The organism is uncultured Shimia sp. (assembly GCF_947498095.1).
Lineage (GTDB): Bacteria > Pseudomonadota > Alphaproteobacteria > Rhodobacterales > Rhodobacteraceae > Shimia.
Map to the genome: position 1 here is coordinate 57,546 of NZ_CANMJE010000001.1, position 111,221 is coordinate 168,766.

Here is a 111,221-nt window from a genome sequence, read left to right on the forward strand (position 1 = left end):
ACGATCACCGCGCCAGGTCCAGAAAAAGAACATAGACGTCCCGGCAGATGAGAACATGATGCGGTCGGCTCGACCGATCAGATTTTCGTATGGCACGAAACCAACGCCGCGCGCAGCGCGTGGGACCCGGCTATCAACCGAGTTATCGCGGTTGTCACCCATAAAGAAATAGTGTCCTGCGGGTACGGTATAGACACCGGTGTTGTCCGAACGCTGCGGGCCGATGTTCAGGATTGGGTGGCTTACACCGCCCGGCAAGGTTTCAATCTGGCGCGACTTAACGCAGCTTCCGCCAATACCGACAGGGCCATTTTCGCAACGTGGGCTCAGTCTCTGAGGACCTTGCGGGCCTGCAAGTTCTTCAAAGACACCATCATCCTCAAGTCCAACTGGCTCAGCGTTGATGTGCAACACGCCCGCTTTCATTTGCACGGTTTCGCCGGGCAACGCGACAAGACGCTTGATGTAATCCAGACCTGTGACCGGGTGACGGAAAACCACCACATCGCCACGCTCAGGCTCTCCCCCCCAAATGCGCGAGTTATCACCTTTGAGGAACCCACAGATGTCTTCTGCATCTACATTAACCCCGAAACGCGGCATGCGGATCGACGGGCACGAGGCATAGGAATAGCCATAGGTCATCTTGTTGACGAACAGGAAGTCGCCAATCAGCAACGTGTCTTTCATCGACCCTGACGGGATCCAAAAAGGCTGAAAAAACAGAGTGCGGAACACGCCGGCAATTAATAGCGCGTAGACAATGGTTTTGATGGTTTCAACAAAACCGTTTTGTTTCTTGGCTTCGGATGCCATCTGCTCGCCTCTTTGGGTTTCTTAAGATGGGCGTTACATGCGGTGACACCGGTCAGGAGTCAAGCAATGCGTCCGGGTTGCTGACAGGTCGCGCCTCGATCACGACAAAGGCCTGCGCCCAAGGGTGGTCATCTGTCAGTGTGACGTGAACGATCGCCTCGTGACCCGCAGGCGTCATGTCTTTCAAACGCTCTGCCGCCCAACCGGTCACATGCATTACGGGTTGGCCGGTGCGCAGGTTGCTCACCGCCATATCTTTCCAGCTGATACCCATCCGCAAACCAGTGCCCAGCGCCTTGGAACAGGCCTCTTTCGCGGCCCAGCGCTTGGCATATGTGCCAACCGTATCGCGGCGACGCTCGGCCTTGGCCTGTTCGACTTCGGTAAACACACGGTTGCGAAAACGGTCGCCGAAACGGTCCAACGTATTTGCGATGCGATCTATGTTCGCAAGATCTGTACCAATTCCAAGGATCATCTAGGCCGCTTTCCAGTACTGTTGTTCTCACTTGCTATGTGCAGCCACAATAGGCAAGCCTGAATCCGTGGTCGGCAAGGCAGCTTCAGTGCCCAATCCAAGCCCGGGCGTCATCCAGTATGGTCTTGCCTGTCGCGCTCAGGTCGCCATGTTGGTCGATCACACCCAAGCCTTTGGCATAGTTGCTCCGATCCACGGCAGCCATCGCCATAGCGCGCTCATGATCATCATCTGACAGACACCCACTGGATGCGAGCATCTCCATCGCCCATGCCATGCGCGCCGAAACATAGGTTGCGTGATAAATTCCATCCATAGGCCGTGAATCCAAACGCAATGGAGACGTGAACAGCTCTTCATCTGGGTTCAGAACCAGTGGTTCTTCAATGGTCATGCCAAACAACAGCGAATGCGAGGCTTCGTGCGCGAGCACCTCAACAATAGCGAGCGGGGTCTTGTGATGCTTGGGATTTAGCATCAGAAGGCCCCAAAACTGATAGTGAGAGGCCCCGTCAAACTGCATCTTGTCTCCGGATGGCGCCCGTGCCAGCAACACCTCGTGGACGATTGATCGTAATTCCCCGTACAACTCCGACAGGTTTTGTCGGAGTAGATCAAGTCCTTCGTCCAAAAGCATTTGAAAATCGGCGGCTTCAGTGGCGGTAATTGGCGCCAACCGCAACCCATCGTCTATCAAATCAAGACTAAGACTGTCTGCCTCGGAGGCTCCAAAATAGGTGAGCTTCAGCGAGGCAGAGCGATCAGGCGCAGCTTCGATTTTTTGTAAAAGTGTTTCAGCATGGTGTTGGTCCTCGGCCACGAGAGCTTGCACGAGAAGAAAATAGGCACGGAACACCTGCGGCCTTACACGTCGGCCCATGCGAATGGCGTCCGCAACCTCAACTAACCTTCGAGAAATTTCCGGAAAACTATCCTTGGACGCATTGGACAGATGTCCAAGGCTACTTGCAAGCTCAATGTGCATGCGCGCATCGAGCGCACGTCCTCGAGCAGCGCACGGCACGAAATTCGTGAGTGTATTGCGGTCAACAACAGACTTTTCAGGCGCAGACATTTCAGCCCTGTTCTCAACGAGGCGCGTCAACAGATTTAGTTAACGAACAGGCTTCTTTCCATCTTTTACACCGACCTTGTCGCCAGCTTTTTCGCCCAGTTTGGTTGCAAGGGCTGCCTTTGAAATAGCACCGCGTTTGTCACCGACCTTGGCGCTCATGACGGCCTCATTTGCCTGATCTGCAACCAACCGGTATCCTAATAACTTTTTGAAATCGATTTTCATTACAGCCACAGTGTGTATCCTTTGATTGTTCCGATCTTAGTAAATGGACCAACAGGTGCTATGTCAACGAAATCCTATTTGACGGGAATGCATTTACTCCCACTTGGCCGCAATGCGCCGCGACTGATTTCGGTAACATCAATGCGTCAGCGGTACACGTTGCAGGCCGTCACGAAGTTGATGCGCCAACGCGGCATTCGTCATGAGCGCTGGACATATGAACAGCTATTTACGCGCCGCCGATTGCCGAGAGCCGTCTATATTCTGACAGATTTCGACCGCGTCCATCCCTGGTACCTGGAGGTTGCATCGCTGATCCGGCAAAAGTTGCAGAACGAAGGCTTGGTGGTTTTGAACGATCCACGCAAATACATGCCGCGCGATGCATTTCTTAGACGCCTCTACAATGAAGGCATAAACAGCTTTAACTGTTGGCGCCCCGTGGCCGGTGAATGGCCCGATCGTTTCCCTGTCTTTCTAAGAACCATCCATGCGCATCGCGGTGTCATAAGCGATCTGTTGAACGACCGACACGAAACCGAGGCAGCAATGGAGCACGCTTTGCAACATGGAAAAGCTATGAGTGACCTCATGTTCATCGAGTACTGCGCACAAGCCCAGCCTGACGGCGGCCATTTTCGGAAATTCGCCAGTTACGCTGTTAACAACAAGATAATCCGCGCCGCGACCGTGTCGGAATCGCGCTGGATCGCGAAACTGGGTGAGCGTGGTGTGGCGACGAAATCGGAGTATGAACAAGACCACGCGGAACAACAAAGCGATCCACATCACGACGTCATGCAACGTGTCTTTGAACTGGCGGGAATGGAGTTCGGTCGCATTGATTTCGGCCTCGTGGACGGCAAGCCAGAAATCTATGAACTGAACACCAATCCCGTTATTAAGTGGCCCAAGAAACACGAGAGTAAGAGACGATTAGATACGCTGAAAATCATGCGTGAGTCGGTCATTCAGGCGCTTGCGGACATGAATTATCCGGACCCCAAGGGTCATGTTGATCTGTCTGATATCTGGCATCGCTGGAACAAAGGCGCGCGAGGTTTCGAGCAGCCCTGATCAAGCGCGCGCCTCGTCCATCAGACGCCGCATTTCGCGAATGGCAGGGTCAAGCCCGGCAAATATGGCCTCGCCTATCAGAAAGTGACCGATGTTCAGCTCCTTCACTTTTGGGAATGCCGCAACGGATTGTACCGTCTCATACGTCAGGCCATGTCCGGCGTGAACCTCAAGCCCCAGTGAATGAGCGAAGGCCGACATGTCGCGCAGGCGTTCCAGCTCTGCATCACGTTCGTCAAAGCGGCCCTCTGCGTGGAAATCGCAATAGGCACCCGTATGCAATTCAATCACTTGCGCACCGATGCGGTTTGCGGCTTCGATTTGCCTCGCATCCGCTGCAATAAAGATCGACACCCGACAGCCGACCTCACGCAATGGGGCAATGAAATGCGCCAATTTGTTTTCCTCGCGTGACACTTCAAGGCCGCCCTCGGTGGTGCGCTCTTCACGCTTTTCCGGCACGATACAGACTGCATGTGGCTTGTGGCGCAATGCGATGGCCTGCATTTCGTCTGTTGCTGCCATTTCAAAGTTAAGAGGAACGCTCAGCGCATCCATCAGACCGTCGATGTCTTCATCCATAATGTGGCGACGATCTTCTCGCAGATGAGCGGTAATACCATCGGCACCTGCTTGTTCGGCAACTTTGGCCGCGCGCACCGGATCAGGATAGGCACCACCGCGTGCATTCCGCACCGTGGCCACATGGTCAATATTCACACCAAGACGCAACATCCGAGTCTCCTGTTATCTCTTGCTGCGGACACTAGTCGCCCGAACAAGGCAAGAAAACCCGTTTTCACCTTTGGGCGTCGTCTTCTTTTTTTGCGGCAGCCAGATCGCGAGCCTTGGCACGAACTTTGGCGACCTTTTTACGGAATCGTGCTGCACGGCGCTTCTGGTAAGCACGGATGACGGGAGCCGTCAGGTAATAGCAGATCGAGGCACACAGAATCCCAGGAAGTACGCCCCCTACGAGGTAAGGAAAAAAGACCTCGTCAAAGAACACTGACAGACCGTGCCAATCCATCTCTTCGTCGGTAAACACTGCAATAAAGTTGTGCCAGAGATCCGCACCTGCATTGGCGAATTTGCTGGCAAGCGACTGCTGAGCGCCTTCCTCAAATTCCGTCCCCAACAAGAAGTGCCCGGTTTTGAGAGACACCACCCCAATCGGCAGATAGGTCAGGGGATTGCCAAAAAACGTGCTGAGCAATGCGGCAAGCACATTGCCGTTGATCATCCGCGTGATCACCGCTGCAATCAGAAAATGCAGCCCGTAGAAAGGCGTGAACGTGGTAAAGACGCCGGCCCAAACCCCGCGCGCGATAAACTCGGGCGTGCCCGGAAGACGCCGCAGCCGGTGGCGCACGTAGTGAAAGGCCCGTGTCCATCCACCCTTGGGATAGACTCCGTCCGCAATCACTTGGATGGTGGTGCGCTTATCCCGACGTTTGAATACCACGTCTGCGGGTCCTTACTTATCCGGTTTGGCCGACTGTCTGGCTTTTGATGGATCGCGGTGCCTTTCGATCTGCGCCACGTCGTTTTCTGCCCGAAGCGCAAGCATCAGTGAATGCAGATGCTCAGCGTCGCGCAGTTCAACATTTAGGTACAGACGGAAAAAGTCCGGTTTCCTGTCCACGAATTCAAGATCTGAAATATTGGCCTTGTGCTCACCAATCAATGTGCAAATACGTCCCAGTACCCCTGCATCATTCCCGATGGTCAGTTCAAGGGTAACACCAAAGATCGCTTTGTGCTTTCCCGCATGCCAATTGAGATCCAACCAGCGTTGCGGCTGGTCTTCGTAGTTGCCCAATGCATCGCAGTCAATGGCATGCACAACAACACCTTCACCGCGATATGTAATGCCGACAATTCGCTCTCCGGGAAGCGGTTCGCAGCATGGCGCGCGCTGAAAACTCTGTTCTGGCGACAAGCCGATCACCGCGCGCTCTGAAGACACCTCGTCACTCTCGTCCGGCGCCAAATCAGGATAGACTGCCTGAACTACTTCATGAGCTGTCAGTTCAGCGCTGCCCATCCGGGCCAAAACTTCATCGCGATCCTTGAGGCGCAATTGCTTGGACGCAAGATCCAGAACGCGGTCCGTCGACTTCTTCCCAACATGCTCGAAGCCAGCTCTTGCCAGTTCGCGACCCAGTTTCACAAACCGTTCCCGATCCACTTCGCGCAGTGCACGCCGGATAGCCGTCTTCGCCTTACCGGTAGAGGCAATATCCAACCATGTCGCCTGAGGCATTTGCCCCTCGGCCGTGATGATCTCGACCGATTGCCCGTTCTTAATTCGTGTCCACAGAGGAACGCGCATATGGTCGATCTTGGCTCCCACGCAAGCGTTCCCAATCCGGGTATGGATGGCATAGGCGAAATCCAAGGGTGTCGCACCACGCGGCAGCTTGACCACTTCGCCTTTGGGCGTGAAACAGAACACCTGGTCTGAATACATCTCAAGTTTAACCGCCTCGAGAAAGTCTTCGTGGTCATCCTCGGCATCAAATTGCTCGGTCAGGCCGCTGACCCATTTGACCGGATCCACCGCAAAAGGGTTTTCGCCTCGCACACCATCTTTGTACGACCAGTGTGCCGCCACACCGGTTTCGGCCACATCATGCATCTGTTGGGTGCGGATTTGCACCTCGACCCGTTTGCCATCGCGACCTGAAACAGTGGTGTGAATTGACCGGTATCCGTTGGTCTTGGGCTGACTGATGTAATCCTTGAATCGCCCCGGCACCGCACGCCATCGCTGGTGAATAGCGCCGAGAACCCGGTAACAGTCATTCTCGCTCTCGGTGATGATGCGGAAACCGTAGATGTCTGAAAGCCGGCTAAAGCCCTGATCTTTTTCCTGCATCTTGCGCCAGATCGAATAGGGTTTCTTGGCGCGTCCGACAACTTTGGCGTCAATATCTGCCTTGTCCAACTCGTGGCGCATATCATCGGTGATCCGGCCGATCACATCACCGCTTTCTTTCTGCAGCGTGATAAACCTGCGCATAAGCGACGCACGTCCCTCGGGGTTCAAAACCTTAAAGGCGAGATCCTCAAGCTCTTCGCGCATCCATTGCATACCCATGCGGCCCGCAAGCGGTGCATAGATATCCATAGTTTCACGCGCCTTGATCTGCTGCTTTTCCGGCCGCATGGCTTTGATCGTGCGCATATTGTGCAAACGGTCGGCCAGCTTGACCAAAATAACCCGCAGGTCCTTGGACATTGCCATGAACAGTTTGCGAAAGTTCTCGGCTTGCTTGGTCTCGGTCGAGGACAATTGCAAGTTGGTCAGCTTGGTCACGCCGTCGACCAGCATCGCAACCTCATCGCCGAACTTTTCAGAAACGGCGGAATACGAAGCCTTGGTATCTTCGATGGTGTCGTGGAGCAGCGCGGTGATGATCGTCGCATCATCCAGATGCTGTTCTGTCAGGATGCGTGCAACGTCGATCGGATGCGTGAAATAGGGTTCGCCTGAGTGGCGAAACTGGCCCTCGTGCATGTCGCGCCCGAACTCGTAGGCGTCTCGAATCGACTCTGAATTGGATTTGGGATTGTAGGCGCGGATCAGATCGACAAGATCGTCAGCAGGAAACATCTACGCCCACCTGTTTTTCCCGAGGGCCTCAGCCCTGGCCTTGAGCTTCCATAAGAGCCCGCAGCAGTTTTTCCTCAGACATGTCGTCTTCGGCCGGTGCATCTGATTCTGCGCCCATCAACAACGCCATGCGATCTTCTTCTGGCTCATCCACTTCAATCTGAGTCTGGTTCGACTCGATCAAGCGTTCGCGCAGCTCATCGGCGGTCTGGGTTTCATCTGCAATTTCGCGCAGGCTGACGACCGGGTTTTTGTCGTTGTCACGCTCGACCGTGATCGGAGCGCCTGCCGAGATTTCACGCGCGCGGTGAGACGCGAGCATGACCAGCTCAAAGCGGTTTGGAACCTTGTCTACGCAATCTTCAACTGTGACGCGGGCCATCGGGCACTCCATTCAATGCGAAAGGGATCAGAAGGTGCGTATTTAGGGGTGTTTTTCCTTGATGACAAGCCGAAATCACAACGCAACAACCGCATCGCGCTCGCTTTCTGGCAAGGCGGCCAACATTTCTGCCACGCTGACCCCCAGGACAGGGTGAATCCAGTCAGGTGCAACGTCATTGAGAGGCACAAGGACAAAGGCCCGGTCCTGAATGCGTGGGTGTGGAAGAATCAGCTCGGCGGGGGTCATTTGCAATTGCTCTTCCACCACGAGGCCGCGCCATTGTTCATAGGTCTGCCGGTCGGGCAGTATCTTGTCTGCGCTCCCGATCAAGTCGATATCCAGAGTGCGACCAACCCAACGACCTGCACGCTCTCGCCCCAACAACGCTTCGACAGCATGGAGCTGTGCCAAGACCTCGGCCGCCGACATTTCGCTTTCGACCACAGCTGCCGCATTGACATAGTCGGGACCTGCGCCAGCTGGAAAGCAGGGAGTTTTATAAAAGCGACTCACTTTTTTGACCGGCAAATTGACGTCACTTAGCGCCAGCAAGGCGCTTTTTAGCGTCTCTTCCGGCGGTCCATTTTTTGATGGCAAGTTGCCGCCCAAAGCTAACATCCAGAAATTACTTCCCTTTTCACGGCCAAACTCATCTTGAGCCTGACCCGACTCTGGTTGCTCTTGCGACAAAATAGTTTTTCCCTACTTTAGCTTGGCTGACATGCCTGCATTTAAACACTCACGGAATTACTGGGCGTGTCGATACCTGAAAGGACAATTAATGTTTTACAAAGACGAACGGCTCGCGCTGTTCATCGATGGTTCGAATCTTTATGCGGCCGCCAAGTCGCTGGATTTTGACATCGACTATAAGCTTTTACGGCAAGAATTTATGCGCCGTGGTAAGCTTTTGCGGGCTTTCTACTATACGGCGCTTTTGGAGAATGAAGAGTATTCCCCGATCCGCCCGTTAGTTGATTGGTTACATTACAACGGCTTCGCCATGGTGACCAAGCCGGCCAAAGAGTACACAGACTCGCAAGGCCGCCGTAAGGTTAAGGGAAACATGGACATTGAGCTGGCAGTTAATGCGATGGAACTGGCACCGCATGTTGACCATATTGTTTTGTTTTCCGGAGATGGGGATTTCCGCCCATTGGTAGAAAGTTTGCAACGTCAGGGCGTGCGTGTATCGGTGGTATCCACCATCCGCAGCCAACCACCGATGATTTCCGATGAATTGCGCCGTCAGGCCGACAACTTCATTGAACTTGATGGTCTTCGTGATGTGATCGGGCGCCCACCTCGCGATCCGATGCCCGAGCGGGACCGCGAAGCAGAGTTCACTGCCAAGTAATTCAAGCCGGGGCCATGTGCCCCGGTTTTCATTTGCGGTCAGCCATTGCGCTGATTGTGAATCTCGATGATGCGTCTTGGCCATGTACTTTTGATATAGGCCAGCACATCCCAGATGTCCTGATCGCTCAGCACACCCTCGTATCCCGGCATGTTGCTTTCATAGCCCTGACCGACAATGGCCGCCGGCCCAAGCTTGGTCAGTTGAAACAGCTGCTGATCCGGGTGGTGCCACGTATGCCCTGTCTCGTCATGCGGCGGTGCGGGCAAACGACCGTCGTCGTCTGGCACGCGCCAGTTTTCGGCCCCTTCCAGGTTGTCCCCATGGCAGGAGGCACAGGTCTCAGCATAAATGTCCTCGCCCCGCGCCACGCTGGCTGAGTCTTCGTATGGGATACCTTCGGGCACCCCGGGCGCAAGCAAGGCCCATGCCCCTAAACCCGCCAAAAGCGCCGCAGCACCGACCAACACCAGTTTTTTCACGTCGTACTCCTATGTGAACTTCACCCCGGTTACGTGGTTCCAGCAAGAGGAAGGCAATTCACAAAAACATGAGCTGCATAGCCCGCTTGCCCTGCCAGACGCAAAGCCTTACCTCTGTTTCCAAGTATTGAGGACACGCCATGACCAAGCCGCCCCTGACCATTTACCTTGCCGCGCCACGCGGCTTTTGTGCGGGTGTGGACCGCGCGATCAAGATCGTGGAAATGGCACTACAGAAATGGGGCGCTCCGGTCTATGTGCGCCACGAGATCGTTCATAACAAGTTTGTCGTCGATGGGTTGCGCGCCAAGGGGGCCGTGTTTGTCGAAGAACTCACGGATTGCCCAGATGACCGCCCAGTGATCTTTTCAGCTCACGGTGTCGCCAAATCGGTGCCCGCCGAGGCCGAACGGCGCGAAATGATCTATGTCGACGCAACTTGTCCACTGGTCTCCAAAGTGCACATCGAGGCCGAACGCCACTCGGCTGCCGGGCTACAGATTATCATGATCGGCCACGCAGGTCATCCAGAAACCATTGGAACCATGGGGCAATTGCCTGATGGCGAGGTGTTGCTGGTCGAGACCGAGGCTGACGTCTCAACAATCAATGTGCGCGACCCCGAACAATTGGCCTTTGTCACCCAGACCACCCTGTCGGTCGATGACACTATCGGTATCGTCGCTGCCCTTCAGGCACGGTTCCCGGCGATTGTCGGGCCCCACAAGGAAGACATCTGCTATGCCACCACCAACCGTCAGGAAGCGGTGAAAGAGGTGGCACCTCGCGTCGATGCCCTGTTGGTTGTTGGCGCACCAAACTCGTCGAACTCGCGCCGATTGGTCGAAGTTGGCGCCAACAACGGTTGCAACTATGCCCAACTGGTGCAGCGTGCAGGCGAGATTGACTGGCGCGCCCTCGAAGGCATTCGCAACCTTGCCATTACCGCGGGCGCTTCGGCTCCCGAAGTGCTGGTCAACGAAGTGATCGACGCTTTTCGTGGCCGCTTTGATGTGACCGTAGAGACCGTAGAAACCGCCATTGAAACCGTGAACTTCAAAGTACCGCGCGTTCTGCGGGATATCGAACTGGAGGCATAAAGTGATCTCTGCCCAGTTTCTTTTGACCGCTTTGGTCGTGGTCCTGGCTCCCGGCACCGGCGTCATCTTCACCCTCGCCATGGGGTTGGGTCAGGGTCGCAACGCCGCGCTCTGGTCAGCCTTAGGATGCACCGTTGGCATCGTGCCCGCGCTTTTGGCTGCGACGCTCGGCCTCGCCGCCGTGATGCACACATCTGCACTCCTCTTCAACGTCATGAAATTCGCAGGCGTTGCCTATCTCCTCTATCTCGCTTGGCAGGCGCTCAAGTCCGGTGGAGCCTTTTCGGTCAGCGCCGAACGTCAATCGCAACCCGGTCTGGTCATTGCGCGCCGCGCTGCGCTGATCAACATCCTCAATCCCAAGCTTTCAGTCTTCTTCCTCGCCCTGCTGCCACCCTTCCTGTCCGGCAACTCTGCCACGGCCACAATGGAAATGACCCTTTTGGGCGGCGTCTTCATGGCGATGACTTTTGGTGTCTTCGTGCTCTACGGCCTTTTTGCCGCCAAGGCGCGTGACCTGCTGCTTGGCAGTGCCCATGTCATGCGCTGGCTGAACCGCGGCTTTGCCGCTATTTTTGTGGCACTCGCAGGTCGACTGGCACTGGAGCGGGCATGAGCGATCCAGAGACCATGGCCGTCTATGCAGAGGCTGCAGAACGCTATGTCAGCGGCGTGGCACGCGCCAAAAGTGCTGACGAGGAAATTGATCTCACGGGTATGGTCGACGCCCTGCCTGCGGGAAGCCGCGTGCTTGATCTGGGCTGCGGCCCCGGCCATTGGTCGGCCAGGATGATCGAGGCTGGGCTGATCACCGACGCCGTGGATGCCTCACCTGAAATGGCTGCGCTGGCCAAGTCTGAATTCGGCGTTGATGTGCGGATTGAAACCTTCGACACCCTCACACTGAACGGCCCCTATGACGGCGTTTGGGCCAACTTCAGCCTTTTGCACGCCCCCCGCGCCGACATGGCAGGGCATCTGAAACGCCTGCATCAGGAAACGGTCCCCGGTGGACGCCTGCACCTGGGCATGAAACTGGGCAAGGGTGAGAAACGCGACGACCTCGGACGCCTCTTCACCTATTATCAGGAAAACGAACTCTGCACCCTCGTCGAAGCCGCCGGTTTCCACGTTCAAACAACGCGCCGTGGCCACGGTTCAGGCCTCTCAGGCGTCCCAGACACCTACATTATCGTGACTGCTCATGCCTGATCTTTATGCCTATACCGACGGTGCCTGTTCTGGAAATCCCGGGCCTGGAGGCTGGGGCGTACTCTTGCGCGCGATGAACGGCGACGAGATCGCCAAGGAACGCGAATTGTCCGGCGGGGCAGCTGAGACGACCAACAACCAGATGGAGTTGATGGCTGCGATCATGGCGCTGGAAACCCTTGAGCGCGCCAGCACCCTGACTGTGGTCACCGACAGCTCTTATGTCAAAGACGGCATCACCAAGTGGATACATGGCTGGAAACGCAACGGTTGGAAGAAAAAAGGCGGCCTGAAAAACGTCGAGCTGTGGCAGCGCCTGGATGCAGCCCAAGCGCGCCACACCGTTACATGGGAATGGGTTAAGGGACACGCTGGACATCCGGAAAACGAGCGCGCGGATGAGTTGGCTCGCGCAGGCATGGCCCCTTTCAAGGGCTAAAGCCCCGATCTCAAAAAGGGTTTCGAAACGGCTTGACCATAGCGAGCCTCAAAAGCAGAGCCAGTCGTCAGCCTGTCATTTTCGAAAATGGGTCGGCACGATAATGAGCGCCCCGACGGATGACACGATCGCGTTCATTCCGGGGCTGCCGAAACCGATGTTGAACATCCGGCTGATCATAAAGAATACGAAGGCTCCGCCGACGCAAATGATGATCGAAGGGACATAGCCGTTGTGCGTAAAACGGGATCTCTCTGAGGCATATCCTATAATGCCAGCGATGATGACCGTTCCAAAAAAGCTAAAGAACATCTCCGCACTCCCGAGTTACAGCTGCGTACCCTTGGCCACGGGAAACCCGCGCTGAAACACATCTGCATCCTGCGCACCCTTGCCAGCCCGTTGCAAGCGCAAGAGAGATACAGCGCCCTCGCCACAGGCCACAGTGAGCGCATCGTCCAACACCTCACCGGGCGTACCCTGGCCTTCGGCCAGACGGGAGGCCAGCACCTTTACTCGCTGCCCCTCAATCTCGCACCAGCCACCGGGAAAAGGTGACAGTCCGCGGATCTTGCGGTCCACGTCGACCGCTGGTGCGGACCAGTCTACACGCGCCTCGGATTTGTCGATCTTCTCGGCATAGGTCTCGCCCTCTTCCGGCTGCACCTCTGGCACTAACGTATCGAGGGTCGCCAGCGCCTCAACGATGGCGTTGGACCCAATAACCGACAGGCGATCATGCAGCTCAGCGGTCGTCTCTTCAGCCCCAATGGGGGTCTTCGACCGCAGTAAAACAGGCCCCGTGTCGAGCCCCGCTTCCATCTGCATAATGCAGACGCCCGTCTCGGCATCACCCGCCATGATCGCCCGATGGATCGGTGCCGCCCCACGCCAGCGCGGCAATAAGCTGGCATGGATGTTGAGACACCCCTTGGCGGGCGCATCCAAAACGGCCTGCGGCAGGATCAGCCCATAAGCCACAACAACGGCAATATCGGCATTCAGGGCGGCAAACTCTGCCTGTTCCTCGGCGCCTTTCAGAGACACCGGGTGGCGTACAATGAAACCCAATTCTGCGGCGCGCGCATGCACTGGTGTTGGGCGATCCTTTTTGCCCCGCCCCGCCGGTCGCGGCGGCTGGCAGTAAACGGCGGCAATCTGATGACCCGCGTCAACTAACGCGTCCAGCACCGGCACCGAGAACTCCGGCGTGCCCATGAAGATTACTCTCATCGCTGCTTCCTCGCGCGTTTGATCAGCATGTCCCGCTTGGTGCGGCTCAGATGATCGAAGTACATCTTGCCATTGATGTGATCGATCTGGTGCTGAACGCTGGTCGCCCAAAGGCTCACAAAATCCTTGCGGGTGATGAAGCCGTTTTCATCCATGTAACGAACAGTCACCGCGCGCGGGCGTTTGATCACTGCCGAGACGCCGGGCAGGTTTGGGCTGGCCTCGTCATGTTCGCGCAATTGTACACTCGAGTGCAGAATTTCGGGGTTAGCCATTCGCACGACTTTGCCGCGTTCTTCGCTGGCATCGACCACGATCAATCGCCGCAAAACACCGATTTGATTGGCGCCCATACCGACTCCCGGCATCGCCTCCATCGTGTCGATCAGATCGTCCCAGACCTGACGGTCTTCGTCGGTCAACTCGTCAACTTCGGCAGCCGCTGTTCGCAATCGCTTGTCCGGCCAGAGGATGCATTTCTGAACTGTCATGCCACCGCCTCATAATCTTTCTCTAGTTTCAGACGCGCCTCACCTTCGAGCCTGTCAAAAATCACCAGCCCATCCAGATGGTCATACTCATGCTGCGCACAGATAGATTCAAAACCACTCAACTCGGCCTGGTGCCACGTGGCGTCCACATCCTGCCAGCGCAGCGTTATGGTGGAATGCCGCTCAACTTCCGCACTGACATCGGGGATCGACAGGCACGCCTCTTCGCCGCAAGTACGCGTATCAGATGCCGCGACGATTTCGGGATTGATACAGACAATCGGCGTTGCAGGGCCGTCTTTCCATGAGGCGTCCATTACGAACATCCGCGCCAGAACGCCGACCTGTGGGGCAGCGAGACCCCTGCCCGGTGCGGCGTACATGGTCTCAAGCATGTTCTGTGCCAACGCCGTGACTGCTTTGAAATCCGTCACAGGCTCGCATACCGTCGCCAATCGCGCATCAGGCCAGCGCAGGATTGGCAGCACACTCATCCGCGGGCCCGCTCGCGCTTCATCTTGGCGGAGCGCCGGGTCATCATCTGACGCTTCATCGGCCCGAGATAATCGATGAACAACTTGCCGTTCAGATGGTCGATCTCGTGCTGCACGCAGGTCGCCCAGAGCCCGTCAAAATCCTTTTCCTGCGGATTGCCGTTCATATCGACCCAGCCCACACGGACTTCGGCAGGGCGAGTCACATCAGCAAATTGTTCAGGGATGGACAAGCACCCTTCTTCATAGGTGTTTAGATCATCAGACGATGCCAGAACCTCGGGGTTGAACATGACCGTCGGCTCAGGGTCACCATCCTTGATGCAATCCATCACGATCAACCGATTGAGCACCCCCACCTGCGGTGCCGCCAGACCGATACCTGGCGCGTCATACATGGTCTCCAGCATATCCGCCGCCAGATCGCGCAGATCGTCTGACAGATCGGCAACTGGCGCACAGGTTTTCTTAAGGCGTGGATCGGGGTGGATGAGGATCGATTTTAGCATGGCCCCCATCTAGGACAAGCTCGCGCACAGTGCAACGCCCCCCTTGCACGTCGCGAATAATCCGCTAGCGTCAGCGCGTTCTTCAGCCAAGGGAAATCCAACAATGAGCTTCGACGATATCATCAACCGCTACGGCACCCATTCCGTGAAATGGGACATGATGGAAAAGCTCTATGGCGTCCCGAAAGAGGATGGTCTGTCCATGTGGGTGGCCGATATGGACTTCCGCCCACCACAGTGTATCGCCGACGCCATCAAAGGCATGCATGATCATGGCATTTATGGGTACTACGGTGACGAAGGCGACTATCGCGCCGCGATCTGCTGGTGGATGGAGAACCGCCACGTCTGGTCAGTGAATCCGGATCATATTTTCACCACTCACGGGCTGGTTAACGGCACCGGCATGTGTGTCGAGACCTACACCAACCCAGGCGACGGCGTGATCCTGTTTACGCCGGTTTACCACGCCTTTGCCCGCGTGATCGCGGCGGCTGGTCGTGAAGTTGTTGAATGCCAACTGGTCAACAACGACAGCCGCTACGAAATGGACTTTGACGCCTATGATGCCATGATCACCGGCAACGAGAAATTGGTCATCCTGTGCTCACCGCACAACCCTGGTGGACGTGTCTGGAGCCGCGAGGAGCTGCAAGGTGTTGCAGATTTCTGTAAGCGCCACGATTTGATCCTGGTCTCGGACGAGATTCACCATGACCTCGTCTTTCCCGGAAACACGCATATCCCGATGACGAATGTCGATGACAGTATCATGGATCGGCTGGTGATGATGACAGCCACGACAAAAACCTTCAATATCGCAGGCTCGCATTCGGGCAACGTCATTATTCCCGATGATGCGCTGCGTGCGAAATTCGCTGCGCGTATGGCGGCACTTGGGCTGTCACCAAACTCATTTGGCCTATTCATGGCCGAGGCCGCCTATAGCCCTGCCGGGGCTGCGTGGGTGGATGAGTTGGTGCAATACCTCGATGGCAACCGACGCCTGTTTGATGCGGCCGTGAACGCCATACCGGGGCTCAGATCGATGCCACTCGAATCCACCTACCTCAGCTGGGTCGATTTCACCGATACCGGCATGGCCCCACCCGAATTCATTGAACGCGTACAGAAAACCGCGCACATCGCCCCGAACCACGGTGACACGTTTGGAACCGGCGGAGAAAACTTCCTGCGCTTCAACATCGCCACACCACGCGCGCTGGTCGAACAAGCCTGCGAGCGGCTGACAACGGCGTTTTCGGATTTGCAGTAAGGCTGACGCGCCTCTTGGCGACCGTGTTTAGCGGTCGTCAGAAATCAATGCGACGGGCGCGTTTTCACCACGGTAGAAATCGACCGGAGGTTTGTCGGCGACAGGGGTTGCCCATTTGAACTCGTAGTGCATCAAATGGCCTTCTTCCTCCGAAGCAATGACAAGGCATTGCGACAAGTGCTTGCCACCGTCATAGAGATCCACCAGCCCACGCAGATGAGGCGCATCCTCGACATCAAGGCTGAACCCGTCTTCGCGGAATTTCAGAACTTTGAAAGATCGATCCTCAACCACCACCCTCAGGCGATTGCTTTTCCTCAGGCTCTTTTTCTGGGCTGCTTCTAATCCCTGCTGAACCTCTTTGGGCAAAAAAGTTGTCATGTGTCGCGCTCCATCCTTGGTTAAAAGGTGGGGCTGCCCCCTGTTTCGGTCAAGCGACGTTTCTATGACACGGGTCGATTTGTGCACCTGCGCGCAAGTCCTTTGCGGTCTGTTGCGTTTTCACCGCACCCGTGTCGCACTAAGTTAGTCTTTGACACCGCAATCAGGAGCACGAACCATGGGCCATTTGGTCGACGGAAACTGGACAGAACACCCAATTGACACCAAAGCAACCGGGGGAAAGTTCGTTAGGTCCGCGGCCGCATTTCGCAATTGGATCACTGCTGACGGCAGCGCGGGCCCTTCCGGAAAAGCGGGCTTTGCCGCGGACTCCGGACGCTATCATCTCTATGTCTCCTATGCATGCCCATGGGCGCATCGAACTTTGATCTTTCGTGAATTGAAAGACCTGACAGACCATATCTCGGTCTCGGTGGTACACCCTGATATGTTGTCTCAAGGCTGGACATTTGAGGCAGGTGACTATGGTGCAACCGGCGATGACCTCTTTGGGTTCGAATATACCCACCAGATCTATACCCGCGCCGACCCGGCTTATTCTGGCCGCGTAACCGTGCCAATCCTGTGGGACAAGAAACGGGAAACCATCGTCTCGAACGAGAGCGCCGAGATCATCCGTATGCTCAATTCCGCCTTTGATGGCGTAACAGGAAACACGACAGACTACTGGCCCGAAGAGATGCGCGATGCCATTGAAGAGGTCAACGAGCGCATCTATCACACACTGAACAATGGTGTTTACAAGTCTGGCTTTGCCTCAACCCAGGAAGCTTATGATGCTGCCGTACACCCGTTGTTCGACACGTTGGATTGGCTGGAAGAGCGCCTGTCTCAGAACCGCTATCTGATGGGAGACGTGTTGACCGAGGCTGATTGGCGGCTTTTTACCACGCTGATCCGCTTTGATCCGGTCTATCACCTGCATTTCAAATGCAACCGAAAGCGGTTGATCGATTACCCAAACCTCTGGGCCTATGCACGCGAGCTTTACCAGGTTCCGGGTGTCGCGCCGACCGTGCATTTTGAGCATATCGTGCGCCACTATCATTACAGTCACGAAAGTGTAAATCCGAACCGCATCATACCTATCAATCCGGTACTGGACTACGCAGAACCACATGGCCGCGATTAAGGGCCATTGCCAATGCGGGCCAGATCGTCTGGCTCGCCACATTTTAGATAAGCCACCATCATGGCCGCATCCCCACGGATGCGGTCAACCGGGCAACCATAGGTGCGCTCGACCGCAATCTCTGCCCGCCGCCCAAGCTGTTGGCTCAGACGCGGCGCATATTCTGCACTAACCCGGATCACCTGAACCATGTCATGGCGATCCTGCCTGCGCCGAAGATCAAACGTGCTTTGCATCACCGTGACACGAGTTGGTTCGATCCCGGCAAAATGCATGGATGGACTGTTGCAACCAACCAGCAGGCCCAGCGCAAAAAGAACATAGTTTCTCATTCTCAGACAGTGCCGCGTTCTTGGTTAACAAACCCTTTCCATGGCCTGTGCGCGCATGTCGCATTTATATTCCAAGTTTGGAATGTTTATATATATTGAAATTGGAATATTTAGGGAGAGATAACATGCCCCATACCACTAAACGGCCATCAGACAGCTATTCGCCGCTATATTTCCTCGCTTCGCTTGGCGCCGGCGGCCTTGCGGTTACGTTTTTCATGTATCTGATGTTCTGGGTGCCACACCCCGGCAAGCCCGTCCCAACGTTCGAAGACATCTCGGCCGCCTTTCAAACCGGCAGCATGGGTATGCAGACCGCCATCATCATCGCCGTTTTGGGCATCGCGGCCATGGTCATACTGAACGTCAAATCCCTGATCTGGAATCTCTCTGCATTTTCAGCTTTCAAGAAAACTGAAAACTATCAGAAACTGGTCAAGTCGAATGCAGAATCCACCATCATGGCAATGCCACTGGCACTCGCCATGACGGTAAACGCTCTGTTCATTGTCGGCCTTGTTTTCGTACCGGGCCTTTGGAGCATCATCGAAGTCCTGTTCCCACTGGCGCTTATCGCTTTTGGCTTGATTGCCGTGTTGGCATTCCGCATTCTCGCCGCGTTTCTCGGTCGCATCCTGAGCCAAGGCGGCATCTTTGACGTCACCGCCAACAACAGCTTTGCGCAGATGCTACCCGCCTTTGCCCTTTCCATGATTGCTGTCGGCTTTTCGGCACCCGCCGCAATGAGCCTCAACACCACCACTGTTGGTATCTCGTTGATCTTGTCGACATTCATTGGGACAGCCGCCATCGTTTACGCCTTGATCGCGATTTTCACTGCGTTCAATTCCATGCTGCATCATGGCACGGCAAAAGAAGCTGGCCCGACCCTGATGGTTGTCGTGCCGATCATGACCGTTCTGGGCATCATGTTCCTGCGACAGAACCATGGATTGCATGCGACTTTTGATGTGCATGGGTCGAGTGCCGAAACCATGGTCTTCCTCGCACGCCTTCTGTCCATACAAGTGGTCTTTATCCTGCTCGGAATGCTGGTGCTGCGTCGACAGGGATACTTCACCGACTTTGTCTTCGGCTCCAAGACCTCGCCCGGCTCTTATGCCCTAGTGTGTCCCGGTGTCGCCCTATCCGTGATGCTGCACTTTTTTGTCAACAAGGGTCTCGTTGGTGCCGGCATCATCGACAAATTCGGGCCCGCGTTTTGGTCCGTGACCGCCATTGCCTTGATGTCGCAAGCTGCAATGATTGCATTGGTATTGCGCCTCAACCGACAGCACTTTGGAAAACCTGCCGCGGGCAGCGCTGTCCCTGCAGAATAGGTCGTCCCTCTGGTAGGTCGGACATATTTGTCCGACCTACTTTTCGGCCAGCACCGCGAGTTCCACAAAACCAGCGCTAAGTTGCGTAGGTCTTCCGACAGGCTTAGATGGACTCGGTGTCACGTCAATTGAGTACGGATCGCCTGTCCTAACCGCTGCATCCCCTCGTCGATCATCGCCTCATCAGCACATGAAAAACTTAGGCGCAGCGTATTGCCGCCAGATCCATCGGCAAAGAACGCACGACCCGGGACAAAGGCCAACTGATACTTGTCCAGCGCCGTGGTCAACAATCCTGCCCCATCTATTCCACGCGGTAACGTCACCCAAACAAACATACCGCCTTCGGGCCGCGTCCAACTCACTCCTTCGGGCATGTACGCGTCTAACGCCTTCAACATGGCTCCACGTCGCTGCCCGTACACGGTTCGTAATGAGTGAACATGGTCCTCAAAGCACTTTTCGGCAACACGGTGAACAGCCATCTGATTGAAGGTTGAGGAATGAAGGTCAGCTGCCTGTTTCATCAACACGAGCTGCTGGATTACAGATTGAGCGGCAACCACCCACCCTACTCTCAATCCGGGTGACAGGGTTTTGGAAAAACTGCCGCAATAGATCGTTCGGCAACTGTCGATGTGCCCTTTACGCGCCAATTCCAACGCCAGAATTGGCGGAACGTCCTGACCCTCGTAACGCAACGCCTGATAGGCGGCGTCTTCGATCACGGCACAGTCCAATTCGTCCGCCATGGCCAACAACGCTTCGCGACCCCGTTGGTCCACAGTTTCACCTGTGGGATTTGAAAAATCAGCCGACAGATACGCAAATTTCACACGCCCATTGGACGCCTCCGCCTCAGCGGCATAGTCACTCGCAGAGCGATTGCCGTTAACACTCAGCTGTCCGTAGCGTGGCTCATAAGGGTTAAAAGCCCCAAGCGCGCCCATATAGGTCGGCCAGTTGACCAGTGCCGTATCTCCCGGTGACAGGAACAGCTTTCCCAGATAATCCAATGCCTGTTGCGACCCCGAGGTGATCAGAACACTCTGCGCCTCGCAAGGAACACCAATCGTGGCCATGTGATCCGCAATCCACTGGCGCAGAGGCAAATATCCTTCGCTGACCGAATACTGCAAAGCCACATCACTGTCAGTCTCCATGATATCTGCCATTGCCTCAGCAAAAGCGCCGGACGGAAACAACTCGGGATCCGGAATACCCCCCGCAAAGGACAGGATCCCCGGTTGGTCGAGCAGCTTCAGCAGTTCTCGAATCTCCGAAGCCTTCATCCGTTGGGTACGCGCGGCAAAAATGTCTTTAAGGCTCATATCGGCCCTCATAGGTCAGAATCTATGACATTTAAGGTGCAGTAAGAAATTTAAGTCAATAAATATGACCCATTGAAACAATTTTCGTGAACACGCCCTGTCCCCTTGCCCCCGGCCAAGCAGCGTGGTCATATCATCTTACCAATTCAGGCGAGGAACTCATGCCATTCCAAAAGGTTCAGACCGAAAAACTTTCAACATCGGTCATCAAACAGATCGAACTCTTGATCCTGCGTGGAATCTTGCGCCCGGGTGAACGGCTGCCTTCTGAACGAGAACTGTCGGAGAGGCTTGGCGTGTCGCGCCCATCGCTGCGTGAAGCCATTTCTGAACTGCAAGACCGAGGCCTGCTGGCCTCTAAAGCTGGCGCCGGGATTTTTGTGGCTGATGTTCTTGGCAATGCATTTTCTGAAAGCCTGATCCGTCTGTTTTCCAGTCATGACGAAGCCGTTTTTGACTACATCTCTTTTCGGCGTGACATGGAAGGGCTTGCTGCGGAACGCGCGGCGCGCTTTGCCTCGGACACCGATTTGAAGGTCATCCAAGCCGTGTTTGAAAAGATGGAAGCCGCCCACCCCAAACGTAACCCAGCTGACGAGGCGCGCTTGGATGCGGATTTCCACCTCGCCATTATCGAGGCCAGCCACAATGTGATCATGCTGCACATGATGCGGTCCATGTACCAGCTGCTGCGCGAGGGCGTGTTCTACAATCGCTCAATCATGTTCAAACAACGCACCACGCGCAGCGATCTCTTGGATCAACACCGTGCGATCAACGCCGCACTTCAAAACCGAGACGCAGAGGCCGCGCGCGCCGCCGTGATTACCCACCTCGACTATGTCGAAAGCAATTTGTCAGACCACAAAACTGCGGAACGTAACGAGGCCATCGCGCGCCAAAGGTTTGAACACGAACAACGTCGTTAGGGCCTGAGAGGCCCAGATTAGTCCACTTTCAGAACGATCTTGCCGATGTGCCCGCTGGATTCCATCCGCGAATGTGCTGCGGCGGCCATCTCCAAGGGAAACTCGCTGTCCATCACCGGAGCGATGCGACCGGAGTCGAGCATTGGCCAAACCCGTTCATGAAGTTCCGCCGCAATGCGCGCCTTGGCCAGATCACTTTGTGGACGCAAGGTTGAGCCGGTCACTGTCAATCGCCGTGTCATGATCTGGGCAAAGTTCAACTCAACCTTCGGCCCCGACAGAAACGCGATCTGAACCAATCGGCCATCATCTGCCAGCGCTTTGATATTGCGCGGAATATAGGGACCGCCGACCATGTCTAGGATCAGATTGGCGCCACCCTCAGCCCGCAACACGTCGACAAAATCTTCATCACGGTAGTTAATCGCACGCTCCGCGCCCAGCTCCAGACAGGCCGCACATTTCTCATCCGACCCGGCAGTTGCAAAGACGCGCGCGCCAAAGACATTGGCCAGTTGAATAGCGGTTGTGCCAATCCCGCTTGACCCGCCATGAACCAGAAATCGTTCTCCGGCTTGCAAGCGACCGCGGGAAAACACGTTGGACCAGACCGTGAAATAGGTTTCGGGAAGACAGGCGGCCTCTTTCAGCCCCATTCCTTCCGGGATCGGCAGACAATGCGCTGCGGGCGTCAGAACGTATTCTGCATAGCCACCACCTGGCAACAGTGCACAGACCTCATCCCCCTCGGCCCATTCCGTAACGCCCGGCCCTACGGCGGCAATCTGTCCAGACGCCTCAAGCCCCGGCAAATCACTGGCCGTTGGCGGCGGAGCATAAGCGCCGGCACGTTGCAGTGCGTCCGGGCGATTGACCCCGGCATAAGCGACCTTGATCACGACTTCGCCAACACCGGGCTGCGGCATGGGCCGTTCCGCGATTTTCAAAACATCCGGCCCACCATGTTCGGTGATTTCAACTGCGCGCATGGTCTGGCTCATGACCTGTCTCCCTGAACTATCGTCGGCTCACACTTAGCACCCGCTGCAACGGGCGCAAACCACATCGCTTCATCTTGCAGAAATACTTTGGGGTGAATGAGCGCCATCGGCCCTCAGAGGGGCAACGCCCCTGTCAGGCTCAGCTCTGCTGAGCCATGCCCAACGAGGCCGTTTCGCATCTCCGATGCGATCGAGGTGGGAGAGCTACCCCCGCCAGCTACCGGGCATGTCGCCACGTGGCCCCGGTTTCTTGATACGCTCAAGCGCCGACAGCGGCCCTTGCATCAACTTGCCCATGGGGCTTGCCTTGAACTGCGCCTTGGCCTTTTCAAACTGCATGACATTCTCGATGCGCCGATCCAGGAATTCCCAAGTGGCTTGGCTGTCTTCACTGACGTCGCCCAACCAATAGAGCACGGTCGAGCCATACACACCGGACAGCGTTGCGCGTTTGGTATACCAATTGAAGTCCTCAGACGTGTCACCCAAGGCTGTCCAGATCGCGTCACATGTACCCCAGATCAGTTCAGCTCCTGTGCCGGCATATTGAGGCAAAGCAAAAAGCGCCGACCCCCGACGCACAGTTTCCTTGTCCTCAACCGCCTCAAGGCGAAACCTGACCAATGCTGCGACCTTCTCGGAATAGCGCAACTCCGAGACATCTTCGGTTTCAAACCGAGCCAACATCGCCGCATCGCCACGTTTGTGATAGGCCACCGCCAGATCCACAGCCCCTCTGGGGCAGACTGCTTGCGCCAAGACATCAGACACGCCCGATTCGGCAATCGCCGCCTTGAATGTGGTCTCGGACCAGCCATCAAAAACCACATACGAAAGCGCAGCATCCAGCAGTTTTTCCTTTGGGTCAGACGTGGTCATGCGACTCTCCTTGCGTTGCCCTGCATACTAGACAAACAATTCGGGCTTTGCTATACGGCGCCTTCCTGCAAATCCTTGCAACTCAACTTAGAAAGGTGGTGAAAACCACATGCAGGTTAGTGTTCGCGACAACAACGTCGATCAGGCGCTTCGTGCCCTGAAGAAAAAGCTACAGCGTGAAGGTGTCTTCCGTGAAATGAAGCTCAAGCAGCATTTCGAGAAGCCATCCGAGAAAAAAGCACGTGAGAAAGCTGAAGCGATCCGCCGTGCCCGTAAACTGGCACGTAAGAAAGCCCAGCGCGAAGGTATGCTCTAAGCACCTTCAGCTTTGGACACCAAAGTTAGACGACCCCCGTGGCCCAGCCTCGGGGGTTTGTCGTTTTTGGGACCCCGAACTAGAGAGTTAGGATGGGCGTCCACCACCGCGTTTTGCAGCTTTGCGCTCTTTGGCTTTAGCTTCGGCACGGGCGCGGTTCTTTTTGCTGTTGGCTTTGCCCTTGGGTGGAGGTGGGCCTTTTGGCTTGCCACCTGGTTTACCGCTCGGTGATCCCGATTGTGCCGGCTTGCCATCATCGCTACGACGACGTGCAGGACCATGACCACCATCGCCAGCCGGTGCATATGTCGACGTCTTTTTGTACGGCTTTTTATCTTTTGGCTTGTCCGATGGCTTTGGCTTTTTGGTGCGTGGCTCGGGGGCATCGTTCCAATCAATCGGCGCGCTTGATTTCGACTTAGCTGCGCGTTTCTTCGGTGAATCGCCTTCATCTGAACGCTGCCCGCGATGGGATTTTGGTTTACCTTTGCCTTTGAACTCAGGGCGCGCAGGACGGTCCAGAACCGGTGCTTTATCCAGTTGGGTCAAGGCGGCCCCGCCTTCAACCTTCATGCCTTCACCAATCGCATTCAGGAAGCCGGGCACACTGGATTTTTTGATTTCAACGTATGACTGATCATACTGAATGCGGATCGCACCGATGTCATCTTTGTTCAGGTTACCCGCCTTGCAGAGCATTGGTAATAGGCGGCCGGGAACGGCTTCAGCCTTGCGGCCTCCAGCGATTGAGAACCAGACACTGGGACCAAATTCTTTGCGGGGCGCCGGCTTGGCATCTACGTCCTGCAACTCTTCCGGGGCGGTATGCGCATTGCGGTAGAGAGCGAGGTATGCCGTGGCAAGTTGCTCCGCACTGAAACTTTCAACCAGTTTTTGAACAGTCGACCCTTCGGTTTCCGGAGAAATCGCTGTCCAGACGGGGTCAGCCAGCATGCGCTCTTCGTCGCGCGCCTTGACGTCCTCAGCCGAAGGACCGCCTGTCCATTCGGCCTTTAGTTTTGCCCCAGTCAGGATGCGCTCGGCCTTGCGACGCACCTTTTTGGTGACAATCAAGGCGCTAACACCTTTGCGGCCCGCCCGTCCGGTGCGTCCGGAACGGTGCAGCAGTGTTTCGTGGTTCGATGGCAGCTCAGCATGCACCACCAGATCCAGGTTCGGCAGGTCGATCCCGCGCGCGGCCACGTCGGTCGCAACACAAACCTGCGCGCGCCCATCCCGCATCGCCTGAAGTGCGTGGGTGCGTTCTGCCTGAGACAATTCCCCGGACAGCGCAACGACTTGAAAGCCTCGGTTCGACAGCCGTGTCGTCAAGCGATTGACCATCGCGCGCGTGTTGCCAAAGACAATGGCGTTCGGGGCCTCATAAAACCGCAGCGTGTTGATAACCGCATTGTCGACATCCCGGTCGGCAACCATCATCGCCCGATATTCAATGTCGGCGTGCTGACCCTCTTCCGACTTGGTGACAACCCGAATGGCGTCGCGCTGATAGTTCTTGGCAAGATGTGTAATGGATTTCGGAACAGTTGCAGAAAACAGCAAGGTTTGGCGATCTTCCGGTGCCTCGCCGAGGATGAACTCAAGGTCTTCGCGAAACCCAAGGTCAAGCATCTCATCTGCTTCATCCAGAACGACCGCCCGCAACCCACTCAGATCGATTGAGCCACGCATGATGTGGTCGCGCAAACGGCCTGGTGTGGCGACGACAATGTGCGCACCCCGCGCTAGAGCGCGGCGTTCATCACGCATGTCCATACCACCGACGCAGGACGCCAGATGCGCACCAGCCTTGGCGTAAAGCCAGGCAAGCTCACGCTTCACCTGCAATGCCAATTCGCGCGTCGGCGCGATAACCAGAGCCAAAGGTGCACCGGCCGGATCAAACGTGTCCCCATCTTGCAAGAGGGTCGGAGCGATGCTGAGGCCGAAGCCCACAGTTTTGCCTGACCCGGTCTGAGCCGACACCAAAAGGTCCGCCCCCTCGTATTCAGGATTCAGCACCGCCTCTTGGACAGGTGTCAGTTTTTCATATCCACGTGCATCCAGCGCGTCACGGAGAGCTTGTTTCAAAGCGATGTCTTCTTTTCGGATTAAGTACCGACACCTAAGGGGTTCGACGGGAAAGACCCACCATCCTTGTGCCGCATAAGAGAAGTAGGGGCCGCTCCTAGACCAATTGAAATGGAATGTATAGCTCTGCTTTTCTAACCACGAGGCGCTCATCCCTCTTAAAAGGCGGGATCGTGGCATAAGACAAGAAGCAAGCCCTGCGATCTTCGCATGCGCCCTTTGCCGTGTGTAGCCCGCAAGATAGACCATCTTTTGGCGCAAAACTGTTGGACACTCTTGTTCGTGTGACGATCGAAAAATTCGTGAAATTTCGCACAAAAACATTCGAAAAGCGGCAGATATAGACGAAAAAGCCGCAACTTTTTTGAAGATAACGGCCTAAAATTAAGTCCATATGAAAAAGTAAATAGGACCAGTTTATCGTAAAAGTTGCGTTCAGTTCTTCAGTGTACTCTGGGGATATTGCCCAACAAACAGAGCGCGTTATTGGCGAACACCCGACCCTTCCTGCCCCTTTTCAAGGAACCCAATTTCGCAGGAATTGGCCCAATTTGGAATTTCAAACTGCTGCTTTATTAAGCAAATCGTCGCAAATTTGCGCAACCTGCCGTAAGGTCACCCCAGAAAACAAAAACCAACAGTGAGAAAGGAACAGCAATGTCGAACTCCGTATTACTGGCCATTGATGGCAGTCCAGGCGGGGAACGAGCACTCAGCTACGCGATGGAACGCGCTAAGCTGGGAGGGGCTAAACTGATCGTGGCATACGTCATCGAATGGTCCCAGTACTCGTTCAACACGCCAGAAGAAAATGCTGAACGGCATAAACGCCGTGAACAGGAAATCTCGAGGGCGACAGACACAATTGTGCAGCCTGCCGCTGACAAACTGAATGCGGCTGGAATTGACTGCGAAACCATCGTGACCCACGGGCCGCCCGCTGAGACCATCATTCGGCTGGCCGAAAAACATGGCGTCGCGCAGATCGTCATTGGTCGTCGCGGTCAGTCCGGCATCAAAGCACTGTTGTTCGGTAGTGTGGCTGGGAACCTAATTCAGACATCACCGGTACCGGTCGTCGTTGTTCCCTAAGAACGGCATTCACCCACAACCAAAAAAATCGGGGACAGAAATGATTAGATTTATTTGGGCAGTTCTTGCCATGACACTTCTCGCATTACCCGCTCATGCAGGTTTTGACGAGACTATCAACGCCGCCACGGCACCTATTGCCAGCGCAATTGGTGCGTTTGTATTCTTCAAAATTCAGGTCTTTGGAGCGCAGCTTCCACTTGTTGTTCTTTGGCTGGTCATTGGCGCTGTGTTTTTCACCTTTTACATGGGGTTCGTGAACGTTCGCGGTTTCAAACATGCGATCCAACTGGTTCGCGGCGACTATGCAGACCCCGACAGCCCTGGTGAGGTTTCCCACTTTCAAGCTTTGGCCACTGCCGTTTCGGGCACCGTTGGGATTGGTAACATTGGCGGTGTTGCCGTTGCTGTAACTATCGGTGGCGCAGGTGCAACCTTTTGGCTGATCGTTGCAGGGTTCCTCGGCATGTCGACCAAGTTCGTGGAATGTACGCTCGGGGTAAAGTACCGCCAGGAAAACCCGGATGGGTCCGTTTCAGGTGGTCCGATGTACTACATGAAAAAAGGCTTTGAAGAGCGCGGCATGAGCGGCTTCGGCAAGTTCATGGGGACATTCTACGCGATCGGCATCTTTGTTGGCGCCTTGGGTATCGGCAACATGTTCCAATCCAACCAGGCCTATGTTCAGCTAAATACGGTCGCGGGTGGAGCCCTTGACGGAATGGGGTGGCTTGTTGGTCTGATTCTTGCGGCCGTCGTGTTTGCAGTGATCATCGGTGGTATCAAATCCATTGCACGTGTGACTGAAAAGATCGTGCCCTTTATGGCGGTCTTCTACTGCTTCTTCGCGATTGTCGTGATCCTGATGAACTTCACCTCGATCCCCGCAGCCATCGGCAACATATTCGCAGGTGCCTTTACAGGCGCAGGCGTACAAGGCGGTGCAATCGGGGCGCTGATCATTGGTTTCCAACGGGCCGTGTTCTCAAACGAAGCGGGTATTGGCTCTGCCTCAATCGCACACGCAGCGGTGCGCACACCGGAGCCGGTGACTGAAGGATACGTTTCACTGTTGGAACCTTTCATCGACACTATCGTAATCTGTACCATCACCGCTCTGGTCATTGGCACATCTCAGGTCGCCGACCCCAACTTTGCCGGTGATGCAACAGGCGTGGCCATGACTTCGGCTGCCTTTGAACGCCAAATCGGTTGGTTCCCACTGCCATTGGCATTTGGTGCGCTGCTTTTTGCCTTCTCGACCATGATTTCGTGGTCCTACTATGGGCTTAAGGGTTGGACCTATCTGTTTGGCGAAGGCCAAATGGGTCAGACCATCTACAAGCTGATGTTCTGCGCCTTTGTTGCCTTGGGTTGCATGGTTCAGCTTGGACCAATCCTGGATATCTCGGATGCACTGGTCTTCCTGATTTGTGTGCCAAACATCCTGGGCCTCTACTTCCTGGCACCCATCGTCAAACGTGAGATGACCAACTATCTGGCGCGTCTCGACAGTGGGGAGATCAAGAAGTACACGCACTGAACGGTGCTTCTAAACCTCGAATCCGCCCCGCACATTGTGTGGGGCGGATTGCGTTGGGCCACCTCTTTCAGGTTAACGTCCGGCGCTGGTTCATTGGTGTGACGCCAAACGTTGCGCGGTAGACTCGCGAGAAATGCCCCGCGCTTTCGAAGCCACAAGCCAGCGCGACATCAATCACTGATGACTCTGTCTGCACCAAGAGATGACGGGCGCGTTCAAGGCGCAACTCCATGAAGTACTTTTTGGGCGATGTGTTCAGGTAACGACCAAAGAGCCGTTCAAGTTGCCGCGTCGAAATCCCGATTTCATCCGCAATTTCGGCGCCACTCAATGGGCTTTCGATGGTCTCTTGCATGCGAGCAATCGCCTTGACCAGATGCGGGTTACGCATGCCGCTGCGCGATTGCAACGAGACCTTTTGTTCCGCCGTGGATTCCCGAACTGCATTGTAAACCATCTGGTCTGCCACTGCGATAGAGAGGTCCGCGCCGTGGTCACGTTCGATCAGATGCAGCATAAGATCGGCAGTAGCCGTCCCACCCGAGGCAGTCATGTGTTTTTCGTCAGACACAAAGACATTGCGAACGAGGTTCACGTTAGGGAACTCCTCCATAAAGCTGTCGTGGTACTCCCAGTGGATCGCTGCCTTCATGTTGTCGAGCATCCCAGCCGCAGCCAAAACCCACCCCCCTGAACACAGGGCACCGATCTGCATTCCGTGCCGGCTAGCCTTTCGCAGAGCGCCAAGCAGTGCCGGCGTGATGTGCTCACGCATATTGATGCCTGAAAGGACAAACAATTGATCGCTGATTGGCAGGTTCGAAACCCCATGCTCAACCAGAGTAATCGAGCCGTTGGAGCACATGGCACGGTCGCCATCAGCCGACGCCAAAGACCATGTATAAAGCTCTTCACCGCTCACAAGATTGGCAATGCGCAACGGATCAATCGCGCATCCGAACGCGATATGCGTGAAATCTTCCACAAGCAGGAAACAGAAGTGCTGGGTCATGTCGGTTGTTGTATCATTCGGGTCGGGATTTTTATTGTATACATATTGTATTCATGCAAAAACTTCGCACAAGTCAAGAGGGAGAACGCATGACCGATTCCACCAGATCCCGCAAAGAGAGGCTGGCGACACATCTCAGAAAGTCGATTCTGACGCTCGAACTGATGCCGGGATCAGATCTGGATGAAGTGCGGTTGAGCGAACAGTTTGCACTGTCACGCACGCCATTACGCGAGGTATTTCGCGACCTCGCAGGTGAAGGGTACCTTAGCCATCGCGCCAATCGCGGGGTGCGTGTCTCGGAGCTGTCTCACACAACGCTGCGGGCCTTCTTTCAGGCGGCACCAATGATCTACAGCGCGGTTTTGCAATTGGCGGCACTGAATGCCACGGCTGCACAGATCGACGCTTTAAAAGAAGTGCAGGCACGTTTTTTACAAGCGCTGAAAAGCGGCTCGGTCGCTGAACGATCGCTGGCAAACTACCGGTTTCACGAGATCACCGGCGAGATGTCAGGCAATCTCTATCTCTTGCCCTCGATGCAGCGCTTGTTGATTGACCACGCACGGATCGGAATGACGTTTTACCGACCGCAAACGCAAGAGATGAGCAACAACCTTGGCACCGCGAGCAGCCACCACGATGCCATCATCGAAGCGATTGAATCCCGTAACGGCGAAGCCGCCGGTCGGCTCGCCATGGAGCACTGGCAGCTGTCGCGCAGCCAGATTGAAAGTTTCGTAATGCCCGACGGGCTGGACGCCCAATTGGGCCTCTATTCAGAGAAGAAATCCGCATGACACCGATTTTTCGATTTGACGGGATCTACACGCCCGTTGTGACCCCCTACATGCCGGATGGCACCGTTAACTGGGACGCTTTGGCCAATGTAATTGATTACCTGATCGACGCTGGTGTGCACGGGCTGATCTCAGGCGGCTCTACGGGCGAGAACTATGCTCAGACAGTTGTTGAACGGGTGGAGATTGCTGCCTTTACCCACAAACAGATCAAAGGCCGTGTGCCCATGGTTGTCGGCACTGGCGCCATGTTGACCGAGGATTCCACAGCGTTGGCGACCGCCGCACGAGACATCGGAGCCGAGGCAATCCTCTTGGCCTCACCACCCTATTCTGTACCAACCGACCGCGAGAACGCGTTGAATGCATTGGCCATCGACAAAGCCGCTGGCCTGCCGATCATGCTCTACAACTATCCCCACCGCACAGGCACCATGATGGGTGAAGAGTTCCTCGATCGCGTGGGCCGCAGCCGTAACTTTTGTGGCATCAAGGAAAGCTCGGGTGATATCAACCGCGTGCACCTTTTGGCGCGTGACTATCCGCACATCCAACTCGGTTGCGGCATGGACGATCAGGCGCTCGAGTTCTTCGCATGGGGCGCGCCGTTCTGGGTCTGCGGTGGCTCAAACTTCCTGCCCAAGGAACACATCGCGCTTTACAATGCCTGCGTGGTTGAGGGGAACTTTGACAAGGGCCGCCGCATCATGTCGGCGATGATGCCGCTGATGCGGGTCCTCGAGCAAGGCGGGAAATTCATTCAGACCATCAAGTATGGCGTCACGTTGAACGGCATTCCGGCTGAGGACGTGCGTGCGCCGCTAAAAGGTCTGAACAAAGACGACAAACGCGCGCTGGAACAGGTGATGCGGGTTTTGAAAACAACAATTGCCGGTATTGAGGCGGAGGGCTGAGCCATGGAACTGCTGACCAAACAGGAATACGAGGCCATCGCTGCCGATCTGGACTTCCCGACATCGGCCTTTATTGACGGGGCCTATCGCCCTGCCATCTCAGGCGAGACGTTCACCACAACAAACCCGGCTACTGGCGCCGTTTTGGCCGAGGTTGCAGCATGCGGTACTGCCGATGTGGACTTTGCTGTCGAGAAAGCCCGCGAGGCGTTTGACGACGGGCGCTGGTCACGCATGCACCCGTCCGAGCGCAAGGGTGTGCTGATCCGACTCTGCAAACTGATCACTCGCAACGCGCGGGAACTCGCCGTGATGGAGAGCCTTGATAGTGGCAAGACCATCTATGACTGCGAAAGCGTGGACATCCCCGAGACTATTCATTGTCTAAAATGGCACGCCGAGGCGATCGACAAGATTTACGATCAGGTGGCCCCAGCCTCGGACGATCACATCGCAATGGTGGTGCGTGAGCCTGTTGGCGTGGTTGGCCTAGTTCTCCCGTGGAACTTCCCGCTCTTGATGCTTGCGTGGAAAATCGGTCCTGCGCTGGCCGCAGGGTGTTCCCTCGTGGTGAAACCCGCTGTCGAAACATCTCTGACCGCCCTACGCGTCGCGGAACTCGCAGACGAAGCAGGCCTGCCGCGGGGCGTGCTGAATGTGGTGCCGGGAGGTGGCGCTGAGGTGGGCGAACCGATTGGCCGCCACATGGACATCGACATGGTGTCTTTCACCGGATCAACCGTGACCGGCAAACGGTTCCTCAGCTACGCCGCTGCGAGCAACGCCAAGGAAGTGGTTCTCGAGATGGGCGGCAAAAACCCCGCCGTTGTGATGGACGACGCCGAGAACCTCGACCGGGTGGCGGCCCATGTGGTGAATGGTGCGTTCTATAACATGGGCGAGAACTGCTCGGCCTCCTCGCGCCTCATCGTGCACAAGGACGTCAAAGCGGAACTGCTGGAGCGCATCCGCCATCACGCTGAACAATGGAACGTCGGCGAACCTTTGGACCCTGAAACCCGGCTTGGTGCGTTGGTTTCCGAGGCGCATTTCGGCAAAGTCTGTGGGTATCTGGAACAGGCTGAAAACGTAGTGATTGGCGGCAAGGCTAAAGATGGTTTTGTCGACGCGACGGTCGTCGAAGTGTCTGGGAACGATCACCCATTGGCGCGAGAAGAGATTTTTGGGCCCGTGCTCAGCGTGCTTGAAGTGAGCGGCTTCGATGAGGCGATCAACATCGCCAATGACACTGACTATGGCCTCTGCGCCTCGATTTTCACCGCCAACGCCAAGCGCGCCATTCGCGGCGCTCGGATGCTGCGCGCAGGGACAGTGACGGTGAACAGCTTTGGCGAAGGCGACATTTCAACCCCCTTCGGCGGCTTCAAACAATCGGGGTTTGGTGGGCGAGACAATGGTGTGCATGCGCATGACCAGTATACCCAGCTGAAAACCATCTGGATTGATCTCGCCGACGACGATGACGAGGCTGTGGATTGACCAGATACCGCGCCCGACGCCTGCCGGTTCAACAGGGCCGCGCAGCTTGGAACGCGGTGCTGGGTCCGGCGCCTGCGCCCTCCCCTCTGGACGGGGATCGCTCCACAGATGTGGTGGTGATTGGCGCGGGCTTTGCCGGGCTGTCCGCGGCCCGTCGGTTGAAACAGATCGATCCAGATCTGGATGTTGTGGTGCTGGAAGCGGGGCATATTGCCGAAGGCGCGGCAGGGCGTAATTCGGGTTTCATGATCGACATTCCCCACGAGCTGACCAGCGAAGATTACGCCGGCACCGGCGACGACAAACACATAATGGTATTGAACCGGCAGGCGCAGGCTTTTGGCGCCGAGGCGGTGGCCGACTACGGCATCACGCCGGACTTCTTCGAAAAAACTGGGAAGATCAACGGCGCAGGCAGCGCTGTGGCAGACGCCCACAATCAAAGCTTGGCGAAACATCTGACCGCACTTGGCGAACCCTATGAAATGCTCGATGTGCAGAGCATGCGCAGGATCACCGGATCAGAGTTCTATCGCTCAGGGCTGTTCACGCCCGGCACAGTGATGGTGCAGCCCGCGGGTTATGTACGTGGACTGGCGGCAGGGCTTCAGAGGGACGGCGTCAGCATCTGTGAAGACAGTGGTGTGACCGGATTTTCTCGGCAAGGGACAGGCTGGAAAGTTGAGACCGCAAAAGGCACGGTGTCTTGTGCGCGCATCATTCTGACAGTGAACGGCCACCTTGAGAGTTTCGGATTTGAGCGTGGACGCTTGATGCAATTGTTCCTATTTGCCGTGATGACACCGGAACTGACTGCGGAACAAGTGGCCACCCTTGGGGGGCAATCGCGCTGGGGCGTTACGCCTTCTGATCCAATGGGTACCACAGTGCGTCGAATCGACGGGCCATTAGGCGGCAACCGGATCGTGACCCGCAGTTGCGCGGCTTTGCGCCCGAATATGAGGACTTCAACCAGCGATTTGGAACGCGCCGCGACAGTGATGCAGAAGAAGTTTGATGCACGGTTCCCGATGCTTAAGGGCATTGACATGGAACACACATGGGCGGGGCATCTTTGCCTGTCGCTCAATGGTGTGAGTGTGGCGCGGGAAGTGCACCAAGGTGTATTTTCTGGCTGCGTACAAAACGGCCTTGGTATCGCGCGCGGCACGCTGACAGGGATCGCGGCCGCAGAGCGGTGCTTGGGCGCATCTTCGGAAATTGCCGATTTCTTTGAGGCTCAGGACATGCCGAAACGCCTGCCGCCTCAGCCGTTCCAGCAGATTGGCGCCAACGCGCTGTTGCGCTGGAAAGAATGGCGTGCCGGATTGGAATAGAGCCGCCTTGCGCCTGGTGTCTGGGGCGCTGCCCCGCCCCCATTGGCCGGCCAATGGGGACTCCCCGGGATATTTAGGGCCAAAAGAAATCAGTAGCTCTGGTTCAATTCGTCGGCAGCCGGGATTTCTCGCTCGCGCTTTGCAATGTATTCCAGCAGTTCCTCGTTCTTGGCCTCGTCCAGCTTGGGTTCCTGGTACTCGCTCAGCAGTTTTTTGGCGTGATTGAGCGCGCGCTCGGTGATTTCAACAGACCCTTCGGCCACCCATTGCTCGATCGAATTGTTGTCTAACAAGTCGGGCATAAAGAATGCTTCTTGGAAGTTGTCTTGCGTGTGGGGGTGGCCAAGGTAGTGACCTCCTGGTCCGATGTCACCAACTGCGGCAAGCGCCTGATCAAAGTCATCCCATTTGAGGCCTTGCGCCATTCGGTAGCCCATGGCGCATTGCTCTGCATCGACCACGAATTTGGCAACAGAACAATGCATGCCCGCTTCGTTCCAGCCTGCGGAATGCCAAATATAGTTGGCCCCGGCATGTAGAACCGCCGACAGAGTCGTGGCGCTTTCGTAACCCGCTTGCGCGTCAAAGGTTTTGGCCCCTCCCAGCGTGTTTGAGGTCCGCCAAGGCACGCCGTAGTACCGTGCCATCTGGCCAATCATAAAGTTCATCTGGCTGATCTCGGGCGTCCCGGCCATAGGCGCGCCAGACTTCATGCTAACCGTGGACAGATAGTGGCCGTAGATTGCAGGTGCGCCGCGGCGAATGACCTGTGTATAGGCCAGCGCCGAGAGCGCCTCGGCGTTTAGTTGCGCGACAGCGGCAGGCACACTGGCGGGGGTGTTTGCCCCGCCAAGCACGAAGGGAGAACACAGCACCGGCTGGTTGCGTCGACAAAAGGCGCGCATGGCGCCCAGCATGGTCTCATCCCAGACTAGGGGGGAATTGCCGTTGCAATTGCCGGTCGTCACGGGGTGGGTTTCGAGGAAGTCTTCGCCAAACAGGATGGCACACATATCGAGAACATCTTCGGCGTTCTTTGGCGACGTAGTCATGCCCATGAACATCTTGTCGGAGTGCTTCATCGACGAATAGGTAATGCGCAGATGCCGCTGGCTGATCGGATGATCGTAGGGTTCGACGATATGGTGCGCCGATGAGTGCAGTCCCGGCATCATATGGCTGAGCTTATGGAACATCGCCAGATCTTCCAGCATCGGGTTGCGTCGTTTGTCTTCGAGGTCGCGCAGGAACGGCGCGCCTGTCATGGGCACAAAGACCGAGTTGCGACCACCCAGCGCCACGTTCTTGTTCGGGTCTCGCGCGTGGTAAGTAAAGGTTTCAGGGATGGTCGAGATCAGGTCGCGCACAAGATGGCGGTCAAGATAGACCATCTCTCCGACCACTTTGGCGCCGGCTTTTTTCCAATCCTCCAGTGCAATCGCATCGCGGAACTGAACGCCAACGTTTTCAAGAATATCCATCGAGGCATTGTCGATGCGTTCAACCTGTGACCCATCCATGATCTCGGTCAGCGGCAGGGCATTTTCCAGCCCGGGCAACATGTCGAAATTCGGGGCGGTACGCACAGCGCGGCGGGCGGCACGGCCTCCGCCACGACGGCGCGGGGGGGATAGATCGGTCATCGCAGTCTCCTTGCTTCAGGGATCAGAATGCCCTGCAAGGTGCTGCGCCAACTTGCTGAATACCGAAGTGTGATTGCAGAAAGCGACCCGGCAGAAAGGGTGCCCCTTAGCAAAAGAAGAAGGGCGCGCCAGCGGCACGCCCTTGTTTCAGATCTTCAAATTCAGTCAGCGATTTAGAACTCAACAACCGCGCGGATCGACTTTCCCTCGTGCATAAGATCAAAGCCTTCGTTAATCTGGTCCAGGGTCAGTTTGTGCGTGATCATGTCGTCGATCTCAATTTTGCCGTCCATGTACCAATCCACGATACGGGGTACATCCGTCCGGCCCTTGGCACCACCAAAGGCAGTGCCTTTCCAGACGCGACCTGTGACCAGTTGGAACGGACGGGTGGAGATTTCAGCGCCCGCGGGGGCGACACCGATAATCACCGACACACCCCAGCCCCGATGCGAGCATTCCAGCGCGTCGCGCATGACCTGAACGTTGCCTGTGGCGTCAAACGAGTAATCCACACCGCCAAAGGGATCTTTCTCAGTTTTGGTCATCTCGACGATGGCGTCGGTGACCGACTGGCCCTCGGGCAGGTCGGCAGGGTTGACGAAGTCGGTCATGCCGAACTTGGTCGCCATCTCGACCTTGGACGGGTTCAAATCAACACCAATGATCTTGTCAGCGCCAGCCAGACGCAGGCCCTGTATGACGTTGAGGCCAATGCCACCAAGGCCAAAGACCGCGGCCGTTGAGCCGATCTCAACACCCGCCGTGTTGATTACCGCGCCGATGCCGGTTGTCACGCCGCAGCCGATGTAGCAGATCTTGTCAAAAGGCGCGTCTTCGCGCACTTTGGCCAGTGCGATCTCGGGCAGAACGGTGTGGTTGGCAAATGTCGAGCAACCCATGTAGTGAAAGATCGGCGTACCATCCAGCATGGAAAAGCGCGTGGTTCCATCGGGCATAAGACCCTGGCCTTGGGTGCCGCGAATGGCAGTGCAGAGATTGGTTTTACCAGAGAGACACGAATGACACTCACGGCACTCTGGCGTGTAGAGCGGGATGACGTGATCGCCGGGTTTCAGAGTGGTAACACCCTCACCGACTTCCATCACGACGCCCGCGCCTTCGTGTCCAAGGATCGACGGGAACAGGCCCTCGGGATCGGCACCGGACCGGGTAAACTCATCCGTGTGGCAAATTCCTGTTGCCTTCACCTCAATCAGAACCTCACCCGCCTTGGGGCCTTCGAGGTTCACTTCCATAATCTCAAGCGGTTTGCCGGCTTCAAGAGCCACGGCGGCTTTCGTGCGCATCATCATATCTCCCGTAATGTTTGAGCAGAGGGTGAGCGAAACAGCGCCGGTTTTCAATAGAAGTTACGACCTTGGCTTGTGCCAATGCGACCAAGACCCCAGATTTCCAGCGAACCCGAAATGGAGTACAGATATGAAATGGATCGGACTGGTCGCTTTTGTCGCTTTGGCCGCCTGCATCAATGAAGAAGAGGAGACGGCGGAGATGAAAGGTAGCGAAACCTGTGATCCGGCAGCCTTTGAATTCCTGATTGGGCAAGATAAATCAGCCGTTGATGGCGTAACGACGCCGGAAACAGTGCGGGTTCTTGGCGAAAGTGCTGCGATGACGATGGATCACCGTCCTGATCGATTGAATGTCTTCTTCGACGACAATGGCGTCATCGTCAAAGTCACTTGCGGATGAGACCTGAGCCCTCATTTCTGATAACGTCGCAAATATTAGATTCTGTTGGCCATAACTGAGACACGACTCTGGCCCTATCGGTCTGTGTGAATATGCAGTGAGGATGATCCATCGAGTCGGTCGTTTCTTCGGCCAATTTCACACGCGCAACGGACGACATGGTTTCGCCCAATGCCATCTCTAGCGAGGAGGCCGAAATGGACGGCAATTTCAAAGAAAACGACCTTGAAAAGGTCGTCTCCGCAGACAAGGCACATGTCTGGCACCATCTGACTCAGCATAAGCCCTTTGAGACTGGCGATCCCCGGATCATCATCGAAGGCAAAGGCATGCGTGTCTGGGACCAGAACGGCAAAGAATATCTTGATGCTGTGTCCGGGGCCGTTTGGACCGTCAACGTTGGCTATGGCCGCGAAGCCATCGCGGATGCTGTTCGCGAACAGCTGATGAAGATTTGCTACTTTGCGCAAACCGCAGGGTCGATCCCGGGCTCGTTGTTCGCTGAAAAGCTGATCGAAAAAATGCCGGGCATGAGCCGCGTGTACTACACGAACTCTGGTTCGGAGGCGAATGAGAAGGCCTTTAAGCTGGTGCGCCAGATTGCGCACAAAAAGTACGGCGGCAAGAAAACCAAGATCCTGTACCGCGACCGTGACTATCACGGCTCAACACTGGCGACGATGTCGGCAGGTGGTCAGGATGAGCGCACCGCGCAGTACGGTCCTTTTGCACCTGACTTTGTCCGCGTGCCGCATTGCATGGAATACCGCAAGCACGAGCTGGGTCTTGAGCACCTTTCAGGTGCCGAGTTTGGCCGTGCTGCGGCAGACGCCATCGAAGAGGTCATTCTTCGCGAAGGCCCCGAGACCGTTGGCGCCCTCTGTCTTGAGCCGATCACCGCAGGTGGTGGAGTGATCGAAGCGCCCGAAGGCTATTGGGAGCGCGTTCAGGAAATCTGTAAAAAGTACGAAGTACTGCTGCACATCGACGAAGTGGTCTGTGGTGTTGGCCGTACCGGCACTTGGTTCGGCTATCAGCACTATGGCATCAAGCCTGACTTTGTGACCATGGCCAAAGGCGTGGCCTCGGGCTATGCGGCGATTGCCTGCATGGTCACAACCGAGGAAGTCTTTGAGATGTTCAAAGATGACGCATCGGACCATCTGAACTATTTCCGTGACATCTCGACCTTTGGTGGCTGCACTGCCGGTCCGGCTGCGGCACTGGAAAACATGCGCATCATCGAAGAAGAGAATCTTCTTGAAAACTGCAACGCCATGGGCGCGCGCATGATCGCAAACCTCGAAGCTCTGAAAGAGAAACACAGCGTCATCGGCGACGTGCGCGGCAAGGGCTTGTTCCTGGGTGCCGAGCTGGTCGTGGATCGTGAGACCAAAGAGCCGGTAGACGAAAAGATCTGCGCGCAGGTTGTGGCGGATTGTGGCGCTCAAGGCGTCATCATCGGCATGACCAACCGTTCGATCCCGGGCCGTAACAACACGCTGTGCTTCTCGCCGGCGCTGATTGCAACAGCTGAAGACATCGACGCGATCACCACAGCGGTGGACAACGCGCTGACCAAAGTGTTTGGCTAAGCCTTGCGCTGAACCTGAATGATGGGGCCGGGGCAGAGATGCTCCGGCCTTTTCTAATTAAAGGACTCTCCCATGTGGCCCGATCCCGTGACCCTGACCGGCACCCACGTATCAGTCGCCCCCTTGAGCCAGGCCCATGCCGGCGATCTGGCCGAGGCCTCGGCGGATGGGGACCTGAGCACGCTTTGGTACACTTTTGTGCCTGCCCCTGACGGGATCACAGATGAGATCGACAACCGGCTGGCGCAACAACACGCGGGCTCTATGCTGCCCTTTGCCATTCTTGATCCCAGCGGCAAAGCGGTCGGCATGACCACCTATATGAACATCGACGCGCCAAACCGGCGGCTTGAGATCGGCTCAACCTGGTATCGCAAGTCGGTCCAGCGCGGGCCGATGAACACCGAATGTAAGTTCCTGATGCTGCGTCACGCCTTCGAGACGCTGGACTGTATCGCGGTTGAGTTTCGCACCCACCGGCTGAACATGCAGTCGCGCCGTGCCATCGAGCGGTTGGGCGCGCAGCAGGACGGGATATTGCGCAATCACATGATCATGCCCAATGGCACGCTGCGTGACACGGCTGTCTATTCGATCATCGCAACCGAATGGCCTGCCGTCCGGGCCAATCTCGAGCACCGCATGGCCGCAGGGTAGCGCCGCCTGAATGGCAGCCTTTGCATATTGAACGGTAAAGGCGAAGGATAACACCATACCAGATTGCACCAGCATTAAGTCCAGCCTATGCTGTTTGCATGGCGATATCAGTCGAAACCTTCTTTCTGAATCCGCAGTTTCAAGGCACCCTGCAATCTCAGATTCAACAAATGATTGCCGAAGGCATTCTGTCAGGTCGGTTTCGACGTGGGGAACGCTTGCCGTCCACACGCAAGCTGGCGTCGCATTTGGGGATCAGCAGGATCACCGTGACATTGGCATACACTGAGCTTCTGGCAAACGATTACCTCTCATCGCGCGGACGGTCCGGGTATTACGTTTCAGAGAACGCTCCCGTTCCACCAAGCTTCAAACCCGTTCAGCGCCGCGAAGACCGCGTGGACTGGACCCGCGCAATCGGGCGCCATTACTCTGGCGGCAACACCCACGAGAAACCCCATGACTGGGCGCAGTACAAGTATCCGTTCATCTATGGTCAAACGGATCCAACCCTGTTTGATCACGCCAATTGGCGGTTGTGCGCGCTGCAAGCCCTAGGGCAAAAAGACTTTTCCTCTCTGACCACTGATTACTACGATCAGGATGATCCCAGACTTGTTGAGTTTATCGCCCGAAACACTTTGCCGCGCCGGGGAATTCTGGCACGACCCGAAGAAATCCTCATCACTCTTGGCGCCCAAAATGCACTGTGGTTGGCCGCACAGGTCTTGTTGACTCAGCGGCGAACGGCGGCGATCGAAGACCCTTGCTATCACGCGTTGCACGACATCCTAAGCCAATCGCGTTGTCACCTTGCACCAGTCCCTGTTGACCGCGATGGCCTTCCGCCAGACGCCATTCCGCCAGAAGCAGACGTGGTGTTCACGACTCCCAGTCATCAATGCCCAACTACGGCGACCATGCCAATGTCACGTCGACACGAACTCTTGCGGAAAGCACGCGAGCTGGACGCACTTATCGTCGAGGACGACTATGAATTTGAAATGTCCTTTCGAGATGCCCCGTCCCCGGCGTTGAAGTCACTCGATACGGATGGCCGCGTGATCTATGTGGGCAGCTTTTCCAAGTCGATCTTTCCTGGTCTTCGCCTGGGCTACCTCGTCGGGTCCGAGGCCTTTATCCGCGAGGCGCGCGCATTGCGCGGCTCAGTGCTGAGGCATCCCCCCGGCCACATCCAACGCACGGCGGCCTATTTCCTGTCTTTGGGCCATTACGACGCGCTCATTCGGCGTATCCGAGAAGCCCTGAGAGAGCGCAGTGAAGTCATGCGCGAGGCACTGGACCATCACCAGATGGAAGTGGTCGGCCAGGGTGTGCACGGCGGATCAAGTTTTTGGATGCGGGCGGATGACGGCGTGGATACGGAGAAACTCGCCCTGCACCTCAGGGCGCAGGGTGTGTTGATTGAGCCCGGTCGGGTATTCTTCAATGGCACAAACCGGCCACGTAACTATTACCGCCTGGCCTACTCATCGATACCCGTGCGGCGCATTCCGGACGGTGTGGCCCGGATAGCGAATGCTTTGAAAGCAAGTGACGAGTGGATGTAAGGCGGGACAGCCCGGCTTGGTTACTTAGACTTCCAGCTGTCCAGCCAATTGCGGAATCGCCCTCGCCCTTCGGCCATGCGATCGCCAGCCGCATCCAAGCTATCCCCCATATCCTCCAGCACCGGATCAATGCGCGCCTGCCGGAACCGACGCCAGCGCACGTAGATTGCCCAAACGAAGGCAAAGAACACGGTCAGGATGATGATATTGAGCCATGGGATAATCGTGGCATCCGGCCCTTGAACCGGCTTCACCCCCACAGCGTTGGGGTAGATCGAGAAAAACTCGTTGCGCCAGCCGTAGTGCTTCACCGCTACCCAGCGAGGCGAGTCTTGAGTGGATTTCAAATCCGTTGCCTCGGCCTGCAGGTTTGCCGTGTCGAACTTGAAATAGGGTGGCCAGCCCCAACTGGTGTCCTCGTTGCGGTACACCATTGGACGGTTGTTTTCATAAAACGCCTGAATGAAAAACACGTCGCGGTTCACATTTCCGGTCGCATTACCTGAATCCTCTTTGGCCCAGAACAACGAGTTCTCGCCAAAGTCGATGCGCTTTTCATAGGTATCTGCGATACGAACGATATCGTTATGCGGCAAAGTATAGTGAAAGAACGCCGCTACCAGCACCCAGAACGTGCCCCAGAATACCCATTTTACATAGACCATTGTGGCCCCCTTAACTGAAATTCATCAGGTAGATGATGGTGATCATCAAGATCACCGGAATGATATAGACACCCAGGATCAGTTTACGACGCAAAGACCCGTCATAATCTTTCAGCCCTTTGTCGATCCAGGCGTCTCGGTCGCCGGTCATGCCCTCTTCGTCCCATTCCGTTTCGAGTTTACCCTTGCGGACCGAGCGGGAATAGAACGACAGGCAAACGTAGATCACCGTCAGAACGATGAACCCGACGACCATTAACCGAGCGAGTGCAAACATGGGCTACCTCCTGACCGCGCCCCAGGGGCCGACGCGGGCGATCATGTCGTCACGTGGGCTTTGGGGTTTGGGTTCTTCCATGGGGGCATCATGCCCGAATAATGCGGCACGTGCACCAGCCTTGTCTGCCTGATACTCGCGATCCAGAAAGTCTGCCACATAAGATTTCTTGGTCTCAGACCAGCCCGCATAGGCACGGTAAAACGCTTCTTTGTGGCAGATGAACAGCTGTCGGATGTCCTTGGGTGCCAGCTCTGACAACAGCATGTTGACCAGATCTTTATGCTCTGTATCAGCCGCGCGCAGCGTGTAGAAATAGGCCGGGTGGTCGCTGGTGATGCGCGGCCACGGGCCTTCGTTTTCGGCCCAGTTCACCAGCCGTTGCAGGGCGTGAAATTCCTCGGGCAGACGATCCGCATTGTTGCGCGCGAGGCTGCGAATATCGCGGCGGGTGGCGTTGCTGAGATCGACGCCCGCATCCTGCGCCGCGTCGACAACAATAAAGTCCATCTTTTGCCGCAGGATCGCGCTGGCGTCGATGCCGCGCGCTTTGACAATCGGTTCGACCAGATCGTTGTAGTCAAAGAACTTGGCGATCTGGTTGCGGTCGCGGAAATCGAACACATGCTTGATCGGCAGGTCACCCAGGGCCGCCTTATCCCCAGCCGCAATCGCCGCCGGGTGGTCAAGATCGCGGAACAGGTACACCCCGTCAAAATGCGCCGTCCAAAAGGTATCTTGCTGAAACTCCATATGTTTCAGCCGCACGGGGTTGCGCGTCACATCGCCGGTGCGCTTGACGACTGAGATCATATCGGCGATCAGCACGTCGTCAAACCAGGCGTCCTCATCCCCTTTGAAGATGTCCACCATCTCGGCCAGCTTGTCCGCATCGCGCAGCGTGCCCTCGGTGGTGTCCGCCTCGACCAAGACCTTGCGGATGTCGAACAGACGGGCGGGGTCGGTGACGGAAAAAACCGAGTTCACCAGCTCTCCGGCCACGCAATCGCGGGCGGTGAGGGCAAAGAGCTGCGGTTCGTTCTCAGTGATGAACTGTTTCAGAATGCCCCGACTGGTCGAGAACTGCGCGTTCAAGAGCGGCGCGGTTTTCTGCTCGGTCGTGAGCAGGATGAACTGCCGGTTACAGCCGCCTTGGTTGAGGTAGAGGTGGTCGTTCAGCTCATCCCCGATCTCTGGGGAAAAGCCCGAGATGTCGATGTGAAAATCTGTGAGCGCCGTGGTCTTGCCCGTCAGATGCTTGAGCGCACGGTTGTAACGCTCGACCAATACCGGCGAGGCCACCTCGATCAGGTTCCCAAACATCAGGCCGCGTTTAATCAGTCGGTGCATGGGGACCTCCGTTACTTTGCCATAAGCGCTCTTCATTGATCGCTTCACGCAGAACTCTTTCTAGCAGCGGAATTTTCATGCGGTAATAGACATCCTCAACGACTCCATCAGGGGCACCTTGCACTTCCGCATTGATGGCTTTCGCTTGTGAATGAACTGCAATCCATGACTTTGGAAGGCGAGGTGAGAGAACGACGTTGTCGTTTTCTTCGACATGTCGGATGACCACACGATGCACTCTCTCAATCAGACTTGCCCACTCGACTGAAGCTGCTTCTCCTTTTGGAAGCGCCGCCCCGGATGAAAGGAAGTACACACGTTTAGTTTTGCTATGATCGCCGTTTTGCCGAAGTTCGAAAGAAGCAAACCCAAGTTTTGGAAGGGAAGAGGACAGCGTCTTTAGCATGGCGCGGACTTTTTCTTCTTGGGCACCTTGCTCTATTGCGCGGCTCTCCCGCTTGTCTTGGCGATACAGTAGGGCGGTTTGTTCTGCTTGCGTTTCAGTCATTCGCTTCAACTCCTTTCGTTGAAGCGAAAGCTCGTTGCTCTGCAAAAGCACCGTCACAATAATCCACAAAAAGGCCAAAGAACCAGCCAGTCCAGCCAACGTGTCTCCTTTTTCATTCGGAGGAGATTCTAGGAACTTCTGGTAGTTTGTCTTGCATCTCAACACCTCGTTTTCAACAAAACAGATGTGTTGGCCCGAAAGGTCAAAAACATACCAGCCAAACCCAACGGTTAATACAACTCCAAACAGTAGCAGAAAAGCTCCTCTCAACTTTCCTTCCCCTCCAAATACCGCCGCTTCGCCTCTTCCATCCGGCGCATGTCCCGCACGGCCTCTTCAATCGCCACCTCGTCCGACTTGTCGGAATAGCGGAACTCGGAATCGGCGTAGCGGTTGATCTCCTGCACCACCATCTCGACCGTAATCGGCACGCGGAGCGCTGAGATCATATCCTTTTTCCGCTCATAGGATTGGAACAAGAACAACTCCGGATTCTCCATCCACTCATCCGGCAATTCAAAGTCCATGGCGCGGACCTTGACCGCGTCGGTGATGTTCTTGATCGCGCGGCCGGTAAAGCGCGGGTCGGCCTCTTGGATGGCTTTCAGATAGGTGCCGAGCTTGGCAATCGTGTCCAGCCCGCCGATCTGATCGTGCACCTTGTCAAAGACATTCATCAGCCCGGCCTCATGCGGGCGGGAATGCGATTCAAACGATGCGGCGACGGCTTTCTGGATCGCTTGTGCCTCGTACAAGTCATGATCGCCTAAGGGGATATCGTGGTTCTTGCCCATCAACAGCGCGAGGATGTCGATATAGTCTTCGCGCATCTTGGGGCCATCGACAAGGAATCGTGCCCCGGCGCGTTGGCGCAGGGCATCGTCAACATTCTCGGGATAGTTCGAGAACATGCCAAAGGTGCAGTTGCCGCGTACCACCGTATTGGCCCCGGCAAAGCTCTCCATCAACACGGCGGTGATCTCCAACTGCCCCGCCGAGGACTGTCGGTCGCCGCGTTTGCCCGCCAGTTGGTCGATGTCATCAATGGTGCCAAACCCAATCGCCATCGGGTCGATGATGTTGTTGATGAACGCCTTGGCGTTCTGCCCCGACTTGCCCTGATAGCTGTCGATATTGTCGGTCGAGAGGTTCTGATAGCGGAACGGATAGCCTGCGACCTGACAGTAGTCATTGATCAGCCCCGCCATCATCTGGATCAGCGTGGTTTTCCCCGTGCCGGGCATGCCGTCACCCATAAAGGTGAAGATGAAACCGCCCAGTTCGGCAAAGGGGTTCAGCTTGCGGTCAAAATCATAGGCCATCAGCATTTTGGCGAGCTTCATTGCCTGATACTTGGCGATGTGGTTACCGACGACCTCGTTCGGTTTCTTGAAGGTCATGGTCAGCGTGGTGCCCTTGGCGGCGCGGGCGGGGGTGAAGCCGTTGATCGTCAGGTCATCCGCCTCAACCCGCCAACTGGCACCGGTAAAGGCGGCAAGACGAGGGGCAGATTGGGCGCGCAGGGCAACCTTTTCCATGAGCTGTTCGGCAAAGGCGCAGACCGTGGTGACAAGGCGTTGTTCGTCCGTGGCCAGTGTGGTGATGTCCTGATCCAACTCCCACAGGGCGCCATGCAAAGCCAACTGGGCGTTGTCGGTCAGAACCTCTTCGACCTCTCCGACTTCAACCTGAACCTCACCCTGATGTGACGCGAGGAGATAGGCAGTAGAATTGGCAAAAACATACAGAACAGTGAGCGCTTCGGCAGTCAGGAGTTCGGAAAACTCCGCTTTATTATCAGCGCCTAAGCTGCCCGCAAGGTTGGCGCGTTTGAGGTCGGAAAGGCCAGAGGCATCGGCAAAGTTCTCTCCTGTCGCCAGCGCAATCGCCAGAGCGCGGCGCAACCCGTTCAGGACGTTCGCCTGTGCGGGCGAGATCAGGGGATCGTCGCCGTCCGCACCTTCGATGCTTTCGACCAGGTGCACGCCTTCGGGTCTCGCGGTTGAGCGTGTCACCAACCCCGGTGTGGTTGAACGGAACCGCCGGCGCGACGCGATGCCGGGCGAGCGTTCTTCTGCCCTGTCGGACGTCTTGGCCTTGGCAATACGAGGGGTGTGATCGAACCCGTCCAGAAAGCCATACGCTGCCGTATAGTGCTTCTGAATATCCTCTTCACGCAGTTCCATTTGATCGCTGGTCAAACTCATCTCTCAAACCCGTTCTTCGTATTGCCAAAAATACACGCGTCGCAAGTTTCACCCGCGCGCAGGCCTCCTAATAACTCAGCACCCGTCCTTGTGGACTGACTACATATTTCCGCACAGACGCAAACCCCGGTGGGTTCAACTCTTCCAGCGCCTGATAGGGGCGCTGCGGCAAGATGATGGCGCGTTCGGTTGTGGTCGCCCCGGTATCCACGCCACGCCCCGAGAAGGGGTCGAGCGCGAAAACTTCGCGGTCAACTTTTGAGAACCAACCAGACTTTTCCTGCTCCACCCGTTCGCTCTCAAGCGCCTCAACCGTCCATGCCAGTGCCCAGTCTTCACCGTCGGGCGCGCGGGCCTGCTCCAGCACTTCGCGGATCGGGCCGGACTGCTGTGTGTAGGCCGAAGAATACATCGGCCCGACATGATAGCGGCGCAGGCGTTTGGGGTGGAGGTCGTCAAAGCTCTCGTCGAAGCCCTTGGCGATGGTCACCAGTTTCAGCGCGCCAAGCGATTGACCCATCAGATGGGCCTGCACCTCGGGCCAGCGGCGTTCGTCTTTCGGCAGCGCTGTGCGGCCCGAATCTTCAAGGTCCATGAGGTAGATCGTCGGCAAGTTGATCTGGCTGTCATAGACGGCCCAGTGCAGCACGAATTTACGCCGGTCCTCGCCGATATTGCCGATCCACTGGATCTCGGGGTGGTTCTGAGCCCAAAAGATATCGCCCTTAAGCAGTTCCTCGTAATAGAGCCGCTGCGAAAGCGCGAATTGCAGTTTGGTGGGCACCTCGCGGTCACCGATGATGACGCGCAGCATCTGGTCTTTCAGCTCTGCGACAGAGGGCATGTTGCGCAGATGCGTTTCGGCCTGTTGCGCGTCATTGGCCATAACCAGAAGCTCGTTAAAGATCGGGAAACCGCTCTCGACCGCATCGAAGGAAAGCGAGCCAAAGAACTGCCCGGTCTCGCGCCCCACCAGGAGGTATTTCATGCTGAGCGCACGGAAGGTGTAAGAGAGCTGCGCGAGATATCGCGTAAGGATGCGCACATCTTCATTGCTGATCGCGCCATCGGCCACACGAGCCGCCGCGACACGAGTGAGATGATCCGTGATCGCGTCGAACTTCTTGAAGTACCGCCGCGAGGCATAGGTGTCCCGCAGGGCTTTGTGGTCGGCGGTTTGGGTGTCAGTCATTTGGACTAGGTTTTCCATCTTGTGAGGCTCGCCTGCCCATCGACATGATCAAAACCCCTCCCCCAAAGACTGGAACGCCAAGCAGCCAATACCAGAAAGAGTTTCCAAGGAAGGCAACATTTAAAAGTTGCAGTACGGCACCGAACATCAACAACCACAGCACACCTAACAGTACCGCAAGATGGGGATGCATCCGCATCACGCCCCATACAGGTTCTTGTCGTGCTTCTCGACGATCTTCTCGAACCGGCGGGCAAAGCGTTCGTCGGCCTTGGCCTTGGCTTCCAGCACCTCGCGGGCAAAGACCATGTGATCCTCATGCGCTTCCATCATCTCGGCCATGCGCTGGTTGGTTGCCGTGCCTATGGCCGCCATCGAGGCCTGCGCTTCCTTGTCGGTCTCCACACCGATCTCGTTAATCCGGTGGGCCACGTCCTGCTGCTGCGCCGTCTTCAACGATTTGGTCAGCGCATCATAGAGCACCACGCGCTGTTTGGTGTCGGTCTGCAGCTTGTTGATCAGGACCATCTGTGTCGCGGCCTGGTTTTGCAGTGAATCGATCCAGGTTTTGCCCTTTTCAATATAGCGTTCAAGCGTCTGGGATTTGGCCACTTTGACCTGCTCGTCCTGAACCAGTTCGTTGTACTTGTTGTTCAGCGCGGCCAGTTCGCTTTCCAGCTGGGTGCGGGTGGCGGCGTCTTGCTCAACGGAAATCTTGTTCTCAAGCTCGATGATCTTGGGATCCATGCCCTTGATCTCAGTCTTGACGGCCTCGAGCGCACCAACGGTCGCTTCGCGTTCGTCCAGCGTTTCGGTGAGGTTGGTTTCGACTTTGGTTTTCTGCTCGTTCAGCACCGCCAGCTGCCCTTCGAGCAGTTGGGTTATGACGTCGGATTTGGCGATCAGATCCTGGAGTTTATCGTCGATATTGGCGGTCTTGATACGTTCCTGACGCATAGACTCGGCCTTGCCTCGGGCAAAGATGCCGACAAAGCTTTCCCAGCCGGTCTTGTCCCGCATCTGGTCAAAGTCTTTTGAAAAGGCTGCAGTGACATCGTCGAGGCCCATGATGAGTTCCGCGATGTTGGCGTTCATGACCTCGGTATGGGCGTGTACGTCGTCCAGCGTGGCGTTTTCGATATCAATGGAAACGTCGTCACCAGTCTTCATACGTGCGCGCGCCGCGTCGATCCGGCTGGTCAGTTCTGCAATTTTTGATTGCGCCTCTTCTACCTGCGCTTGGGATTCGCGCACCTGTGCGTCAAAATCGGCCATAAACTCTCCTATATTTTCAAGCTCTTGCACCTGATATGGGTAATGTGAATATGTTTTACATCAGGAAGGAAATTTAAATCACGTCGAGTGTTGCAAATGCGCACAGACAAAAAAAGGCCCAAGGTGTCGCGTGCACGTCCAAGGCTTGCGTTGATTGGCTGCCGGGTGTCTAAAAGGCTGACCCAACTTCGGAGCGCCCATGTCTGACCTTTTCCTTCCCGTCGCCCCAGATGTGGAACCTGAACACGAGACCCCATCTGAGGAAAAACTGATTTCCGGCGCCCCCCGGTTCACCACATGGAATCTGGAGGAGCGCGACGGTCTTTACGCAGGGATCTGGCAATCCACGCCGGGGAAATGGCACGTGAGTTATGATGAGTGGGAGTATTTTCGAATGCTAAGCGGAGTGTCGATCCTCACTGATGCCGATGGTCAGGAAACACGGTTAAAGGCTGGCGATGCCTTTATCCTCCGACCAGGGTTTCGTGGAACGTGGGAAGTCGTTGAGACCACCACCAAGGACTATGTCATCCGGCTGTGAGCCTGCGGGGAAACTGATATGAAAACCGGCCCCAAGAACCTGATCACAGATGTGCAAGGGCTGCGCGTGGGCAACGCGTCGGACACGCAGATCAAAACCGGAGCGACGGTGTTGCTGGCGGATGCCCCCTTTACTGCGGGCCTGCACGTCATGGGTGGCGCTCCGGGCACCCGCGAAAGCGATCTTTTAGCACCGGACAAGACCGTGCAACAGGTTGATGCGCTGGTCCTGTCGGGCGGGTCTGCCTTTGGGTTGGATGCGGCCTCGGGCGTGGCGGACGGATTGCGAGTGCGGGGGCGCGGTTTCGCAGTCGGGGATCAAACGGTTCCAATTGTACCCGGTGCTATTCTGTTTGACCTGTTGAACGGCGGCGACAAGGCCTGGGCCTCGAACCCTTACAAGGAATTGGGCCAAGCAGCCCTGGACGCCGCATCAGACACTTTTGAGTTGGGCACAGTCGGCGCAGGCGCAGGTGCCACGCTTGCAAGCTTCAAGGGCGGATTGGGATCGGCCTCGGCGGTTTTGCCCTCGGGACATGTCGTCGGGGCGCTTGTCGCTGTGAATGCGCTTGGGGACGCAACCGTAGATGACGGACATTTCTGGGCCGCGCCGTTTGAAATCGACGACGAGTTTGGAGGGCTTGGCATTGCCGGTCAGGTGCCGCCGGGCTTGCCACCAACCAAGCTCGCCAGTCACAACACCAACACGACGATTGCAATCGTCGCCACCGACGCAACGTTGGACCAAAGCCAATGCACCCGGTTTGCCACAGCCGCTCATGACGGGATGGCGCGGGCGCTGGTACCCTCTCACACGCCGATGGACGGGGATTTGATCTATGGTGTCTCAACCGGCGCCAAACCTATGGCCAACCCTGTCGAAGAGACGCTCTGGCTGGGGCACGCGGCGGCGACCTGTCTTGCGCGCGCTATTGCCCGGGCTGTCTGGCACGCCACACCGGCCCCGACCGATACAGTGCCCACCTTCAGGTAATCACGCCTGCTTCTTTTGGCCTTAAAAATCCCGAGGTGAATTGGCCGCGCGCGGCCAAGAGGGGCTGGACCCTAAACCGGTAGCGCCGTGGTCTTGAACACCGTGCGCAAAGCAAAGGACGACTGCATTTGGGCCACACCTGGCAGCCGTGCCAGATACTGGCGATGGATACGGGCAAAATCATCAGTGTTTTCTGCAACCACCTTCAGGATGTAGTCGGCTGAGCCTGCCATCAGGTGACACTCAAGAACATCCGGGATGCGCGACACGGCCTTTTCAAAAGCGTCCAACACTTCGTCCGCTTGACCCGAGAGCGTGATCTCAACAAAGACCGTCGTTGGCACACTCATTTTGCGGGCGTCCAACAAGGCCACGTAGTCGCGAATGTAACCTTCGGCTTCCAGCCTCTGTACACGACGGTGACAGGCAGACTGGGACAGGTTCACCTGCTCTGAAAGATCCGCGTTAGAGATTCGTCCGCGCTTTTGAAGCGCCCCCAGAATGCGACGATCCGTTTGGTCCAGAGCCATTTGTTAGTATCCTTTTGCTTATTTGTGCAAAATACTCGAAGATTCTTCGAATTGCATGTTTTTATTTTGCTCAAAAATGTAGCACATTTCGTCACGGCTCCGCCAAAGTGAGCGCAGGTAATCTTTAACGGGAGGAAGCGCGATGAAGATCGGATGCCCCACTGAAATCAAACCACAAGAATTCCGCGTCGGCATGACCCCGAATGCGGCACAAGAAGCTGTCGCACATGGCCACGACGTTGTCGTTCAGGCCGGTGCCGGGATGGGATCTGGCTTTACGGACGAAGATTACGTCGCTGCTGGCGCCGTGATCATCGACACCGCAGAAGAGATCTTTGCCACTGCGGACATGATCGTAAAGGTCAAGGAACCACAGGCCGGTGAGCGCAAGATGCTGCGCGAAGGCCAGTTGCTGTTCACATACCTGCACCTCGCACCCGATCCCGATCAAACCAATGACCTTTTGGCTTCTGGCTGTACGGCGATTGCCTATGAAACCGTGACTGATGACCGCGGCGGCCTGCCGCTGCTGGCGCCGATGTCCGAGGTTGCGGGTCGTCTGGCGCCGCAGGTCGGCGCCTGGACCCTGCAAAAGGCCAATGGCGGTCGTGGCGTTCTGATGGGCGGCGTGCCCGGCGTGGCCCCTGCCAAGGTACTTGTTATTGGTGGCGGTGTCGTCGGCACCCACGCGGCCAAGATCGCTGCTGGCATGGGTGCGGATGTGACTGTTCTTGATCGTTCGCTGCCCCGTCTGCGGTATCTTGATGATGTCTTTGGCGGCACTTTCAAGAACCAGTATTCGACCGCTGGCGCCACTGCAGAATTGATCCAGACAGCCGACATGGTGATCGGTGCGGTTCTGATCCCCGGCGCCGCAGCTCCGAAACTCATCAGCCGCGAGCAGCTGTCGACCATGAAGCCCGGTGCAGCACTGGTGGACGTCGCGATCGATCAAGGCGGGTGTTTTGAAACCTCCAAGGCGACAACCCACGCGGACCCAATCTATGAAGTCGACAATGTGATGCACTATTGCGTCGCCAACATGCCGGGCGCCGTAGCGCGCACTTCGACCATTGCCTTGGGCAACGCCACCCTGCCCTTCCTGTTGGCCTTGGCCGACAAAGGCTGGCGTCAGGCATGCGAAGACGATCCGCACCTGTTGAACGGCCTGAACGTGCACGCCGGTCAGCTGACCTACTATGCGGTCGGCAAAGCCTTGGGCATGGATGTTCTGTCGCCAGCATTGGCACTGAAAAGCTAATCCCTTTAGCCCATAATCACGATCTCGCAAAGGCCGCCTAACGGGCGGCCTTTGTTGTTTGAGCTCGCCCTTGATTGCTTTGCTTTGCGCACATCTTTGGCCTACACAATGAGACAAGTTCATTTGTATGTACGAATTCCTAATGAGAATGTGACCTATTGAAGTTCCTAAAGTTTTCCTTGATTGGCCTGCTCATATTGGCGCTGGCAGTCGCGTACCTTTTGGCCAGCATGGCGCTGAAGTTTCAGGTCGGCATGGGTCCGGCCATACTTCTGAGCGTGTTGGGAATAGCCTTGCTTGTTGCGGCGCTGGTGACGCACACCCAAAGGTTGCTATCTACCGGTGCGGTGCTTTTGCCCTTGGTCGCGACGCTGATATGGTGGAATGGGATCGCGCCAAGCAACGACCGGATCTGGGCTCCAGAACTGGCACGGAGCGTTTCCGCTGACATTTCGGGATCAGTCGTGACGCTGCACAATGTGCGGGACTTTACCTGGCGCAGTCAGACGGATTTTGACGAGAATTGGGAAACACACAGCTATGACCTCAAGAAAATGAACAGTCTTGACGTCGCCCTGTCCTATTGGGGCATCGACAAGATCGCGCACGTTCTGATCAGTTTCGGCTTCGAAGATGGCGAACACGTGGTGTTTTCAGTCGAGATCCGCAAGGAACTGGGCGAGTCTTTCTCTGAACTCGGGGGACTTTTCAAACAGTTTGAGTTGTCTTTGATCGCCGCCACCGAAGACGATATTCTGTTCCTGCGCACCAATGCCCGTGATCCGCGAGAAGACGTGTATCTTTACCCGATCAACGTCAGCCCACCGGCGCGTGAAGCCCTGTTCATGTCCTATGTTCAGCTGGCCAATCAACTGGCTGAAGAGCCCTATTGGTACAACACGATCACGGCCAACTGTACGTCGGTGATCTATCGATTGGTGCGCAGCTTTAACCCAGACCTAGGCTTTGACCCAAGGTTCATCCTGTCCGGGGGATTGCCCGAGTTTCTTGTGGAAGAGGGCATGTTGGCGTGGGAGGAACCCTTGGGCGATTATCGTACCCGCGCCACGATCAGCGCCAAGGCACAAGCCATACAACCCGGCGAATCCTACAGCGACGTAATCCGGACAGAGTAGCCCCCGAACCACGCGGGTCCGGGGTCGTGATCTGGATCAGGGTTGTACCATGACCGTATGCGGATACGGGATCGAGATGCCATCGCGATCAAAGGCCTCTTTCACGGCCTTGGTCAGGTCAAACCTCAGGTCCCAATAGTCGGCGGCGCTGCACCAAACACGCGCGGTGATATCCACCGAGCTGTCGCCAAGGTTTGTCACCCGCAGCCACGGCTCGGGGTCTGTCAGCACGCGGCTATCGGCTTTGGCTTCGGCCAAAATGATTTCCATCGCCTTGTCCGAGTTGTCGCCATAGTCAATTCCGAACACCAGATCGACGCGGCGCGTGTCATGGGCGGAATAGTTGGTGATGATGGCGCCCCAAGCCTGACCGTTTGGAATGATGATCTGCACATTGTCCGGCGTCACCAACTCGGTGACGAACAGGTTCAGGTCTTTGACCGTTCCTGCGGTCCCACCGATGTCAACATATTGGCCCAGCTTGTAAGGGCGAAACAGGATCAGCATAAATCCGGCGGCCAAGTCCGAAAGTGTTCCCTGCAAAGCGAGACCAATTGCCAAAGTGGCGGCGCCCATCATGGCCACGAGAGAGGTCGCCTCGATCCCAAAGATCGACAAGACGGCGACCAGCACCATCAAAAGAATGACCCAGCGCACGATCGACGCGGCGAAATTGCCGAGCGTATTGTCAATCTCGGGTTTTGCGTTGACGCGCTTACGCACTGTGCGACTGACAAAGCCAGCGACCATCCAACCGATGATCAGAACGACCAACGCCTTGGCCGTGGCAATCATCAGCGGCCCCAATGCGCCAGCTTGTTCAATGAGTTGATCCATTAGTCTTTCCTATTTTATGGACGTTGCGATAAAAAACAGCCCTTGTGCGAAACAAGGGCTGCCAAAACGATACGGTGCCGTACGCTTATTTCTTCAAAGAGTCCCGGATCTCCAAGAGCACATCCAGCTCACTGGGTCCTGCGGGTTCTTCTGGCGCTGGCGCTTCTTCTTCGGCTTTGGCGGCCGCCTCTTTCACTTTGTTGACATAGCGCACCAACATGAAAACCACAAAAGCGATAATCAGGAAATTGATCACTGCCATGATAAAGGCCCCATAAGCGAACACGGCTGCGCCGGCCTCGCGTGCGGCTTCCAGGCTGGCGCCTTCTGCGACATCACCCGCCAGAACCACAAACATGTTTGTGAAATCCGCACCCCCCATAAACAGGCCAACAAACGGATTGATAAGATCCCCAACCATCGACTTAACAATCGCGGTAAACGCTGCACCAATAATGATCCCGACGGCCATGTCCATGACATTGCCCTTGGCAATGAAATCCTTGAATTCCTGAAGCATTCTGCTCTCCCCTTTTTCGCGCAAGCTCGTGTCTCACCCTGCGTAAATGCAGAGTACCATGTTGTCCATTGCACGGAAACGCCCTCTAGTTTGATGGGAAAAAGCCCTTATCTTTCCCACAACGCAGGAATGAGGAGACCCGCAATGAGCTTTGTGACCGACCACCCGATCAATGGAAAATACCAAGCTGAGAACCCAGACGTTCTACAACTCTATGCCTTTCCCACACCCAACGGTGTGAAAGTGTCAATCATGCTGGAGGAGATTGGCTTGCCATACGAAGCGCATTTGGTGGGTCTGTCCGACGCCGAAGTAAAAAGCCCCGAGTTTCTGGCGCTGAATCCCAACAACAAAATCCCAGCAATCCTTGACCCGAACGGACCAGACGGCGAAGGCGTCGCCTTGTTTGAAAGCGGCGCGATCCTGATTTATCTGGCCGAGAAATCCGGCAAGCTTATTGGCAAGTCGGCCGCCGATAAGGCGCGGGTGATCCAGTGGTTGATGTTCCAGATGGGCGGCGTTGGCCCGATGTTGGGCCAGCTTGGCTTCTTCTATAAATTCGCGGGCGCAGACATCGAAGACCCACGCCCCCGCGAGAGGTACATCGGTGAGGCCAAGCGCCTGCTGAATGTCATGGAAAAACAGCTTGAGGGTCAGGACTGGATAGCCGGCGAGTACTCAATTGCCGACATCGCCTTGGCACCCTGGATTGGTGCGCTTGATTTCTATGGAGCAACCGAAGTTGTCGGGCTGAACGGGATGCCCAACATCCTTGCTTACCTTGAACGGTTCCGGGCACGCCCCGCAGTTCAAAAGGGAATGGATGTCCCTCCTCGGCCATAAGAGCCTGAACGTTAACAAAGGTCGCGGATATGGTCCGCGATCTTTTCTGCCATCATAATCGTTGGCGCATTGGTATTGCCCCCGACGAGGGTCGGCATCAACGATGCATCTACAACCCGCAATCCATCCATTCCATGAACCCGCCCCTGTGTGTCGGTGACGGCCGTGTCGTCTTGGCCCATCTTGCAGGTGCCCACCGGGTGATAGATCGTGTCGGATCGCGCTCGGATGTCCGCCTCAAGCGCGGCATCGCTGCCATCATGCGGATAGAGCCGTTTGCCGCGCCACGGCGTGAGAGGGTCAGACGTCATGATGTCTTCGAGGATGCGGGCGCCTTTCTTAAGATCCTCCAGATCGCACGAGTCGGACAGGAACGCCGGATCAATTCGCGGCGCATCCTTGATATGTGCGGATTGCAGGCCAACATGCCCTCGGCTTTTGGGGCGGAGCACGCAGACATGGCACGAATACCCGTGGTGGACGTGAATTTTACGAAGATGCTGGTCCAGAATACCTATCACAAAGTGTAATTGCATATCCGGGCGTGGTTGAGATGGGTCCGACTTGAAAAAGGCTCCTCCTTCGGCAAAGGGCGAAGCGAGATCACCACCCTTTTGGCTGCGCCACCTGAATGCGGCCCGGGTAATATCCCAGACTCCACGAGGATTTACCGCCAACATATCTTTGCGCGGAGAGCGATACGCTATCGTATAGTCCAAATGGTCCTGAAGATTTTGGCCCACGCCCGGAAGCTCGTGCTGTACCGCAATCCCGTGTTCTGCCAGCTCATCTCTGGCGCCAATTCCGGACAGCAACAGTAGTTGAGGCGAACCGAATGCACCGGCTGACAGGATCACCTCACGGCGCGCTTTCAGAACCTCCCTGCGGCCCTTGCGACGTATCATAAGGCCTGTGGCGCGTTTGCCATCAAGCACAATCCTTTCAACAGTGCTTCGGGTGAGGATCGTCAAATTGGATCGCTTCTGGATCAACCGCAGATATGCGGCTGCGGCCGAGCAGCGTTGTCCCAACCGCTTTCCCTTGTGGAATTGCGTGACTTGGAAAAGTCCCGCACCTTCTTGATTTTCACCGTTAAAATCAGAATTCTTACGGATTTGTTGCGTTGCGCAGGCGTCGACAAACGCATTCGAAATCGCGCGGGGCGTGGCTTGATCGCGGACCTGTAGCGGCCCCTGGTCGCCATGCAGCGCATCCGCGCCACGGGCATTTCCTTCGGATCGCTTGAAATACGGCAGGACTGAATTCCAGTCCCATCCCTCACAACCGAGGTTGGCCCAATCATCATAGTCGCTGGGGTGTCCGCGAACATACAGCATTGCGTTGATGGCCGACGACCCGCCAAGAGCCTTGCCTCGGGGCTGGTAACCTTTGCGATTGTTGAGTCCACCCTGCGGAACCGTATGGTAGGCCCAATTGTTGATCTTGGGCCGCCCCGAGATCATCGCAGCCCCCAACACAGGCACGCGGACCAGCAGGCTGTTTCCGTCACCACCTGCCTCAACAAGGCATACGCTCACATCAGGATCTTCGCTAAGCCTTGCGGCCAGAACGCAACCCGCGGACCCTCCGCCGGCGATCACATAGTCATACTCCATCGCACTACTCCTTGCGATGGAGCCTAATCCCAAGTGGGCGTCTCGCAAGCGTGACGCAACGCCACCCTTGTCAGCGGGATGGCAGTGCGCCGGTCAAAACATAGCGCAGGATTTCGACAACTTGCCGGGGCTCTTCGGCCACGGCGAGCGCTGCGGCATGCACCTCTTTCAACGCGTGCTGATGCTCGGGCGGGTTCAGCACAATAATCGACTTGCCCAGAGCAGCCGCATATCCGGCGTCAAAGGCCGTGTTCCACTGTTTGTATTTCTCTCCAAAGCGCACAACGACGACATCGGCATCTTCGATGCCTTTGCGGGTGCGGATGGCGTTCACCTTGGCACCCTTGTGATCATGCCAGAACTTGTTCGGCTCCGCTCCAAGAACCGCGACTCCACAATCATCACTGGCATCGTGATCGGTCACCGGGGCATTGAAGGTGACGTCTAGCCCCTTGGAGCCCTCAATGATCTGCTCGCGCCAGTCGGTGTGAATCTCGCCGGAAAGATAGATGTTCAGACCCATGGGGACCTCCTGTTTCTCACGTTGGGTCCTGAGTAATGGGCTGCCGGGTCAAAGGAAAGCCCGACCGTGATTGCAGGGCTTTCTGGATTTGTTTGAGAATGCCTCAGACGCGGCGGGCCACAAGGTAACGCGCCGGGGGCGTCGCCGGGAAGTTGCCGCTTTCGATGATCTCAAACCCTGCTGCGGTTACTGCGGCTTCAAGCTCTTCGATGGTCAGCATTTTGACAAAAGGTGCTTGGCCAACAAGCTGCATCAGCGGGATCACCAATTTCAGCAGGCCAAATTTCAGCCCCAACCCTCGCTGCGCCAGACAGGGTGTTTTCGAGATGAACATCCCGCCGGGTTTCAGGTTTTTGTGGATGTCCGCAAAAGCTCGGTCGGTGTCCTTCACAAGGTGGAAGAGATTAAATCCAAGGATCGCGTCATAGGTCTGTTCGTGCTCTGGTGCCGCGACATCGACGTTGGCGAACGTGATGTTCGTAACGCCCTGGTCACGGGCCTTTTCACGGCCAATGTCCAGCATGCCTTCGGCAAAATCGCTGGCAGTGATATGGGCCACAGACGGCGCCAGCAACAAGGCGGTCGATCCGGTGCCACACCCTACCTCGAGCACTTTTTCCTCGGGCTTCAGATAGGACCGGGTTCGGCCCAGTGTGTACTCATAGGACTCCATGTCCTTAATCTTGTTGCCGGCGTATCTGAGGGCATTCTTGGTCCAAAATTCTGCATCGGTGCGCATGGTGTGTCTCCTTTGCACTAAGTTTAACCATGCACTTTACCGATATAAATTGCCTAATTCCGGTGTTTAATTATACATATTTGCATGATTACCACCAAAGATCAGGCCGATTGGGCCAAGCTCCGCGCCTTTTTGGCGACGGCAGAGGCAGGCAGCTTGTCAGGTGCAGCCCGCGCCCTCGGCATGACACAACCCACGATCGGACGACAGGTGGCCGCACTTGAGCAGGAACTGGGCATCCTGTTGTTTGAGCGCGTCGGGCGAAGGTTGCAACTGACCCAGACCGGGGCAGAGTTGCTGGAACATGCCCGCCAGATGGGTGAGGCGGCAGGACAAATCTCGCTGATGGCGGCTGGGCTGTCGCAATCCATCGAGGGGCGCGTCAAAATCACCGCAAGCGACGTGATGTCGACCTATGGGCTGGCGGGGTTTCTGAGCCAGTTGCGCGAACAGGCACCGAAACTTGAGATCGAGATCGTCGCCTCGGATGATATCAAAGACATCCTGCGCCGCGATGCGGATATCGCTATCCGCCATGTGCGCCCCGAACAACCCGACCTGATCGCGCGGCTGATCCAAGAGTCGACGGGGCATTACTATGCTTCCAAAGACTACCTAGCGCGTCGAGGTGCGCCGCAATCAATCGCCGATCTGGCCGCGCATGATTTCATCAGCTTTGGGGATCCAGACCAGATGCTGGCATATCTGACGCCGCTTGGCCTGCCGATAGATCGGCGCAATTTCAGGCTGGGCTGTTCAAATGGCGTGGCCGCTTGGGAATACGTCCGGCAGGGGTTTGGTATTGGCGTCATGGATGATCGCATCGCATCCGCCTTTCCTGACGTCCAGAAAGTGCTGCCGGATGTTGACCCCTTCACTTATCCGGTGTGGCTGACCACCCACCGCGAATTGCACACAAGCCGCCGCATTCGGTTGGTCTGGGATTTGTTGGCGGATTACCTGTCAGCGAGGTAGAGCGCGCCCCGGAAGGGCGCGCCCTGTTGTCATATTTGCAACCGCCAGAACACTGGCCCAGCCTCGCGCAAGATGGCCAAGTCACGGCGGCGAAGGCGTTCGAGGAACTCCGGCGCTTCGTCGGTCGGCGCAAAGCAGAACGCCTTGGGCAAATCGCGATAGAGCGAGACCGGCGGGAAATCCCACTCCATGCCCTTGAGTACATTGCCCGGCTCAAACCGGTGCATGAACACGTCGCGAATACCAAGGTAGTCCCGAAGCACTAACAACACCGACAAGAGCATCGCCCGCGACCATCCGCGACCATAGCGTTCGCGCAAGTGGGCATCGTAAAGGCGTGTCGAGCGCGCCTCGCGGCTGCGCAACGGTTCGCGGTCAAGTTTGAGCACCTCAAGCTGAACATTGCGCAACCAGTCACACTGCACCTCTTCGATCAAAGCGACCCCTTCGTCCTTGTCGATATCGAGCCGTGCCCAAGCAAGCGTTGGCGATCCGGTCGACCGCACCGGGTGATCCCATTCCTCGAACTTGTGGCGTGTGTCGGCCTTGAGATACTTGCCCATGACCTCGGCATGATCCGCCGGAAAGCCAAGCTGAACCACAAGGTTGCCCCCGTCCCGCGACATCTGCATCCAGTGTGCCGGGTCGTGCATGCCCCAGGCCGTAAAGGTCAAGGTAAAGCCAAGCCAGTCGGCGCCATAGATCTCGTCAAGCTTGGCGCGCGCGGGGCGCGACATGTCCTGAAAGCCGATGGCCTCTTGCGCATAGGCGAGCGAAATCACGTCGCGCTGACGCAACTCGCCACCGCATCTGGCGACCAAGGGCTTGACCAACGGACGCCCGAGCAACTTGCCTGCCGGCCCGGCCCGCAAGTCCGCCACCCGAGCGCGTCGCGTCATCATCTGCGCAAGCAACCAGGGGCTTTCACGGTCCGCGTAATACGGGAAATGGATGGTCTCCGGCAACATCTGCCGGATGTGGGTAATTTCAGTCGATTTCATTGTGATTGTCCCAACAGGCGTCAACGCCCGCGGGTCAACCACGGGCAACTAGAGAGCGGGGATGCGTAAACTGCAGGCGACCAGTTGTGGTATCGGTGTGAACATCATGTGTTTTCTCCACCCCGGAGTTGGGGTCGTTGCGGGGGGCTGACATACGAGACGGACCCGAGTCGCCTCAAGCCCCTAGTTACTCAGGCTCAGGAAAGGTGTTGTTCAACCGCCACGGTTGAGGGCGAGGCGCATGCGCACGCGCTGCGCATCCTGTTTGATGATCCCCCACCCAAGGTGCTGATAGAGTGAGATATTTTCGGACAGATCCGCATGTGTTCCAAGGTCGAGAGTGGTACACCCGGCCCTTTCTGCTTGGGCTATGGCGTGGCGTATCAAAGCCCCACCAACCCCCTGCCCCTTGGCATTGGCCGACACAGCGACGTTGATCAGATGTGCGTTTGGCGGAGTCACGGAGAGGTTCAACAGGCCGAGGATATCCCTGTTTTGGGTCGCGACCCAGACACGCCCAACGGCGATTTCCGCGTCCAACCCTTCGGTCACATCCGGTATAGCAATGCCGCGGTCACGGTAGGGTTCGTAAGAGGCATCCAGCAAAGCACAAAGGGCCGCTCCCTCGGCAGGAACGGCCCTTCTTGTCTCAAATCCGGTCACTGGATCAGCCGCGCAGCTCGCCGCCGGTCGCCTTGCTGACTTTTTCGACAATCTTGGTGGCAACCGCCTCGATATCTGCTTCTTTCAGCGTTGCCTCGGTCGGTTGCAGACGTACGGTGACGGCGATGGACTTCTTGTCTTCGCCCAAGCTACCACCAATAAATTCGTCAAACACGCGGACGTCTTCGATCAGCGCTTTGTCGGCGCCTGCTGCGGCGTTCACAAGGTTGATCGCCTCAACATCTTTGTCGACAACAAAGGCAAAGTCGCGCTCGACCGCCTGCAGATCGTTCATGGTGACTGCGCCCCGGCTCGCCGACTTCTTGCGTGGCATCGGGATCTCAGCGGTGTGGATGGCAAAGGCCACAACCGGTCCCTTGACGTCCATCGCGGCCAGAACCTTGGGATGCAGCTCGCCAAAGGCGCCCAAAACCTTTTTCGGACCCAGACCCACTTTGGCGCTACGCCCCGGATGCCACCAGCCGTTGGTGCCACGGTTATAGGTCAGCTTGGTCGGCGCACCCAGCGCGTTCATCACCGCTTCCATGTCGGCCTTGGCGTCATAGAGGTCCACGCCACGGCTCTCCCCGTGAATGTCCTTGGCCAATGTGCGGCCCACAAGGATGCCGGTCAGGATGTTTTCCTGTTCACCCGGCTCACCGCCGTGGAATACCGCGCCACATTCAAACAGCGCCATGTCCATGAAACCGCGGGCTTGGTTGCGGGCAGCAGCCTGCAACAGACCCGGCAGCAGCGACGGGCGCATGTGGGACATTTCCGACGAGATCGGGTTCTCCAGCATGGTCGCGTCAGAGCCACCGCCAAACAATTCCGCCGATTTGCGGTCGATAAAGCTGTAGGTGACACATTCGTTGTACCCCAGCGCCGCCGTGGTGCGCCGCGCGATCTGCTCGCGCTTTTGCATCGGCGACAGGATCACCTCGGGTACGCCAGCCTGCGCGCGCGCCATCGGTTTGCCCTGCAGTTTGGTGAGCGAGGCCACACGCGCGACTTCTTCCACGAGATCGGCAGACCCCTGCACGTCAGGACGCCAGCTCGGCACGTGCGCCATGTCGCCCTCAACAACAAAACCAAGCGCTGTGAGTGTTTTCACCTGCTCTTCCGCGGGGATCTCCATGCCGACCAGCGATTGCACGCGGTCGGTATCGAGCTTGTAGGCGCGCGCGGTGTCGGGCACTTCGCCCGCAACAACCACATCCGAAGGCTCACCACCGCAAAGGTCGATGATCATCTTGGTCGCCAGTTCGATGGCGTCCATGTTGAAACCGGGATCGATGCCGCGTTCGTTGCGATAGCGCGCATCCGAGTTGATCTTAAGCGCCCGGCCCGTATAGGCGATTTGGATCATGTCCCAGACGGCGGCCTCGAGAAAGACGTTCGTGGTTTCCTCGGTGCAACCTGTCGCCAGCCCACCCATGACTCCCGCAATGGATTCAATGGCCTTGTCATCGGAAATCACGACCTGACCTGCGCCGAAGGTGTATTCTTTTTCGTCCAATCCCACGAGGGTTTCGCCGCCCTTGGCGCGGTGTACCCGCAGATTGCCGTTCACCTTGTCAGCGTCAAAGACGTGCAGCGGGCGATTGCGGTCAAAGGTGAAGAAGTTGGTGATGTCCACCAGCTTTGAGATCGGGCGCAAGCCGATGGCGCGAAGACGATCCTGCAACCACTCGGGGCTTGGGCCGTTTTGCACGCCTTTGATCAGACGCCCGGCAAAAACTTCGCAGCCGTTCTCGCGGGTGTCCTCGTCAATGGTGATGTTGATCGGGCTGGGGAAGGTGCCGTCAACCTTTTCCACTGGCGCAGGTTTCATCGTGCCCAGACCGCGTGCCGCAAGGTCTAGTGCAATGCCGCGCACGCCCAGCGCATCAGGGCGATTGGGGGTAATGGCAATCTCGATCACCGCATCCACCTTGGCCGGATCGTGTTCAGCCAGCCAGTCAACAAACCGGTCACCCACTTCACCCGAGGGCAATTCGATTATGCCATCATGTTCGTCCGACAGCTCCATCTCGCGCTCGGAGGCCATCATGCCAAAGCTCTCGATGCCCCGGATCTTGCCCACGCCGATGGTCGTGTCGATGCCCGGCACGTAAACGCCCGGCTTAGCAACCACCACGGTGATGCCTTCTCGCGCATTCGGCGCACCACAGATGATCTGCAGCTCGCCCTCATCCGTCGCAACCTTGCAGACGCGCAGCTTATCCGCGTCGGGGTGCTTTTCGGCATGCAGCACCTTGCCGATGGTAAAGTCTTTCAGTCGCTCAGCAGGATTCGAGACCTCTTCCACCTCAAGACCGAGATCGGTCAGGGCATAGAGGATATCGTCAAGGCTCGCCTCGGTATCGAGGTGATCTTTCAGCCAGGAGAGAGTGAATTTCATCGCGTCATTCCGCCAGTCAAACTTGGGTCAGACAGGCGTTTAACGGATATGGCGCAGGGGGGAAAGGGTGCAATGCCCGCATGGCCGTCAGAATAGGGAATTGATGCGCCCCAGTCCTTGGGCTAGCTTCCGGGAAACACACCGCGAGGTCGTTATGTCCGCCACCGTCATTCTTGCCGTAATAGGGGCCGCCATCCTTCATGCGGCCTGGAACGCGCTGGTCAAAGGCGGGGCCGATAAATATGTCAGCATGTCCGCGGTTGTGCTGGGCCATTTACCTCTGTCGATCCTTGCCCTGATCTTTGTGCCGTCCCCGGACCCGCAAAGCTACGGATATCTGATGGCAGGCATTCTGCTACATGCCGGGTATCAGTTGTTCTTGTTGCAATCCTATCGCGTCGGTGACCTGACCCAAGTGTATCCGATTGCCCGCGGTGTCGCCCCCCTGATTGTCGCGCTGATTTCGGTTACGATATTAGGAGTTGCTCTGGCACCGATGGAAATCACCGCCATTCTGATCATCGGCTGTGGCATCTTGAGCCTTGCACTGACGCGCCGCGCGGATGGGTTGCGCAACAGCAAAGCCGCGCTCTTTGCCTTAGGCACAGGGGTTTTCATTGCTTCTTATTCATTAGTGGACGGCATCGGCGCCCGGCTGGCAGGCACGTCGGTCGGCTATTACGCGTGGCTGGCTATCGGCAACGCACTTTTGACAATCGCTTATCTTGCAGTGGTTCGACCGGTCACCTTTGTCGGCTTGGTCCGCCAAGGCCGCAAGATGTTCCTGATCGGAGGCAGCGCATCTTTCACCGCCTATGCACTGGTAACTTGGTCTTTTACGCAGGCCCCGATTGCACTGGTCACGGCACTGCGTGAAACCAGCATTGTCTTTGCACTGCTGATCGGCGTTTTCTTCCTGAAAGAACGGTTGGATTTGTCCAAGGTTGTCGCAACCTTTGTCACCTTGTTTGGCGCGGCCCTTTTGCGGTTTGCCCGGTCCTGAAACGGTTTGCTATGATTCTAACCCGTTCTGACGCATAGTGTTTTCAGAATAAGCGACAGGGATGGAAAAATGGCTAAGCAAGACAGCGGTGTGAAATCCGCATTTTTCGTTATTGCGGATATTTCAGGTTATACAAAATTCATGGCGGAGACGCCGATTGAACACGCCAAGGGAATACTGGAATCGCTGTTTGGCGATCTTGTGCCGGCGATCCGAGCGCCGCTTTCGGTGTCCGGGCTTCAAGGCGACGCAGTCTTTGCCTATGCCTTTGAGACCGACGTGATGACCAAACAGTTCATCCTCGACTTTTCCGAACAGCTTTACTGTGTTTTTGCCCGTGCAAAGGAAAAAATGCTGATCAACACCAGCTGCCCGTGCGATGCCTGCTCGAAAGTAGACGCGCTAGAACTGAAAATCGTGGTGCATCATGGTGATTGCGTTATCCAAGACACCGGAGGCCGTCAGGAGCTGGCCGGGCAAGACGTCATAACCTCGTTCCGCCTTCTCAAGAACGACGTAAAAAAGAACACCGGTCTCAACGCCTATACGCTGATCACCTGCGACGCGATCCGGGCGATGGATATGGCTGAGTATTTTGATGAGAAAGAGTTTCACACCGAGGACATCGAACACATTGGCGAGGTTGAGTTTGTCGTGCGCGACATGCGTGCCGCGTGGGAGCGTCGCCGCGGGTCAGAGCGGACATTTGTACAGCCGGGTGATGATTTGTTGATGGAGGAATGGATCATACCGGTTCCAGTTTCACCCGAGATTGCCTTTACCATCTGCACACGCCCTGACTTGCGAGCGGAATGGATTGGCGCAGATCAGGTTGACTTATTGGACACCAACAAGGGCAAGATCGAACCTGGCACGACCTATCATTGCCACCACGGCGACGACATATTTCCCTACGAGATTGTCGACTGGAACCATGGCGACTATGTGACCGGCCGATACAACCTGCCGATGGGTCTGTCGATGCTGGAAACTATGGAACTGGTCGAAGCAGGCGATGGCACCATGATCAAGTTGCGATTTGAAAAACCGAAATCGGCCAAGTTGATGGGTAAGATCATGAACGGCATGGTGCAGAAAAAGCTGAAAAGCATCATCGTGCCGGACAAAGATAACCGGATCACCAGGATCAAAGCGTTGGGCGAAAAAATAGCAGCCGAAAACACTAAGGCCGCCGCGGCCTAACCTTGCGCCTTCACGTGGTTCAACCAGTTTATCAGCTCGCGAGCACGAGTATCCAGCGCAAGGTCTGAGGTAGACGTTCCCAGCCTTTGGGCCGCATCTTCATCTGTGTCGGCAATGGCTAGATCTGCGGTCAGGTCTTGCCCGCCGCTAAACACCCCGCGCCCGCCAGTCGAGGCCGCAACATCCGCCATGCTCATCTCAGGGTGGTACTGCGTACCCCAGAATTCCACGCCGTTCGCCTCGTAGACCATCGCCTGCACCGGCGAATGCGGATTGCCCGCTATCAGCGTTGCGCCTTCGGGCAGTTTTTGCACCTCGTCACGGTGGACGCACGGGACCGCCCAGCCATCTGAACGCCCTGCCATCATCGCATGTGCTGCACCCAGTTCTGACCGGGTAATGTTTTTGGCCGGGCCAATCTCAAACCCATTGGGCGAGGCGCCAACATCCCCACCCAAAACGACAGCCGCCAGCTGCAAACCGTTGCACGAGCCCCAGACCGGGCGGTTTTGTTGAAACGTGCGCTCCATTTCCGCGCGGAGTGGCGCGGCTTCGGGCGCGTTGGTGGCCCAGTCGACCCCGGACCCGGTATACACCACGCCATCTACGCCATCATAGACGTCTTTGGACAAAGGCCCGGCGTAGGGGCAAGCCACCTTGAGCGTCAGGGAAGGGTCCAGCATTTGAAAGGTCCTGACAAACAAGCTCGCGGCAGATTTGCCCCGCGCCAAGAGGTCAGACGAATTGCTTTCGACTATCAGAATTGTGGTCATGGCAGCGCTCCCTGTTCGGTGTTTTAGGATAACCCGGGTCTGCGCAATTTCACAGCCATCCCCGACATCAGATAGTCAGAAGGCGGCCTTAGCTGTGCACGCCAGGCTGGCTTGTTCCCGTCACCCCAAAAAGAAAGGGCGGGGTAAAACCCCGCCCTACATCTAATCTAGAACCCGAGTTATCTCGACAAACCACCATGCAATGTCGGCTGATCCAGCGGGGCAAACCCATAGTGACGCAGCCAGCGCAGATCACTGTCAAAGAAGGCGCGCAGGTCCGGAATGCCGTATTTCAGCATGGCAATCCGGTCGATGCCCATGCCAAAGGCAAAGCCCTGATATTCGTTGGGATCAATGCCACCGGCTTCCAAAACCTTGGGATGAACCATGCCCGAGCCAAGAACCTCGAGCCAGTCGTCACCTTCACCAACCTTCACGGTTCCACCCTCCCAAGAACACTGGATATCGACCTCGGCCGAAGGCTCAGTGAACGGGAAATGCGAGGCGCGGAAACGGGTTTCCACGTGCGTGCCGAAGAAGGCTGAAAAGAACTCTTCCAGCACCCATTTCAGGTTCGCCATTGAGATATCCTTGCCCAGCGCCAGACCTTCGACCTGATGGAACATCGGCGTGTGCGTCTGGTCATAATCGGCGCGATAGACGCGACCCGGGCAGATGATGCGGATCGGCGCACCGGTCTTTTCCATGGTCCGGATTTGGACCGGCGAGGTGTGTGTGCGCAGCACGTGCGGGGGGCGATTGTCGCCCTCAGCACGATGCGTGTAGAACGTGTCCATTTCGGCCCGCGCGGGGTGGTGACCCGGGATATTCAGCGCGTCGAAGTTGTACCAATCGGTTTCGATCTGCGGCCCCTCGGCCACGGCAAAGCCCATATCGGCAAAAATCGCGGTAACCTCATCCATGACCTGGCTGACAGGGTGAATGGTGCCCTGACGGCGGTTGCGGCCGGGCAGTGTCACGTCCAGCCATTCGGTTTTCAGGCGTGCATCCAGCGCGGCGTCGGCAAGCGCGGCCTTCTTGGCGGCAAGGGCCGAGTTGATCTCATCCTTTAACGCGTTCAGCGCCGGACCCGCGACCTGACGCTCTTCTGGTGTCATCTTGCCCAGTTCGCGCATCTTCAGGCTGACTTCGCCCTTTTTACCCACGGCTTGAACCCGCAGTTCTTCCAGTGCGGGCTCGTCAGCGGCAGCGGCAATCGCCTCGATGTATTTGTTGCGCAGGTCTTCCATGTCCGGCCCTCGAAATTAGCTTGCGCTCTGCTATCACATGGGCGGCTGAAAGCAACCCCGGGCCCGTGTCACAGCACATGACGCCCCTTCCATGCCCGGGCATCTGCCAAAAGGCGGGTGACCCCCTGATCTTCGATCCGCAATTCTTCGAAATGCGTGGCCAGATTGGCAACATAGTCAAAGCTGCTGCCCAGCCACCCCTGTCCCGTCGCGCAAAACCTGACCTGATCGTCATGGCTGAGATCGGGCGCAATCAGCTCGGCGTCGTGATTGGCCATAAAGGCCAGCGCCTCGACTGGGCCATGATCCGTTCCAGCCCGAAGAAAGCTTGGAATATAGGCATCCCCCACCCTCTCACGACGCCACAGGATACGCGTTTCTTCCACTTGTTCTTCCGCGCGGATGCGAAAAACCAACCCGTGACAGCCGTGGCCATGCTCTAGTGCTGCCATGACGCCGGGAACGTCCCGCGTGCCCCGCCCGCCATAGATGTCGCGCAGAATGAACTTACGTTCGACCTCGGGGGCAAAAGCACGACGCACCTCGGCAAACCGAAAGGCTGGGTTCCAGATCAGGCTGCCATAGGCAAAGACCCAGATATCCTGTTCCTCGCGTCCTTTCAGCGCCTGCACCCGGTCGGCCTCACGTGCCTCATCACTCAGCTTCCATGTCTTGGACGCCCCGTTCGCCAGCACAATCTCTTCGATAGACGCCGGGTCAAAGTCGCGCAGCTCAGACTCCTCCGGAGGAGTGATGAGGCTTCGTAGGCTGGGGTGATGACGAAATGGGTCGGTCATGGGATGTCCTATAAAGATCACCCGAGCCTGTCACAGAGGCCCTAACAGAACAACTCCCGATCATCCCAGCCCGATCAGGTCGCCAACACTTCGTATTGCCCAAAATACTCCCGCCAGAGGCACCCAGAGGAGCCCCAGCTCCGAGACGTCCTGCGCGCCGCAAGGCGCACAATTGGATTGCGCCAGACATCTCTCCGGCGCAACATGCCCTCAACACAGCAAGGAACCGCATGAGCCCCCAAGACCCAGCCCGCCCCTGGCTTGTCCTCGCAGGCCTCGCTTTGGGGGTCACCGTGACCAACGGGTTCGCGCGCTTTGCCTATGGATTGCTTTTGCCCGCGATGAAGTCCGAAATGGGCTGGACTTACGCTCAGGCTGGGTGGCTCAACACCGCCAACGCCATTGGCTATATCATCGGCGCGGTCGCCACGATGGTGCTGATCCGCCGTGTTGGGCCAACGCGCTTGTTTCTGTTTGGGCTGGTTACAACCACACTCGCATTGCTGGCCACCGGATTGAACGCGGATCTTTGGTGGCAATCAACCTGGCGCGTTCTGGCAGGCATTTTCGGGGCGATGTCCTTTTCAACTGCAGGAGCACTGACCGCACAGTTGTTCCGAGACGATCCTCGCCGCAATGCGCTGGCCATTGCCATTCTTTTTGGCTCGGGCGGCGGATTGGGTATCGTTCTGGCCGGCGCCGTGTTGCCGACAATGCTGGGCCACTGGGGAGACGGCAGCTGGCCTTGGGGTTGGGTATTGATCGGCATCGCAAGTCTGGCCTGTGCACCACTTGGTCTTTGGGCCGCGGCACAACTTGACGACCCCCAACAAACTACCTCGGGCCATGTCAAACTGCCCATCCGGCGCATGTTGCCTGAATTCGGCGGGTATGCCGGGTTCGGGCTGGGCTATATTGTCTACCTAACCTTTTTGTCTGCATGGATGACCGAACAGGCTGCCAGCCCGGGTTTCATTTCGCTGACCTGGGTGGTGCTCGGCGTGTGCATATGCATGTCCCCCTTCATCTGGCGACCTATACTGGCACGCTTTGCCTCGGGCGTTCCGCTGGCAATGATTTTGACAGGCATCGCGATCGGCTCGGCCCTGCCTGTTGTCTTGCCTAACGGCCCGATGCTTCTGATCTCTGCCATTGTATTTGGGCTTTCTGTGTTCATGGCACCCGGCGCCGTCACCAATTTCGCGCGCCAGAATCTGCGGCCGGAAAGCTGGGGCGCGGCCATCAGTGTCTTTACTGTGGTCTTTGCCATCGCCCAGACCATTGGGCCTTATGCGGCAGGCTGGGTCGGGGACCTCACCGGCAACATCGGCGTCGGCCTTTTGATTGCTGCTGGCGTCTTGCTGAGCGGCGCTGCTATTGCGCTGCTGCAGCGGCCTCTTGAACAACAACTTCGGCAATAGCTCACGGCGGCAAACATCCGGAAAGAGCCCGAAGCGGTCGATCGTTCACATCCATGCTTAGAGTTTCAGTTTTCGTGCTAGCATCGTCCAATTGCGAGCAGGCCTGTTCGGATGCACTGACAAAATGGAGTAGTGATGATGCTGGCTGATAGATACGGACTGACACTGACGACAAGTCTACCCGAGGCGCGGGACGCATATGTTGAAGGGCTTGATCACATTCTTGCAGCGACATTTGGCGCTAGTGAGGCTTTCTCTGCATCTGTAGCCGCCGATCCTGGATTTGCCCTCGGTCATGTTGGTCTTGCGCGAGCGCGAATGTACGAGGGCGACATGCCTGGCGCCAAAGAGGCAATTGCTTCGGCACTCTCCTGCGCATCAGGGTTAACCAAACGTGAGCAGAGCCATCTCGCGGTTTTTGACCTCTTGTTTCAGGGCCGTGTGCCCGAAGCCCGAGTCGCAGTTCTGGAACACTCTGAAAAACACCCGCGCGATGTCTTGGTCGCACAGATTTGCACCAATATTTTTGGTTTGATTGGGATGTCGGGCGAACCAGGTCGCGAAAGCATACAACTTGCTTATACCACCAAACTGTTTGACGCCTTGGGCGAGGATTGGTGGATAATGAGCGTGCACGGTCAGGCGCTGTGCGAGGTGGGACGACTCGACGAGGCAATGGCTGTAATGGACCGTTCTCTTGCGTTGAACAATGCCAATGCGAATGCCTCGCATTTCAAGGCGCATACACTCTACGAACAGGGGTTTGGGGAAGCTGGTCGCACCTACCTTGCCGAGTGGATTTCGAACTATGATACGCGCTCCTTGTTGCATGGCCATTTGAGCTGGCATCGCGCTTTGTGGGCATTGGAGCAGGAGGATGAAACGGAGCTTTGGTCGATTTACGACGGAGCGATAGCCCCGAATGCGTCCTATTCGCTGCCAATTAATGTTCTGACCGATGCTGCTGCTCTTCTGTATCGTTCTGAGATTGCAGGTTTCAAAGTGGCACCCGAACGTTGGAGAAATCTGAGCGATTACGCATCAAGATTTTTCCCAAATCCGGGCATGAGTTTTGCGGACATTCACAGTGCGCTGGCCCATGCCATGGCTGGAGATGGAGAACGACTTGCGTTTCTGACCGAAACGCAGTCGGGTTTTGCGGCAGACCTTGTCCGCCCCGTGGCACAAACTTGGGGTGCGATCGCGCGGCAGGATTGGACGGCTGCACTGCAACACCTAACGCCGGTTATGGCGGATCACGCTCGCCTCGGAGGCAGCCGAGCGCAGCGTGACTTACTAGAGTTGACTTACTTGAACCTGCTGTTGAGATCCGGACATGCTCAAGAGGCACACCGAACGGCAATAGCACGACGCCCGATCTTCAGTCATAGTGCGCCAGTTTCTGGCTTTGTCTGAATTGGCGGAGGCTTTCTTGACCCGTTAATTGCAAAGATCTCGCGTTAACTGAGTTTTGAACCGCCCTTTTGTCCGCCTGGCAGACACTTCGAAACAAAACCCACGCCCCTCTAAAAGAAAAACCCCGCCAGCCTGCGCTGACGGGGTCTCCCAATCCTGTTGGACGTTCGGCTTAAGCGGCCAGCGCGTCCTGCGCTTGTTTCACGATGGCACCAAAGGCTTCGGGCTCGTGAACGGCCAGGTCGGCCAGAACTTTGCGGTCCACTTCGATACCGGCCATGTTCAGGCCGTTGATGAAGCGCGAGTATGTCAGCGCTTCGTCGTGCGAACGGACGGCCGCGTTGATACGCTGAATCCACAGCGCGCGGAAATTGCGCTTGCGGTTCTTACGGTCGCGGGTTGCGTACTGGTTTGCCTTGTCGACGGCCTGACGCGCTACCTTAAAGGTGTTCTTGCGGCGGCCATAAAAGCCTTTTGCGGCCTTGACGACTTTTTTGTGACGGGCGTGGGTGACGGTACCACCTTTAACTCGGGACATATCTGATCTCCTCTAGCGTCTATTAGCGGTCGTAGGGCATGAAGCCCTTGACGATTTTCGCGTCGGGGGCAGACAGGGTGGTGGTGCCGCGTGCATCACGAATGAATTTGCGGGTGCGTTTGATCATGCCGTGGCGTTTGCCGGCCTGACCAGCCATGACTTTGCCAGTGGCAGTCACTTTAAAGCGCTTCTTAGCGCTCGACTTTGTCTTCATCTTGGGCATTTCCGTCTCCTTAAGTAGTCGGTTCTTAACGCGACTCGGCATGCCTCTCAGGCCGGTCGCGCGTACAGAGGCGCCGTATACGTCTGAAAACCGTAGGGAGCAAGGGGTTATTTAAGGATATCAGCGATCACAGCGACCACAACATTCGGCACGTCAGCAAGCTCATATCCACCGGGGTGACGAACATAGGCAAACGCAATGATCGCCGCGGCCAGAATGAAAGAGGCCATAGATGCCCGCGGCGCACGCTGATCGGCATAGGCCGACAACATTGCGGGGATCGAAAACAGCCCCAGCACCAAGCCGATCGTCAACAAATAGTCCGGTTGCATTCCTGCCTTGCCCCATGCCTTACAGGGTCAAGTTACTCGTTTTCCATGTTAAAAATCAAACGTTCATCGCACGGGGCAACCCGAAGGATGTTGGTTGTGCCCGGAACATTGAATGGCAGACCCGCTGTCACCACGATCTGATCGTCCGGGCCCGCAAACCCGCCACCCGTGGCAGCGCGCGCTGCAGCGACAACCGCGATCTTAAAGCGATGCACGTCATCCGCGATCACACAGTTGGTTCCCCAGCTCAGTGACAGGCGGCGCGCTGTTCCGCGCAGAGAGGTCAGAGCGATGATCGGCACCCGTGGACGCTCACGTGCAGTCAAAAGCGCTGTCGTGCCCGATTCGGTGAAACAGCAGATTGCTTTGATCGGCGTGGTTTCGGCCACTTCACGGGCGGCCGCGACAATCGCGTCGGCAACACTGTGGCGCGGTGCACTACGGGAGGCTTCGATAACCTGACGATAGGTTGCGTCTTGCTCGACCTCAACGGCGACGTCGTTCATGGTTGAAACCGCTTCGATCGGGTATTGGCCTGCGGCGGATTCCGCTGACAACATCACCGCGTCCGCTCCTTCGTAGATGGCACCAGACACATCACTGACCTCGGCCCGTGTCGGCATCGGGCTTTCGATCATGCTTTCGAGCATCTGGGTGGCCACGATCACGGGCTTGGCGGCAAAGCGGCATTTGCGAACCAGACGTTTCTGGATTGGCGGCACACTGGCGACTGGCAATTCAACACCAAGGTCGCCGCGCGCCACCATGATCCCATCGGAAGCCGCAAGAATCGCGTCAAAGCGCTCGACTGCAGAAGGTTTTTCGATCTTTGACAGGATCGCAGCGCGCCCCTGCGCCAGTTCTCGCGCGTCGTTCACATCTTCGGGGCGCTGAACAAAACTCAGCGCCAGCCAATCTACGCCCAGGCCACAAACAAACTCCAGATCATCGCGATCTTTTTCTGAAAGCGCCGCCAAAGGCAGCATCACATCGGGGACATTGACGCCCTTGCGGTTGGAAATCGTTCCGCCCGCCACCACAACGCAGTCGGCAAAATCAGGCCCACAGTCTGTGACCTTCAAGCGGATTTTCCCATCGTTCACCAACAGGGAAGCGCCGACTTCTAGTGCCTCAAAAATCTCGGGGTGAGGCAGGCAGACGCGCTTTGCGTCTCCGTCTGCCGGGTTCAGATCCAGACGGAATGACGCCCCTTCTTCCAGCTCTTCAGACTCGTTGGCAAAGACGCCAACACGCAGCTTGGGGCCCTGAAGGTCGGCCAGAATGGCGATCGGGCTGTTCAAGTCTTTTTCGACCTGACGAATAATACGATGCTTTTCGCGGATTTCGTCATGCGAGCCGTGGCTCATGTTTAGCCGAAACACATCGGCCCCAGCCTCGTGCAGTGCACGGATCATGTCGTAGGTTTCACTTGCTGGGCCCAGTGTGGCCACGATTTTCACGTTTCTAAGTCGTCTCATCCATCCATCATCCGTCTACACGCCGAATTGTTAACGCTAACATTGCCTTCGGCGCTTATGGCGCAATTCCCTTTCCGAAGCAACTGTCCTAAGTCTCTTGCGGAAGGACTTAACAGGCATATGACACAGCAACCATTTCACATCCATGGCGCAGAGCGCAAATCGCGCTGGCTAATCACCGTCGACCACGCGTCCAACCGCGTTCCAGCCGAGATCAACGGCGGCGATCTGGGACTGGACCCTGCCGACATGGAACGCCACATCGCGTATGACATCGGCGCGCTTGGCTGTTCCTTGCGGCTTGGCGAACTCCTGGACGCGCCGGTGATTGCATCGAACTTTTCACGGCTGGTGATTGACCCCAACCGGGGTGAAGACGATCCCACTTTGGTCATGCATCTTTATGACGGGACCATCATTCCGGCGAACCGCCACATTGATGAAACCGAGATTGAGCGTCGCAAGACTGCCTACTACCGGCCCTATCACGCGGCGCTGGAGAACCTCGCCGCTTCGCGTGTCGATGTGATCCTGGTCGCCATGCACAGCTTTTCTCCCAAGCTCAATGGCCGGTCTCCGCGCCCGTGGGAGATTGGCGTATTGCATGCGCCACAAGAGGATCGGTTTGGTCTCGCGCTGATTGATCGGCTGGAACAAGAGGGCGATCTGACTGTGGGGGACAACGAACCCTATGCTGGCCACTTGCCCGGAGACTCGGTGGATCAGCATGCCTTTCACGATGAACGCCTGAATGCACTGATCGAACTGCGCCATGACGAGATTGACACGGAAACCAAACAGCTCGCTTGGGCGGAACGGCTTGCGCCGATCTTTACCGAGGTGCTGAAAAGCTCGGGGCTCTGAGATATGCCGCATTTGATTCTGGAACATGACGTTGCTTTGGCCAAGACGCACGATCTTGCTGCGCTCTCACAAGCCCTGTTCGACGCGGCCTGCGCCCACCCGGTCTTTGCTTCAGCGCCCAAGGCCGTCAAGGTTCGCACCCTTCTTTTTGACAATGGCCGCAGCGGTGTCAGCCCTGAAAGCTACGCCCATCTCACGATCCGCATGCTGACGGGCCGCAGCACAGAACAAAAAAAGGATGTGGCCGAGGCCATGCTTGCCGTGCTGGCAGATCAGCTGCCCAGTATTGGTAGTCTGAGTGTCGAGCCGGTCGAGATGGACCGCAACACCTATACCAAGCGCACGCTCTGACCCGGACGATTTCGATCCGGATTTCCTTGTTCCTCACGGTCTGAGACCCCATATTTGGGGGAGAGAGGCACTGAAATCGTCGAAAGGATAGATCCATGACTTACGAGTCTCTGACGGCCTTCTTTGGCTGGATGACCGTGTTGAACTTTGGTTTTCTGGCCCTGGCTGGGTTGGGCATGCTGGGCGCACGTGGCTGGGCCACGAGGCTTCATGCACGCATGTTCAACCTCGACGCAACAGACGTCAGCATGGAATGGTACCGCTTTCTTGCACAATGGAAGATCCTGACAATTGTCTTTGCGTTGACCCCCTATCTTGCCCTGCGGCTTGCCGGGTAACCCCCAGACTCCTACAACCACGCCCAACATCTGACTTTCCAAGAGGACATCATGGACATCGACCCGCAAACCCAGATCGAACTGGAGGCCGCCGCCTTCCGCACTCTTCGCGAACACCTGATGGAAAAACGCACCGATGTGCAGAACATCGACATGATGAACCTCGCCGGTTTCTGCCGCAATTGTCTGTCGCGCTGGTATCAGGAAGCCGCCAATGAACGCGGCATCGAGATGGACAAAACTCAAGCGCGGGAAATCTACTACGGTATGACAATGGACGAATGGAAGGCCAATTATCAGACCGACGCCGGTCCGGAGAAACAGGCAGCCTTCAAGGTTGCTTTTGCCGAAAACGTCGAAGAGGATAAATCCTGATACCCTTGTAGGTCGGGCAAACTTGTCCGACCTACCTATGACCCGTTCATGCGCGTGGCGTACCTGTGGTCCTCGAGAATTACCTTGGGTCGGTTTCATTGGACCGGTCGCGCCGCGTAATCTAAGCTTGCTCCTGTTGCCACGTTTGATTTGCAATATCCCTTTTCAGGAGCACGCCGGGTGTCATTTAAAAAAGTTCTGATTTCAATTGCCAGCCTACTGACATTTCTCTTTTTGCTTGGCTGGCTGGTGCTCAGCTCAGCCTTGTTCTCCGGACTGCGCACGACGTTGACCGAAGGCATCCTGACAAAACAGCTGGGACGTGAGGTCCAGGTGGCCGGTGATCTTCGGATCAGCCCGGGTAGCACGGTTGGCGTCATTGCCGAAGATGTTGTCCTGCCCAGTACCTCGATGCCCGACACCGATCTCGCGCGGCTGGGAAGACTGGCCTTTGATCTGTCGCTGAGCGATCTGGTCGGGGGAAAGCTGACCCTGAGCAATCTCGAGGCCGACGGCGCGGTCTTCTCTCTGATCGTGGACGAGTCCGGCACTAACTCATGGCAGTCCACAAAAGAAAAACCGGCCAAGGCGCATTCGGCAAGCGGCTCCAAGCCCGCTCTGGATCCGTGGTCGCTGTTTGCCGATCGTAAGATTGGCCTAGCAAACACAAAGCTGCTGTATCTGAATGCAGTCACTGGGTTGGACCTGGACCTCACCTTGGAGACCCTTGTTGTGCAACGCGATGCGGCTGACGCTCCGCTCGTGTTGGAAGGTTCTGGCGACCTCAATGGTGAGGCCCTGACTCTTGCTGCCAACCTGCCCAAGGACGCGCCACTCACAGCCGAAGTGAGTTTTGATCAGGTCAAACTCACAGCATCCGGCACACCGATCTCGACGGACACGCCCGGCAAACGCTCTATCGCCCTCTCCGCAAACATTCACAAACTCTCGCAATTCCTCGACATCGTGAAACTGCAAAAACCCATAGAAGGCACCGGGCAGGTCTCGGCCATCTTCACCAGCGGCGACGGTCCGGCCCGCATCGACAAACTCAACGTTGTGGTCGACCTCGACACTGGGCAAAGCGTCGTTGTGACCGGAAATATTGGCGAGTTAGGGAATCCCGAGGACGTCTCGCTCACCACCCGCATCCGCCTCTATCCGGAAGATGCTGAGCCGCCAAAGACCAAGTCCCGACGAGAATTGAAACTGATTGCTGTGGACATGGTGATCGACAGTGTTCCGGGGCAGATCGCGCAGCGCAGCATGAAGATCGTTACCAATGGCTTCACCATTGATACTCAAGGCGTGGGACCGGCCCCCATCACTGTCAGAAAACTGTCGCGCTCTCCAGACGGCAAACTGCGGCTGGGCAATGTCAATTTGCGTATCGGCCAACCGGAAAACCCCTTTCTGATCCTGGATGGAGCGGTCGGCGACGCGCTAAAGTTGGCTGAAGTAGATGGCACAGGTACACTTAAACTTACGACCGCTACTCTGCTGTCACCACTTGCGTTTCAAGACTCTGACCACCTTGGGCATCTCGCAGGCGGGTTCAAACTGCGCGGTAACATTCAGGAACTTGCCCTTTCCGATCTCAAGACCACCAGCCAAGACACCGACCTCTGGACACTGAGTGTTACAGGCTCAGTCAAGAACGTCATGCGCTTTCAGGACGTGGCGCTGAATATCGAAGTCGATGTCCCTTCGAGCAAAGAATTACTCGAAGCCATGACTTTGGAGCCAATTGAGATTGAGCCTGTCCTTCTTAAGATGGATCTTGCCAGTCAGGGCGACGAATGGAACGCAACCGCTTCGGTCCAAATTGCCGAGTCGAACCTTGACCTGAAACTCGATCTCGATGAGGCCACTGCCGAACCTATCGTTCAGGGGCTCGTCGAAAGCGACATGATCCAGATCGACCACCTGCGTCATATCTTTGATGTGGTGTTGCAACTACGCAAACTGATGCCCAATGACGATGTGGACCCCCAGCAGGACGAGATACCGGACGACGTACCCGTATCCGGGCCATTCAGCGATGTTTCACTATTGCCTATCGGTCAGGCTGCCTTGGTTTCCGGTATTAACGCCGACCTCGAAATCGATCTGCGTAAGATCGAGGGTTCTAGAGGGCTCAGTTCACTTCACAGTGAATTGCAGCTTAACGAAAAGGAACTGACGGCAGGTCCGGTCGAGTTTCAATATGACAGCATCCACGCAGATGTAACTGGGCGAATCGACCTGACCCAAAGCGAGCATGTACTTGAGCTTAAGGGGTCGACGGGCGGTTGGCGCCTGCACGAAGTGCTTGAGCTGATCCACTTTAAAAAATCAGCAAGTGGAACCCTTTACTCCAACTTTGACATTAGTGGCCCAATTACCTCGGCCCGTGCGTTTCTGTCTGGCATGAATGGCAACGCAACAGTCTCAATGAAGGACGGCAGCATTGACACACAGCTGCTAGACCTTGCCGGGCTTGGCGTCCTGCCGTGGCTGTTCACAAAACACAAAGACCAGGCCGCACCAATCAGCTGCTTGCGGGCACCCTTTGCGATTTCCAATGGCCGAGTCTCGACCCAAAGAACTGCCGTGGAAACCAATCAGGTGCAGATTGTCGTCTACGGCGACGTTGATCTGAATGGGCGCACGATAGACATCTACGGCCAGCCCCGAAAAATTGGTGAGCCGCTGTCACGCAGCCCATGGCCATTTTCTTTGTCCGGATCGCTCAACAAGCCCAAGGTCAAAGTGAAAGACGGCCCAAAGCGCCTTAAACGCAAGGATGGTGCAGACACGATGCCCGCACAGCGAAAGGCCTGCGTGCCGGATATCCTGCAGCTGCAGTAGTCGGAGCCATGAGCAATACCTTGAGAGGGGTCCACATCGCATGATCGCCTATGTCACCGTTGGAGCCGATGATATGGTCAGCGCTGAACGGTTCTATTCATCGTTCCTGCCATCCCTTGGCTATACACTGGAGCGCTATCACGGTGACCTGAGTTACCTGCCGCCCGGCACGCCGGGACAACCTTCTGTTTCGCCCGACTTCTACGTTAAGCGCCCCTTTGACGGGGAGCCAACCTCGGCCGGAAACGGGGCGATGGTTGCGTTTCAGGCGCGCGATCAGCAACAGGTTCGTGACCTTTACGCTGCTGCGCTTGCTGCGGGTGGTTTTGACGAAGGCGCGCCAGGCTTTCGCGAGGCCTATGGCCCGCAATTCTTTGTGGGTTACCTGCGCGATCCACACGGCAACAAAATTGCCCTGTTCTCAAGCAATCCGGACGATCCCGGAAGGGACCGCTGACTCATCCGCAAGATTGGACACGGACGCAACGGCCTGCCAGACTGCGGCCATGAAACGTCTTCTTCTCACCGGCCTGATTGCGGCCTCTGCCCTCACCCTCGGCCACACTGTCCCCAAGGCTCAGATCAGCGAATGTTCAGTCGATGCCATGCTGGTCTTTGATGGCTCAACCTCGATGGACGAGATCACCTTTGAAACCGGCCCCAACACCCGCATCACCGAGGCCCGGCGGGCCATCCGTCAGGCCATGCCCAACATTGAACCCTATCGCCGCGTGGGGCTTTTGATTTACGGCCCCGGCCCCTATGGGGCCTGCGAGAACCTCGATCTTCGATTTGGCCCGATAGACAGGGCGGCAGGTCCGGTGACCGACGCCATCGATACTTTGCAACCCGACGGCCTGACCCCATTGACCGAGGCCGTCAAACAAGCGGCCGAGGCCCTGAACTACCAGAATGAACCGAGCGTCGTCGTTCTTGTCACCGATGGCAATGAAACCTGCGGCGGGCGCCCCTGCGAGATGGCCCAAACATTGCGCGCCTCTGCCCGTGATCTGACCGTCCACGTCATCGGCTTTCGCGCTGTTGTCGACTTTTTTGCCTGGAACAACCCCGAACAGGACGCCCTGAACTCCACCACGGTCGCCCGCTGCCTCGCCGACGAGACCGGAGGCCTGTTCGTCACAACCCAGACTGTCGACGAATTGGTGGCGGCACTACAACGCACGCTGGGTTGCCCGGTGATTGGGTGAGGTTTGCCGTGTGGCGAGCTTAGGCAGTTCATCGCAAAGACACATTTCAAGAGTCGCTGAATGTCAGTTATGCGGACGAGCCTGTCCTCCTCTTTGGCAGGATCAACGGCTGTTCTGAGATTACTTCACTCGCAGAAAATGCGTCGACGAGTAACCGCCAGTTTCACCCTTGAGATCGAAAAACGTTAGCACGGCCTTGGCTTTCTTGTTTTCGTACAGCTAGGGTTGAAACGACCATTGTCTGGGGAGCTAAGGCTTTGGTCTACGCAACTTTTAGCGTGACTACAAAAAGGGGAGAGGGGACAACATGACAGACAAAGCAATACATGTTGCAGGCACGTTTGATACGAAGTCGACGGAGCTGAATTTCATTGCGGATCAGATAAAAGCTGTAGGTGTAGCCGTGAAAACAGTCGATCTATCGGCTTCAACCGGACATGTCAGCACGGCGGAAGTCACCGCTCAGGACATTGCGGCGTGTCATCCCGATGGGGCAAATGCTGTTTTCACAGGGGACCGCGGAACGGCTGTGTCCGGCATGGCGCAGGCGTTTGCCTGTTGGGCCAAAGAACAAGGTGAAACGATTGGCGGCGTCATCTCGGCTGGTGGGTCGGGTGGAACAGCGCTCGCAACGCCAGCAATGCAGGTTCTTCCGATTGGGACACCAAAGGTCATGGTGTCTACTGTCGCCTCAGGCAATGTAGAGCCCTATGTCGGCCCCAGCGATATCATGATGCTGTATTCGGTCACCGACGTTCAGGGTGTCAACGCGATTTCGCGGAAAGTGCTGGGAAATGCGGCCTCTGCAATTGCAGGCATGGCAAAGTTTGGCAGCGAGACGGCGCCTCAAGCCGACGAAAAGCCGGGCGTCGGCCTGACCATGTTTGGGGTGACAACAAACGCGGTTCAATCCGTGATAAATCATATCGAGCCAGACTATGAACCGTTTGTGTTCCATGCCACGGGTGTGGGAGGGCGGTCCATGGAAAAACTCGCAGACGGTGGGTTTTTCGACGCTGTGATTGATCTTACCACAACTGAAGTGTGTGACATGTTGTTTGGCGGCGTTTTCCCAGCAACCCAAGACCGGTTTGGTGCAGTGATCCGTCAGAAAATGCCTTATGTCGGATCAGTCGGCGCACTTGATATGGTGAACTTTGGCGCACCCGGCACTGTGCCTGAGCAGCACAAAGATCGTCTTTTCTATGAGCATAACCCGCAAGTAACCCTGATGCGAACAACACCTGAGGAAAACGCACAGATGGGGGCGTGGATCGCACCCCGATTGAACGAAATGGAGGGACCCGTGAGGTTCTTGCTGCCTGAAGGCGGCGTTTCAGCGCTGGATGCAGAAGGCATGCCTTTTTACGACCCCGAAGCGCTCGCAAGCTTGTTTGCGGCAATCCAAGAGACATTTGTCGCAACAGAAAATCGCAAGCTGATCACAGTTCCCCACAATCTGAATACACCTGAATTCGCCAATGCTGCCGTGGCAGCGCTGCGCGAGATATCGAACTAAAGGACCAAGACAATGCCAAAATTCGAAAGAGAAGAACTTCTGAAAAAGTTCCGCGATATGCGGGACAAAGGCATCCCAATCGTTGGTGGCGGTGCTGGAACAGGTTTGTCCGCGAAATGTGAAGAGGATGGTGGGATTGACCTCATCGTTATCTACAACTCAGGCCGATATCGTATGGCGGGGCGCGGGTCTTTGTCGGGCCTTCTGGCTTATGGCAACGCCAATGAGATCGTCAAAGAAATGGCGTCAGAGGTTATCCCCGTCACCAAGCATACGCCGGTATTGGCAGGGGTGAATGGCACTGATCCGTTCTGCAACTTTGATATGTTTCTTGATGACCTCCAGCGACTTGGGTTTTCTGGTATTCAGAACTTCCCGACTGTTGGTCTGATCGACGGTACATTCCGTGCCAACCTCGAAGAGACCGGCATGTCCTATGCGCAGGAAGTCGAAGTCATTCGCCTCGCCTCTGAGAAAGGCATGTTCACCACGCCTTACGTGTTTGGCGAAGAAGATGCGGCTGCAATGGCCAAAGCTGGTGCGGACATCATCGTTTGCCACCTGGGTCTGACCACAGGTGGAAATATCGGCGCGGAAACAGCTGTCACGCTCGATGATTGTGTCGACAAAATTGATGTTTGGTCTGCAGCGGCGCTGGCCGTCAATCCAGACACAATCATCCTGTGCCACGGCGGCCCAATCGCCATGCCTGAGGATGCTGAATATGTCTTGAAACGCACAAAAACATGCCACGGCTTCTACGGGGCATCGTCAATGGAACGTTTGCCGACAGAAGTGGCTCTTGTCGCTCAAACCAAAGCTTTCAAGGACATTTCATTCTAATGGCCGGTGTCTAAGTACACTATATTGCCTGCCCTTACCGACGGTTACTTGGTAGGGGCAATTCGAACAGCATATAGATATGCTCGATTTGAATAAACTGTAGGGCGCAACACCTGGGGGGCGGCAAACGATGCGTGGCGGCAAACTGCGAATCCGGATTCTACTTTGATACCGAAAGTGGTCTTCAGCTGTTCCACAGAAACTTGGTAATCTGGGCTCCATCTGCGACGCAGCAACCCCTCTTAAAGTACCCAAGAGCCGTAAGAGAACAAAAAGAAGGCCCCGGCTGTGCACCGGGGCCTTTCGAGAACCTCAAACCTTAACGCCGTAACAGCTCCGAAATTTCCACAAACCGGGAGTTTTGCCCACCGGGTCGATCAGATCGCCGCTTTCAGGCTTTCATCGAGGTAAATCTCGCGCAGACGTTTGGCGATGGTGCCCGGCGTGCCGTTGCCCAACTGTGCGCCGTCAATCTCAACAACTGGCATCACGAACGCCGAGGCCGAAGTCGTAAATGCTTCATCTGCGTCCTTGGCCTCGTCGATGGTAAACAGGCGCTCTTCGATTTCCATCTGCGCTTCTTCTGCCAAGCGCAGCACGGCCTTGCGGGTAATGCCGTGTAGGATGTCGTTGGACAGCGGACGGGTGATGATTTTACCGTATTTGACGATATAAGCGTTGTTTGAGGTGCCTTCGGTCACATAGCCGTCTTCGATCATCCACGCGTCATCAGCTCCGGCTGCCTTGGCCATCATCTTGCCCATTGAAGGGTAGAGCAATTGAACCGTCTTGATATCGCGACGCCCCCAACGGATGTCTTCAATCGAGATAACCTTGGCGCCTTTTTGGGCCGCAGGGCTATCGGCAAGACCCGGTTTGTTTTGCGTGAACAGAACGATGGTCGGCTTGGTGTCTGCAGACGGGAACACAAAATCCCGATCACCATCTGAGCCGCGCGTGACCTGCAGATAGATCAGACCTTCATCGATGTCGTTCACCTCAACCAGCTTGCGGTGAATGTCCAGCAGTTCATCCTTAGTGCAGGGTTCGGCCATGTCCAATTCGTCCAGTGATCGCTTGAGCCGCACTGCGTGACCTTCAAAGTCGATCAGCTTACCGCCCAGCACCGAGGTCACTTCGTAAACCGCATCAGCCATCAGGAACCCACGGTCAAATATCGAAATCGTGGCTTCGGTTTCAGGCAGGTATTCGCCATTTACGTAAACGGTGCGTGTCATGTTGGTCTCCTTAGCCCCAGAGCGCCGCTGCGGGCGGATGCACTCCGGAATCGTCAAAAATCAATGGTTGGTCGCGGTCTTCGGCCAACAGAAGCGGTCCGTCAAGGTCCGTTACCATCGCACCCTGCGCAACAAGTGTTGCCGGGGCCATGGCTAGCGATGACCCGACCATGCACCCGACCATGACTTTGTAGCCTTCGGCCAGCGCCGCGTCGCGCAGTGAAAGCGCTTCGGTCAGCCCACCGGTCTTGTCGAGTTTGATGTTCACAACATCGTACTTGCCCTTGAGTTTGGACAGGCTTTGGCGGTCATGACAGCTTTCGTCGGCGCACACAGGCACCGGTCGATCCATTCCGATCAGCGCTTCGTCTTCACCAGCTGGCAAAGGCTGTTCAACCAAAGCAACACCAAGCCGAACCAGATGCGGGGCGAGATCGGCATAAACCTCGGCGCTCCAGCCTTCGTTGGCGTCTACAATGATCGTGGATTTGGGTGCACCAGCGCGCACGGCTTCTAAACGGGCCATGTCATCAGGCGTGCCCAGCTTGATCTTGAGCAAGGGGCGAAAGGCATTCTTGGCAGCCTGAGCCTGCATTGCCTCGGGTGTGTCCAGTGACAAGGTATAGGCAGTGATCTCGGGGCTCGGCTTTGGCAATCCGGCCAGTTCCCAAACACGCTTGCCTGCCTTCTTGGCCTCAAGATCCCACAGTGCACAGTCCAGCGCATTACGCGCGGCACCCGCAGGCAACGTGTAGAGACCTGCGCGAGACACCGGGCCTTTGACGCCTTCGATCAGGTCGGTCACGTTTTCAAGGGTTTCGCCGTAACGCGCATAGGGCACACACTCGCCCCACCCGGTCACTCCATCCTCGCTCACACGCACTGTTAGCACATTGGCTTCGGTTCGGCTTCCGCGCGAGATGGTGAACACCTGCGCCAATTTGAACACGTCACGGGTGACGGAAATCTCCACAGGCTTGCCCCTTTTTCTTGTCAAAATTCCTTCGCTGGAAGCATCCATCGGATGCTCCCAATCGAGTCGCTTGCCAGTTTAGAGTGCCGCCAGCGCGTCCACCAGCTTGCCCGCGCCAAAGCGGAACGGATCGGTTGCCGGTAGGTTCATTTCGGCCTCAAGCTCGGCAAGATAGGCCTTGGCTTCGTCTTCACCCATGTGCTGCGTGTTGACCGAAATGCCGATCACTTCGCAGTTTGGGTTCGCCACTTTAGCAAGGGGCAGAGCCGTATCGCGCAATGCGGTAAGCGATGGCAATGAATAGCCGGGCAAACCACGCATGTGGTCACGGGTTGGCTCATGCGCCAAGACCAGTGCATCGGGTTGACCGCCATGGATCAGAGCCATCGTCACGCCTGAATAAGACACGTGGAACAAGCTGCCCTGACCTTCGATATGATCCCAGTGATCTTCGTCATTGTCGGGAGTCAGCCATTCAACGGACCCCGCCATGAAATCCGCCACGACTGCGTCCAAAGGCACGCCATCGCCGGTCACCAAGATGCCGGTTTGACCGGTGGCGCGGAACGTTGACTTCATACCACGTGCGCGCATCTCGGCATCCATGCAGAGCGCGGTGTACATCTTACCCACGGAACAATCGGTTCCGACGGCAAGGCAACGTTTGCCCTTGCGCTTGACGCCATTGGCGATGGGATAGTCGACCTCAGGCACGCGCACGTCGTGCAATGTACGACCACACGCCTCAGCAACGGCGACGAGATCAGGTTCGTCACGCAGCAAGTTGTGCAGGCCGGAGGCAAGGTCATAGCCTTCTTCCAGCGCCATCACCAAAACCTTCTTCCACTCTTGGCTGATCACGCCGCCGCGGTTGGCCACGCCAATGACCAGTGTCTTAGCGCCTGCCTTGCGGCCCTCAACCAGTGACATGTCGGTCAGGCCCAGATCGGCGCCACACCCTTCCATGCGGAATTGGCCAACGGCGTTCTCAGGACGCCAGTCCTTGATCCCGATGGCGACCTTGGCAGCCAGTTGGTCGGGCGCGTCGCCCAAAAATAGCAGATACGGAGTTTCGATCATCGACATGGCGCACATTCCCCTCAACGCAAAGATTCACGTCAATTTCCACATCTTTGGGCGCAAAGAGGTACGAAATACGGCGATTTTCACCACAGAATCTCAAATTTCTTGTGAGAAATGGGGATTTCTTGGAGTTTCCTCCCATAAGGACAGGAAATCTGACTTACTTTCTTGCGCTATCAGCTCAGAATCGACCCTTGGGGGTCGCTCAACCCGAATCCCCTACTCTGAGCACCCCATGACGGCAGACGATCGGACTGTAGATTGCAAACAAGAGCTCTCTCAACTCAGAATTCCCCCTGAATTGGCGAGGCGCAGCGGGCGCCCTCCTGAATCCGACAGCACGGCTGACGTTATTCTACCGTTTCCTGCAGTCTGCTATACAATCACCGCCGCATTGCAGCGCGTGAATGCTGCAATCGCAGAATTTGCTTGCGAAGGGGTGCGCAATTTAATATCGCTTCGCACATCAAATTCGTAATTTCCTTACCAAGAGGCCTCGAACGACATGAGCTTTCGCCCACAGCCCGCCGCCCCAGCCCGCCCTAACCGCTGTCAATTGTTTGGCCCCGGTTCGCGTACAGAGCTGTTTGAAAAAATGGCCAAATCAGCGGCTGACGTGATCAACCTTGATCTCGAAGACAGTGTCGCACCGGGCGACAAGGACATCGCTCGCAAGAACATCATTCAGGCCACCCACGAAGTCGACTGGGGCAACAAAACCCTGTCGGTTCGGATCAACGGGTTGGACACCGAGCATTGGTACAAGGACGTCGTTGAGTTGCTGGAAGGGGCGTCAGATCGCCTTGACCTGATCATGCTGCCGATGGCCGGATGTGCGGAAGATGTTTATGCGCTGGAGGCGCTGGTCGCGGCAGTGGAAAAGGCCAAGGGACGCACCAAGCCGGTCGGCTTTGAAGCCATCATCGAAACTGCCGCAGGTATCGCCCATGTGGAAGAGATTGCCGCCGCCAGCCCGCGGATGCAGGCCATCAGCCTTGGGTACGCGGACTTTGCCGCCTCGATGGGCATGCAGACCACTGGAATCGGCGGCACGCAGACCAACTACTACATGATCAATGAAGGTGAAAAGCACTACACCAACCCGTGGCATTGGGCGCAGGCCGCGATTGTCGCCGCTTGCCGCACGCACGGCGTCTTGCCTGTCGATGGGCCGTTTGGCGACTTTTCGGACGATGAAGCTTTTGTCGCACAAGCCCGCCGGTCGGCCACACTGGGCATGGTCGGCAAATGGGCGATCCACCCCAAACAGGTGAAACTGGCCAACGAGGTCTTTACGCCCTCAGCTGAGGCCGTTGCGGAAGCCCGGGAAATCCTGGCTGAAATGGAAAAGGCAAATGCTGCAGGCATGGGTGCCGTGACCTACAAAGGCAAGCTGATCGACCAGGCGTCGATGAAACAAGCCGAAGTGATCGTGGCGCAGGCCGAGCTGGCCGCAGGCGAGTAATTGGTTAGCGATAATCGATTTGGGGCGGCGCAATTGTGCCGCCCTTTTTCTATTCCGGGGGCAATCTCAAACTGCCATGCATCACCCGAACTGTTACCGCGTGAAGCACAATCCCCAATAGCCAGAACACCAGAACCCACTGCACCCACATCGGCCCGCCAGTCACGAACAGGTTCATCATCAACAGAACCGGAAAGACGAGCGCAAAAACCCACAAGTGAAGGTGAAGCCCTTTAATCTCTTTCACATGGGCCTTGGTCATTTCGCGCGTTTGTGTCGTTTCAAGACCCATATCTTTGCCCCTCGTCAGCGTTTCCACATCGGTTTCAAATGCAGTGGCGAGGCTTTTGACGGTCTCCAGTCCCGGTGTCTGGCCATTCTCAATCCTTTGAATGGTGCGAGGCGACAGCCCAGCAATGGTCGCCAGTTGTTCCTGCGACCACCCGAGGGCCAGCCGTTTTTCTCTGATCGACATGAGGTCCTTACCCATTTGCATTGGCCTCCTATGTGGGGCAGATCGCCCGCTGGCACCACGCCAGCAACCCGACAGCCATAGGACATCACCGTGACAGACGTCGATTACTCCGGGCAGCGACTGGTCTCAGGCACGTTCGTCTTTTGGAGATCCCATCACCACATATGACGTGATCGCATGGACTTGCGGCAAGGTGCCCAAAACGTCCGTATGAAAGGCTTTGTAGGCCTCAAGAGACTCTGCCTCAACACGCAAAAGATACTCAACAGCCCCGGTGATATTGTGACACTCGCGGACTTCGGGTGCGCGGGAAATGGCACGTTCAAACGCTTCTTGCGAGGCTTTGGTATGCGAATTCAACCCAACCGTGACATAGGCTGCAAAGCCACCGCCCAAAGCCGTGCGATCCAGAACCGCGCGATAGCCTTTGATGATGCCAGCGCGCTCCAGCTCTTGTACCCGACGCAAACAGGCAGAGGGAGACAACCCAACACGATCTGCAAGCTCAAGATTGCTGATGCGCCCATCACGTGACAATTCTTGCAATATTTGCTCGTTTATTTGGTCCATCTTAGCCATTCATTGCAAGATTTTCACAAAAATTCGCAAGAACGCAACCCCGTTTCTTCAAATCTGGTCTCTATTGCGCTTATGAACATAGAAATCCTCACCGCCTTGGCGACATTTGCCTTCGTGTCGTCCATCACCCCTGGACCCAACAACCTGATGCTCATGGCATCGGGTGCGAATTTCGGATTTCGCCGAACGATCCCCCATATGCTGGGCATCGGCATCGGTTTTACGATCATGGTGGTTCTGGTGGGTGTGGGCCTGATGAGTGTGTTCGACCGATTTCCGATCACGCACACGATCCTAAAGGTCTTTAGCGTCGCCTATCTGCTGTGGCTGGCATGGCGGATCGCCAACGCCGGCGCACCGGAAGGGCGCAAAGGCGAAGGGCGTCCAATGACGTTCATACAGGCCGCGCTGTTTCAATGGGTGAATCCCAAGGCTTGGACGATGGCCCTCACGGCGATCACGCTATATGCGCCGGATCGCTCTTTCTTGGCGGTGCTTTTGGTTGCGGCGACATTTGGGGCCATCAACTTGCCCTGTGTCAGCAGCTGGACCGTTCTGGGACAACAAATGCGAAGGCTCTTAACACGCCCCAAACTGTTGATCGCATTCAATTGGGTTATGGCCGCCCTGTTGGTGGCGTCACTTTATCCAGTGCTTTTGACAGGCTGACGCAAGATCGTCCGCAGTTTTTCCGGCGCGGTTCTGCGTGGGTCAGACAGGTAAATCTCGTGATGCAGCCCGTTAAACGTAAGACCCAAATCAGGCATGATACGTTGGTGGAGATCAGCCAGTTTCTCTGCCTCATCCGTATATGGCCCGACGTGCAAGGTCTGCAGGCTGTCACCTTCGGTCACCGTATGAAAAAATAGATCGGAGAGCCGTGAGGTGTCTGCCTCCTTTTTTGTCAGCCTTGCGCGCACAGTCTCGCAAGCCTGCTGAAAGTCACTTTCATCAATCGTATCGGGAACACGCAGTTGCACCTGCCATCGCCAGTCTTCACGCGCACCGGACACAAACACCGTTGGATCCTCTGCCCACCATAAGGCTTCCAGCGGTGGCACAACAAAATCCGCACCCTGCGCCTTGGCCATGAATTTGAGCCCATAGGCAGTCGGGTAAAGCGCAGCCAGTGCGGCGGCATAGCCCGGACCATTTGGATCACCAGCCCCCTCAATCGCGACAAAACTGATCTCAGGAACACTCAGCCGAACCCATTGGTCCACCTTGCCGGAATACAGAGGTTTGTCGGTCTTTTTGAAATCCAGTTTGGTCATGCCATCGCTCCTTGCGTAGGACATCTCACGATTATCACACCTTCCTGTCCAAAACTGTCAGCAATGCGCAAACAGAAATGACTTTCCCCCTATCGCGCATTCTTGCAATTACCCAGCGTCACAGTCATATAACGAGACACAAGATTTGCCCGGGACCGGACTATGACAAACTATCTCGACTTTGAAAAACCGCTGGCTGAAATCGAAGGCAAAGCCGAGGAACTGCGTGCGCTGGCACGGCAGAACGAAGAGATGGACGTTGCCGATGAGGCCGCGGCGCTGGATCGCAAGGCCGCCGACCTCCTGAACGACCTTTACAAAGACCTGACGCCCTGGCGAAAATGCCAGGTCGCTCGTCACCCCGAGCGTCCGCATTGCAAAGACTACATTGAGGCGCTGTTCACGGAATACACACCGCTTGCCGGCGACAGGAACTTCGCCGATGACCATGCTGTCATGGGCGGTCTCGCACGGTTCGAAGGTAAACCGGTCATGGTCATCGGCCATGAGAAAGGCACCGACACCAAGTCGCGGATTGAACGCAACTTTGGCATGGCCCGCCCCGAAGGGTATCGCAAGGCGATCCGCTTGATGGAAATGGCTGACAAGTTCGGCCTGCCAGTGGTGACATTGGTCGACACGCCCGGCGCCTACCCCGGCAAAGGCGCCGAAGAGCGTGGACAATCTGAAGCCATCGCGCGGTCTACTGAAAAATGCCTGCAGATTGGCGTACCACTGGTGTCGATCGTGATCGGCGAGGGTGGTTCTGGCGGCGCTGTGGCCTTTGCCACGGCCAATCGCGTCGCCATGCTAGAGCATTCGGTCTATTCGGTGATTTCTCCCGAGGGCTGCGCTTCGATTCTCTGGAAAGACGCCGAAAAGATGCGCGAAGCGGCTGAGGCGCTGCGGTTGACTGCGCAAGATCTCAACAAGCTGGGTGTTGCAGATGTCATCATCGAAGAGCCCAGCGGGGGGGCGCACAGGGATCGCCAGACGACGATCAAATCCGTTGGCAACGCAATCAGCGGCATGCTCAAAGAGATGGACAATCAGGGACCCAGGGAACTGATTAAGTCGCGTCGCGAGAAATTCCTGAAACTCGGGGACAAAGGCCTCGCGGCCTGATCTTTCCCGACGGCCCGCGCGCGTCTAAGCTGCAAGCATGTTGGGCATTCTAAGCAACACGACATTTCGACGATTATTCTTGGCGCAAGTCGTTGCCCTGATGGGCACCGGCCTGCTGACCGTGGCACTTGGACTCTTGGCCTATGACCTCGCGGGCAATTCTGCAGGCGCCGTTTTGGGCACTGCCTATACGATCAAGATGATCGCCTATGTGGGCCTGTCCCCCGTGGCGGCTGCCATAGCCTCGCGCCTGCCACGCAAGCAGGTGTTGGTTGCGATGGATCTGTTACGAGCGGCAGTAGCGCTGAGTCTGCCTTTCGTCGATGCGGTCTGGCAAATCTACGTCCTGATCTTTTTGCTGCAATCGGCCTCGGCGACATTCACGCCTGCGTTTCAGGCCGTGATACCCGACATTCTAACCGACGAACGAGATTATACCCGCGCTCTGTCGCTGTCGCGGCTGGCCTATGACATCGAGAATCTTGTTTCCCCAGCGCTAGCAGGCCTTTTGCTGATGATGATGGACTTTCACTGGCTCTTTGCCGGAACCGTGGCAGGGTTCCTGTGGTCGACCGCCCTTATTCAAGTCACACGCCTGCCATCGCAACGCTCAGAGCCGCCCCGGCCCTTCGTTGAACGCGTGACGCGTGGCACATGGATTTACCTCTCCACGCCTCGGCTCAGAGGGTTGCTGGCCTTTAACTTTGCCGCCGCAGCAGCAGGCGCCTTTGTTCTGGTCAACACGGTCGTCATGATCCGCGGGGTGTTTGGCCTGGGCGAGACACATCTGGCCTATGCGATGGCGACGTTTGGCGGCGGCTCCATGCTCTCTGCTCTACTTATCCCAAGCTTGCTGGATCGAGCGACAGATCGCAGTGTCATGAGACTTGCCGCTCTGATGCTGGCCTGCGTGACCCTGGTCCACGGGGTGTTGTTTGCGACGTTCGGGCCGATGCGGTGGGAAGTGTTCTTGGGCTTCTGGTTCGCATCAGGCGTGCTTTATTCGGCCATCCTGACCCCGTCAGGGCGACTGTTGCGCCGGTCCGCCCATCCTGAGGACCGCCCAGCACTATTCACCGCACAGTTTGCACTGAGCCATGCTTGTTGGCTTGTGACGTACCCACTGGCCGGATGGGCTGCGGAATTGGTGTCGCTGCCATTTGCTCTGATCTTACTAGGGGCACTGGCGGTGATAGCGACCGTGGTTGGCATGGTGGTCTGGAAAGACCCCGCGCATCAGGATCTAACCCACAGTCATCCTGACCTGCCACCTGAGCATCCTCATTTGCGCGCGCATGACGGTCAGCGGCGCCATACCCATGAAATTGTGATTGATGATGAGCACCGCGTCTGGCCAACCCAAGGGTGATCAGCGCGCCAACATCTTGAGGCCCTGGGTCACATCGGATCGCACAGCCAACCGCAATCCCGGTTCATCTCCGGCCTTGAGGGCCGCGATGATCAGGCGGTGAAAGTGCGGCGGTTCGCTTTTGCGGAACCGGCCATAGAGCGCACGCATGGTGGGGCCAAGTTGCAACCAGACAGTTTCAGCCATCGCAAGCATGGCCGGAGCTTGCGCACGAAGATACAGGGTTCTGTGAAATTCAAGGTTGGTTCGAATGTAACTGACGGCATCGCGATTTTCGACCGCCTCTGTGACGTTGCCATTGATGGTCTGTAAACGTTCAATCAAGGCAATATGCGCCCGTGGCAGGGCCCGGCTCGCCAGCTCAACTTCCAACAACGCTCTGAGCGCCGCCAACTCTTCGATACGCTCGCTGCTCAATTCTGGCGTGGACACACGTCCGGAGTTCGACAAAAACAACGCCCCTTCGGCTACAAGGCGGCGAACGGCTTCGCGGGCAGGCGTCATGGACACATCAAATTCTTTGCCAATGCCCCGTAAGGTCAGTGCCTGACCCGGTGCAATTTCGCCATGCATGATCCGCGTGCGCAAACGGCGATAAACACGATCATGGGCAGAGCTTGAGAGGTCTTGGGGGCGTGTTTGTGTCAGCATACGTCAAATGTGATCACAAATCTCCTGGCGGTCAATCGCCAAATCGAAAGCGATGCAGGGTTTCGCCGTTTTGCCGCAGCCAATTGCGCTGTTCTCGATAGGGGCCGTGAATGGCTTCCACTTTGGCCCAGAACGCGGGGGAATGGTTCATCTCGGCAAGATGTGCGGCTTCATGCGCTGCGACGTATTCCAGAACCGCAGCCGGCGCCATCACCAACCGCCAGCTGTACATCAAGGCCCCCTTGGATGAGCACGAGCCCCAGCGCGAGCGCGTATCACGCAGCGTAATGCGCGTGTATGGACGGCCGAGCCGTTCGGCATAGCGGTCCGACGCAGCAACCAATCTTTCGCGGGCAATCTGCTTGAGAAAGGCCTGAACCCTCGCAGACATACGTTCGGGCTTGCCAGGCACGAGCAAACATCCGTCTTCAACGCGCACAAGACGTCCTGAGCCCGCCGCAATCCGCAAGAGGCGCCCCTCTAGGGCGATGTCCTCTCCTAAAGCCACATGCACCCGGTCCGGACGCTTTGTCAGCTGCCCCCTGACCCAATCTTCTTTTTCCCGCACAAACGCCATGCCCTCGCGCTCTGGCACTCCATTTGGCAGAGTCAGAGAAACACGGCCATCCAAACGCGACACACGAAGCGAAATTCGCCTTGCGCGAGCCGAACGGCGCAATACCACCTGAATTGGTGGCTCACCCGGCAAGAAGTGTTGCGTCATATGCTCTCCTGACTGAGTCGCGGTGCGATACCCTTTGACACGCCGCAACACTTATGGCAGTTGGCCCGAACCGTCGACAAGACTCATGAGAATCTAAAGGGGATCTCCCATGCCCAAAGAAGAATGGGGCGTCAAGCGCGTCTGCCCAACAACCGGCAAACGTTTCTACGACCTGAACAAAGACCCGATCGTAAGCCCCTATACCGGCGACAAGATCGAAATCCACAGCGGTAAGAGCCGCATGATCGAAGCGGATGCCGAAGATGCGGCGACGCTGAAAGCAAAAGCGGCCGAGACATCGGGCGATGACGAGCTTCTGGTTGATGACGATTCCGTCGATCTGGAACTGGAAGATGATGTGCTGGATGACGATGACGATGACGATAGTGTCTCGCTCGACGACATCGCGGACGTGCCTGCAGAAGACGAAGAAAATTAATGCCAGAGGGCGGGATTTTTCGCTTGATCCCGCCCCGGCATACGCCTAAATAGGCGCGCACAAGCAGAGATGCTTGTTGATTTTTGGGGCCTTAGCTCAGCTGGGAGAGCGCTACAATGGCATTGTAGAGGTCAGGAGTTCGATCCTCCTAGGCTCCACCAAATTCTCTAAGATGCAATAGACTGTAAAGCATTGGTCGAACAGATCACGTGCCGTGACCAGAGTTTTGTTGTATCACCAATATCTGCCAGACACTCTGCATTGGGACACGGATTTCAAAGATGTGATTCCAGGCACTTTGCCCAAGACCCAAATCTACTGTATTGGGGGGCGTTCTGAATAGAAAAGCGCGACACATGACCAAGCATAGATCTGAATTGCTGATGCCTGCGGGCAATCTTCGGAAACTGAAAATGGCTGTCCTTTATGGGGCGGACGCTGTTTATCTAGGGACTCCTGATCTTAGTCTGAGAACCAAATCAGAGTTCTCTCTGGAAGATGTGATCGAAGGGGTGAAGTTCTGTCATGCGCACGGGCGGCGCGCTTATCTCACGCTGAACCTGTTCTCGCACAACAAAGATATACCCAAACTGGCGGAATACATTGAAACCGTGCGCAAGGTGCAGCCGGATGGGCTGATCATCTCGGACCCGGGTGTGTTCCAGTATGTACGCGAACGGGCTCCGGAGATTCCCTTGCACGTCTCCACACAGGCCAATATCGCATCTTGGCTGACGGTAAAATTCTGGGAAGGCCAAGGCGCTGATCTGGTTGTTCTAGCCCGCGAAGTCTCTTTCCCTGAGTTGGAAGAAATCCGTTCTGAATGCCCTGACATCAAACTCGAAGCCTTTGTCCACGGCGCCATGTGCATGACCTATTCCGGTCGCTGTTTGCTGTCGAACTTTATGGCCGAACGCGGCGCCAACCAAGGCAACTGTGCCAATTCTTGCCGCTGGAATTACAAGTTCCACATGCGGCTTAAGGACGGCACGGTTCAGGAATTGATCGTCGACGAAGACAACCACGATATGTTTGAGTTCCTGCTGGAAGAAGGCGTCCGTCCAGGGGAATTCCTGCCGATTCAGGAAGACGAACGCGGCAGCTATATCCTGAACTCAAAAGACCTCTGCTTGATGCCCAAGCTGGATGATTACCTGCGGATCGGTGTCGACAGCCTCAAAGTAGAAGGGCGCGGCAAGTCAGAATACTACGCGGCCATCGTCGCGCGGGCTTACCGGATGGCGATCGACGACTACTACGCTGACCCGGAAAATTGGAACGCAGCCGACTATATGGAAGAGTTGGAAACCGTTGGGAACCGTGGCTACACGCTGGCGTTCCACAAAGGACGCCTGACCAACCTCGCACATGGCTATGAACAGACTCAGGCGATTGCCCAGTGGGAGTACGCCGGCTTTGTCTCAGAGGTCAAAGACGACGCGTTTTTCGTTGAGGTCAAAAACAAACTGGAACCCGGCGATGTAATCGAAATCGTGTCCCCCATTGCCCGCAACACGATCCTGCTGCGTGGTTATGACTACGAGATCGCTGAGACAGGCGAGCGCCGGGACGTGATCCATGGCTCGACCAAGTCGGTGATCCGCCTACCATTCTCATTGTTTGAGCACGAAGACATCGCCGATCTGCGCACCAACTTCCCGCCCATGACGGTCTTGCGTAAAGAGCGTGCCTTGACGGAGGAACAGTGGAAACGCCTGCAATTGGACAAGACTGCACTGGCGATGGAGGTCAAGGACACAACAAACGAGACCGCCTACAGGCGCCGCCGCGATGCCCTTGTTGACGCGATTGACGCCGACGCAAACACCCGCCGGTTTAAGACCAACCGCAAAGGCACCGAAGGGTGCTGCGGCAAAGGCTGTAATGGGTGTCTGATCTTCTGGCAGGACGACATCTATGCCAACGCACGCGAAATTCTGTTGCAGCGCAAACAGGGCGCGATGCTCAGCAAGGCCGAGGCCGCGGAACTGAAACTGCCCGCGGCTGAGTGATCAGGTCCGATAGAAACAATATCGCTCGGGGTCGACTGATTCCGGGCCGCGCACCTGCTCAAAGCCAACCAATGGTTGCCCTGACACCAGCACACCCCCCGGCGCCATAACCGCACCGATCATCGGCGACAAGCGGGCCGCTTCGGCCACGTCCTTTTCCTTGACGCCAAATCCAAAGTCATAGTGTCCCATCACGATTTTCGCGTTGTTTGCCGCCAGCTTTTTCAGCATCTCTTCGGCCTCGCCTTCGAGGAAATCCTCTTTCGGCGGCACGCAGGACGGGTGGCAGTTCAACGCCCGATCAATGACCCAGATCCGGCGGTTGGGTGCGATTTCGCGAATATGGTCATAGGTCCGGCCATTGCCGAGCCCCATATCGAGGTAGTCGCCTTTGAGATCCTGCGCCAGCGCATGCCCCCATTCCAGCCCGTCGCGTTGTGCCGCAAGGCGGCGCATCATGCTGTCCAATCGGCTCATGCCTCTTCCTTCCTGTCATGACGATAGAGCCGGATCGGCCCCTCACTCATTTCCTGTAAAAACTGTCGGGAGAACTCCCAGATATCGGCGTCATGCACAAGGTGATGCGTCAGGTATCCAAAGGGTTCTGAATTGTCGGTGATCGCACGGCGGCGATCCTTGAGCAGGGCCACCGCAAGCGCCACAAGTTGCGCCGGCTCAACCAATCCACGTGTCCCGCGCCAGAATATCGGATCGAGATGCGTGTTGATCTGAGCCAATCCCGGCGCGGTATCAGGCTCGCGGCGCGATTGAAAGGAGGATATCGCGCTGAACCCAGCTTCGGCCAAAGGGGTCATCAAGGCGAGATCAATCCGGTTCCAAGGCGGCACAAACATCAACGCGAGACGATCGCCGAAGAGGGATTTGGCCTTTTCGAGGGCTTGTGCTATGTCGCTCACACACTCCGCCATTTCGCGGGTTGCGCCAAACTCAGCCTTTTTTAAGCTGGGCGGCGCATGGTTCTCGTGCGCCCAGCCATGCACAACAGGGATCAACATTTGAGTGGCCTTAACCTGTGACGCAAGGGTTTGGGTGGCATCACGCGGGATAACTGCAAGGTGAACGGGCACACCGGTCTCTCCTGCAAGCGCAGTTAGCTCATCCAACTCCGGCGTAGGCTCAATGGCATCATCATCACGCCACCAAAACGGCAGCTCCAACCCTGACCGACGCCAAAGGGCCAATTCCTCTCGCAGTGGCTGCCAATCAATGTTCATGCAATGACCCTGACCATTTGACCTGCAATCCTAACGGACTCAATGGCTCCGTCCATCTTCAGACTTTCGTCATTGCGCCGCCCCTCGCCAATTGCCTTGGCAACCCGTGCTCTCAGGCGTTCTGGCGTCGCCTCAGAGGTTAAAAGCACCTCCATTGCAGGCTGATGCGCCAAAGACCGCGCCCGCAGGGTCTGCTCAACCTCGCCGCCATCATCAAACGGCACCAACACCGATGGAATACCGCTTTGCAAGATATCTAGAGAGGTGTTGTAGCCGCACATGCTTACCGAACAGGCCGCATGGTGCAGCATCTGGCGAAAGTCAGGGCGCACAGGCTCAATGGTGATGTCCAGCGATCCCGCCAGCGCTTGTAATGCGTCGATTCGAGCGCTGCGATCTTTGCCACCAACCAGAAGTCTCCAGTGATACGCACTGTCGCGTGCCGCCTCAATCGCGCATTCGAACAGCGCCTGGCCAACGGAACCGCCACCGGCGCTGACCAGGACCTCATTTGCACCGCCTGCATCCGGGTGAGGCACGGCAGGATCTGGCGCAACAAAACCAGTGTATTTCAGGAGGGCGTCAAGACGTGGCGTGACCGGCCAGCTGTCAGCCAATGTGATGATTTGAGGGTCCGAATGCACAAGTACGGCGTCGAAGTACTGGTCAAGGATGGCCTCGGCCTTTTCGGCCTTGGACGGTTTGGACGGCGGCGCCAGAATATCTCGGATCGAACACAGGATCTTTGGCCGGGGCGACATGGACGAAGCCGCGTCCAACACAGCCAGAAATTCTTCGGCCAGTGACCGGCGCCCAAAGGGGAACAATTCGACAATCAGAACGTCCGGTCGAATGTCTTGCAACGCGCTCAGGGCGGCAGCGATGCGCGTTTGACGATACGCCGCATCGGCCTCTTGCCCGTCCCGGGTCAGCAGCCGGGTAAAATTGGTACCATCCGACGCAATCGGGGGCATTTGGATCAATTGCACGCCAGCGTAATTCAACTGCGGTGCGGCTTGCCCCCCTGAGAGAACAGAAACTTCATGCCCTTCGGCATTGAACGCGCGACCCAAGGTCAAAGCACGGGACAAATGCCCCGTCCCCAACAAATGGGTCACAGCGATCAGGGCCTTCACGCGACAGCCTCCAATCGAACAATGTCCGGCTCTGCAACTCGGACATTGTCACCATCAACTTCGAGAACAAACAGACGGTTGCGTTTCACAGCGAAGGGCGCCGGCCCCGAAAAGTTCCAGCCGTGCGCACGAGCCAGAACCATCCGCATGATCCCGATGTGGCAAACCGCGATGCTGTCCCGTTCAAGAGTGCGCAGCCATGTGGCAATCCGCTCCCAGACATCCGCCGGGCTTTCCCCTTCGGGTGGGCGATAGTCCCAGCCCCAGTATTCAATATCCCGAAACCCGCTATCAGGGTCGGCCTTGAGATCGACGCCTTTGAGCCCTTCCCATTGCCCCCAATCCATTTCGATCAATTCATCCACCGTGTGCGGATCACGACCAGACACGATCTGTCCGGTCTCAAAAGCACGCAACAGCGGGCTGGAATAGAGGTCGGCGTCGCGCCAGCCTTCGGGCAGGCGAAAGCCGCGCAACACGTCGCGGGCCTCGTCGTCCAAAGGGATGTCTGTACGCCCTTGGATGCGTCCAGCACGGTTCCAATCCGTATGGCCGTGTCTCAGCATGGCAAATCGTATCATTCGCGGTCCTCCAATAATGGCCCCAGAACGGACCATAACCTGTTGCGTGCGGAAGTGAGAAGATGATGTTGCGCGATCATATCTTTGGCTTCGCCACACCGAGCCTGCCAATGCGATGGATCACTCATCAGAGCGCCGATTCGGCGCGCCAATGCGGATGCATCATCAACTGGCACCAACCCCGACGCAGGAACCACATCGCGAACACCCGGGCGGTCCTGCGCAACCACCGGCAGGCCAGAGGCCTGTGCTTCAAGATACACCATGCCAAAAGCTTCGTTCACGCCCGGCCACAGGAATGCGCGAGCGCGGGCATAGGCTGACATCAATGCCTCGGCATCAAGTTGACCCAAAAACTGCACGCGGTCACCAAAGGCGGCAAACATTGCTTCGATCTCGGGTCTTGCCGGGCCATCGCCCGCGATTTCATATACCCAGTCACCTTCGAGATGCTTCAACGCGTCGGCAATAATGGCGTAAGAGGCCAGTTTATCGCCCGAGCGCATCATGGCCACACTCAGGAGCGTTTCTGATCTCGCAGCCGGGGTTTCGGGCAGAGCCTCTGCTCTTATGAAGGGTGGGAGGTGAACCAAGGGCTGACCGTTTCTGCGGTATGGGCTGAGCCCTTCCAGATCCAACGCCGTCATATAAAATATCGCGTCTGCCGCGTCGCTCGCCACGTCCGCCGCGCGCGCAAATTGATCCCAAGGTCCACCCAGCCTTTTGGCCGCGCGGGTTGCCTCAATCAGAAGGTAGGGAATGCCCAGCGCCTTCGCGACGACCGGGCCAATCAAATCAGGGGCTTTGTAGTAGTTGTGATAGGTGACCCAGGCGTCCCACCCGCCAACAGCACTCAGGCGCGCGACCTCTTGCTCTGCTGTTGCAAAAAGCTCTTTTTGAGTGTCCGTATTGCCGCGCCCTTCGTAGCTTCGGAACTCAGAGACCAGTGAAACACTGGCATCCTGCGTTTCATCCTGCAAAGCCGCCATCAGACCACGCGCCATCTCTCGATCCCCGGACGGAACTGGATGATTGGGAGACTTCATCGGCGCGTAAAAAGCAATCTTGGTCATGGCTTAGTCCATGAATAGGGTCGCTAGGCGGCGATCTAGAACATCAATGCCCGGCGCCATCAGAAAGTCGCGGGTCAGTCGCTCATAGGCGGCGTCAGCCATGGCCTTGCGCATGTCTGGTGCGCGGGCCAAATCAGTCATCGCGCCCGCCAGTGCCTTTGGCGCGTCGCTGGATAACAATCCATGCACCCCACTTTCGATGAACTCTGGAATTGCCGACACAGGGGTCGACAGAATGCACAGCTTTTGAGAAGCGGCTTCCATCAAGACGTTGGGCAACCCGTCTCTGTCACCGTCGCTGGCAATCCGGCTGGGCAACACAAAGACATCCGCCGTTCGCATGGCCTCAATCACTTCGGGCTGATCGCAGGCCCCATGCCAAGTGATCCGATCTGCAATCCCCAAGGCATCGGCGCGTGCCTTGAATTGATCACCCAATCCGCCACCGCCAATGTGGTCCCACTGCCAGTCCAAATCGGCAGGTAGCATCGCCAGAGCTTCGATCAGGTTGTCGAAACCCTTTTTCTCAACCAGCCGGCCGACTGACAGGAACCGAACGAGGCCGTCATCACTGCGCGTCTCGGGGGGCTTGGGAAAGCGGTCGAGGTCCAACCCGTGATATATCAACTCCACGCGGTCTGGCGTGTCTGCAAGGTCTTTGAGGTGCTCTGCGCCAAACCCGGTGCATGTCGCCAGAAACGTCGCGCCCGCGCTGGATCCAGCCAGCTTTTCACGCTTTTCCCAGTCCGGCGATGTCCAGATGTCTTTGGCATGGGCAGATACGCCCCAGCGCACCCCGCGCATCACGGCCGAATACCGTGCGACCGAGGCCGGTGTGTGCATGAAGTGGGCATACAGGGCCGAGGTGTCGCATGGCATCTCTGCCGCCAACACACAGGCCTGTCCAAAGCGGCGTATCCGGTTGCGGCTGCGGTCGCGAGCAAAGTCGCGCGCCCACAAGCCCAGCGCACGCCAAAATCCGCTACGGACCGTGTTGCGCATGACACCGCGCATTACGCGCAAGGGTTCTTGGTGCAGATATTCTGGCAAGTACCGTACAGGTGCCTTCAGGCGATCATGCAATGGGTGACGTTTCTTGTCCGTAGGAAACCGTAACGACCAAATCTCAAGCTGATAGCCCTTTTCTTCGAGGGCCACCAATTCTTGTGCAATAAAAGTCTCTGAAAGGCGTGGCCACCCTTTGACAACCACTGCCAGCCTTGGGTTTTTAGCGGTCATGCAACCCCTTGCGCGTCTCGCAAGCCCAAAAGCTCCAACGTGCGGCTGGAAACAACGTCCAACCCATCCATCAAGCCCGGTATGAAGGCCGCCGAAGGCTTTGGTTGCGCAGGCAAACCCCGGATCGCCTGACTCATGGTTTCAACCGTCAGACCATCGCGGTATTCATCCAATACCCGAACCAGACCAATTTCTTCGGCCCGATGGGCGCGGATGTATTGCTCGAGACGAGGTTTGGTGCGCGGCACAATAACGGCGGGTTTGTCGAAGGACAGCACCTCGCAAAACGTATTGTAGCCGCCCATTGAGACGATGCCTTTGGCGCCAGCAATCAAATTTTCGATGCGGCTGTCAAATCCGGTCGTTTCAACGCGACCGTCCAAGGCGGCTACGCGGGATTCGAATTCGGCGCGCTCTTCACCGGTCAGGAACGGCCCGTAGACCAGTTTGGCGTTCGGCTTCAGGTTGGGGTCTTGCTCATACGCAGACAGGACAAGGTTGACCATGCTTGCGCCGTCGCCCCCACCACCCGGCGTCACAAGAATGTAGTCCTCGTGAGGGACAACCCCCTCTTGCAGCTCTTCACGGCGCAGATATCCGGTGTACTTCATGCGAGAGCGGAATGCCGGGGACAGGTTCAGACCAGCCGTTGGATCATAAATCGACCGCAACCCGTAGACCCACGCCTCGTCATAGTATTTTTCAGCCGCTTCCAAAGCGCCCTTGCGCTCCCATTCTGCGGCCAAAACGTCTGGTTCGTCCAAAACATCTCGTAGGCCCAGCACCAAACGCGCCTTGCGCTTGTTTCTAAGCCAATCGAGTGCCGGGATCAGCTCACCCCGAAAACCCGTCGGCTCTTTGTCCACAACAAGGATGTCGGGGTTAAAGTGCATGGCCGCAGACTTGATCAGCCCGGCGCGCAGCTCGGTCGTCTCATCAATATCCAATGCCAGTGTCTCAGAGGCATAAGACCCATCTGGGTTCTTGGTGACACCCGGCAGACGAATGTGGTCGACGTGCTTGGGAAAGGTAAATCGGCCAGCAACCGGCGACCCCGTGAGAATGATTGCCGAAATCCGATCATCTGCTGAGGTGATCGCACTGGCCAAGGCCCGCGAACGACGTAAATGACCCAAGCCAAAGGTATCGTGGCTGTAAAACAGCACACGTGGCGAACCAGAGCCCGCGCCTTGTCCCGGTTTCTTTGTCACGTCAGGCAACTCCCCTGCCTCAAATGATACGGCCTCAGAGCCTCAGGTCCGACTCAGATTTCGCCAGCACCCCTTTGATATCGTAAAGCAAAGCGTTAGGCTTTCCGAGTGCTCTTATTGCCTGACTTCCCATAGAGGTAAACTGTGAATGCGCCACGGCAATCACAATACCATCATATGCCTCATTTTCAGGCTCTGTGACGGTGCTCAGGCCATAGGCTCGTGCCATTGAGTCAACGTCAGCCCATGGATCCCAGATGTCGACGGCAATTGAATATCCCTTGAGTTCATCAACAATATCAGCGACGCGGGTATTGCGGATATCGGGACAGTTCTCTTTGAACGTAAAGCCCATGACCAGCACGCGCGCCTCTGCTGGGTTACTGCCCTTTTCCAGAAGTCCCTTGACCATTTTTTGGGCAACGTGACGACCCATCTGGTCATTGATACGACGCCCGGCCAGGATCACCTCGGGATGATATCCCAACTGCTCAGCCCGGTAGGTCAGGTAATAGGGGTCAACGCCTATGCAGTGGCCGCCAACCAAGCCGGGGCGAAACGGCAGGAAATTCCATTTGGTCCCAGCGGCTTCAAGCACTTCCAGAGTGTCCAGCCCCATCCGATCAAAGATTAGCGCAAATTCGTTCACCAGCGCGATGTTCAGATCACGTTGGGTGTTCTCGATCACCTTGGCCGCCTCGGCAGTCTTAATCGAAGGTGCGCGATGCAAACCCGCCGGGATCGCTGGTTTGTAAATCGCCTCAACGCGATCCAGTGTTTCGGAATCCTGCGCCGCAATCACCTTGACGACGTTCTCGAGCGAGTGTTCGGCGTCACCTGGGTTAGCTCTTTCAGGTGAATACCCAAGCTTAAAGTCCTGACCGGAGACCAATCCGCTGAGTTCTTCTAGCAGGGGGCCGCAGATATCTTCGGTCACACCGGGATAGACAGTCGACTCCAAGATCACCAAACTCTGGTCTGCAAGATAGGGCGCGATCGTCTGACAAGCTGACCGAACAGGCGATAGATCTGGTTCGTTCACGTCATTGATCGGCGTTGGAACCGAGATGATGAAAACGGTACATCCTGCAAGCGCCTCTGAAATCGCCGAAAACTGCATCTTTGTTGAGTTCAACTTATCTTGTGACACCTCAGCACTACGGTCGTTCCCCTTCTTAAGAGCTGCGACGTGATCTACATCGATGTCGAAGCCCAAAACATCAAAGCCGCAACGCGACAACCTAAGCGCCAGCGGCAGTCCCACGTAGCCTAATCCAAGAACTGCGATCTTTTCTTTCATGCTGTCTGTCACGGAATCCGACCTGGGCTATTGCGTTGGGTTTCATCTGAAACTTGCGCTAGCGAAAAAGCCGGTCAATGTCACCCCCAAAGCCCTTCGAAAGCCTGCTCAACCCTAAAAACCCAATGATTGGCGCATGATGCAAGAACTGTGGGTTTGCCCGCACCCCAAGGATGCATTAGACCAGTTATCGAACGGTTTTCAGTCAGGGCATCCGGCATGTTTATCAAACGTCTGTGTATTTTTCTTGTTGCGACGCTTGTCCTAACATTCGCGCACCCTGCTGCGAATGCCCAAAGCACCGCCGAACAGACCGGTAACCTGGCTGAGATCATGAAACAGGCTGCCGAGAATGGTGTCAGCGTTGTGGTCGTCGACAGTCTCGGAAACGTGCTGGGCCCGCCGCTGGATGATGCGACGGCGGCGGAAGAAACCGCTCCCGAAGATGAACCCGAAGACCGCATGTCATCGCTCATGAAGGCGCAGACAACGATGGGGGGCTTTAGAGAGTTGTTGCGTCAGCGACTGGAAGCGCTCCCTGCGGCGCTAAACGAAGTCGAGTTCATCCTGCGTGCGTCCAGCCCGACCGGACAGGTTTGGGCGTTTGTTGAAACAGCCCTTTGGACGATTGGCCTGCTGCTGCTGGGCCACCTTTTCGAACGCGAAATCTTTGGCAAACGCATGATGCGCAACTACGTTGTGTCAAAGGTGAAGGAAAATCCGCAAGGCTATTCTGAAAAGCTGCCTTTCCTGACTTTCCGGCTGTTCGCGGGACTGATTGGCATCGCAGTCTCGGTCGTGGTTGCCGTATTGCTCAGCCTAGTTTTGTTTGGTTCTAGCGGCGATTCTGCGATCGAATTCACCTATTTCACTGTCACAGTGGCCTATATTCTAGTGCGGGTTGTTTCTCTGGTCTGGCGGATGATCCTTTCGCCCTATCTCGAACAATATCGGATCCCGGCCTTTTCGACACCGGACGCGAAAAAGCTGCACTATTGGCTCTTTTTGTTGGCCGTATTCGATATTTGCACAGCGATGTTCGGCATCTGGCTGAGTGAGCTTGGCCTGAACTATGACGTGTTTGCCGTCATGGTGACCGGGCTGACCACGTTGTTCGCGATTATGAATTTTGCGATGATCTTGGTTAATCGCCGCGCAATCTCGCAAGCAATTCGCAATGGAAAAGAGCCGGATGAGGTTCTCTTGGCAACCCGATTGGCCAGCCAGCTTTGGGCACCGCTTCTTGCTATTTACGTGCTGTTTGGCTGGGCGCAGCTGAGCTATCAGGTCATGCTGGACCTGCCGCGTTCGATCCCTTTGATCGCGGGCGCCTACATCATCTTCACGTCCATCATCGTGGTTTATGCAACGATCAACTTTGCCATTGAGCGCTATTTTGATCGCACACGCACCATTCGTGAATTGAACGAAGCGGCGGATGCTTTGGCCGCTGGCGAGGACATGTCCGAACACGATGCTGAAACGGTTGATTCCTTCTTTGAGCAGCACAGGCCCAAGCGGCTTGAAACGTTCGAAGAACTGGCCCGCCGGGTCTCAGGGATTCTGGCCCTTGTTGCTGGTATCGTGGCCTGCCTTCGTATTTGGGGCGGACAAAGCATGCTCGGTGAAGACAGTGGCATTGAAAGAGCCACCGATGTCATCGTTATCCTCTTTATCGGCTACATCGTCTTTAATGCCTTCCGCATCTGGATCGACAGCAAAATACGCGAAGAGCAAGGGGAAGCTCCCGAGGAAGAGGCCGAGTTGGGTGACGAGGGCGGCGAAGGCGGTGCCAGCCGGTTGGCGACCCTGTTGCCCTTGTTCCGCAATTTCATTCTGATCATCATTTTCGTGACCATCGTCTTGATCGCATTGATGGAACTTGGCGTGAATGTCAGCCCGCTGTTTGCCGGTGCTGGTGTTGTTGGTCTGGCCGTTGGTTTTGGTGCGCAAACTCTGGTGCGAGACATCTTTTCGGGTGCGTTCTTCCTGTTCGACGATGCCTTCCGCAAAGGCGAATACATCGATATTGGCGGCGTCAAAGGCACGGTCGAGAAAATCTCGGTTCGGTCCTTCCAGTTGCGCCACCACCTTGGCCCTCTGCACACCGTACCTTTTGGCGAAATCCAGCATCTCACCAACTATTCGCGTGACTGGGTCATCATGAAACTGCCCTTGCGCGTGACCTATGACACGGACGTCGAAAAAGTGCGTAAGCTGATCAAGAAACTGGGTGTCGAACTATTGGATGATCCGGTGATTGGCAGCAACTTTATCCAGCCTCTGAAATCACAGGGCGTGATCCAGATGCAGGACTCAGCGATGATTATCCGGGTCAAATTCATGACCAAACCGGGTGATCAGTGGCTGGTGCGCAAGAAAGTCTTCCAGGAGATTCGCGATCTCTTTGAGCGCGAAGGCATTCACTTTGCACACCGTGAGGTTACGGTTCGACTGGCCGATGGCGAGGCAGAAGACATGACCCCGAAACAACGTGAAGCTGTAGCTGGGGCTGTCCAAGCCGCGATCGAAGAAGAAGAAATGGACGACGATGGCGGCGACGACCGTTAAGGACAAAAGGCTGAACGGCGTGGAAATGCCTTTCGCTCAGGCCTTGCGAAGGCAGGCCACGTAAAAACCGTCCATGCCGCCTTTGTCTGACCAAAAGTCCGGGCGCAGGCGCAAGCCACCTTCTTCGGTGATCCATTCTGGATCAATACCTTCAATGGCCAATGCCTCGCGATCCACGGTTAATCCCTTGTGACGCGCCAACGCATCTTCGACCTGGCATTCACCTTCGTCGGGCAGCAACGAGCAGGTACAAAACACCAAACGCCCGCCGGGTTTCAGCAGCGACAGTGCATGGTCCAGCATGACGGCCTGCAATTCGATCAAGCCGCCGAACTCGCTACCATCTTTGGCATGTGGCAGGTCAGGATGGCGCCGGATGGTTCCGGTGGCTGAACATGGGGCATCCAGCAGGATCGCGTCCCACTGTCCGCTTTGCGCCATCACATCCCCGACAATGCATTCTGCTTTGAGTTTCGTGCGTTTGAGGTTCTGCTGTACCCGAGTCATACGCGAGGCAGAATCGTCCACCGCAGTGACTTCGGCCCCAGAGGCCGCGATCTGCATTGTCTTGCCACCGGGCGCGGCACATAGGTCGAGAACCTTTTCGTCGGGCTGTGGGTTTAGAATTTGCACTGGAATGGCAGCGGCAGCGTCTTGCACCCACCAGCTGCCTTTTTTGAATCCGGGGAGTTCCGACACTTGGCCGGGATTGTCCAATCTCACACTGCCCGTGGGCAGAAAGGTGCCCCCAAGCGAGCGATGCAGCGCGCCTTTGTCGCCTTTGGCCGTGAGGTCTAGCGGCGCCCCGGCAAAATGCGCGACTTCCATGGCGGCTACAGTCTCGGGGCCGTAGGCTGCAACCAATGGACCGCGCAGCCATTTTGGCAGGCGCGGCGTGCGCAGGATGGGCCAGGTTTCCGGCCCGGTAACGACGACCTTTCGCAAAACAGCGTTAACCAGCCCCTTCATTGCCGCTGTGCGTTTGTTGCGGCCAACAATCTCGACGGCGGCATTCACAACACCATGCGCGGCGCCGCCAGAGCAAAGCTCGATAGTGGCCAACCGCAACGTATTGCGCACAGTCAGTGGCGGGTACTTCTGTAAGTGTTTTTGAAGAATACGATCGGCACGCTCGAGGCCGCGCAACGTGTCGGTCGCCAGCCTTTGGGCGCGGGCGCGATCTTCGGGCTGCAGCTTTTCCAACGCACCACTGCCGATGAGTTCCGACAAAAGACGCCCCTCTCCCAACACTTGATCCAGTAGGTACACCGCACTGCGACGGGCCTGAATTCCGCTCTGGGACATGAAGACGCTCCTTAATACCTTGTCCACAAGGGACGGGCGCGTATATCAAGGGCATGGCCCGAAAGGAACCCTGCCCATGAGTGACAATCCGCAGCAGCCACAGTCAGACCTGCCCCCCGCCGCGCAACGCGCGCTGGCCGAGGCCGAAGAACGTCGCAAAAAGGCGAAAGCGCTTGAGATGCCGACCGAGTTGGGTGGGCGCGACGGCCCGGAACCTGTGCGCTATGGCGACTGGGAGAAAAAGGGCATCGCTATCGACTTTTGATGTGGCGGGCACCCAATATGATCATTGAACTCCGCAAATACCGCCTGAAACCCGGGCGCCGCGAGGATTTCATTCAGTTCTTTGAGACCACCAACCGCAGGGTTCTGCGCGATGCGGGCATGAAGGTGTTTGGCCCCATGCGCGACCTTGAGGACCCCGATGTCGTGCACTGGGCCCGCGCCTTTGAGAGCCTCGAGCATCGCGAGACCGTCAAAGAGGCGTTTTACAACGGGCCGGTCTGGGCCTAGATCGAGCCCATCGTCATGCCAATGATCGAAAGCTTCGAGGCCTCGGTTGTCGAGACCACCGGAGGTTTCCAGGGGTTTGACGAACCGTCCGAGCTGTAAGACCTAGAGCCCCAGCACATCCAGCATGTCATATTCGCCGGGTTTCTTGTCCTGCCCCCACAGGGCGGCCTTTAGCGCGCCACGGGCAAAGACCGCGCGGTCGCTGGCCAGATGGCGCAGCACGATTCGCTCGCCGGGGGCGGCAAACATCACGTCATGCTCACCAACAATGTCACCGCCGCGGATGGCGACAAAACCTATATCGCCGGGTTTGCGCGCGCCGGTGATGCCGTCACGACCCCGGTCGGCCACATCCGACAGAGTGACACCGCGCCCTTCGGCAGCAGCTTCGCCCAGCATCAGTGCCGTGCCCGAGGGCGCATCGACCTTTTGGTTGTGGTGCGATTCGATGATCTCGATGTCGAAATCATCGTCCAGCGCGGCGGCGACCTTTTTGGTGAGTTGCGTCAAGAGGTTCACGCCCAGCGACATGTTGCCTGCGCGCACGATCACCGCATGACGGCCGCATGGCCCCAGTTTGGCGATGTCCTCATCCGTCATGCCGGTGGTCCCGATCACATGCACAGCCCGCGCCTGGGCGGCGAGCTTGGCAAACTGCAGCGTCGCGGCAGGGGCCGTAAAGTCGATCACGGCCTGCGCTTTAGCAAAGGCCTCTAGCGGTTCATCGGTCACAGCCACTCCCAGCGGCTGCCCGCCCATCGCTTCGCCGATGTCCATCCCAACCCACGGATGGCCAGACCGCTCAATGGCCCCCACCAGTTTGGCCTTGGGGCTGTCCATCACGGTCTTGACCAGCATCTGGCCCATGCGACCCGATGCTCCGGTAATGACGATCCCTGGCAGGTTGTCCATCTGAATGCCCCTTATCGGCTGTTGTTTGCGTCTGTTCCCTTTACCCAATGCAGCAGCGCTTGGCAAAGCCTTGGGAAACGCCTAAGTGGAGGCCATGGCAAAGAACAAGTTTCATGATGGCCCCGGCCCCTCGCAACGTCAGCTTCGTGTTGGCGAGTTGATCCGTCGTACGTTGGCCGAAGTGCTGGCACGCGGAGACATCCATGACCCCGACCTGAACCGGATGTCGATCACTGTTGGCGAGGTGCGCACGTCGCCCGACCTCAAGATTGCGACAGCCTATGTGTTGCCGCTGGGTGGCAAGGGGCAAGAGGACGTTCTGAAACTGCTGGCCCAGAACAAACACGAACTGCGTCGTGCGATTGGCAAAAAGACGGGGCTCAAGTTCACACCCGATCTGCGGTTTCAGCTGGACCAGACCTTTGACCAGATGGACGAGACCCGCCGTATGCTGAATCAAGACACTGTGCGGCAGGACCTCGAGCCAGACGAATGAGCCGATACGCCGCCCTGTGTGCCATGGTCCTGGCGCTGGTGGCATCGACAGCGAGTGCCGTCGAATGTCGCAACCTCAGTTATGAGGGCAATCGCTACACCATCTGTGAAGTTGATGTGAGCACGGAAGACCTGCGATTGTTTCTGCGCGACGACCAAGGCGCACCCTATGGACAATTCTCAACCATTGACCGGACGTTGCCGGACGGCCAAGCGCTGTCGTTTGCGATGAATGCTGGCATGTACCACTCTGACCGCCGCCCTGTCGGCTTGTATGTGGAGGACGGTGTGGCCGAAGGTCGTTTGCTGACGGGCGCTAGTAAGGGTAACTTTGGCCTGCTTCCCAACGGCGTGTTTTGTATTCGTGAAACCCGCGCCGATGTCATTGAAAGTCTGACGTTTGAGGAAACAGCCCCGGATTGCACCCACGCGACGCAATCCGGCCCGATGCTGGTGATCGACGGGGCCTTGCACCCACGTTTTTTGCCGGACAGCACGTCCCGCCACCTGCGCAATGGCGTAGGGACCAGTGCGAATGGCACCCGCGCGATCTTTGCCATTTCAAACAACGCCGTCACGTTCCACGAGTTTGGCAGCCTGTTCCGTGACCATCTGAGCACGCCCAACGCCCTCTATTTCGACGGCAAGATCAGCCGACTTCACGCGCCACAGCTGGATCGTTCAGACCCCGGTTTCTGGATGGGACCTATTGTAGGGGTGGTGACTGTCGACTAGTGCGACTCCCGCCATCTTCATACACTTGAAGGCCTCTTGCCAGATGTTGGGTGTGGCCTCGCTGCGCTCGGGACATTGTGCTAGCTACAATCCGAAATTGACAGAACCAGAGGCTTGGGCTACGCCGCCGCCCTTACGCATACAGATCGGACAAGACCATGGGACGCAGACGCAAGGGACGCGATATTTCGGGATGGCTGGTGGTGGACAAACCCGCCGGGATCACCTCGACCTCGCTTGTGAACAAAGTGCGCTGGGCTATGGATGCTAAGAAGGCAGGTCACGCAGGCACATTGGACCCGGATGCCACCGGTGTTCTGGCCGTTGCTTTGGGTGAGGCGACCAAAACCGTTCCCTATATTACCGACAATCTAAAGTGCTACACCTTCACCGTCCGTCTGGGTCAGGCGACCAACACTGATGACGCAGAGGGTGAGGTTGTTGCCAAGAGCGACGCACGGCCTTTGGACGAAGAAATCAAGTCTGCACTTGGCGCCTTTGTTGGTGACATCATGCAAATCCCCCCAAAGTTTTCAGCCGTAAAAATAGACGGGGAACGCGCCTATAAGCTGGCCCGTGAAGGGGAAGACGTTGAAATTGCCGCACGCCCTCTTTGGGTCGAAGAACTGGTGATGACCGATAGACCCGACGCTGATCATGTCACGCTGGAAATGACCTGCGGAAAGGGTGGCTATGTCCGCTCAATCGCACGGGATTTGGGCGAGGCTTTGGGGTGCCACGGCCACGTCCGTGAATTGCGCCGCATCTGGTCAGGCCCCTTTCGCGTCGAAGATGGGTTGGGACTCGAACAAATCGAGGCAATGGCCAAGACGCCAGACCTCGACACTTACCTGCTACCTTTGGAAACAGCCCTTTGCGACCTGCCCGAGGTCAAGGCCACGCCCGAAGGCGCGACGCGTCTGCGCAACGGCAACGCTGGAATGGTCATGGCCAATGACGTGGATTATGGCGATGAGGCCTGGGCCTCACATGACGGCAAGCCGCTGGCCGTAGGTGTCTACAAGGCCGGTGAATTGCACCCGAACCGGGTGTTTGTCTGGCCCGAAGCATGATCACGCGGCACCACCAAAAGGGCGACGCGGCCTCAATCGCAAAGTATTCCGACTGCGAGACATACCGCTATGCTTTGACGCGAGTCTGGGATGAGACCGGACCAAAGGTCACGTTTATCATGCTCAACCCGTCAAAGGCGACCGAGGTTCAAAATGACCCCACAATCGAACGCTGCGAACGCCGAGCTCGGGCGCT

Annotated in this window: 118 protein-coding genes and 1 tRNA gene (2 of these 119 cut by a window edge); 54 read left to right on the forward strand and 65 right to left on the reverse strand. The window is 56.7% G+C overall.

The window, feature by feature from the left end; genetic code table 11:
• The 4 genes from lepB to Q0932_RS00290 all read right to left on the reverse strand — a co-directional run.
• Positions 1-816, reverse strand: partial view of a signal peptidase I gene (lepB, locus tag Q0932_RS00275; RefSeq protein ID WP_299348289.1) — the 5' portion only. Its footprint begins 21 nt before the window's first position; only the first 816 of its 837 coding nucleotides appear in the window; the start codon lies at positions 814-816; the stop codon falls past the left edge of the window.
• Positions 817-868: 52 nt separating this feature from the next.
• On the reverse strand, positions 869-1,294 hold the full coding sequence (gene acpS, locus Q0932_RS00280) for a holo-ACP synthase (RefSeq protein ID WP_299348292.1): 426 nt from the start codon (positions 1,292-1,294) through the stop codon (positions 869-871).
• Between the two features lie 85 nt (positions 1,295-1,379).
• Positions 1,380-2,279: an HEXXH motif-containing putative peptide modification protein gene (locus tag Q0932_RS00285; protein WP_299348294.1), complete on the reverse strand. Its 900-nt coding sequence runs from the start codon at positions 2,277-2,279 to the stop codon at positions 1,380-1,382.
• Between the two features lie 129 nt (positions 2,280-2,408).
• Entirely contained in the window at positions 2,409-2,603 is a 195-nt protein-coding gene (locus Q0932_RS00290) for a hypothetical protein (protein ID WP_299348297.1), read from the reverse strand.
• A 12-nt stretch (positions 2,604-2,615) separates the two neighbouring features.
• Between Q0932_RS00290 and Q0932_RS00295 the strand changes: the two genes are divergently transcribed.
• Positions 2,616-3,671, forward strand: coding sequence for a hypothetical protein (locus Q0932_RS00295; protein WP_299348300.1), 1,056 nt, complete (start codon positions 2,616-2,618; stop codon positions 3,669-3,671).
• On the opposite strand, the gene Q0932_RS00300 is transcribed toward Q0932_RS00295, so the two are convergent.
• The 5 genes from Q0932_RS00300 to folK form a co-directional block, all read right to left on the reverse strand.
• Entirely contained in the window at positions 3,672-4,406 is a 735-nt protein-coding gene (locus tag Q0932_RS00300; RefSeq protein WP_299348303.1) for a pyridoxine 5'-phosphate synthase, read from the reverse strand.
• A gap of 64 nt (positions 4,407-4,470) precedes the next feature.
• Entirely contained in the window at positions 4,471-5,136 is a 666-nt protein-coding gene (locus tag Q0932_RS00305; protein WP_299348306.1) for a DUF2062 domain-containing protein, read from the reverse strand.
• A gap of 12 nt (positions 5,137-5,148) precedes the next feature.
• Entirely contained in the window at positions 5,149-7,290 is a 2,142-nt protein-coding gene (locus Q0932_RS00310) for a bifunctional (p)ppGpp synthetase/guanosine-3',5'-bis(diphosphate) 3'-pyrophosphohydrolase (RefSeq protein WP_299348309.1), read from the reverse strand.
• A gap of 28 nt (positions 7,291-7,318) precedes the next feature.
• A complete protein-coding gene (gene rpoZ, locus Q0932_RS00315; RefSeq protein ID WP_299348312.1) occupies positions 7,319-7,672 on the reverse strand; it encodes a DNA-directed RNA polymerase subunit omega in 354 nt (117 codons plus the stop codon).
• Positions 7,673-7,747: 75 nt separating this feature from the next.
• Positions 7,748-8,293 (reverse strand): 2-amino-4-hydroxy-6-hydroxymethyldihydropteridine diphosphokinase, encoded by a 546-nt coding sequence (gene folK / locus Q0932_RS00320; protein ID WP_299349630.1) that lies wholly within the window; start codon positions 8,291-8,293, stop codon positions 7,748-7,750.
• Between the two features lie 163 nt (positions 8,294-8,456).
• Here folK and Q0932_RS00325 point away from each other — a divergent pair, with 163 nt between their 5' ends.
• The gene (locus Q0932_RS00325; protein ID WP_299348316.1) at positions 8,457-9,032 is read left to right on the forward strand and encodes an NYN domain-containing protein; all 576 of its coding nucleotides are present in this window, start codon (positions 8,457-8,459) and stop codon (positions 9,030-9,032) included.
• A 38-nt stretch (positions 9,033-9,070) separates the two neighbouring features.
• Here the strand turns inward: Q0932_RS00325 and Q0932_RS00330 are convergent, their stop codons facing one another.
• Positions 9,071-9,514 carry a cytochrome c gene (locus Q0932_RS00330; protein ID WP_299348318.1) on the reverse strand — a complete coding sequence of 148 codons (444 nt, stop codon included), beginning with the start codon at positions 9,512-9,514 and terminating at the stop codon, positions 9,071-9,073.
• A 140-nt stretch (positions 9,515-9,654) separates the two neighbouring features.
• Here Q0932_RS00330 and ispH point away from each other — a divergent pair, with 140 nt between their 5' ends.
• The 4 genes from ispH to rnhA are packed head-to-tail and all read left to right on the forward strand — an operon-like array spanning position 9,655 to position 12,265.
• The gene (ispH, locus tag Q0932_RS00335; protein WP_299348321.1) at positions 9,655-10,614 is read left to right on the forward strand and encodes a 4-hydroxy-3-methylbut-2-enyl diphosphate reductase; all 960 of its coding nucleotides are present in this window, start codon (positions 9,655-9,657) and stop codon (positions 10,612-10,614) included.
• Between the two features lies 1 nt (position 10,615).
• A complete protein-coding gene (locus tag Q0932_RS00340; protein ID WP_299348324.1) occupies positions 10,616-11,230 on the forward strand; it encodes a LysE family translocator in 615 nt (204 codons plus the stop codon).
• Positions 11,227-11,826 carry a class I SAM-dependent methyltransferase gene (locus Q0932_RS00345; RefSeq protein WP_299348327.1) on the forward strand — a complete coding sequence of 200 codons (600 nt, stop codon included), beginning with the start codon at positions 11,227-11,229 and terminating at the stop codon, positions 11,824-11,826. Before Q0932_RS00340 ends, Q0932_RS00345 begins: the two co-directional genes overlap by 4 nt.
• The gene (gene rnhA, locus Q0932_RS00350) at positions 11,819-12,265 is read left to right on the forward strand and encodes a ribonuclease HI (protein ID WP_299348330.1); all 447 of its coding nucleotides are present in this window, start codon (positions 11,819-11,821) and stop codon (positions 12,263-12,265) included. Before Q0932_RS00345 ends, rnhA begins: the two co-directional genes overlap by 8 nt.
• A gap of 75 nt (positions 12,266-12,340) precedes the next feature.
• On the opposite strand, the gene Q0932_RS00355 is transcribed toward rnhA, so the two are convergent.
• The 5 genes from Q0932_RS00355 to def (Q0932_RS00375) are packed head-to-tail and all read right to left on the reverse strand — an operon-like array spanning position 12,341 to position 14,992.
• Positions 12,341-12,577 (reverse strand): hypothetical protein, encoded by a 237-nt coding sequence (locus Q0932_RS00355; protein WP_299348333.1) that lies wholly within the window; start codon positions 12,575-12,577, stop codon positions 12,341-12,343.
• Positions 12,578-12,592: 15 nt separating this feature from the next.
• Positions 12,593-13,498: a methionyl-tRNA formyltransferase gene (gene fmt, locus Q0932_RS00360; protein WP_299348336.1), complete on the reverse strand. Its 906-nt coding sequence runs from the start codon at positions 13,496-13,498 to the stop codon at positions 12,593-12,595.
• On the reverse strand, positions 13,495-13,989 hold the full coding sequence (gene def / locus Q0932_RS00365; RefSeq protein WP_299348339.1) for a peptide deformylase: 495 nt from the start codon (positions 13,987-13,989) through the stop codon (positions 13,495-13,497). The genes fmt and def (Q0932_RS00365) overlap by 4 nt, the downstream gene beginning before the upstream one ends.
• Entirely contained in the window at positions 13,986-14,483 is a 498-nt protein-coding gene (def, locus tag Q0932_RS00370; protein WP_299348342.1) for a peptide deformylase, read from the reverse strand. Before def (Q0932_RS00370) ends, def (Q0932_RS00365) begins: the two co-directional genes overlap by 4 nt.
• Positions 14,480-14,992 carry a peptide deformylase gene (gene def / locus Q0932_RS00375; RefSeq protein WP_299348345.1) on the reverse strand — a complete coding sequence of 171 codons (513 nt, stop codon included), beginning with the start codon at positions 14,990-14,992 and terminating at the stop codon, positions 14,480-14,482. The genes def (Q0932_RS00370) and def (Q0932_RS00375) overlap by 4 nt, the downstream gene beginning before the upstream one ends.
• 103 nt (positions 14,993-15,095) lie before the next feature.
• On the opposite strand from def (Q0932_RS00375), the gene Q0932_RS00380 reads away from it, so the two are divergent.
• Complete coding sequence (locus Q0932_RS00380) at positions 15,096-16,268, forward strand: MalY/PatB family protein (protein WP_299348348.1); 1,173 nt, start codon at positions 15,096-15,098, stop codon at positions 16,266-16,268.
• Positions 16,269-16,295: 27 nt separating this feature from the next.
• On the opposite strand, the gene Q0932_RS00385 is transcribed toward Q0932_RS00380, so the two are convergent.
• Positions 16,296-16,649, reverse strand: a complete 354-nt coding sequence (locus Q0932_RS00385) for a hypothetical protein (RefSeq protein WP_299348350.1) — start codon at positions 16,647-16,649, stop codon at positions 16,296-16,298.
• 178 nt (positions 16,650-16,827) lie between these two features.
• Here Q0932_RS00385 and Q0932_RS00390 point away from each other — a divergent pair, with 178 nt between their 5' ends.
• Positions 16,828-17,802, forward strand: coding sequence for a glutathione S-transferase family protein (locus Q0932_RS00390; protein ID WP_299348353.1), 975 nt, complete (start codon positions 16,828-16,830; stop codon positions 17,800-17,802).
• Here the strand turns inward: Q0932_RS00390 and Q0932_RS00395 are convergent.
• Entirely contained in the window at positions 17,799-18,134 is a 336-nt protein-coding gene (locus Q0932_RS00395) for a hypothetical protein (protein ID WP_299348356.1), read from the reverse strand. The two genes, Q0932_RS00390 and Q0932_RS00395, sit on opposite strands and share 4 nt — an antisense overlap.
• Before the next feature lie 125 nt (positions 18,135-18,259).
• Between Q0932_RS00395 and Q0932_RS00400 the strand changes: the two genes are divergently transcribed.
• Positions 18,260-19,474 (forward strand): hypothetical protein, encoded by a 1,215-nt coding sequence (locus Q0932_RS00400; protein ID WP_299348359.1) that lies wholly within the window; start codon positions 18,260-18,262, stop codon positions 19,472-19,474.
• Positions 19,475-19,593: 119 nt separating this feature from the next.
• Here the strand turns inward: Q0932_RS00400 and Q0932_RS00405 are convergent, their stop codons facing one another.
• Positions 19,594-20,805, reverse strand: a complete 1,212-nt coding sequence (locus Q0932_RS00405) for a PLP-dependent aminotransferase family protein (RefSeq protein WP_299348361.1) — start codon at positions 20,803-20,805, stop codon at positions 19,594-19,596.
• Between the two features lie 161 nt (positions 20,806-20,966).
• Between Q0932_RS00405 and Q0932_RS00410 the strand changes: the two genes are divergently transcribed.
• The gene (locus Q0932_RS00410; protein WP_299348364.1) at positions 20,967-21,734 is read left to right on the forward strand and encodes an FCD domain-containing protein; all 768 of its coding nucleotides are present in this window, start codon (positions 20,967-20,969) and stop codon (positions 21,732-21,734) included.
• Positions 21,735-21,751: 17 nt separating this feature from the next.
• Here Q0932_RS00410 and Q0932_RS00415 read toward each other — a convergent pair whose 3' ends face one another.
• Together Q0932_RS00415 and Q0932_RS00420 are read right to left on the reverse strand one after the other, a co-directional pair.
• Entirely contained in the window at positions 21,752-22,735 is a 984-nt protein-coding gene (locus Q0932_RS00415; RefSeq protein WP_299348367.1) for an NAD(P)H-quinone oxidoreductase, read from the reverse strand.
• A gap of 204 nt (positions 22,736-22,939) precedes the next feature.
• A complete protein-coding gene (locus Q0932_RS00420; protein ID WP_299348370.1) occupies positions 22,940-23,614 on the reverse strand; it encodes a COQ9 family protein in 675 nt (224 codons plus the stop codon).
• Positions 23,615-23,723: 109 nt separating this feature from the next.
• Here Q0932_RS00420 and rpsU point away from each other — a divergent pair, with 109 nt between their 5' ends.
• Positions 23,724-23,930: a 30S ribosomal protein S21 gene (gene rpsU, locus Q0932_RS00425; protein ID WP_008207378.1), complete on the forward strand. Its 207-nt coding sequence runs from the start codon at positions 23,724-23,726 to the stop codon at positions 23,928-23,930.
• Between the two features lie 87 nt (positions 23,931-24,017).
• Here the strand turns inward: rpsU and Q0932_RS00430 are convergent, their stop codons facing one another.
• On the reverse strand, positions 24,018-26,021 hold the full coding sequence (locus Q0932_RS00430) for a DEAD/DEAH box helicase (protein WP_299348374.1): 2,004 nt from the start codon (positions 26,019-26,021) through the stop codon (positions 24,018-24,020).
• 657 nt (positions 26,022-26,678) lie between these two features.
• On the opposite strand from Q0932_RS00430, the gene Q0932_RS00435 reads away from it, so the two are divergent.
• Together Q0932_RS00435 and Q0932_RS00440 are read left to right on the forward strand one after the other, a co-directional pair.
• On the forward strand, positions 26,679-27,113 hold the full coding sequence (locus Q0932_RS00435; protein ID WP_299348377.1) for a universal stress protein: 435 nt from the start codon (positions 26,679-26,681) through the stop codon (positions 27,111-27,113).
• Positions 27,114-27,153: 40 nt separating this feature from the next.
• Positions 27,154-28,656, forward strand: coding sequence for an alanine/glycine:cation symporter family protein (locus Q0932_RS00440; RefSeq protein WP_299348380.1), 1,503 nt, complete (start codon positions 27,154-27,156; stop codon positions 28,654-28,656).
• 67 nt (positions 28,657-28,723) lie between these two features.
• Here the strand turns inward: Q0932_RS00440 and Q0932_RS00445 are convergent, their stop codons facing one another.
• Positions 28,724-29,668 (reverse strand): GlxA family transcriptional regulator, encoded by a 945-nt coding sequence (locus tag Q0932_RS00445; protein WP_299348383.1) that lies wholly within the window; start codon positions 29,666-29,668, stop codon positions 28,724-28,726.
• Between the two features lie 89 nt (positions 29,669-29,757).
• On the opposite strand from Q0932_RS00445, the gene Q0932_RS00450 reads away from it, so the two are divergent.
• The 4 genes from Q0932_RS00450 to Q0932_RS00465 are packed head-to-tail and all read left to right on the forward strand — an operon-like array spanning position 29,758 to position 34,219.
• On the forward strand, positions 29,758-30,468 hold the full coding sequence (locus tag Q0932_RS00450; RefSeq protein WP_299348386.1) for a GntR family transcriptional regulator: 711 nt from the start codon (positions 29,758-29,760) through the stop codon (positions 30,466-30,468).
• Positions 30,465-31,382, forward strand: coding sequence for a dihydrodipicolinate synthase family protein (locus Q0932_RS00455; protein WP_299348387.1), 918 nt, complete (start codon positions 30,465-30,467; stop codon positions 31,380-31,382). Before Q0932_RS00450 ends, Q0932_RS00455 begins: the two co-directional genes overlap by 4 nt.
• A gap of 3 nt (positions 31,383-31,385) precedes the next feature.
• Positions 31,386-32,882, forward strand: coding sequence for an aldehyde dehydrogenase (locus tag Q0932_RS00460; protein WP_299348389.1), 1,497 nt, complete (start codon positions 31,386-31,388; stop codon positions 32,880-32,882).
• The gene (locus tag Q0932_RS00465; RefSeq protein ID WP_299348392.1) at positions 32,879-34,219 is read left to right on the forward strand and encodes an FAD-binding oxidoreductase; all 1,341 of its coding nucleotides are present in this window, start codon (positions 32,879-32,881) and stop codon (positions 34,217-34,219) included. Before Q0932_RS00460 ends, Q0932_RS00465 begins: the two co-directional genes overlap by 4 nt.
• An 89-nt stretch (positions 34,220-34,308) precedes the next feature.
• Here the strand turns inward: Q0932_RS00465 and Q0932_RS00470 are convergent, their stop codons facing one another.
• Complete coding sequence (locus tag Q0932_RS00470) at positions 34,309-35,862, reverse strand: trimethylamine methyltransferase family protein (protein ID WP_299348395.1); 1,554 nt, start codon at positions 35,860-35,862, stop codon at positions 34,309-34,311.
• A 173-nt stretch (positions 35,863-36,035) separates the two neighbouring features.
• Complete coding sequence (locus Q0932_RS00475; RefSeq protein ID WP_299348397.1) at positions 36,036-37,172, reverse strand: S-(hydroxymethyl)glutathione dehydrogenase/class III alcohol dehydrogenase; 1,137 nt, start codon at positions 37,170-37,172, stop codon at positions 36,036-36,038.
• A 133-nt stretch (positions 37,173-37,305) separates the two neighbouring features.
• Between Q0932_RS00475 and Q0932_RS00480 the strand changes: the two genes are divergently transcribed.
• From Q0932_RS00480 to Q0932_RS00495, 4 genes are all read left to right on the forward strand, one after another.
• The gene (locus Q0932_RS00480) at positions 37,306-37,578 is read left to right on the forward strand and encodes an I78 family peptidase inhibitor (RefSeq protein ID WP_299348400.1); all 273 of its coding nucleotides are present in this window, start codon (positions 37,306-37,308) and stop codon (positions 37,576-37,578) included.
• A 197-nt stretch (positions 37,579-37,775) separates the two neighbouring features.
• Positions 37,776-39,173 carry an aminotransferase class III-fold pyridoxal phosphate-dependent enzyme gene (locus Q0932_RS00485; RefSeq protein ID WP_299348401.1) on the forward strand — a complete coding sequence of 466 codons (1,398 nt, stop codon included), beginning with the start codon at positions 37,776-37,778 and terminating at the stop codon, positions 39,171-39,173.
• Between the two features lie 72 nt (positions 39,174-39,245).
• Complete coding sequence (locus Q0932_RS00490) at positions 39,246-39,830, forward strand: GNAT family protein (RefSeq protein WP_299348402.1); 585 nt, start codon at positions 39,246-39,248, stop codon at positions 39,828-39,830.
• Positions 39,831-39,928: 98 nt separating this feature from the next.
• Positions 39,929-41,401 carry a PLP-dependent aminotransferase family protein gene (locus tag Q0932_RS00495; protein ID WP_299348405.1) on the forward strand — a complete coding sequence of 491 codons (1,473 nt, stop codon included), beginning with the start codon at positions 39,929-39,931 and terminating at the stop codon, positions 41,399-41,401.
• 20 nt (positions 41,402-41,421) lie between these two features.
• Here the strand turns inward: Q0932_RS00495 and Q0932_RS00500 are convergent, their stop codons facing one another.
• From Q0932_RS00500 to Q0932_RS00530, 7 genes are all read right to left on the reverse strand, one after another.
• On the reverse strand, positions 41,422-42,066 hold the full coding sequence (locus tag Q0932_RS00500) for a DUF1523 family protein (RefSeq protein WP_299348407.1): 645 nt from the start codon (positions 42,064-42,066) through the stop codon (positions 41,422-41,424).
• Between the two features lie 10 nt (positions 42,067-42,076).
• Positions 42,077-42,343: a hypothetical protein gene (locus Q0932_RS00505; RefSeq protein WP_299348409.1), complete on the reverse strand. Its 267-nt coding sequence runs from the start codon at positions 42,341-42,343 to the stop codon at positions 42,077-42,079.
• A 3-nt stretch (positions 42,344-42,346) separates the two neighbouring features.
• The gene (locus tag Q0932_RS00510; RefSeq protein ID WP_299348411.1) at positions 42,347-43,693 is read right to left on the reverse strand and encodes a DUF6638 family protein; all 1,347 of its coding nucleotides are present in this window, start codon (positions 43,691-43,693) and stop codon (positions 42,347-42,349) included.
• On the reverse strand, positions 43,677-44,471 hold the full coding sequence (locus tag Q0932_RS00515) for a hypothetical protein (protein WP_299348414.1): 795 nt from the start codon (positions 44,469-44,471) through the stop codon (positions 43,677-43,679). The genes Q0932_RS00510 and Q0932_RS00515 overlap by 17 nt, the downstream gene beginning before the upstream one ends.
• Positions 44,468-46,408 (reverse strand): ATP-binding protein, encoded by a 1,941-nt coding sequence (locus Q0932_RS00520; RefSeq protein WP_299348417.1) that lies wholly within the window; start codon positions 46,406-46,408, stop codon positions 44,468-44,470. Before Q0932_RS00520 ends, Q0932_RS00515 begins: the two co-directional genes overlap by 4 nt.
• 67 nt (positions 46,409-46,475) lie before the next feature.
• Positions 46,476-47,600, reverse strand: coding sequence for a hypothetical protein (locus tag Q0932_RS00525; protein WP_299348420.1), 1,125 nt, complete (start codon positions 47,598-47,600; stop codon positions 46,476-46,478).
• 198 nt (positions 47,601-47,798) lie between these two features.
• Positions 47,799-48,875 carry a hypothetical protein gene (locus Q0932_RS00530; RefSeq protein WP_299348423.1) on the reverse strand — a complete coding sequence of 359 codons (1,077 nt, stop codon included), beginning with the start codon at positions 48,873-48,875 and terminating at the stop codon, positions 47,799-47,801.
• Between the two features lie 199 nt (positions 48,876-49,074).
• Here Q0932_RS00530 and Q0932_RS00535 point away from each other — a divergent pair, with 199 nt between their 5' ends.
• Both Q0932_RS00535 and Q0932_RS00540 read left to right on the forward strand, forming a co-directional pair.
• Positions 49,075-49,416: a cupin domain-containing protein gene (locus tag Q0932_RS00535; RefSeq protein ID WP_299348426.1), complete on the forward strand. Its 342-nt coding sequence runs from the start codon at positions 49,075-49,077 to the stop codon at positions 49,414-49,416.
• Between the two features lie 18 nt (positions 49,417-49,434).
• Positions 49,435-50,409, forward strand: coding sequence for a P1 family peptidase (locus Q0932_RS00540; protein ID WP_299348429.1), 975 nt, complete (start codon positions 49,435-49,437; stop codon positions 50,407-50,409).
• 71 nt (positions 50,410-50,480) lie between these two features.
• Here the strand turns inward: Q0932_RS00540 and Q0932_RS00545 are convergent, their stop codons facing one another.
• A complete protein-coding gene (locus Q0932_RS00545; protein WP_299348431.1) occupies positions 50,481-50,939 on the reverse strand; it encodes an Lrp/AsnC family transcriptional regulator in 459 nt (152 codons plus the stop codon).
• 142 nt (positions 50,940-51,081) lie between these two features.
• Here Q0932_RS00545 and ald point away from each other — a divergent pair, with 142 nt between their 5' ends.
• Together ald and Q0932_RS00555 are read left to right on the forward strand one after the other, a co-directional pair.
• Positions 51,082-52,200: an alanine dehydrogenase gene (gene ald, locus Q0932_RS00550; RefSeq protein ID WP_299348434.1), complete on the forward strand. Its 1,119-nt coding sequence runs from the start codon at positions 51,082-51,084 to the stop codon at positions 52,198-52,200.
• Positions 52,201-52,358: 158 nt separating this feature from the next.
• Positions 52,359-53,336 (forward strand): DUF4105 domain-containing protein, encoded by a 978-nt coding sequence (locus Q0932_RS00555; protein WP_299348437.1) that lies wholly within the window; start codon positions 52,359-52,361, stop codon positions 53,334-53,336.
• 36 nt (positions 53,337-53,372) lie between these two features.
• Here Q0932_RS00555 and Q0932_RS00560 read toward each other — a convergent pair whose 3' ends face one another.
• Positions 53,373-54,173, reverse strand: coding sequence for a mechanosensitive ion channel domain-containing protein (locus Q0932_RS00560; RefSeq protein WP_299348440.1), 801 nt, complete (start codon positions 54,171-54,173; stop codon positions 53,373-53,375).
• 85 nt (positions 54,174-54,258) lie between these two features.
• On the reverse strand, positions 54,259-54,693 hold the full coding sequence (gene mscL / locus Q0932_RS00565; RefSeq protein WP_299348444.1) for a large conductance mechanosensitive channel protein MscL: 435 nt from the start codon (positions 54,691-54,693) through the stop codon (positions 54,259-54,261).
• A gap of 144 nt (positions 54,694-54,837) precedes the next feature.
• Here mscL and Q0932_RS00570 point away from each other — a divergent pair, with 144 nt between their 5' ends.
• The gene (locus Q0932_RS00570; RefSeq protein ID WP_299348447.1) at positions 54,838-55,536 is read left to right on the forward strand and encodes a glutathione S-transferase N-terminal domain-containing protein; all 699 of its coding nucleotides are present in this window, start codon (positions 54,838-54,840) and stop codon (positions 55,534-55,536) included.
• A gap of 11 nt (positions 55,537-55,547) precedes the next feature.
• Here Q0932_RS00570 and Q0932_RS00575 read toward each other — a convergent pair whose 3' ends face one another.
• From Q0932_RS00575 to Q0932_RS00585, 3 genes are all read right to left on the reverse strand, one after another.
• Entirely contained in the window at positions 55,548-57,152 is a 1,605-nt protein-coding gene (locus tag Q0932_RS00575; RefSeq protein ID WP_299348450.1) for a GMC family oxidoreductase N-terminal domain-containing protein, read from the reverse strand.
• 70 nt (positions 57,153-57,222) lie between these two features.
• Positions 57,223-57,675, reverse strand: coding sequence for a YtoQ family protein (locus Q0932_RS00580; RefSeq protein WP_299348453.1), 453 nt, complete (start codon positions 57,673-57,675; stop codon positions 57,223-57,225).
• A gap of 103 nt (positions 57,676-57,778) precedes the next feature.
• Positions 57,779-58,414 (reverse strand): class I SAM-dependent methyltransferase, encoded by a 636-nt coding sequence (locus Q0932_RS00585; protein WP_299348456.1) that lies wholly within the window; start codon positions 58,412-58,414, stop codon positions 57,779-57,781.
• 84 nt (positions 58,415-58,498) lie between these two features.
• On the opposite strand from Q0932_RS00585, the gene Q0932_RS00590 reads away from it, so the two are divergent.
• Positions 58,499-59,389 carry a LysR family transcriptional regulator gene (locus Q0932_RS00590; RefSeq protein ID WP_299348459.1) on the forward strand — a complete coding sequence of 297 codons (891 nt, stop codon included), beginning with the start codon at positions 58,499-58,501 and terminating at the stop codon, positions 59,387-59,389.
• Between the two features lie 29 nt (positions 59,390-59,418).
• Here Q0932_RS00590 and Q0932_RS00595 read toward each other — a convergent pair whose 3' ends face one another.
• The 3 genes from Q0932_RS00595 to pheT all read right to left on the reverse strand — a co-directional run bounded on the left by Q0932_RS00595 (position 59,419) and on the right by pheT (position 63,457).
• Positions 59,419-60,390 (reverse strand): hypothetical protein, encoded by a 972-nt coding sequence (locus Q0932_RS00595; RefSeq protein WP_299348462.1) that lies wholly within the window; start codon positions 60,388-60,390, stop codon positions 59,419-59,421.
• 213 nt (positions 60,391-60,603) lie between these two features.
• On the reverse strand, positions 60,604-61,053 hold the full coding sequence (locus Q0932_RS00600) for a GNAT family N-acetyltransferase (protein ID WP_299348464.1): 450 nt from the start codon (positions 61,051-61,053) through the stop codon (positions 60,604-60,606).
• 4 nt (positions 61,054-61,057) lie between these two features.
• Positions 61,058-63,457: a phenylalanine--tRNA ligase subunit beta gene (gene pheT / locus Q0932_RS00605; RefSeq protein ID WP_299348467.1), complete on the reverse strand. Its 2,400-nt coding sequence runs from the start codon at positions 63,455-63,457 to the stop codon at positions 61,058-61,060.
• Between the two features lie 154 nt (positions 63,458-63,611).
• On the opposite strand from pheT, the gene Q0932_RS00610 reads away from it, so the two are divergent.
• Complete coding sequence (locus tag Q0932_RS00610; RefSeq protein ID WP_299348469.1) at positions 63,612-64,460, forward strand: DMT family transporter; 849 nt, start codon at positions 63,612-63,614, stop codon at positions 64,458-64,460.
• A 69-nt stretch (positions 64,461-64,529) separates the two neighbouring features.
• Positions 64,530-65,663 (forward strand): DUF2652 domain-containing protein, encoded by a 1,134-nt coding sequence (locus tag Q0932_RS00615; protein ID WP_299348472.1) that lies wholly within the window; start codon positions 64,530-64,532, stop codon positions 65,661-65,663.
• On the opposite strand, the gene Q0932_RS00620 is transcribed toward Q0932_RS00615, so the two are convergent.
• The 3 genes from Q0932_RS00620 to Q0932_RS00630 form a co-directional block, all read right to left on the reverse strand.
• Positions 65,660-66,436, reverse strand: coding sequence for a type 1 glutamine amidotransferase (locus Q0932_RS00620; RefSeq protein ID WP_299348475.1), 777 nt, complete (start codon positions 66,434-66,436; stop codon positions 65,660-65,662). The genes Q0932_RS00615 and Q0932_RS00620 overlap by 4 nt on opposite strands.
• 179 nt (positions 66,437-66,615) lie before the next feature.
• The gene (pheS, locus tag Q0932_RS00625; protein ID WP_299348477.1) at positions 66,616-67,686 is read right to left on the reverse strand and encodes a phenylalanine--tRNA ligase subunit alpha; all 1,071 of its coding nucleotides are present in this window, start codon (positions 67,684-67,686) and stop codon (positions 66,616-66,618) included.
• 68 nt (positions 67,687-67,754) lie between these two features.
• Positions 67,755-68,483 carry a gamma-glutamylcyclotransferase gene (locus Q0932_RS00630; protein WP_299348479.1) on the reverse strand — a complete coding sequence of 243 codons (729 nt, stop codon included), beginning with the start codon at positions 68,481-68,483 and terminating at the stop codon, positions 67,755-67,757.
• Between the two features lie 230 nt (positions 68,484-68,713).
• On the opposite strand from Q0932_RS00630, the gene Q0932_RS00635 reads away from it, so the two are divergent.
• Both Q0932_RS00635 and Q0932_RS00640 read left to right on the forward strand, forming a co-directional pair.
• The gene (locus tag Q0932_RS00635) at positions 68,714-69,904 is read left to right on the forward strand and encodes a YbfB/YjiJ family MFS transporter (RefSeq protein WP_299348482.1); all 1,191 of its coding nucleotides are present in this window, start codon (positions 68,714-68,716) and stop codon (positions 69,902-69,904) included.
• Between the two features lie 138 nt (positions 69,905-70,042).
• Positions 70,043-71,320, forward strand: a complete 1,278-nt coding sequence (locus Q0932_RS00640) for a tetratricopeptide repeat protein (protein ID WP_299348485.1) — start codon at positions 70,043-70,045, stop codon at positions 71,318-71,320.
• A 172-nt stretch (positions 71,321-71,492) separates the two neighbouring features.
• On the opposite strand, the gene rplT is transcribed toward Q0932_RS00640, so the two are convergent.
• From rplT to pyk, 4 genes are all read right to left on the reverse strand, one after another.
• The gene (gene rplT, locus Q0932_RS00645) at positions 71,493-71,858 is read right to left on the reverse strand and encodes a 50S ribosomal protein L20 (protein WP_299348488.1); all 366 of its coding nucleotides are present in this window, start codon (positions 71,856-71,858) and stop codon (positions 71,493-71,495) included.
• Positions 71,859-71,880: 22 nt separating this feature from the next.
• Positions 71,881-72,081 (reverse strand): 50S ribosomal protein L35, encoded by a 201-nt coding sequence (rpmI, locus tag Q0932_RS00650; protein ID WP_027263382.1) that lies wholly within the window; start codon positions 72,079-72,081, stop codon positions 71,881-71,883.
• Positions 72,082-72,188: 107 nt separating this feature from the next.
• Entirely contained in the window at positions 72,189-72,413 is a 225-nt protein-coding gene (locus tag Q0932_RS00655) for a hypothetical protein (protein ID WP_299348491.1), read from the reverse strand.
• A gap of 32 nt (positions 72,414-72,445) precedes the next feature.
• The gene (gene pyk, locus Q0932_RS00660; RefSeq protein ID WP_299348493.1) at positions 72,446-73,891 is read right to left on the reverse strand and encodes a pyruvate kinase; all 1,446 of its coding nucleotides are present in this window, start codon (positions 73,889-73,891) and stop codon (positions 72,446-72,448) included.
• A gap of 120 nt (positions 73,892-74,011) precedes the next feature.
• On the opposite strand from pyk, the gene Q0932_RS00665 reads away from it, so the two are divergent.
• The 9 genes from Q0932_RS00665 (at position 74,012) to Q0932_RS00705 (ending at position 82,239) form a co-directional block, all read left to right on the forward strand.
• On the forward strand, positions 74,012-74,755 hold the full coding sequence (locus Q0932_RS00665; RefSeq protein ID WP_299348495.1) for an N-formylglutamate amidohydrolase: 744 nt from the start codon (positions 74,012-74,014) through the stop codon (positions 74,753-74,755).
• Between the two features lie 3 nt (positions 74,756-74,758).
• Positions 74,759-75,106, forward strand: coding sequence for a hypothetical protein (locus tag Q0932_RS00670; protein WP_299348498.1), 348 nt, complete (start codon positions 74,759-74,761; stop codon positions 75,104-75,106).
• 95 nt (positions 75,107-75,201) lie between these two features.
• Positions 75,202-75,444: a DUF6868 family protein gene (locus Q0932_RS00675; protein WP_299348501.1), complete on the forward strand. Its 243-nt coding sequence runs from the start codon at positions 75,202-75,204 to the stop codon at positions 75,442-75,444.
• A 57-nt stretch (positions 75,445-75,501) separates the two neighbouring features.
• Positions 75,502-75,819, forward strand: coding sequence for a DUF1244 domain-containing protein (locus tag Q0932_RS00680; RefSeq protein ID WP_299349632.1), 318 nt, complete (start codon positions 75,502-75,504; stop codon positions 75,817-75,819).
• A gap of 180 nt (positions 75,820-75,999) precedes the next feature.
• Positions 76,000-78,669, forward strand: a complete 2,670-nt coding sequence (locus Q0932_RS00685) for an AsmA-like C-terminal region-containing protein (RefSeq protein ID WP_299348504.1) — start codon at positions 76,000-76,002, stop codon at positions 78,667-78,669.
• 40 nt (positions 78,670-78,709) lie between these two features.
• The gene (locus Q0932_RS00690) at positions 78,710-79,126 is read left to right on the forward strand and encodes a VOC family protein (RefSeq protein WP_299348508.1); all 417 of its coding nucleotides are present in this window, start codon (positions 78,710-78,712) and stop codon (positions 79,124-79,126) included.
• 49 nt (positions 79,127-79,175) lie between these two features.
• Positions 79,176-79,877: a VWA domain-containing protein gene (locus Q0932_RS00695; RefSeq protein WP_299348511.1), complete on the forward strand. Its 702-nt coding sequence runs from the start codon at positions 79,176-79,178 to the stop codon at positions 79,875-79,877.
• 307 nt (positions 79,878-80,184) lie between these two features.
• Positions 80,185-81,396 carry a Tm-1-like ATP-binding domain-containing protein gene (locus tag Q0932_RS00700; RefSeq protein WP_299348514.1) on the forward strand — a complete coding sequence of 404 codons (1,212 nt, stop codon included), beginning with the start codon at positions 80,185-80,187 and terminating at the stop codon, positions 81,394-81,396.
• 12 nt (positions 81,397-81,408) lie between these two features.
• Positions 81,409-82,239: a phosphoenolpyruvate hydrolase family protein gene (locus tag Q0932_RS00705; protein ID WP_299348517.1), complete on the forward strand. Its 831-nt coding sequence runs from the start codon at positions 81,409-81,411 to the stop codon at positions 82,237-82,239.
• A 377-nt stretch (positions 82,240-82,616) separates the two neighbouring features.
• Here the strand turns inward: Q0932_RS00705 and Q0932_RS00710 are convergent, their stop codons facing one another.
• The 3 genes from Q0932_RS00710 to dgcN all read right to left on the reverse strand — a co-directional run bounded on the left by Q0932_RS00710 (position 82,617) and on the right by dgcN (position 85,530).
• Entirely contained in the window at positions 82,617-83,477 is an 861-nt protein-coding gene (locus Q0932_RS00710) for a D-amino-acid transaminase (protein ID WP_299348520.1), read from the reverse strand.
• A gap of 10 nt (positions 83,478-83,487) precedes the next feature.
• Positions 83,488-84,450, reverse strand: coding sequence for an N-acetyl-D-Glu racemase DgcA (gene dgcA / locus Q0932_RS00715; RefSeq protein WP_299348522.1), 963 nt, complete (start codon positions 84,448-84,450; stop codon positions 83,488-83,490).
• Positions 84,451-84,528: 78 nt separating this feature from the next.
• Positions 84,529-85,530: an N-acetyltransferase DgcN gene (dgcN, locus tag Q0932_RS00720; RefSeq protein WP_299349634.1), complete on the reverse strand. Its 1,002-nt coding sequence runs from the start codon at positions 85,528-85,530 to the stop codon at positions 84,529-84,531.
• A gap of 508 nt (positions 85,531-86,038) precedes the next feature.
• Between dgcN and Q0932_RS00725 the strand changes: the two genes are divergently transcribed.
• Complete coding sequence (locus Q0932_RS00725; protein WP_299348525.1) at positions 86,039-86,998, forward strand: CoA ester lyase; 960 nt, start codon at positions 86,039-86,041, stop codon at positions 86,996-86,998.
• 49 nt (positions 86,999-87,047) lie between these two features.
• Here Q0932_RS00725 and Q0932_RS00730 read toward each other — a convergent pair whose 3' ends face one another.
• The gene (locus tag Q0932_RS00730; RefSeq protein WP_299348528.1) at positions 87,048-87,488 is read right to left on the reverse strand and encodes a helix-turn-helix domain-containing protein; all 441 of its coding nucleotides are present in this window, start codon (positions 87,486-87,488) and stop codon (positions 87,048-87,050) included.
• A 111-nt stretch (positions 87,489-87,599) separates the two neighbouring features.
• Positions 87,600-88,052: an Lrp/AsnC family transcriptional regulator gene (locus Q0932_RS00735; RefSeq protein ID WP_299348531.1), complete on the reverse strand. Its 453-nt coding sequence runs from the start codon at positions 88,050-88,052 to the stop codon at positions 87,600-87,602.
• A gap of 72 nt (positions 88,053-88,124) precedes the next feature.
• Here Q0932_RS00735 and Q0932_RS00740 point away from each other — a divergent pair, with 72 nt between their 5' ends.
• On the forward strand, positions 88,125-88,721 hold the full coding sequence (locus Q0932_RS00740; RefSeq protein WP_299348534.1) for a LysE family translocator: 597 nt from the start codon (positions 88,125-88,127) through the stop codon (positions 88,719-88,721).
• Here the strand turns inward: Q0932_RS00740 and Q0932_RS00745 are convergent.
• The gene (locus Q0932_RS00745) at positions 88,697-89,326 is read right to left on the reverse strand and encodes a GyrI-like domain-containing protein (RefSeq protein WP_299348537.1); all 630 of its coding nucleotides are present in this window, start codon (positions 89,324-89,326) and stop codon (positions 88,697-88,699) included. The two genes, Q0932_RS00740 and Q0932_RS00745, sit on opposite strands and share 25 nt — an antisense overlap.
• 162 nt (positions 89,327-89,488) lie before the next feature.
• Here Q0932_RS00745 and Q0932_RS00750 point away from each other — a divergent pair, with 162 nt between their 5' ends.
• Together Q0932_RS00750 and Q0932_RS00755 are read left to right on the forward strand one after the other, a co-directional pair.
• Entirely contained in the window at positions 89,489-90,451 is a 963-nt protein-coding gene (locus tag Q0932_RS00750; protein ID WP_299348540.1) for an acetyl-CoA carboxylase carboxyltransferase subunit alpha, read from the forward strand.
• A 37-nt stretch (positions 90,452-90,488) separates the two neighbouring features.
• Entirely contained in the window at positions 90,489-91,820 is a 1,332-nt protein-coding gene (locus tag Q0932_RS00755; RefSeq protein ID WP_299348543.1) for an MFS transporter, read from the forward strand.
• Here Q0932_RS00755 and Q0932_RS00760 read toward each other — a convergent pair whose 3' ends face one another.
• Positions 91,821-92,471: a GntR family transcriptional regulator gene (locus tag Q0932_RS00760; protein WP_299348545.1), complete on the reverse strand. Its 651-nt coding sequence runs from the start codon at positions 92,469-92,471 to the stop codon at positions 91,821-91,823.
• 31 nt (positions 92,472-92,502) lie between these two features.
• Positions 92,503-93,195: a SprT family zinc-dependent metalloprotease gene (locus Q0932_RS00765; RefSeq protein ID WP_299348548.1), complete on the reverse strand. Its 693-nt coding sequence runs from the start codon at positions 93,193-93,195 to the stop codon at positions 92,503-92,505.
• Positions 93,196-93,304: 109 nt separating this feature from the next.
• Here Q0932_RS00765 and Q0932_RS00770 point away from each other — a divergent pair, with 109 nt between their 5' ends.
• The 3 genes from Q0932_RS00770 to Q0932_RS00780 all read left to right on the forward strand — a co-directional run bounded on the left by Q0932_RS00770 (position 93,305) and on the right by Q0932_RS00780 (position 95,646).
• Positions 93,305-93,634 (forward strand): TIGR02300 family protein, encoded by a 330-nt coding sequence (locus Q0932_RS00770; RefSeq protein WP_299348551.1) that lies wholly within the window; start codon positions 93,305-93,307, stop codon positions 93,632-93,634.
• Positions 93,635-93,719: 85 nt separating this feature from the next.
• Positions 93,720-93,795, forward strand: a tRNA-Ala gene (locus Q0932_RS00775).
• A gap of 195 nt (positions 93,796-93,990) precedes the next feature.
• On the forward strand, positions 93,991-95,646 hold the full coding sequence (locus Q0932_RS00780; RefSeq protein ID WP_299348555.1) for a U32 family peptidase: 1,656 nt from the start codon (positions 93,991-93,993) through the stop codon (positions 95,644-95,646).
• On the opposite strand, the gene Q0932_RS00785 is transcribed toward Q0932_RS00780, so the two are convergent.
• From Q0932_RS00785 to Q0932_RS00820, 8 genes are read right to left on the reverse strand one after another with little or no spacing between them, the layout of a single operon-like run.
• Positions 95,647-96,123 (reverse strand): class I SAM-dependent methyltransferase, encoded by a 477-nt coding sequence (locus Q0932_RS00785; RefSeq protein ID WP_299348558.1) that lies wholly within the window; start codon positions 96,121-96,123, stop codon positions 95,647-95,649.
• Entirely contained in the window at positions 96,120-96,881 is a 762-nt protein-coding gene (locus Q0932_RS00790; protein WP_299348562.1) for a polysaccharide deacetylase family protein, read from the reverse strand. Before Q0932_RS00790 ends, Q0932_RS00785 begins: the two co-directional genes overlap by 4 nt.
• A complete protein-coding gene (locus Q0932_RS00795) occupies positions 96,878-98,017 on the reverse strand; it encodes a glycosyltransferase (protein ID WP_299348564.1) in 1,140 nt (379 codons plus the stop codon). Before Q0932_RS00795 ends, Q0932_RS00790 begins: the two co-directional genes overlap by 4 nt.
• On the reverse strand, positions 98,014-98,598 hold the full coding sequence (locus Q0932_RS00800; RefSeq protein WP_299348567.1) for a histidine phosphatase family protein: 585 nt from the start codon (positions 98,596-98,598) through the stop codon (positions 98,014-98,016). Before Q0932_RS00800 ends, Q0932_RS00795 begins: the two co-directional genes overlap by 4 nt.
• Positions 98,595-99,671, reverse strand: coding sequence for a glycosyltransferase (locus tag Q0932_RS00805; RefSeq protein WP_299348570.1), 1,077 nt, complete (start codon positions 99,669-99,671; stop codon positions 98,595-98,597). The genes Q0932_RS00800 and Q0932_RS00805 overlap by 4 nt, the downstream gene beginning before the upstream one ends.
• 3 nt (positions 99,672-99,674) lie before the next feature.
• Entirely contained in the window at positions 99,675-100,910 is a 1,236-nt protein-coding gene (locus Q0932_RS00810) for a glycosyltransferase (RefSeq protein WP_299348573.1), read from the reverse strand.
• Positions 100,907-102,121, reverse strand: coding sequence for a glycosyltransferase (locus Q0932_RS00815; protein WP_299348576.1), 1,215 nt, complete (start codon positions 102,119-102,121; stop codon positions 100,907-100,909). Before Q0932_RS00815 ends, Q0932_RS00810 begins: the two co-directional genes overlap by 4 nt.
• 34 nt (positions 102,122-102,155) lie before the next feature.
• A complete protein-coding gene (locus Q0932_RS00820; protein ID WP_299348579.1) occupies positions 102,156-103,421 on the reverse strand; it encodes a nucleotide sugar dehydrogenase in 1,266 nt (421 codons plus the stop codon).
• A gap of 219 nt (positions 103,422-103,640) precedes the next feature.
• Here Q0932_RS00820 and Q0932_RS00825 point away from each other — a divergent pair, with 219 nt between their 5' ends.
• On the forward strand, positions 103,641-105,992 hold the full coding sequence (locus Q0932_RS00825; RefSeq protein ID WP_299348580.1) for a mechanosensitive ion channel family protein: 2,352 nt from the start codon (positions 103,641-103,643) through the stop codon (positions 105,990-105,992).
• Positions 105,993-106,028: 36 nt separating this feature from the next.
• Here Q0932_RS00825 and Q0932_RS00830 read toward each other — a convergent pair whose 3' ends face one another.
• Entirely contained in the window at positions 106,029-107,297 is a 1,269-nt protein-coding gene (locus tag Q0932_RS00830; protein WP_299348583.1) for a transcription antitermination factor NusB, read from the reverse strand.
• Between the two features lie 76 nt (positions 107,298-107,373).
• Between Q0932_RS00830 and Q0932_RS00835 the strand changes: the two genes are divergently transcribed.
• Both Q0932_RS00835 and Q0932_RS00840 read left to right on the forward strand, forming a co-directional pair.
• Positions 107,374-107,562: a DUF1674 domain-containing protein gene (locus Q0932_RS00835; RefSeq protein ID WP_299348586.1), complete on the forward strand. Its 189-nt coding sequence runs from the start codon at positions 107,374-107,376 to the stop codon at positions 107,560-107,562.
• Between the two features lie 17 nt (positions 107,563-107,579).
• Positions 107,580-107,810, forward strand: coding sequence for an NIPSNAP family protein (locus tag Q0932_RS00840; RefSeq protein ID WP_299348588.1), 231 nt, complete (start codon positions 107,580-107,582; stop codon positions 107,808-107,810).
• 102 nt (positions 107,811-107,912) lie between these two features.
• Here the strand turns inward: Q0932_RS00840 and dapB are convergent, their stop codons facing one another.
• Complete coding sequence (gene dapB / locus Q0932_RS00845) at positions 107,913-108,722, reverse strand: 4-hydroxy-tetrahydrodipicolinate reductase (RefSeq protein WP_299348591.1); 810 nt, start codon at positions 108,720-108,722, stop codon at positions 107,913-107,915.
• Between the two features lie 94 nt (positions 108,723-108,816).
• Between dapB and rbfA the strand changes: the two genes are divergently transcribed.
• The 4 genes from rbfA to Q0932_RS00865 all read left to right on the forward strand — a co-directional run.
• Positions 108,817-109,218, forward strand: a complete 402-nt coding sequence (gene rbfA / locus Q0932_RS00850) for a 30S ribosome-binding factor RbfA (RefSeq protein ID WP_299348594.1) — start codon at positions 108,817-108,819, stop codon at positions 109,216-109,218.
• The gene (locus Q0932_RS00855) at positions 109,215-109,952 is read left to right on the forward strand and encodes a phosphodiester glycosidase family protein (RefSeq protein ID WP_299348596.1); all 738 of its coding nucleotides are present in this window, start codon (positions 109,215-109,217) and stop codon (positions 109,950-109,952) included. Before rbfA ends, Q0932_RS00855 begins: the two co-directional genes overlap by 4 nt.
• A 158-nt stretch (positions 109,953-110,110) precedes the next feature.
• The gene (truB, locus tag Q0932_RS00860; RefSeq protein WP_299348599.1) at positions 110,111-111,025 is read left to right on the forward strand and encodes a tRNA pseudouridine(55) synthase TruB; all 915 of its coding nucleotides are present in this window, start codon (positions 110,111-110,113) and stop codon (positions 111,023-111,025) included.
• Positions 111,022-111,221 carry the 5' end (the start) of a DUF1643 domain-containing protein gene (locus Q0932_RS00865; RefSeq protein WP_299348602.1) on the forward strand. Its footprint extends 328 nt past the window's final position, so the window shows 200 of its 528 coding nt (coding positions 1-200); the start codon lies at positions 111,022-111,024; its stop codon lies beyond the right edge, outside the window. Before truB ends, Q0932_RS00865 begins: the two co-directional genes overlap by 4 nt.

What these genes read in the sequence shown, in the direction of transcription:
- Q0932_RS00700 (WP_299348514.1), top strand. Translation starts at nt 80,185, where the DNA reads ATGACAGACAAAGCAATACATGTTGCAGGCACGTTTGATACGAAGTCG.
- Q0932_RS00460 (WP_299348389.1), top strand. Translation starts at nt 31,386, where the DNA reads ATGGAACTGCTGACCAAACAGGAATACGAGGCCATCGCTGCCGATCTG.
- Q0932_RS00410 (WP_299348364.1), top strand. Translation starts at nt 20,967, where the DNA reads ATGCCATTCCAAAAGGTTCAGACCGAAAAACTTTCAACATCGGTCATC.
- Q0932_RS00770 (WP_299348551.1), top strand. Translation starts at nt 93,305, where the DNA reads ATGCCCAAAGAAGAATGGGGCGTCAAGCGCGTCTGCCCAACAACCGGC.
- Q0932_RS00490 (WP_299348402.1), top strand. Translation starts at nt 39,246, where the DNA reads ATGTGGCCCGATCCCGTGACCCTGACCGGCACCCACGTATCAGTCGCC.
- Q0932_RS00310 (WP_299348309.1), bottom strand. Translation starts at nt 7,290, where the DNA reads ATGTTTCCTGCTGACGATCTTGTCGATCTGATCCGCGCCTACAATCCC.
- Q0932_RS00575 (WP_299348450.1), bottom strand. Translation starts at nt 57,152, where the DNA reads ATGGAGTATGACTATGTGATCGCCGGCGGAGGGTCCGCGGGTTGCGTT.
- Q0932_RS00745 (WP_299348537.1), bottom strand. Translation starts at nt 89,326, where the DNA reads ATGACCAAACTGGATTTCAAAAAGACCGACAAACCTCTGTATTCCGGC.
- Q0932_RS00655 (WP_299348491.1), bottom strand. Translation starts at nt 72,413, where the DNA reads ATGCAACCGGACTATTTGTTGACGATCGGCTTGGTGCTGGGGCTGTTT.
- Q0932_RS00780 (WP_299348555.1), top strand. Translation starts at nt 93,991, where the DNA reads ATGACCAAGCATAGATCTGAATTGCTGATGCCTGCGGGCAATCTTCGG.
- acpS (WP_299348292.1), bottom strand. Translation starts at nt 1,294, where the DNA reads ATGATCCTTGGAATTGGTACAGATCTTGCGAACATAGATCGCATCGCA.
- Q0932_RS00755 (WP_299348543.1), top strand. Translation starts at nt 90,489, where the DNA reads ATGTTGGGCATTCTAAGCAACACGACATTTCGACGATTATTCTTGGCG.
- Q0932_RS00510 (WP_299348411.1), bottom strand. Translation starts at nt 43,693, where the DNA reads ATGCACCGACTGATTAAACGCGGCCTGATGTTTGGGAACCTGATCGAG.
- Q0932_RS00620 (WP_299348475.1), bottom strand. Translation starts at nt 66,436, where the DNA reads ATGACCACAATTCTGATAGTCGAAAGCAATTCGTCTGACCTCTTGGCG.
- mscL (WP_299348444.1), bottom strand. Translation starts at nt 54,693, where the DNA reads ATGCTTCAGGAATTCAAGGATTTCATTGCCAAGGGCAATGTCATGGAC.
- Q0932_RS00400 (WP_299348359.1), top strand. Translation starts at nt 18,260, where the DNA reads ATGCCCCATACCACTAAACGGCCATCAGACAGCTATTCGCCGCTATAT.
- Q0932_RS00385 (WP_299348350.1), bottom strand. Translation starts at nt 16,649, where the DNA reads ATGACAACTTTTTTGCCCAAAGAGGTTCAGCAGGGATTAGAAGCAGCC.
- Q0932_RS00690 (WP_299348508.1), top strand. Translation starts at nt 78,710, where the DNA reads ATGATCGCCTATGTCACCGTTGGAGCCGATGATATGGTCAGCGCTGAA.
- Q0932_RS00355 (WP_299348333.1), bottom strand. Translation starts at nt 12,577, where the DNA reads ATGTTCTTTAGCTTTTTTGGAACGGTCATCATCGCTGGCATTATAGGA.
- pheS (WP_299348477.1), bottom strand. Translation starts at nt 67,686, where the DNA reads ATGGAAGACCTGCGCAACAAATACATCGAGGCGATTGCCGCTGCCGCT.
- Q0932_RS00820 (WP_299348579.1), bottom strand. Translation starts at nt 103,421, where the DNA reads ATGAAAGAAAAGATCGCAGTTCTTGGATTAGGCTACGTGGGACTGCCG.
- Q0932_RS00380 (WP_299348348.1), top strand. Translation starts at nt 15,096, where the DNA reads ATGAGCTTCGACGATATCATCAACCGCTACGGCACCCATTCCGTGAAA.
- Q0932_RS00635 (WP_299348482.1), top strand. Translation starts at nt 68,714, where the DNA reads ATGAGCCCCCAAGACCCAGCCCGCCCCTGGCTTGTCCTCGCAGGCCTC.
- Q0932_RS00810 (WP_299348573.1), bottom strand. Translation starts at nt 100,910, where the DNA reads ATGACCGCTAAAAACCCAAGGCTGGCAGTGGTTGTCAAAGGGTGGCCA.
- truB (WP_299348599.1), top strand. Translation starts at nt 110,111, where the DNA reads ATGGGACGCAGACGCAAGGGACGCGATATTTCGGGATGGCTGGTGGTG.
- Q0932_RS00855 (WP_299348596.1), top strand. Translation starts at nt 109,215, where the DNA reads ATGAGCCGATACGCCGCCCTGTGTGCCATGGTCCTGGCGCTGGTGGCA.
- rplT (WP_299348488.1), bottom strand. Translation starts at nt 71,858, where the DNA reads ATGTCCCGAGTTAAAGGTGGTACCGTCACCCACGCCCGTCACAAAAAA.
- Q0932_RS00405 (WP_299348361.1), bottom strand. Translation starts at nt 20,805, where the DNA reads ATGAGCCTTAAAGACATTTTTGCCGCGCGTACCCAACGGATGAAGGCT.
- Q0932_RS00630 (WP_299348479.1), bottom strand. Translation starts at nt 68,483, where the DNA reads ATGACCGACCCATTTCGTCATCACCCCAGCCTACGAAGCCTCATCACT.
- def (WP_299348342.1), bottom strand. Translation starts at nt 14,483, where the DNA reads ATGAGTGTGCTGCCAATCCTGCGCTGGCCTGATGCGCGATTGGCGACG.
- Q0932_RS00590 (WP_299348459.1), top strand. Translation starts at nt 58,499, where the DNA reads ATGATTACCACCAAAGATCAGGCCGATTGGGCCAAGCTCCGCGCCTTT.
- Q0932_RS00750 (WP_299348540.1), top strand. Translation starts at nt 89,489, where the DNA reads ATGACAAACTATCTCGACTTTGAAAAACCGCTGGCTGAAATCGAAGGC.
- Q0932_RS00800 (WP_299348567.1), bottom strand. Translation starts at nt 98,598, where the DNA reads ATGATACGATTTGCCATGCTGAGACACGGCCATACGGATTGGAACCGT.
- Q0932_RS00440 (WP_299348380.1), top strand. Translation starts at nt 27,154, where the DNA reads ATGATTAGATTTATTTGGGCAGTTCTTGCCATGACACTTCTCGCATTA.
- Q0932_RS00670 (WP_299348498.1), top strand. Translation starts at nt 74,759, where the DNA reads ATGCCGCATTTGATTCTGGAACATGACGTTGCTTTGGCCAAGACGCAC.
- Q0932_RS00520 (WP_299348417.1), bottom strand. Translation starts at nt 46,408, where the DNA reads ATGAGTTTGACCAGCGATCAAATGGAACTGCGTGAAGAGGATATTCAG.
- Q0932_RS00285 (WP_299348294.1), bottom strand. Translation starts at nt 2,279, where the DNA reads ATGCACATTGAGCTTGCAAGTAGCCTTGGACATCTGTCCAATGCGTCC.
- folK (WP_299349630.1), bottom strand. Translation starts at nt 8,293, where the DNA reads ATGTTAGCTTTGGGCGGCAACTTGCCATCAAAAAATGGACCGCCGGAA.
- dapB (WP_299348591.1), bottom strand. Translation starts at nt 108,722, where the DNA reads ATGGACAACCTGCCAGGGATCGTCATTACCGGAGCATCGGGTCGCATG.
- Q0932_RS00480 (WP_299348400.1), top strand. Translation starts at nt 37,306, where the DNA reads ATGAAATGGATCGGACTGGTCGCTTTTGTCGCTTTGGCCGCCTGCATC.
- Q0932_RS00500 (WP_299348407.1), bottom strand. Translation starts at nt 42,066, where the DNA reads ATGGTCTATGTAAAATGGGTATTCTGGGGCACGTTCTGGGTGCTGGTA.
- Q0932_RS00535 (WP_299348426.1), top strand. Translation starts at nt 49,075, where the DNA reads ATGTCTGACCTTTTCCTTCCCGTCGCCCCAGATGTGGAACCTGAACAC.
- Q0932_RS00545 (WP_299348431.1), bottom strand. Translation starts at nt 50,939, where the DNA reads ATGGCTCTGGACCAAACGGATCGTCGCATTCTGGGGGCGCTTCAAAAG.
- rbfA (WP_299348594.1), top strand. Translation starts at nt 108,817, where the DNA reads ATGGCAAAGAACAAGTTTCATGATGGCCCCGGCCCCTCGCAACGTCAG.
- Q0932_RS00475 (WP_299348397.1), bottom strand. Translation starts at nt 37,172, where the DNA reads ATGCGCACGAAAGCCGCCGTGGCTCTTGAAGCCGGCAAACCGCTTGAG.
- Q0932_RS00585 (WP_299348456.1), bottom strand. Translation starts at nt 58,414, where the DNA reads ATGCGCACCGATGCAGAATTTTGGACCAAGAATGCCCTCAGATACGCC.
- Q0932_RS00580 (WP_299348453.1), bottom strand. Translation starts at nt 57,675, where the DNA reads ATGGGTCTGAACATCTATCTTTCCGGCGAGATTCACACCGACTGGCGC.
- Q0932_RS00840 (WP_299348588.1), top strand. Translation starts at nt 107,580, where the DNA reads ATGATCATTGAACTCCGCAAATACCGCCTGAAACCCGGGCGCCGCGAG.
- Q0932_RS00675 (WP_299348501.1), top strand. Translation starts at nt 75,202, where the DNA reads ATGACTTACGAGTCTCTGACGGCCTTCTTTGGCTGGATGACCGTGTTG.
- Q0932_RS00725 (WP_299348525.1), top strand. Translation starts at nt 86,039, where the DNA reads ATGAGCTTTCGCCCACAGCCCGCCGCCCCAGCCCGCCCTAACCGCTGT.
- ald (WP_299348434.1), top strand. Translation starts at nt 51,082, where the DNA reads ATGAAGATCGGATGCCCCACTGAAATCAAACCACAAGAATTCCGCGTC.
- ispH (WP_299348321.1), top strand. Translation starts at nt 9,655, where the DNA reads ATGACCAAGCCGCCCCTGACCATTTACCTTGCCGCGCCACGCGGCTTT.
- Q0932_RS00495 (WP_299348405.1), top strand. Translation starts at nt 39,929, where the DNA reads ATGGCGATATCAGTCGAAACCTTCTTTCTGAATCCGCAGTTTCAAGGC.
- Q0932_RS00705 (WP_299348517.1), top strand. Translation starts at nt 81,409, where the DNA reads ATGCCAAAATTCGAAAGAGAAGAACTTCTGAAAAAGTTCCGCGATATG.
- Q0932_RS00525 (WP_299348420.1), bottom strand. Translation starts at nt 47,600, where the DNA reads ATGACTGACACCCAAACCGCCGACCACAAAGCCCTGCGGGACACCTAT.
- Q0932_RS00530 (WP_299348423.1), bottom strand. Translation starts at nt 48,875, where the DNA reads ATGGCCGATTTTGACGCACAGGTGCGCGAATCCCAAGCGCAGGTAGAA.
- Q0932_RS00785 (WP_299348558.1), bottom strand. Translation starts at nt 96,123, where the DNA reads ATGAGCCGATTGGACAGCATGATGCGCCGCCTTGCGGCACAACGCGAC.
- Q0932_RS00390 (WP_299348353.1), top strand. Translation starts at nt 16,828, where the DNA reads ATGGGCCATTTGGTCGACGGAAACTGGACAGAACACCCAATTGACACC.
- Q0932_RS00300 (WP_299348303.1), bottom strand. Translation starts at nt 4,406, where the DNA reads ATGTTGCGTCTTGGTGTGAATATTGACCATGTGGCCACGGTGCGGAAT.
- Q0932_RS00610 (WP_299348469.1), top strand. Translation starts at nt 63,612, where the DNA reads ATGTCCGCCACCGTCATTCTTGCCGTAATAGGGGCCGCCATCCTTCAT.
- Q0932_RS00415 (WP_299348367.1), bottom strand. Translation starts at nt 22,735, where the DNA reads ATGAGCCAGACCATGCGCGCAGTTGAAATCACCGAACATGGTGGGCCG.
- Q0932_RS00470 (WP_299348395.1), bottom strand. Translation starts at nt 35,862, where the DNA reads ATGACCGATCTATCCCCCCCGCGCCGTCGTGGCGGAGGCCGTGCCGCC.
- Q0932_RS00790 (WP_299348562.1), bottom strand. Translation starts at nt 96,881, where the DNA reads ATGAACATTGATTGGCAGCCACTGCGAGAGGAATTGGCCCTTTGGCGT.
- pyk (WP_299348493.1), bottom strand. Translation starts at nt 73,891, where the DNA reads ATGAGACGACTTAGAAACGTGAAAATCGTGGCCACACTGGGCCCAGCA.
- Q0932_RS00735 (WP_299348531.1), bottom strand. Translation starts at nt 88,052, where the DNA reads ATGGCTAAGATGGACCAAATAAACGAGCAAATATTGCAAGAATTGTCA.
- Q0932_RS00560 (WP_299348440.1), bottom strand. Translation starts at nt 54,173, where the DNA reads ATGGATCAACTCATTGAACAAGCTGGCGCATTGGGGCCGCTGATGATT.
- def (WP_299348339.1), bottom strand. Translation starts at nt 13,989, where the DNA reads ATGACAGTTCAGAAATGCATCCTCTGGCCGGACAAGCGATTGCGAACA.
- Q0932_RS00485 (WP_299348401.1), top strand. Translation starts at nt 37,776, where the DNA reads ATGGACGGCAATTTCAAAGAAAACGACCTTGAAAAGGTCGTCTCCGCA.
- Q0932_RS00455 (WP_299348387.1), top strand. Translation starts at nt 30,465, where the DNA reads ATGACACCGATTTTTCGATTTGACGGGATCTACACGCCCGTTGTGACC.
- Q0932_RS00765 (WP_299348548.1), bottom strand. Translation starts at nt 93,195, where the DNA reads ATGACGCAACACTTCTTGCCGGGTGAGCCACCAATTCAGGTGGTATTG.
- rpoZ (WP_299348312.1), bottom strand. Translation starts at nt 7,672, where the DNA reads ATGGCCCGCGTCACAGTTGAAGATTGCGTAGACAAGGTTCCAAACCGC.
- Q0932_RS00450 (WP_299348386.1), top strand. Translation starts at nt 29,758, where the DNA reads ATGACCGATTCCACCAGATCCCGCAAAGAGAGGCTGGCGACACATCTC.
- Q0932_RS00420 (WP_299348370.1), bottom strand. Translation starts at nt 23,614, where the DNA reads ATGACCACGTCTGACCCAAAGGAAAAACTGCTGGATGCTGCGCTTTCG.
- Q0932_RS00570 (WP_299348447.1), top strand. Translation starts at nt 54,838, where the DNA reads ATGAGCTTTGTGACCGACCACCCGATCAATGGAAAATACCAAGCTGAG.
- Q0932_RS00325 (WP_299348316.1), top strand. Translation starts at nt 8,457, where the DNA reads ATGTTTTACAAAGACGAACGGCTCGCGCTGTTCATCGATGGTTCGAAT.
- rpsU (WP_008207378.1), top strand. Translation starts at nt 23,724, where the DNA reads ATGCAGGTTAGTGTTCGCGACAACAACGTCGATCAGGCGCTTCGTGCC.
- pheT (WP_299348467.1), bottom strand. Translation starts at nt 63,457, where the DNA reads ATGAAATTCACTCTCTCCTGGCTGAAAGATCACCTCGATACCGAGGCG.
- Q0932_RS00445 (WP_299348383.1), bottom strand. Translation starts at nt 29,668, where the DNA reads ATGACCCAGCACTTCTGTTTCCTGCTTGTGGAAGATTTCACGCATATC.
- Q0932_RS00665 (WP_299348495.1), top strand. Translation starts at nt 74,012, where the DNA reads ATGACACAGCAACCATTTCACATCCATGGCGCAGAGCGCAAATCGCGC.
- Q0932_RS00595 (WP_299348462.1), bottom strand. Translation starts at nt 60,390, where the DNA reads ATGAAATCGACTGAAATTACCCACATCCGGCAGATGTTGCCGGAGACC.
- rnhA (WP_299348330.1), top strand. Translation starts at nt 11,819, where the DNA reads ATGCCTGATCTTTATGCCTATACCGACGGTGCCTGTTCTGGAAATCCC.
- Q0932_RS00825 (WP_299348580.1), top strand. Translation starts at nt 103,641, where the DNA reads ATGTTTATCAAACGTCTGTGTATTTTTCTTGTTGCGACGCTTGTCCTA.
- Q0932_RS00760 (WP_299348545.1), bottom strand. Translation starts at nt 92,471, where the DNA reads ATGCTGACACAAACACGCCCCCAAGACCTCTCAAGCTCTGCCCATGAT.
- Q0932_RS00710 (WP_299348520.1), bottom strand. Translation starts at nt 83,477, where the DNA reads ATGACACGCACCGTTTACGTAAATGGCGAATACCTGCCTGAAACCGAA.
- Q0932_RS00695 (WP_299348511.1), top strand. Translation starts at nt 79,176, where the DNA reads ATGAAACGTCTTCTTCTCACCGGCCTGATTGCGGCCTCTGCCCTCACC.
- Q0932_RS00540 (WP_299348429.1), top strand. Translation starts at nt 49,435, where the DNA reads ATGAAAACCGGCCCCAAGAACCTGATCACAGATGTGCAAGGGCTGCGC.
- def (WP_299348345.1), bottom strand. Translation starts at nt 14,992, where the DNA reads ATGCTAAAATCGATCCTCATCCACCCCGATCCACGCCTTAAGAAAACC.
- Q0932_RS00740 (WP_299348534.1), top strand. Translation starts at nt 88,125, where the DNA reads ATGAACATAGAAATCCTCACCGCCTTGGCGACATTTGCCTTCGTGTCG.
- Q0932_RS00835 (WP_299348586.1), top strand. Translation starts at nt 107,374, where the DNA reads ATGAGTGACAATCCGCAGCAGCCACAGTCAGACCTGCCCCCCGCCGCG.
- dgcN (WP_299349634.1), bottom strand. Translation starts at nt 85,530, where the DNA reads ATGATCGAAACTCCGTATCTGCTATTTTTGGGCGACGCGCCCGACCAA.
- rpmI (WP_027263382.1), bottom strand. Translation starts at nt 72,081, where the DNA reads ATGCCCAAGATGAAGACAAAGTCGAGCGCTAAGAAGCGCTTTAAAGTG.
- Q0932_RS00805 (WP_299348570.1), bottom strand. Translation starts at nt 99,671, where the DNA reads ATGACCAAGATTGCTTTTTACGCGCCGATGAAGTCTCCCAATCATCCA.
- Q0932_RS00730 (WP_299348528.1), bottom strand. Translation starts at nt 87,488, where the DNA reads ATGGGTAAGGACCTCATGTCGATCAGAGAAAAACGGCTGGCCCTCGGG.
- Q0932_RS00640 (WP_299348485.1), top strand. Translation starts at nt 70,043, where the DNA reads ATGCTGGCTGATAGATACGGACTGACACTGACGACAAGTCTACCCGAG.
- Q0932_RS00435 (WP_299348377.1), top strand. Translation starts at nt 26,679, where the DNA reads ATGTCGAACTCCGTATTACTGGCCATTGATGGCAGTCCAGGCGGGGAA.
- Q0932_RS00395 (WP_299348356.1), bottom strand. Translation starts at nt 18,134, where the DNA reads ATGAGAAACTATGTTCTTTTTGCGCTGGGCCTGCTGGTTGGTTGCAAC.
- Q0932_RS00345 (WP_299348327.1), top strand. Translation starts at nt 11,227, where the DNA reads ATGAGCGATCCAGAGACCATGGCCGTCTATGCAGAGGCTGCAGAACGC.
- Q0932_RS00615 (WP_299348472.1), top strand. Translation starts at nt 64,530, where the DNA reads ATGGCTAAGCAAGACAGCGGTGTGAAATCCGCATTTTTCGTTATTGCG.
- Q0932_RS00505 (WP_299348409.1), bottom strand. Translation starts at nt 42,343, where the DNA reads ATGTTTGCACTCGCTCGGTTAATGGTCGTCGGGTTCATCGTTCTGACG.
- fmt (WP_299348336.1), bottom strand. Translation starts at nt 13,498, where the DNA reads ATGAGAGTAATCTTCATGGGCACGCCGGAGTTCTCGGTGCCGGTGCTG.
- Q0932_RS00830 (WP_299348583.1), bottom strand. Translation starts at nt 107,297, where the DNA reads ATGTCCCAGAGCGGAATTCAGGCCCGTCGCAGTGCGGTGTACCTACTG.